Genomic DNA, 112,757 nt, shown 5'->3' with positions numbered 1-112,757 from the left:
GGCTCGGCCGGGCCGTGCTCAGCGAGAACTGGAGCGCGGCTCGGCCGCTGCTGCCGCTACTGGCCGTGGAGGCACTGCTGGCGCCGGTGGCACTTGTCGCGTTCGCGGGGCACCGCGTACAGGCCGCCAGCACGAGGGCGCTCTTGATCGGTGGGGTCCTTGGCCCGGTCCGAATCGCAGTGATCGTCGTGGGTGGCGTCCTGTTCGGGGCCGGCGGAGCCGCTGGGGCGTTGGCCGTGCTCGCCGTCCTGAGCGCCGGTTCCTGGTGGCTCAGCTACTTGTCGCTCGACAGAGGAGGAGACCGAGGTGCGCTCGACCGTCGGACTGGTCTGTCTCGGTGAGGCAGGCAATTTCGGAGACGACCTGATCCTGATTGCCGGAATGAGCGCGATAGCGTCCGCCCAGGACGACGTGGAGGTTCGGTATTTGAGCTTCGGCAAGCCCGTCGACTGGACTGCGATCTCGACTCGTCTGCGGATCCCGCTGAATCCCACCCCGATCCGACCGGGGCGCGACCTGCCGGGGTCGCGCCGAAACGAGATGAGCTTCCAGGGTTGTGGAGCCGTTCTCTTCGGCGGTGGCGGACTGTTGCAGACCAGTCACCACCCGCACACGCCGTACCAGTGGTTGAGCTTCCTGCCACGACACCCGTCAGCCGCACCAGTGCTTGCTGCCGGACTGGGGCTGGGACCGTTGAGTGCGGACTGGCGACGCCGCCTACGCGAACGCGGCCTCCCGTTCGACGAGTGCTATCTGCGGGACGCCGACTCGGTGGCCCTGGCCGAACAGCAACTGGGTTGGCGCGTCAAGCGGTGTCGGGATTTTGTCGATCCAACCTTCCTGGCCCATCTCGGCGTACGCACCAGGCCGGGGCGGCCGAGGTCGCTGGGCGTGGCGTTGCGCCGGTGGCCCGGACTCGGGGTGACCGATACCGCTCGCCACATCGGCCGGGTTGCGGAGACGCATGGTGTCGACACCGTGCGGCTCTTCGTGCTGGAAGCCGGCGCCGGCGGACCTGACGTCACCTTCACCGAAGCGGTGTGCCGCCAACTCGGGCGCGGAGACGCTACCGTTCTGCCGTACGTCGGTGTGGATCTACTCGATTTCGCGGACGCGATGGCTGAGTGCTCGGTAGCGATTTCGATGAAGCTGCATTCGAGCGCCCTCTGGGTGGCCATGGACGTGCCGATCTATCCAATCTCCTACGCGCCGAAGACCGCGTCCTTCTTCGGGCAGCCATTCGACGGGCTCAGGGTCTACGAGCAGATCCTTGAGCCGGCGGTCGACGAGGACTGGGTTCCACGGGCAGCCGAGGTCGTGTCCGGGTGGCTGCGGCGGGCACTCGCCGGACAGGTGCCGGTGACCCGGGCGGTACTCACTGAGGGGGACAAGCTGCGACTCCAGGCCTCGCGCACCGTCGTGAACGTCTACCGCAAGCTCGGTCGCCAGCTGAGCGCCAGGTGAGCGGAGAGCGCTGAGCCCTGCGCCCGTCGCACCTCGACCGATCAGCCGCCGTCGGCCAGCCTGATCTGGTCCAGCAGGTTCGCCCCGGTGTCTCTCGCCCGCCAGCCGCGGTAGGCATCTCCGGCGGCCCGACGTTTGCGCAGCCACTGTTCGGGAGTGGCGGTGGCGAGCCCGGAAAGATGACGGGCGAGAGTTCGCACATCGAGATCGTTGAGGAGTTCGCCGCCGCCAGCCTGAACCACCGGGGTCCAGGGTGTCCGATCCGCGCAGATGACCGGGCAGGAAGCCGAGAGGCTCTCCGCGATGACGTGGCCGAAATTCTCGCCCTTGGTGGGAAAGACGAACGCGTCGTACTCGGCGAGAGTGGTGCGCACCTGAACAGGGGGCAGCACCCCCCGGTAGCTGACAGTGACCGAGGACGGCAGCCGCCGAATCAGGTCCTGACAGACCGTCCAGTAGGCGCGGTCCTCAATCGGCCCGTAGATGTCGAAGACGATTCGGCCCGTCACCTGCTCCAGAGCGGCCAGCGCAGTGTCGAGACCCTTGATCGGGTGGATTCGGCTGATGAAGACCAGCCTGAGCGGGCCATCATTCAGCGTCGGCGGCAGCGGCTCCGGGGGCAGGGCGACCTCGGTCCGGCTGACTTCGACGTGCGCCTGCCGAAAGATCTGTCGGACGGCTTCAGCCTCGGCCTCGCACGTCGCGTGCCACAGCACGTCACGTCGGCGAAGGAAGGGACGCCACAACGGCAGAAAGAGGCTCTTCTTGGTCGACTTGCAGTCCAGCGCGCTTGCGGCCAGTTCGCCGCGCGGTGCGACGAGGATTCTTCGAGCCCGGATCAGCCCCGTACGTACGCCAAGGACCGAGAGAACTGACGAGGGCGCCCAGAAACTGTTGACATAGAGAAGATCGAACCTGCCGCGGGTCAGCGTCTTGACGAGCAACCACCGGTGCCGGAGACGATGCGAATCGACATAGCAGACCTGAGCGTTGCGACGGCGGACGATGCGACCCGAAAGTCCCGGATACGGTTCGGCCGAGCCGAGGTCGCGATCACGGGTCACCACGAGCACGTCAACGGCGTCGGAGGCCGAGTCGATCATGTTCGCGATCGACCGTATCGGCCCACCGGCCCGGAATCCCGGTTCGAAGTACTCGCAGACAAGAAGCACCCGGAAGGGCAGTGTCGAGCTTGATGACCTGGACATCTCCGGTTCGTTCTGCGGCGTCAGCCTGTCTTGCGCCGCGATATCGGGAAGGTGACGACGATGAGTGTCGTTCACGCGGGTCCCCCTCGGCGGTTGGGCTTGCGGCCGCCCTTCGTGGCCGCCGCAGCCAGCAGTTCGGCGAGGACCTCAGCGTTGGCCGTCTCGCTCATGAGAAGTCGGTAGTGGTCGAGACCGGCTCGCCCCATCGCCCGTAGCTGAGCACGGGGGGTGGCGTGGGCCAGCCGGATGGTCTGGGCCAGCCCGTCCGGATCGCCCGGGGCGGTGGTGAATCCGGCGCCGGCCTCGCGTATCGCCCGGGCGACCTCACCGGGCGCACAGGACAGAACCGGCTGGCCGCAGGCGAGGATGGTCTGCACCTTGCTCGGCATGGTGATCTGGAACAGCGGCTCGTCGGCGAGGCAGACGAGCTGGATGTCGGCGGCGGCCATGACGGTGGCCATGCGCTCCGTCGCGACCGGGTCGACGAAGTGGACCGTGCGGAGGCCGAGTTCCGCAGCCGTCGTACGCAGGGCGGGCTTGCTGACCCCGTCCCCGACCAGCACCAGGTGCACGTCGGTGAGATCCCGGAGCCGGGCCATTGCCGCGATCGCGACGCCGAGATCCTGCGCCGGGCCGTGGTTGCCGCCATAGAGCACCACGAAGTCGTCGGGTGACAGGCCCAGACTGATGCGCAGGTGCGGTTCGGGCTCGGTCGGCTGCATGAGCTTCTCGTCGGTCCAGTTGTAGACGACGGACACCTTTTCCGGGTGCACACCTCGCGCGACCAGGGTGTCCCGCAGCCCGGGGCAGGGGACCGTGACGTGCTCGGCCCAGCGATAGGTGAGGTCGGTGAATCGGCTCAACGTCGTCTCGGCGGCCCGGCGAGCCAGGCCGCTGGAGAGGAAACCGGTGGCGAAGACCGAGTCGGGCCAGAGGTCCATCACCATCAGCACGTACGGGAGTCCCCACCGAAGCCGGGCTGCCAGGGCCGCGGCAGCCGCCGTGGCCGGTGACGAGTAGACGAGCGCCACATCCGCAGTACGCAGCAGCGAGGAGCCAAGCAGCGTCGATGACGTCGCCCAGGTCAGGTAGTTGAGGGCGCGACCGGCAGCGGACCGGTCGTGGCTCGGGTGCAATGGGGTCCGCAGCACCCGGAGACCGTCCACCTCATCGAGGACCGGTCGGCGGTGTGAGTAGCCCGGGTGAACGATGCCGGTCGGATAGTTGGGCACCCCCGTCAGCACGTCCACCTCAAAGCCCTGCCGCTGTAGACAGCGAGTGAGACCCAGCGGAAGGTGCACCGGCTCCGGTGGGAAGAACTGGCTGACCAGCGCGACCCGCGTGGAGACCTGGTCGACAGCGTCGGGCCTCGTCACCTGCTGAACATCTCGGTCGGTTGGCCGACCGCGTCCAACTGCGCTCGGATCTCCGGCAAGGTCAGCAGCAGTGACATGATCTCGGGGACGTCCAGTCGCCGAGCGTTGTGCGAGTGGTAGTCCGCGATGTGCTCCTGGCGGGTGTCGCCTTCGTCGAAGTAGAGGGCGTAGTTCAGGTCTCGGCTGTCGATCGGCACCCGCAGGAAGTCGCCGAAGTCCTCGGCTCGGGCCAGGTCCTCGCGGCTTGCCAGGGTTTCGTACAGCTTCTCGCCGTGCCGGATGCCGAGCACTTCGAACTTCGCCGGAACACCGAACAGATTGCACAGTGCGATGGCGAGATCGGCGATGGTGCAGGCAGCGGCCTTGCGGATGAAGATGTCGCCGGGCTGTCCCTGCCGAAACGCGTGCTCGACCAGCTCGACGGACTGACCCAGCGACATGAGGAACCGGGTCATGCTCGGCTCGGTCACCGTCGGCGCCACACCATTACGGATCTGCTCGATGAACAACGGGATGACCGAGCCTCGCGAATACATCACGTTGCCGTACCGGACGCAGCAGACCCGGGTGCGTGCCGACGGGTTGATCCGCGCCTGCGCCTGGGCGACCTTCTCCATCAACGCCTTGGTCATGCCCATGGCGTTCACCGGGTAGACGGCCTTGTCGGTACTGAGCAGCACCAGTGCCTCGACGCCGTTGCGCTCGCAGGCGTCGACGACGTTGGCGCTGCCGAGCACGTTGGTCCGGACCGCTTCCAGCGGGAAGAACTCGCAGGACGGCACCTGCTTGAGAGCTGCGGCGTGGAATACGAAGTCCACTCCTCGCGCCGCTTTGTGAACGCTGTCGAAATCCCGAACGTCCCCCACGATGTAGCGCACCCGGTCGTCGCGCAGCCGGTGCCGCATGACGTCCTGCTTGGACTCGTCGCGGCTGAGTACGCGCACGCCAGCGGCACCGGCGTCGAGCAGCCGGGAGACCATCGTCTGCCCGAAGGAGCCGGTGCCGCCGGTGATGAGGAAATGGCTGCCCGAAAGTGAGGAGTTCACGCTTCCTCCGTCTTCTGCGGCTCCGGGGGGAGCTGAAGATTCGCGTCGAATCAGACAATACAACTCGTCGGCCGCGGAACGGCGGCAATTCAAAAGGCGGCGGAAAATTTGCTTATGCGACAATCGTTCGCGCTTTGGTGCACCACCTACTGTTCTGATGGCTCGTTGAGCACGGGTCCGTTAGTGCCGGTCCACATAGAGGCGGGCAACCGATGCTTCGACCTCAACGTGCCGGCGGAGACCAACCGTCGTCTGGTCGATCACGTCGCCGACTTCGATCTGGTCTACAGCGAGCACGCTCGACTGCCTGCGGGCCGTCCGCGCCGAGTGGGGCCTGCCCGTGCTGGTCTCCACCCATCCACGTACCCGCAAACGGCTGGAGTCACTGACCGACGATGGGACAGACCTTGACGGCATCGTCGAGGCTGTCCGGGTCGCGGTCGAGCAGGTGGCGGTGGCTGGCGTGTCCTGTCCGGCCGACTACCAGGTCGCCGGGACGTCCCGCGTCGTGGTGAACTTCATCCTGTCTACCGTACGGCGGCACCACGACTGGGCGGGCATCCGCCGCTGAGCGATGCGACCAGGGGTCTGCGACGGATCGGTCACCATCCCCTGGTCGGTACGCAGGTGCTACCGGGGCAGCGGCAGGCCGCCCAGGATCGTGTCGCTGACGCGACCGGCCGGTCGGACACAGAAGCGGGCCAGTTCGGCGTTGACCTTCGCCGGGTCGTCGAACGGGTCGAGGCCGCTGATCTCCAGCGGATCGAGTGGGGGCACCGCGACGTGTGACACCAGCGGGTGCAGCGGGCGGGCGTCGGTCTCGCCGACGCCGAGCAGGTCCTCGTGTAGCTTCTCACCCGGACGCAGGCCGGTGTAGACGATCGGCACGTCGCTGCCGGCCTGCTCGGCCATCTGTCGGGCCAGGTCGGCGATGCGGACCGGTTCACCCATGTCGAGCACCAGTGCCTCACCGTCGCGGCCGATCTCTGCCGCCTGGAGGACCAGGTGCACCGCCTCCTGCATGGTCATCAGGTACCGCGTCACCTCGGGGTGGGTGACGGTGAGCGGGTTGCCGGCCTCGATCTGCCGCTGGAAGGCGGTGACCACCGACCCGCGGCTGCTCAGCACGTTGCCGAAGCGGACACTCAGGAAGGTGCCGGGGAAACGCGAGGCGGCGTGCGCGGTGAGCCGTTCGGTGATCCGCTTGGAGTAGCCGAGAACGCTTATCGGGTCGGCGGCCTTGTCGGTGGAGATGTTGACGAACTTCGCCACGTCCTGGCAGGCGTCGAGCACCGACAGGGTGCCCCACACGTTGGTCTTCACCGCCTCGCCCGGGTGCCGTTCGAGCAGGGTGAGGTGCTTGAGCGCGGCCGCGTGAAAGATGATCTCCGGTCGACGATCCCGGATGATCCGCCGGATGGCCTCGTCGTCGCGCAGGTCGGCCAGGATCAGCTCGGGTCCGTCCAGCATCGCGCGACCGTCGAGCGACATCTGGAGGGCGTGCAGCGCCGACTCGTCGCGGTCGAGCATCATCAGCTCGCCCGGGTTGGCCTTCATCACCTGTCGGCACAGTTCGGAGCCGATCGAGCCGCCGGCGCCGGTGACCAGGATCCGTCGGCCGGTGAGGCCGTTGGTCCGGACCGCCATCTCGGCGACGACCTGCCGGCGGCCGAGCAGGTCGCTGATCCGCACGTCGCGTACGTCGGTCACGGTGATCCGGTGGTCGACCAGGTCGCGTACCGGCGGGAGCACCTTGAACGCCGCGCCGGTGTTCAGGGTGGACTCCCGGATCTGCCGGATGAGCGCGGCTTCGGCGTTGGCGACCGAGAAGATCACGGTGGTGGCGTCGGTGCGGCGTACCGCCTCGGCGACGTCACCGCGCCCACCGAGCACCCGGATGCCGTCGACGCAGAGGTTGCGCTTGTCCGGGTCGTCGTCGAGGGCCCCGACGGGCCGGTAGCGGCTGTGCGGGTCGGTGAGCAGCGCGCGGAGCAGTCCCTGGCCGGCGTCACCCATCCCGAACAGCAGCACCGGGGCCGACGAGCGGACGTCCGGACGCAGGGCCAGGTCACGCTGGTGCCGGTAGGCGAACCGGACGGCGAGCATGAACAGCAGGGCGAGCGCGCCGCCGACCAGCGGAGTGCTCGCCGGCACCGGCCGTTCCGGAGCCGGCAGTACGCCGAGCAGGACGATCGCCACGGTGGTGAGGGCGGTTCCGGCCAGCCCGCGAACCTCCTGAAGACTGCCGAGCGGGTGGCGTCCCGAGCGCACCCGGCGCGCTCCGGCCACCGCCACGTACAGCCCGGCGGCGATCAGTCCACAGCCGGCGGCGCGGGTCAGTTGGGTGGTGGTAAGGGCGAACTCGTAGCGGGTCCAGGCAGCAGCGACGAACCCGCCCAGCCAGGCCGTGGCGTCGGCGGCGAGGAACGCCAGGGTGCGCCACCGGATCCTGCTCCGGCGCGCCGTCGGGTCCGGGCGCCGGCTGGTCTGTGTGTCCCGCATCTGCGGCTCCTGTTTTGTCGAACACTTCCGCCCGGGGGTGAGCGAAAGGGGCAGTACGCTCCTGTCCTTGTTACATGCGGTATGAGTGCTCTGTTGGCTTTTCGGCGATTGATGGCGGATCGCCTCGGGTGTGCTGACCAGCCGGCTCATCGGTTCGGGTCACCCGGACCGGTCAGCGGGCCGGCACGCCCTTGACCACGACGCCGGCGGGCACGTCACGCACCACACAGGCGCCCGCGCCGACGGTGCCGTCCCGACCCACCCGCAACCCCTGAAGCACGGCGGCGGTGGTGCCCACGAGCACACCCTCCGCCAGCCGACACTCCCCGGAGATCGCGGCCAGTGGGTTCACCGACACGTGGTCGGCCAACTCGCAGTCGTGCCCGACGGTGCAGTTCTGGTTGAGATGCACGTGCCGCCCGAGGGTGACGTTCGTGGTGACCCGTGCCCCGGCGAAGGCGACCAGACCCGGGCCGTGCCGCAGGTCCGGGCCGAGCGTGGCGTCGGGGTGCACGAGACTGGCAGCCGGTGTGCCGTACCGGTCGACCCGTTCGGCGACCGCCCGGCGTACCCGGGGGTCGCCGATGCCGATGACGTGGTGGGCGTCGGCGGGCGCCTCGGCGAACCAGGACATGCCGCCGAGGTACGGCACGTCGAGTCGCTGCACCCGCTTGAGGTTCACCTCGCTCGGGCGGTCGTCGACGAAGCCCAGCACCTGCCAACGGGGCAGGAGGGCGGCGGCGTTCACGGCGTGGGCGATGGTCAGGACCTCCCGACCGTGCCCGCCGCAGCCGACGATGACCAGGGGGAGAGTCACGCCGCCGGGACCCCCGTTCGCACGGCCAGAAACTCTTCGATCGCCGAGAGCACGGCGGTGACCTGCGGTTCGGTGAGGGCGCTGCCGCTGGGCAGGGTCAACCCCTCGGCGTAGAGGCGCTCGGCGGCTCCGGTGAGCCGGCTCTCCGTGTCGGCGTACGCCGGTTGCAGGTGCATCGGCTTCCACACCGGACGGGTCTCGATGTTCCGGGCGGCCAGGTGGGCGGCCAGGTCTGCCGCGGTCCAGCCGGAACGGTGCGGGTCCACCCGGATGCTGGTCAGCCAGCAGTTCGAGCCGGTGTCCTCGGCGCCGACCAGGTCGGCCCCCGGTACCGGGGCGAAGAGTTTGGCGTACCGGTCACGCAGCCGCCGCCGCCGATCGATCATCCCGTCGAGCCGGATCAGCTGTGCCCGGCCCAACGCCGCAAGCAGGTTACTCAACCGGTAGTTGTAACCGGTCTCCCGGTGCTCGTAGTGCGGGACCGGCTCGCGTGCCTGGGTGGAAAGGTGCCGTGCCCGGTCGAGCAGCGCCATGTCGTCGCCGACGAGCATGCCACCGCCGGAGGTGGTCATGATCTTGTTCCCGTTGAAGGAGAGGGCACCCACCCGGCCGAAGGAACCGGCCGGCCGGCCGAGATGCGTGGCGCCGAGCGCCTCCGCGGCATCCTCGATCACCGGAACGTCCACGGCGGCGCAGATTGGCAGCAGCGCGGTGTAGTCGGCGCAACTGCCGAACATGTCGACCGGGATCACCGCGCCGACAGATTCCCCACGCGAGCGCAGGTCCTGTAGCAGTTCAGCGACGAGGGCGACGTCGATGTTGCCGGTGCGCGGATCGCAGTCGACGAAGACCGGTCGGGCCCTGGTGTAGCGGACCGCGTTGGCGGTGGCCACGAAGGTCAGCGTGGGTACCAGCACCACGTCCCCCGGGCCGACGCCCAGCCCCAGCAGCGCCAGGTGCAGCGCGGCGGTGCCGGAACTGACCGCCACCGCGCCCCGGGTGCCCACCCGGGCGGCGACCTCCCGCTCGAAGGCGTCGAGATCCGGACCGACCGGCGCCACCCAGCCGGAGCGCAGCGCCGCGATCAGGTACGACTCCTCCAGTGGCCCGATGTCCGGCGAGGACAGGAGAATGGTGTCGGTCATCGTCGGCTCCCGAGGAACTCGGGCATGGTGGTGTTGCCCTCGGCCGAGATGCCGTCCTGACGCAGCACCGTGCCGACGGTGGCGGCCAGGATCGACAGGTCGAGGCGGAGACTGCGGCTGGTCACGTACGCCACGTCGAGCGAGAACTTTGCGTCCCAGTCGAGGCTGTTGCGCCCCCGGACCTGGGCCAGCCCGGTGATGCCCGGGCGCACCTCGTGCCGTCGCGCCTGGGTGGGCGAGTACCGGCTCAGGTACTCCGGCAGCAGCGGTCGGGGACCGACGATGCTCATGTCACCCTTCAGCACGCACCAGAGTGTCGGCAGTTCGTCCAGGCTGGTGGCCCGCAGCCAACGACCTAGCGGGGTGAGCCGGTCGGCGTCGGTCAGCAGCCCCCGGGCCGGGTCCGGTGCCCGCATGGTGCGGAATTTGATCAACTCGAACGGTCGGTCGTCCCGCCCGATGCGGCACTGCCGGAACAGCACCGGTCGGCCCAGCCGCACCGCGACCGCCACCGCGACCACCGTCATCAGCGGCGCGGTGAGCAGCAGCAGCACGGTCGCGACGACCACGTCGAACAGCCGCTTGACCGGATCGTCCGGCCGCGCGGGCCGGGGCGAGCGCGGCGGCGCGGTCACCGAGGATACGGGCACCGTTCTGACCTCCGTACGTCAACCGGTCATAGCAGACAAACGGGTTGTATCAGACTGACGGCTCGTAAGATTCGAAAATAGCGACAGTCAACACGGATCCCGACACGTCAACCCGCGAGAACATGCAAAGGACACGGGTCCCGGCGCGCCGCGTCAGCTCGGGGTGTGTCGCCTAGCCGCTGCTCAGAGGTCTGCGTCGCCCGCGTCGAGCCGCCGCTGCAACATGATCCGCAGCGGCAGCGACTCGCCGTCCCGGGCACCCTCACCGACGATCAGCGGGGCCGGGTCGGGCTGCGGATCGGCACCGAGAAGCCGGGCGCGCAGTGAGCGCGGCACGGTCAGCAGGTGAAAACGACCGTCCACATCAACCGCCCGGCTGCGCGCCCGGTCGATGTACCAGCCGTGCAGGCCGGTCCGGTAGCGGGCCCGGCCGTCATGCGACCGGGCGACAAGTCGGGTGGTGGTCAGGTCGCGCCGCCGTGCCTCGGCAACGAACGCGCTGACCAGTGCCGCCGCCTCTGCCTGCTCGGCCTCCCGGCGTCGCTGCGCGGCCGCCGCGTGCGCCAGCACCGCCTGCTGCCGCGTCTCCCGCCAGTCCGGGCCGCCGTCGCTCACCACGCCCCGACGGTACGCCCACCCACGCCCCACCCACCCACCACCCGCCACCCACGCGTGGCCAGCAACTTCGGCGATGTTGCTGTCTCAATCCGCTCAGAGGCAGCACGTTCGGGGATGTTGCTGCCTAACCCCGGCTGGGAGGCAGCAACATCCCCGAAACTGTCCGGGTATTGAACTCCGTGTCAGAGTAGGCCGGCGCGGCGTAGCGCGTCGGCCATCGCGCCGTCGGCGGGCGCGGAGGCACCGCCCCGGCCTTGGCGCACCTGCCCACCGCGGCCGTGGCCGCCTCGGCCCTGTCGATCACGGCCCTGAGCGCCCTGAGCGCCCTGCTCGCCCTGCCGGGCACGGCCCTCACCGCCCTGCCCGCCACGATCCTGGCCGCCACGACCCTGCCCGCCACGACCCTGCCCGCCACGATCCTGGCCGCCCTCGCCCTGGCCGCTGTGCCCGGCACGGCCCTGTCCGCCGCGGCCCTGGCTGCTCTGCCGGCCGCCTCCCTGCTGGTCCGCATCGCCCCGGCCGCCACCACGTCCGGTGCCGGGCTCGGACTCGTCATCCAGGCGCAGGGTGAGCGAGATCCGCTTGCGCGGCACGTCGACGTCCAGCACCTTGACCTTCACCACGTCGCCGGACTTGACCACGTCGCGCGGGTCCTTGACGAAGGTGCGGGACATCGCCGAGACGTGCACCAGCCCGTCCTGGTGCACCCCGACGTCCACGAACGCGCCGAACGCCGCCACGTTGGTGACCACGCCCTCAAGCACCATCCCCGGCGTCAGGTCACTGATCTTCTCCACACCCTCGACGAAGGTCGCCGTCTTGAACTCCGGCCGTGGATCGCGGCCCGGCTTCTCCAACTCGGCGAGGATGTCGGTGACGGTGGGCAGGCCGAACGTGTCGTCGACGAAGTCGGTCGCCCGCAGCCCTCGCAGGATGGTGCTCCTGCCGATGACCGCGCGCAGGTCCTGGCTGGTGCTCGCCAGGATCCGGCGCACCACCGGGTACGACTCGGGGTGCACGCTTGAGGAGTCCAGCGGGTCGTCGCCGCCGGGGATGCGCAGGAAGCCCGCGCACTGTTCGAACGCCTTCGGGCCGAGCCGGGCCACCTTCTTCAGTTCGGCGCGGGTGCGGAACGGGCCGTTGGCGTCCCGGTGCAGCACGATGTTCTCGGCCAGCCCGGCGCCGATGCCGGAGACCCGGGTCAGCAGCGGCGCGGAGGCGGTGTTGACGTCCACGCCGACGCCGTTGACGCAGTCCTCCACCACGGCGTCCAGCGACCGGGAGAGCTTCACCTCGGACAGGTCGTGCTGGTACTGCCCGACACCGATGGAGCGCGGGTCGATCTTCACCAGCTCGGCGAGCGGGTCCTGGAGGCGGCGGGCGATGGAGACCGCGCCGCGCAGCGACACGTCCAGCCCGGGCAGTTCCTGGGCGGCGTACGCGGACGCCGAGTAGACCGACGCGCCGGCCTCGGAGACCACCACCTTGGTCAGCTTCAGCTCCGGGTGCCGCTTGATCAGGTCACCGGCCAGCTTGTCGGTCTCCCGGCTGGCGGTGCCGTTGCCGATGGCGACCAGCTCGACCCCGTGCGCGGCGGCCAGCGTGGCCAGGGTGTGCAGCGAGGCGTCCCACTGCCGGCGCGGCTCGTGCGGGTAGATCGTGTCGGTGGCGACCACCTTGCCGGTGGCGTCCACCACCGCCACCTTCACTCCGGTCCGCAGGCCCGGGTCCAGCCCCATCGTGGGCCGGGCACCGGCCGGCGCGGCCAGCAGCAGGTCCCGCAGGTTGGTGGCGAAGACCCGGACGGCCTCCTCCTCGGCCGCCTGCCACAACCGCATCCGCAGGTCCGCGCCGAGGTGGATGAGGATCCGGGTACGCCAGGCCCAGCGCACCGTGTCGGCGAGCCAGCGGTCGGCGGGCCGCCCCTGGTCGCTGACCCCGAACCGACCGGCGATGGCGGCCTCGTAGCGGGTCGGCCCGGTCACCACCGCGTCGACGTCGCCGTCGGCCTCCGGGTCCATGGTCAGGTCGAGCACGCCCTCCTTCTCGCCCCGGAACATGGCCAGGATGCGGTGCGAGGGCAGCTTCGGGTACGGCTCGGCGAAGTCGAAGTAGTCGGCGAACTTCGCCCCGGCGCTCTCCTGCCCCTCACGTACCCGGGACACCAGCCGGCCCCGCGACCACATCTGCTCGCGCAGCGTGCCGATCAGGTCGGCGTCCTCGGCGAACCGCTCGATCAGGATGGCCCGCGCCCCGTCCAGCGCGGCGGCGGCGTCGGCCACCCCCTTGTCGGCGTCGACGAAGGCCGTGGCGGCCCCGCGCGGGTCCTGGGTCGGGTCGCCGAGCAGCGTGTCGGCGAGGGGCTCCAGCCCGGCCTCGCGGGCGATCTGCGCCCGGGTCCGCCGCTTCGGCTTGTACGGCAGGTAGATGTCCTCCAGGCGGGACTTCGAGTCGGCCGCCATGATCTGCGCTTCCAGGGCCTCGTCGAGCTTGCCCTGGGCGCGGATGGACTCCAGCACCGCAGCGCGCCGCTCGTCCAGCTCGCGCAGGTACCGCAGGCGCTCCTCCAGCGTGCGCAGCTGGGTGTCGTCGAGCAGGCCGGTGGCCTCCTTCCGGTACCGCGCGATGAATGGCACGGTGGCACCACCGTCGAGCAGCTCCACGGCCGCGCGTACCTGGCGCTCGGCGACGCCGAGTTCCTCGGCGATCCGCTGATGAACAGAGAGGGTCACGATGTCGCTCCGCCTTCGGGTGTGGGTTCCGTGGTGCATTCTGCCGGGCTACCGTGGCGATCATGGAACCACCTGCGGACCCCCGGGCGCGCCGACTCTTCGGCGGCAGCGCGCGGGCCCTCGGCGACCTGGCGACCAGCCCGTTCCGGGCCGACCGGGACCGCATCGTCGGCTCGCCGTTCTTCACCCGGCTCGGCGGCGTCACCCAGGTGGTCAGCCCGGGCGGGTCCGGGCTACTGGTGCACAACCGGCTCACCCACAGCCTCAAGGTCGCCCAGGTGGCCCGGGCGATCGCCGAACGGCTCACCGCCGACGGCCAGCAACGCGACCTGGTGGAGAAGCTGGGCGGCTGCGACCCGGACGTGGTGGAGGCCGCCGCGCTCGCCCACGACCTCGGGCACCCGCCCTTCGGACATCTGGGGGAGCGGGTGCTGGACCGGCTGGCCCGGCACCGGCTCGGCCTGACCGACGGGTTCGAGGGCAACGCCCAGTCGTACCGGATCGTCACCTCGACCGAGATCCGGGGCGCGGCGACCACCGGCCTGGATCTGACCGCCGCGGTGCGGGCGGCCATGCTGAAGTACCCGTGGACCCGGCTGGACCACCCCGACCCACACCCCCGGACGATGGATCCGCCGCCGCGCGGCGCGACCCCGCCGCCGGACGACCCGGACAGCGGGTCGCTGAAGTTCGGGGCGTACCGCACGGAGCTGGACGACCTGCGGCAGGCCCGGGCACCGTTCGCCGGCCGGATCGCCGACTGGCAGCAGACCGTCGAGGCGTCGGTGATGGACACCGCCGACGACATCGCGTACGCCATCCACGACGTGGAGGACTTCTACCGGGTCGGTGTGCTCCAGCAGGGAACGGTGGCCGCCGAGCTGATGGCCTGGCAGCGTGAGAACGGCCAGCTGCGGGCGATCACCGATTCCGCGCTGGCCACGTCGGCCCGCCGGCCCGGCTCGTCGATCGAGCGGCTACGTCGCCAACTGCACCACAAGGACGGCTGGGTCGCCGATGACGAGGCGTTCGCCGCCGCCGTCGAGCATGTCCGGGAGGAGCTGGTCGAGGGGCTGCTCGCGTTGCCGTTCGACGGCTCGATCGAGGCGGAACAGTACGTGGCCCGTTTCTCCGCGCGGTGGACCACCCGCTTCGTGGACGCGATCACCGTCGTCGAGCAGCCCGCCGTACGCTCCGGGCACGTGCTGCTGGCCCCGGCGCAGTGGCACGAGGTGCAGGTGCTCAAGTTCGTGCATTACCGGTTCGTGCTGGCCCGTCCCGACCTGGCGTTGCACCAGCGCGGTCAGGCCCGACTGCTCGACACCCTGGTCGAGGCGCTGCGCGAGTGGCTGCTCGACCCGGAGGAGGAGTCCCGGCTGCCCCGGCGGCTGCACGACCTGGTGGAGCTGGCCGAGGCGGAACTGCATCCGCGTACCCCGGACCGGATCGGTAAGGCACGCGGCCGGGCCACCGTGGACTTCGTCGCCCAGCTCACCGACGGTCAGGCGGTGGCGATGCTGGACGCGCTGTCCGGCCGCTCCGGCGCCCTCTGGACCGACGCCTTCGTCCTCTGAGACGGGCCGGGCTCGGTGACCCCGGGCCGTCGGCGGCTCAGGCGATGGCCTGCCACCAGCCGTCGACCGGCGGCGGGTCGTCGACCACCACCCGCTCACCGGGGCGCGGCACGGCCAGCCGCACGTCGCGGGCCTTCGCCTCGGCCCAGAGCCGGTCCACCGGCTCGGACCAGTCGTGCAGGGCGAGGTTGAACGTGCCCCAGTGCACCGGCAGGAACAGCCCACCGCGAAGGTCCAGGTGGGCGGTCACCGCCTCCTCGGGGAACATGTGGATGCCCGGCCAGGCCCGGTCGTATGCGCCGATCTGCATCAGCGTCACGTCGAACGGCCCGTGCGCGGCGCCGATCTCGGCGTACCCGCCGAAGTAGCCGGAGTCTCCGGTGTAGTAGACGCGGCGCTGCTGGCCGGCGACCACCCAGGAACTCCACAGCGTGCCGTTGCGGCGCAGGCCCCGGCCGGAGAAGTGCTGGGCGGCGGTGCAGGTGATCTCCAGCCCGGCCACCCGGTGGGTCTGCGACCAGTCCAGCTCGATGATCCGCTCCGCCGGTACCCCCCAGCGGTCGAGGTGGGCACCGACCCCGAGCGGCACCAGGAACGGCGCCGACTGCCGGGCGGTCAGTTCCCGCACCGTGCCCATGTCGAGGTGGTCGTAGTGGTCGTGCGAGATCAGAATCGCGTCGATTCGGGGCAGTTCGTCGAGGCGTACCGGCGGTTCGTGCAGTCGACGGGGGCCGACCGCGGTCGACGGGGAGCACCTGTCGCTCCACACCGGGTCCAGCAGCACCCGTCGTCCCTCGATCTCGATCAGGGCGGAGGCGTGGCCGTACCAGACGACGTTCAGCTCGCGCGCCGGGTCGATCCCGGTCTCGGCGGCCGGTCGCAGCAGCGGCACGGGTGCGCCCGGCCGACGCTTCTGCTTGCCGAGGAGCAGTTCCCGGAACAGGTTGCGGTCGGAGACGGGCACCATCGTGCGGGTGTCCGTCCGGTTGTGGAAGATGCCGTCCCGGAACTGCGGTGACCGGGCCGCCCGTTCGGCGCGGGTGCCGGCCAGCCGGCCGCCGATCGCGGCGGGCACGTTCCGCGCGGCCCAGGCCGCTCCGGCGAGCCCGGCCAACGCGGCCAGGCCCGCCACCGAGCCGGTGATCCGCCGACCGGTCGTCCGTCCGCTCGGCTTGTTTGGCGCCCGCATGGTCCCCCCTCGGTTGATCCGAGGTCCACGGTAGCCGTACCGGTCGGGTTCAGCCGCCGTTGCTGGGGCGGTACGTGTGCTTGCGGTGGGTGGTTCCGGTGCCGTCGAGACCGGCGGTGAGGTCCATGACCCGCCGACCCCACCGGGCCCGTGCCTGTACGGCGGGGTGGGTGGCGCCGAAGTCGTCCGCGCCGGACTGCCCGTCGGCGAAGAGGGCGTACGTCACCAGTGGCGCACCGGCAGTGTCGAAGATCACTCCCGCTTCGTGTCGGGCGTCGACGAACCAGCCGGCCTTGGTGGCGACGCGGGCCCGTTCGGCGGAGGACATCTCACGGCGTACCCCGTCGGTGAAGGCCACCGGCGAGCGCAGCAGCCGCAGCACCCGGTCGGTCGAGGCGGGGGAGAGCAGGGTGCCGGCGACCAGCGACCGCAGCAGGTCGTGGGTCTCCCGTGGGGTGCTGGTGCCCAGGAAGAAGCGGTTCGGGTCGGTCACCGGCCGCACCTGCGTGTTCGGGAGGCCCTTGGCGACCAGGGTCTGGTTGACCTCGGCGGCCGGGCAGACCAGCCCGCAGAGCCGTACCGCGGTGTCGTCGGAGACGGTCAGCAGGTTCGTCAGGACGTGGCCGACGGTGACCAGGCTGGGGAAGGCGCCGTCCAGGCCGAAGATGCCGTCGCCGCCGGTCACCACGATCGCCTCGGTCGCCTCCACCTGCTGGTCGAGGGTGAGCAGGCCCCGGTCGACCTTGTCCAGCACCGCGACCGCCACGGCGATCTTGTTGACGCTGTACGCCTCGATGCGCAGGTCCGCCGCCTCGTTCACCGCGACCAACGGCCCGTCCGGGCCGGCGAGGCTGACGTACGCCTGCCAGTTCCCGCCGGCTCGGCCGCTCACCCGTTGGAAGGCGGCGGCGATCCGGGCGGCGAGCCGTTGGCGATCACTGCCCGACCCGCCGCCCGTGCTCGCCTGCGCGGTGGCGTCAGCGGCGGCGGGCATCGCGGTGCCGAACACGGTGCCGGCCGTCGCCACGGTGCCCAGGCCGGGCGCGGTCCTGCGGTCCATCCGAAAGGTCACTCGGCCGAAGGATCGACGCGAGCGATCCCGTCAACGGGCTCACGGGGCGAGAACGACCTTCACACAGCCGTCCTGCTTCTTCTGGAACATCTCGTACGCCTGCGGCGCCTGCTCCAGCGGCAGCCGGTGGGTACGCAGGTCGGTCACGCCGAGCGGGTCCTCGTCGGTGAGCAGCGGGATGATCTCGTCGGTCCAGCGCCGCACGTGGCACTGACCCATCCGCACCTGGATGCCCCGGTCGAACATCTCCATCAGCGGCAACGGGTCGACCTCGCCGCCGTACACCCCGGAGATGGAGACGGTGCCGCCGCGCCGGGTGGCCTTGAGCGCGGCCTTGAGCGCGACCAGCCGGTCGATCCCGAACTTGTCGATCATCGGCTGGGCGAGCTTGTCCGGCAGCAGCCCGGCGGCGGCCTGGCCGAGCTTGCCCAGCGGCGCGCCGTGCGACTCCATCCCGACCGCGTCGATCACCGCGTCCGGCCCGCGCCCGTCCGCCAGGTCGATCAACGTGCCGGGCACGTCGTCGAGCTGGGAGATGTCCAGCACCTCCACGCCGTGCCGGCGGGCCATCTCCAGCCGCTCGGGCACCACGTCGAGGCCGATCACCCGGTCCGCGCCGAGGTGGCGGCCGATGCGGGCACAGAACTGCCCGACCGGCCCCAGCCCGAAGACCGCCAGGGTGCCGCCGCGTGGGGTGTCGGCGTACTTCACCGCCTGCCAGGCGGTCGGCAGGATGTCGGAGAGGTAGAGCCACCGCTCGTCCGGTCCGTCGTCCGGCACCTTGATCGGGCCGAACTGGGCGAACGGGACGCGGAGGAACTGGGCCTGCCCGCCGGGCACCGAGCCGTAGAGGGAGGTGTAGCCGAACAGCGCGGCGCCCTTGCCCTCGGCGGTGACCTGGGTGGTCTCGCACTGGGCGTAGAGCTGCCGCTGGCACATCCAGCAGGATCCGCAGGCGATGTTGAACGGCACCACCACCCGGTCGCCGGGCTTGAGTCGGGTCACCTCCGACCCGACCTCCTCGACGATGCCCATCGGCTCGTGGCCGAGGATGTCACCCGGCTTGAGGTACGGCCCGAGGACTTCGTACAGGTGCAGGTCGGAGCCGCAGATGGCGGTGGAGGTGATCCGTACGATCGCGTCGGTCGGATCCTCGATCCTCGGGTCGGGCACGTCCGCGACCCGTAGGTCCCGCTTGCCCTGCCAGGTCAGTGCCCGCATGCCGCCCCCTCGTCGCCGCCACCCCTGTAGTCAACCTGCTACCCGCGACAACACCCTTCAACCGCCCCCCACCCCCTCCACCCCCCTCCGCAGAGGTTGATCATGAGGTTGGCGGCAGTCGTTGATCTTCAAACTGCCGCCAACCTCATGATCGACGGAGAGGATCGGGTCGGGCGGCGGTCAGGTGCCGGGGGTGTCGGCGTGGCGGGTGGTGGCCGCCAGGTAGTCGCGGTTGAGGCGGCCGATGGTGGTCAGCGGGATGCCCTTCGGGCAGACCACTGTGCATTCGCCGGCGTTGGTGCAGCCGCCGAAGCCGGCCTCGTCGTGCGCGTCGACCATGTCGATCACCCGGGTGTAGCGCTCCGGCTGGCCCTGGGGGAGTAGCGAGAGCTGAGTGACCTTGGCTGCGGTGAACAGCATCCCGGAGCCGTTCGGGCAGGCCGCCACGCAGGCGCCGCAGCCGATGCAGGCGGCCGACTCGAAGGCGGCGTCGGCGTCGGCCTTGGCCACCGGCACGGCGTGCGCCTCCGGTGCGCTGCCGGTGGGCGCGGTGACGTAACCGCCGGCAGCGATGATCTTGTCGAAGGCGTTGCGGTCGACCACCAGGTCCTTGATGACCGGGAAGGCCCGAGCCCGCCACGGCTCGATGTCGATGGTTTCGCCGTCGGAGAACTGCCGCATGTGCAGTTGGCAGGCGGTGGTGCCGCGCTGCGGGCCGTGCGCGTCCCCATTGATCATGAGACCGCACATGCCGCAGATGCCCTCACGGCAGTCGTGGTCGAAGGCGACCGGCTCCTCACCGGCGAGGATGAGCCGCTCGTTGAGCACGTCGAGCATCTCCAGGAACGACATGTCCGGGGAGACGTCGTCGACCTGGTACTTCACCATCCGACCCGGGTCCTGAGGGCCGGACTGACGCCAGATGCGCAGGGTCAGGTTCACTTGTAGCTCCGCTGCGTGGGGTGGACGTATTCGAAGTTCAGGTTCTCCTTGTGCAGCACCGAGGGCTCACCCGTGGCGGTGAACTCCCAGGCCGCGACGTACGCGAACCGGTCGTCGTCGCGCTGCGCCTCGCCCTCGGGGGTCTGGTGCTCGGCGCGGAAGTGGCCGCCGCAGGACTCCTCCCGGTGCAGGGCGTCGATGCACATCAGCTCGGCCAGCTCGAAGAAGTCGGCGACTCGGCCGGCCTTCTCCAGCGACTGGTTCAAGCCCTCGCCGTTGCCCGGCACCCGGACCCGCTGCCAGAACTGGTCCCGCAGGCCACGGATCTCGTCGATCGCCTTGCGCAGCCCGGCCTCGGAGCGCTCCATGCCGCAGTGCTCCCACATGATCTGGCCCAGCTCGCGGTGGAACGAGTCCACCGTCCGGTCACCGTTGATCGCGAGCAGTCGCTGGACGCGGTCCTCCACGTCGCGACGGGCCTCGACGGCCGCCGGGTGGGTCGCGTCGACCTTGTCGAACGGGCCGGCGGCGGCGAGGTAGTTGGCGACCGTGTTGGGCAGCACGAAGTACCCGTCGGCCAGGCCCTGCATCAGCGCCGAGGCGCCGAGCCGGTTCGCGCCGTGGTCGGAGAAGTTCGCCTCACCGATGACGAACAGGCCCGGGATGGTCGACTGGAGGTCGTAGTCGACCCAGAGGCCGCCCATCGTGTAGTGCACGGCGGGGTAGATCCGCATCGGCACCTCGTACGGGTCCTCGCCGGTGATCCGCTCGTACATCTCGAAGAGGTTGCCGTACTTGGCCTCGATGGCCTTGCGGCCCAGCCGGTCGATGGCGTCGGCGAAGTCGAGGTAGACCCCGAGCTTCGTCGGGCCGACACCCCGACCCTCGTCGCAGACGTTCTTCGCGGCCCGGGAGGCGATGTCCCGGGGCACCAGGTTGCCGAAGGACGGGTAGATGCGCTCCAGGTAGTAGTCGCGTTCGTCCTCGGGGATGTCGCGCGGGACGCGGTCGTCACCCTTGGCCTTCGGCACCCACACCCGGCCGTCGTTGCGCAGCGACTCGCTCATCAGGGTCAGCTTCGACTGGTGGTCGCCGGAGACCGGGATGCAGGTCGGGTGGATCTGGGTGTAGCAGGGGTTGGCGAAGTACGCGCCCTTGCGGTGCGCCCGCCAGGTGGCCGTGACGTTGCAGCCCTTGGCGTTGGTGGAGAGGTAGAAGACGTTGCCGTAGCCGCCGGAGGCGAGCACCACGGCGTCGGCGAACTCCGTGGTGATCTCGCCGGTGACCATGTCCCGGACCACGATGCCCCGGGCCTTGCCGTCGACGACGATCAGCTCCAGCATCTCGTGCCGGGCGTTCATCTCCACGTTGCCCAGGCCGATCTGCCGCTCCAACGCCTGGTACGCCCCGAGCAGCAGCTGCTGGCCCGTCTGGCCCCGGGCGTAGAAGGTGCGCTGCACCTGCGCGCCGCCGAACGACCGGGTGTCGAGCAGACCGCCGTACTCGCGGGCGAAGGGCACGCCCTGCGCGACGCACTGGTCGATGATGTTGACCGAGACCTCGGCCAGCCGGTGCACGTTCGACTCGCGGGAGCGGAAGTCACCGCCCTTGACGGTGTCGTAGAAGAGCCGGTGCACCGAGTCGCCGTCGTTGCGGTAGTTCTTGGCGGCGTTGATGCCACCCTGCGCGGCGATCGAGTGCGCCCGGCGGGGGCTGTCCTGGTAGCAGTACGACTTGACCCGGTAGCCCTGCTCGGCGAGCGTGGCCGCGGCGGAGCCACCGGCGAGGCCGGTGCCGACCACGATCACCGTCATCTTGCGGCGGTTGGCCGGGTTGACCAGCTTCGCCTCGAAGCGGTGACGTTCCCAGCGGGTCTCGATCGGGCCGTCGGGAGCCCTGGTGTCGGCGATCGGGTCGCCGTCGGTGAACAGATCCATGGTCAGGACACCAATCCGGTGAGTACGGCGAGCGGCACCACGAGGAAGCCGGCGCAGAGCGCGACGGCGAAGACCAGCGCCACCACCCGTGCCCGCTGCTCGCCGCGCGGGGTCTGCTGGCCCAGGCTGCGCAGTGCGCTGAACGCGCCGTGCCGCAGGTGGAAGCCGAGCGTGACGATCGCCAGCATGTAGAAGGCCGTGACGTACCAGCGCTCCGGGGCGAAGTTGGCGACCACGTTCGCGGACGGCCGGGACGGGTCGCCGACCGGGTTCAGCGTGCCGGTGGTCAGGTCGAGGATGTGGTAGATCACGAAGAGCAGGATGATCACGCCGCCCCACCGCATGGTCCGGGCCGCGTAGCTGCCCCGGACCTTCTTGCGGTGCGCGTAGCGGACCGGGCGGGCGGCGCGGGCGCGCAGAGCCAGGACGGTGGCGGCCCAGATGTGCAGCAGCACCGCCGCCAGCAGGCCGACCCGCTGGATCCACAGGAACCCGGTGCTGGGCAGCACTGGGACGCCGAGGTCCCGCAACCAGTGCGCGTAGTGGTCGAACGAGGTCGCGCCCGAGAAGATCTTCAGGTTGCCCACCATGTGGGCGATGAGGAACAGCACCAGCAGGATGCCCGTCGCCGCCATGACGGCCTTGAGGCCGACATTGGATCGGATGGGCGAGCGGGTTCTCGTCGTGACTACCACTCAACCGACGCTAGGAGCACTTCGATCAGTCGTCCAATGCATCGACACCGCAGCCTTGATAGCCATAAGCTATGTAGATGCAGCTCCATCAGCTGAAGTACTTCGTCGCGGTGGCTGAAGTACGACATTTCACCCAAGCGGCCGACATCGTGGGCATCACCCAGCCCTCATTGAGTAAGCAAATTCACGCGTTGGAGGACACTCTCGGCGCACCTCTGTTCGAGCGGGTAAGGGGCAACATAACGCTGACCGCGGCGGGGGAAGTGCTGCTGCCGTTGGCCAAGCGGATCCTGGCCGACGTCGAGACCGCCACCCGGGAGGTGCAGGAACTGGTCGGCCTGCGGCGTGGCCGGGTACGCCTCGGCGCCACCCCCAGCCTCGCCACTTCCCTCGCCCCGCCGGTGCTCCGCCGGTTCCGCGACGCCCACCCGACCGTCGACCTGCGGATGGAGGAGGGCGGCTCGCAGGACCTCGTCCGTGACCTGCTCCGGGGCGACCTCGACCTCGCGTTGATCATCATGCCCGCTCAGGGCACCGATCCCGGCCTACGGGCCGACCCGATCCTCACCGAGAACCTGGTGGTCGCGTCGGTCGACCCGGTGCCCACCGCCACGCCCGGCGCCGACCTGCGCATCACCGATCTGCGCGAGCAGCCGATGGTGATGTTCCGCGAAGGGTACGACCTGCGCGACGCCACCCTTCAGGCGTGCCGGGACGCCGGCTTCGAACCGACCCTGTCGGTCGACGGCGGGGAGATGGACGCGGTGCTCAGCTTCGTCGAGGCCGGGCTGGGCATCGCCGTGGTCCCCGGCATGGTGGTGGCCCGCCGGGCCGGCATCCGGGTCACCCGGCTCGCTCCTCCGGGCGTACGCCGCACCATCGCCGTGGCCCGCCGCCGGAACGCGGTGCCCACCCACGCCGGCCGCGAGCTACGCCGCATCCTGCTCGACTACGTGCACACCGCCACCGCCGCCGCCCAACTGCCCCCCGGTGTCGAACCCCTGCCCTAGTCCTTGTTGATCATGAGGTTGTCGGCGGTTTTCGATCTCAGAAGTGCCGCCAACTTCATGATCAACGAGGTTGGGGGGTTTCGGCGTCGTCCATGGCGCGGTAGATGCGTTGCTCGGAGACGGGGTGGGGGGTGCCGAGGGCCTGGGCGAAGATGCTCACTCGCAGTTCCTCGATCATCCAGCGGATCTGGCGCACTGCGGGGGAACCGCGGCGTGCCGGGGGCAGGGCGGCGAGCAGCTCGTCGTACTCGCGTTGCACCACCGCCACGCGGTCCTGCTGCTGCTTGTCCCGGGCCGGGTTACCCGGCAGCCGGTCCAGTCGACGCTCGATCGCGGTCAGGTAGCGCAGCAGGTCGGGCAGCCGGGCGTAGCCGGCCTCGGTGACGAAGCCGGCGCGCACGAGACCGGTGAGCTGGTTGCGGATGTCGGCCAGGGCGGCCACCACGGCCAGGTTCCTCGTCGCGCCGAGGCGCTGCTGCACCGCGTACGCGGCGGCGAGCACCGCCCGGACCCGGTCCATCACCGCCACCACCGTGTCGACCAGCTCAGCCCGGACCTTCTCGCGCAGCGCGGCGAAACCCGACTCGTCCCAGACCGGCCCGCCCGCGTCGGCGATCAGCCTGTCGATCGCCGCGCCGGCCGCGTCCTCGATCAACGCCTGCACCCCGCCGTGCGGGTTGCGGGACAACGCCAGCTTCGCCTCGTTGCTCAGTCGCCCCTGGAGGAACTTCGCCGGCGACGGCACGGTCAGCCGCAGCAGCCGACGGGTACCCGCCCAGTGGGCGGCCTCCTGCTCGGCCGGGGAGTCGAACACCTTCACGCCGACCGTGGCGCCCTCGTCCACCAGCGCCGGGTAGGCGGTCACCGCGTACCCGGCCCGTACCTGCTCGATGGTGCGTGGCAGCGTGCCGATCTCCCAGCCGGTCAGCCCCGTGCGGGCCAGCTCCGGCGCGGCGGCGGCCACCACCTGACGTACCTCGGCCTTGAGTTGACGCTGCAGGGCCGGCAGGTCCTTGCCCTCGGCGACCGGTGTGTCGTCGTCACCGAGCACTCGGAAGGTGACCCGCAGGTGCGGCGGCAGCTTGGCCAGATCCCAGGCGTCCCGGGGCACGGTCACCCCGGTCATCCGCCGCAACTGCCGGGTCAGCGCGTCCAGCAGCGGCTCCTCACCCGGGGTGATCGCGGCGAGCGCGGCGCGGGCGTAGTCGGGGACCGGCACGAAGTTGCGCCGTACCGGCTTCGGCAGCGACCGGATCAGCGCGACGACCAACTCCTCACGCAGCCCCGGCACCTGCCAGTCGAAGCTCTCGGCGGGCACCTGGTTGAGCAACGGAAGCGGGATGTCCACCGTCACGCCGTCGGTCGCCGTACCCGGGTCGAACGTGTACGTCAGCGGCAGCGCCACCCCGTCGGCCCGCCACTCGTCGGGGTAGTCGGCCCCGTTCAGCCCGCCGCGACCCGCGTTGACCAGCAGTTCCCGAGTGAAGGTGAGCAGTTCGGGCTGCTCCCGGCGGGTCTTCTTCCACCAACTGTCGAAGTGCCGCCCGGAGACCACCTCGGCCGGAATCCGCTCGTCGTAGAACTGGAAGATCGTCTCGTCGTCGACCAGGATGTCGCGCCGCCGAGCCCGGTTCTCCAACTCCTCGATCTCGGTCAGCAGCCGCTGGTTGTCCCGCCAGAACTGGTGGTGGGTGGACCAGTCGCCCTCCACCAGCGCGTGCCGGACGAACAACTCCCGGCTCAGCGTCGGGTCGATCCGGCCGAAGTTGACCTTGCGGGAGGTGACCAGCGGAACGCCGAAGAGGGTGACCTTCTCGTACGCCATCACCGCCGCCTGCTTCTTCTCCCAGTGCGGCTCGCTGTAGCTGCGCTTGACCAGATGCTGAGCGAGCGGCTCGACCCACTCCGGCTCGATCCGCCCGTTCACCCGCCCCCACAGCCGGGAGGTCTCCACCAACTCGGCGGCCATCACCCAGCGGGGCGGCTTGCGGAACAGCGCCGAGCCCGGGAACAGGGCGAACTTCGCCCCGCGCGCGCCCAGGTACTCGTGTTTCTGGGCGTCCTTGAGACCGACGTGCGACAGCAGGCCCGGCAACAGCGACTGGTGCACCTTCGGTGTGTCGATCTCCTCCGGCAGGTCCGCGCCGCCCTGCCGTCGCCCGCCGCCGTCGGGCGCACCGTCCGCGCCGCCCCGCCGACCACGTCCCCGGCTCTTGTCGTCAGGGGTACGCAGCACCTGCCGCAACTGGCTGACGATGTCCTGCCACTCCCGGACCCGCAGATAGTTGAGGTACTCGGCCCGGCACATCCGGCGGAACGCGCTGGAGGAGAGCGCCCGCTGCTGCTCCCGCAGGTACCGCCACAGGTTGAGGTACGCGACGAAGTCGGACTCGGCGTCGGCGAACCGGGCGTGTGCCTGGTCGGCCTGGGCCTGCCTGTCCGCCGGCCGCTCGCGCGGATCCTGGATCGACAGGGCCGCGGCGATCACCATCACCTCGGTGGCGCAGCCGTTGCGCTCGCCCTCCAGGACCATCCGGGCCAGGCGGGGGTCGACCGGCAACTGGGCCAGCCGCCGGCCGAGCGTGGTGAGCCGTTTCGTCGGCTCGCTCTCGGCCGGATCGAGCGCACCCAGTTCGTGCAGCAGGTTCACGCCGTCGGTGATGTTGCGCCGGTCCGGCGGGTCGATGAACGGGAAGGCGGCGATGTCGCCCAGGCCGATGGCGGTCATCTGGAGGATGACCGAGGCCAGGTTGGTCCGCAGGATCTCCGGGTCGGTGAACGCGGCACGGGAGTCGAAGTCCTGCTCGTCGTAGAGCCGGATGCAGATGCCGTCCGAGGTACGCCCGCAGCGGCCCTTGCGCTGGTTGGCGCTGGCCTGCGAGATCGGCTCGATCGGCAGCCGCTGCACCTTCAGCCGCTGCGAGTAGCGGGAGATCCGGGCGGTGCCGGGATCGACCACGTACTTGATGCCGGGCACGGTCAGCGAGGTTTCCGCGACGTTCGTGGCCAGCACCACCCGGCGTCCGCCGTGCGGGGCGAAGACCCGGTGCTGCTCGGCGACGCTGAGCCGGGCGTACAGCGGCAGGATCTCGGTGTTGTGCAGGGGCCGCCGGTTCTGCACCAGCCTGCCCAGCGCCTCGGCGGTGTCCCGGATCTCCCGCTCACCGCTGAGGAAGACGAGGATGTCACCCGGCCCCTCGGCGGCCAGTTCCTCGACGGCGTCACCGATGGCCTGGATCTGGTCGCGGACGTTCTCCTCGTCGGCTTCCTCCTCGTCGCCTTCGGCGACCTCGACCAGTGGCCGGTAGCGCACCTCCACCGGGTAGGTCCGGCCGGAGACCTCCACCACCGGGGCCGGCTCGCCGTCGGGATGCTCGGCGGTCGGCGGCCCGGCGAAGTGCCGGGCGAACCGGTCGGTCTCGATGGTCGCCGAGGTGATGATCACCTTGAGGTCGGGACGGCGGGGGAGGAGCTGCCGGAGGTACCCGAGAATGAAGTCGATGTTGAGGCTGCGCTCGTGCGCCTCGTCGATGATCAACGTGTCGTACTGGCGCAGCATCCGGTCGGTCTGCAACTCGGCCAGCAAAATGCCGTCGGTCATCAACTTGACCAGGCTCTTCTCGCCCACCTGATCGGTGAAGCGCACCTTGTAGCCGACCACGTCACCGAGTTCGGTCCCCAACTCCTCGGCGATCCGGTCGGCCACCGTACGCGCGGCCAGCCGCCGGGGCTGGGTGTGCCCGATCAGGCCGCCGATGCCGCGCCCCAGCTCCAGGCAGATCTTCGGCAACTGGGTGGTCTTGCCCGAGCCGGTCTCCCCCGCCACGATCACCACCTGGTGGTCGCGGATCGCCGCCGCGATGTCGTCCTTACGCTCGCTCACCGGCAGACTGGCCGGGTAGACGATCTTCGGGACCGCCGCCTTCCGCCGCTCCAGCCGGCCCTCCGCCGCAGCCGTCTCGGCGACGATCTCCGCCAGCACCGACTCGCGTCGCTGCGGGTCGCGAAGCTTCCGCAGCCCATCGAGCCGACGGCGCAGGTGACGCTGGTCGCGGAACATCAGCGGAGTGAGGCGACCCTGCAACTCGCGGACGGAATCGGTCGCGGCGGATGAGGCTGGATTCTGCATATCGTGGCCAAGAATAGGCAGCCGACCGCCGGTCCGCCTCCCGGTTACCCGCCCGTGCTTGGCTTGCTCGACCCGGCTGGCCTTGGCACCTCCCGTGCTCTGCTCGACCCGGCCGTGCTCTGCTCGACCCGGCCGTGCTCTGCCCGACCCGGCCGTGCTCTGCTCGACCCGGCCGTGCTTCACCCGGCGCAACGGTTGCGGCGGGTAACTGATGCGTGGGTTGAAGCAGAGCGGCAGGGGGACGTACACCTTCCCGACGATGCCGCGCAGGGCGTACCAGGGTGGGGCGGTGGCGTGTCACCGTCGACGGGGAGGTCTATCGTTGGGCGCCGGGCCGGGCCGGGCCGGGAGCGGGACACGGGGACGCCGATGATGATGCGTGACACCGATAGGGCGCTGGTGCAGGCTGCCAGCGCGGTCGCGAAGCTGCGTTGCCGCAGCGCCACCCACACCCTCGCCACGGCGGCCCGTACCGCCGACGGCCGGGTGATCTCCGCAGTCAACGTGGTGCACGCGACGGGAGGGGCCTGCCCCGAGACTGTCGCGCTCGGCACCGCCGCCACGCAGGGCGTGGCAGAGCTGGACACGATCGTCACCGTCGGCGACCGCGGCCAGACCCTGGTCACCCCCTGCGACGCGTGCCGCCAGCTCCTGGCCGACCGCTATCCGGCCTTACGCGTCATCGTCGGCAACCCCGAGGACCCGAAGGTCGTGCCCGTCACCGACCTGACCCCAACCATCCCCAACTAGCCCGCCCCGCTCCCAGCCGTGATCCACGAGACGTGCAGTTTCGGGGAAGATGCTGCCTCCGGTCGCGGCGAGGCGACATCTTCCCCGAAACTGCACGGCGACTCCGGGGCGACTGCGGGGCGACTTTGTGGGTGGTGGCTGCTTGCGGCGGGTTGTCTGTGGGCGGGGTCAGCGCGTTGGGGTACGGAGGGCTTGGCGGAGTTCGGCGAGGAAGCCGTCGAAGTCCTCGCGGAGTCGTTGGGCGGTCACGTGCAAGACGATCCAGCCCTCGCCGAGCAGGCGGTTGAGGCGTCGCCGGTCGCGATGGAGTTGCTGCGGGTCGTCGTGCCAGAGTCCGTCGTACTCGACGGCGATTTTGAGCTTTGGCCAGGCGAGGTCGACCCGGGCGACGAACCTGCCGTCGCGCTCAACCACGAACTGGGTGACGGGCCGGGGAAGACCGGCCAGCAGGATCCGCACTCGCAGCCGCGATTCCTGGGCCGACTCCGCGCCCGGGTCGGCCAGCTGTGCCACCCGAAGCATGCGTCTCCAGCCTCGGGCGCCGCGACGACGGTCCACCACTTCCCGCAGCTGATCGGCGCGTACGAGTCGCTGGCCGAGTAGCCGGTCCACCACGACCACGGCCTCCTCGACGCTGAGCCATTGAGCCAGATCCCAGCAGGTACGCAGCGGCGTGGTGACCGGCATACCAGCGTGCGCCAGCACGTCGATCTCGGCGACCTCGCCGGTGTGCACAGCGAGACCGGCGACCGGCCCGAACCGGAGCCCGGTCGGCACTAGGATGTCAAGCGGTTCGGCATCCCCGATGAACCCGGCACCGAACAGTGCGGTGGCGCTCCGACCGGCGATCACCGCACCGGGTGGCAGAACCCACCGCGCCGCGGCTAGGCAACGGGTGCGGTGCGAGAGCGTGAGCTGTGCGTCGGCGTACACGTCCCGGAAGACCGGGCGCCATGCGCTGCTGCGCAGCTCGCCCCGGGTCAGCAGCCCTCGGGCCACAGCACGGGAACCACGGAAGACGCGCCCACGCAGTTGCGGTGGACGCCGAGCGGAAGTTGGCATGTCGTCCACGATGGACGACTGGGAGTACTCCCCGACACCCCTGTGGATAACCCGCCGCACCACACCACGCGACCCGCCCAACCCGCACCACACCACGCGACCCGCCCAACCCGCACCACACCACGCGACCCGCCCAACCCCGCGCCGCGCCGCCAATCCGCGCGCAACCCCACCTCGCTGCGCCGCCACGCGAGGCACCGGTCGAGCAACTTCAACGCGACGTGACGTGACGCGACGTGACGTGACGTGACGTGACGCGACGCGACGCGACGTGACGTGGGGGGGTGGGGGTGGGGGTGGGCGGGTCGGGTTCAGGCGGCGGCGGACCAGATGGCGCGGAAGGCTGCTGCCTCGCCGGCGAGCCAGCGTTCGATCTCGTCGGGCCTGGCGTTGTCGGGCATCCGGTGGGTGATGCCCCGGCGTACGTCGACCAGAACCGGCTCGGCGTGCGGGAGCACGGCGTCCATGTGACGGGCGGTCAGGTGCAGTGCCGCCAGTGTCGCCTCCTCGCTGGGCGGGGCCTCGTCGAAGTGCAGGCGGACCGCCTCGGCGTGGCCGTCTGCGTACCGGATGCCGAAGTGGGGGTTGATCTTGATGGGGAGGTCGCCGAGCATGGCCAGGGCGTCGCGGGTCTGGTTCAGGTCGACCCCGGCCGGCTCGCCGAGCGAGTGCAGCCACGCCGTCGCGCCGGGCACGAGCGACTGGTAGAGCGGGCGCCAGCGGGGCTTGACCACGTCGACCACCTGCGCCAGGTGGGTGCCGCCGGTGTGGAAGGCGATGTCGGCCTTGAGGGCCTTGACGAACTGGCCGTGCGGGTTGAACCCGGAGCGGCTCGCCCGCTGTCGGCGTAGGCCGCCGACGAAGCTGGCCTTGGTCGGGCCGGTGCGGTCGACGTACCGGGTGAAACCGAGGAGGGTTGCGTACGGCGTGAGGGGGGCGGAGATGGGCGCGGTCACGAGCATCCTCCCAGTTCAGGAACTCGATTAGTACATACATTCTAATCGACGAGCCTGATATCGCCCAGGGTACGAAAGGGGCCGCCCGGGCATCCCGGACGGCCCCTCGTAGGAAAATTTTCAGAGCTGGCCGACGTCGGTGATCCGGACGACGGCGGCGCCCGCTTCGTCGGAGGCGGCCAGGTCGACCTCGGCGCTGATGCCCCAGTCGTGATCGCCCTCCGGGTCGTCCAGAATCTGCCGTACGGTCCAGCGCTCCCGACCCTGTTCGATCATCAGCAGCGCCGGGCCGCGGGCGTCCGGACCGGTCCCGATCCCGTCGTACGACTCGAAGTAGGGCTCCAAGGCGTCGGCCCAGGCGTCGGCGGGCCAACCGGAGTCGGCGTCCAGCTCGCCCAGCGCGTCCCACTGGCGCAGCGCGGCCAACTCGACCCGCCGGAACAGGGCGTTGCGCACCAGCACCCGGAACGCCCGCGGGTTGCGGGTGACCGCCGCCGGCCGGTCGTCCAGGGCGGCGGCCACCTCGGGCAGGTCGGTCGGGTTGCGCAGTCGCTCCCACTCGTCGATGAGGCTGGAGTCGACCTGGCGGACCAGCTCGCCCAGCCACTCGATCAGGTCGACCAGTTCCTCGGTCTTGGCCTCCCCGGGCACCGTCTGCCGCAGCGTCTTGTACGCGTCGGCGAGATAGCGCAGCACCAGCCCCTCCGAGCGGGACAGGCCGTAGAACTGCACGTACTCGGTGAAGGTCATCGCCCGCTCGTACATGTCCCGCACCACGGACTTGGGGGAGAGCTGGTGGTCGGCCACCCACGGGTGCCCCCGCCGGTACATCTCGTAGGCGTTCTCCAGCAGCTCCGCGAGCGGCTTGGGCCAGGTCACCTCGTCGAGCAGTTCGAGGCGGGCCTCGTACTCGATGCCCTCGGCCTTCATCGCGGCGACCGCCTCGCCACGAGCCTTGAACTGCTGCGCGGAGAGCACCTGGCGCGGGTCGTCGAGGATCGACTCGATCACCGACAGCACATCCAGGGCGTACGACGGGGAGTCGCCGTCCAGCAGCTCGATGGTGGCCAGCGCGAGCGGCGACAGCGGCTGGTTGAGCGCGAAGTCGAGTTGCAGGTCGACGGTGAGCCGGACCCGCCGCCCGGTCTCGTCCGGCTCGGGCAGTTCCTCGACCACACCGCCGGCCCGTAACGCCCGGTAGATGGCGATGGCCCGGCGGATGTGCCGGCGCTGGGCGGCGGCGTCCTCGTGGTTGTCGGTGAGCAGGTGCCGCATGGCCACGAACGCGTCGCCGGGGCGACCGATGACGTTGAGGAGCATCGAGTGGCTGACCTGGAAGCTGGAGGTGAGCGGTTCCGGTTCGGCCTCCACCAGGCGGTCGAAGGTGGGCTTGCCCCAGCCGATCGAGCCCTCCGGCGGCTTCTTGCGTACCACCTTGCGTCGCTTCTTCGGGTCGTCACCGGCCTTGGCGAGGGCCTTCTCGTTCTCGATGACGTGTTCGGGCGCCTGTACGACGACCCGGCCGATGGTGTCGAAGCCGGCCCGGCCGGCCCGGCCCGCGATCTGGTGGAACTCGCGCGCCTTGAGCAGCCGGGTCCGTACCCCGTCGTACTTGGACAGGCCGGTGAACAGCACCGTGCGGATCGGCACGTTGATCCCGACGCCGAGGGTGTCCGTACCGCAGATGACCTTGAGCAGCCCGGCCTGGGCGAGGGTCTCCACCAGCCGGCGGTACTTGGGCAGCATCCCGGCGTGGTGCACGCCGATGCCGTGCCGGACCAGCCGGGACAGGGTCTTGCCGAAGCCGGAGGTGAACCGGAACCCGCCGATGGCAGCCGCGATCATGTCCTTCTCGGCCCGGGTGCAGACGTTGACGCTCATCAGCGCCTGGGCGCGTTCCAGGGCGGCGGCCTGGGTGAAGTGCACCACGTACACCGGGGCCTGCTTGGTGTCCAGCAGCTCTTCCAGGGTCTCGTGCAGCGGCGTCATCGCGTACGAGAAGAGCAGCGGGACCGGCCGCTCGGCCGAACGGACGACGGCGGTCGCCCGGCCGGTACGCCGGGTCAGGTCGTCGACGAACCGGGTGGTGTCGCCGAGCGTGGCCGACATCAGCACGAACTGCGCCTGCGGCAGCTCGATCAGCGGCACCTGCCAGGCCCAGCCCCGGTCCGGCTCGGCGTAGAAGTGGAACTCGTCCATGACCACCTGGCCGACGTCGGCCCGGCTGCCCTCCCGCAACGCCAGGTTGGCCAGGATCTCCGCGGTGCAGCAGATGATCGGGGCGTCGGCGTTGACGCTGGCGTCGCCGGTGAGCATGCCGACGTTCTCCGCGCCGAAGACCTCGCACAGCGCGAAGAACTTCTCCGACACCAGCGCCTTGATCGGCGCGGTGTAGAAGGTCGTCCGGCTGTCGGCCAGGGCGGCGAAGTGGGCGGCGACGGCGACCAGGCTCTTGCCCGAGCCGGTCGGCGTATTCATGATCACGTTGGCCCCGGAGACGATCTCGATGACCGCCTCCTCCTGGTGGGGGTAGAGGTCCAGGCCGCGCTCGGACGCCCAACTGGCGAACGCGTCGTAGAGGGTGTCGGGGTCGGCGGTCTTGGGCAGCGCGGCGGTGAGTGTCATGGCCGGTCCATGGTGCCTGGATCACGCGCCGCGACGCCAACCGGGCCCTGGCGCCTGGCCCGGCCAGGGCGGTGTGCTCGGCTCAGCGGCGGCGGTAGATCAGGTCGGCGATCGGGCGGCCGGCGCGCAGCGCCCGTCGCTCGAACCGGGTCACCGGCCGGTTCGCGGGCCGGGGAGCGTAGCCGTCGTAGGCGTTGACCAGGCCCGGGTCGGCGTCCAGGGTCGTCCGCATCGCCCCGGCGTACTCCGCCCAGTCGGTGGCGCAGTGCAGCGTGCCGCCGACCGCCAGCCGGGAACGCAACCGCGCCACGTGCGTCGGCTGGATCAGGCGCCGCTTGTGGTGGCGGGACTTCGGCCACGGGTCCGGGAAGAAGACGTGTACCGCGTCCAGCGAGTTGGGCGGCAGCAAGTCGAGCAACTCCATCGCATCGCCCTCGACGATCCGGACATTGCCCAGGTCACGAAGGTGAATCAGGTCCAGCAGGTTGGCGATTCCCGGGGTGTGCACCTCGACCGCCAGATAATCTCGATCCGGGTCGGCGGCGGCCATCTCGGCGGTCGCGTCGCCCATGCCGGATCCGATCTCGACCACCAGCGGGGCCCGGCGGCCGAACAGGCCGACGGGTTCGAACGGGTCGGCGTCGGCGACGCGCAGCCCGTACCGCGGCCAGAGCTGCTCCAGCGCCGTCACCTGCCGCCCGCTCATCCGGCCGCGACGCGGGTGGTAGGTACGGATCGCCCGCACCGGGTGCGGCGCGGCGACGGCGGGAGTCGGGTCGGTGGAGGTCACAACGCACCGAGCCTACGCGAGCACGCGCCGGACCGGATGTGAGGTACGCCCGGTGGTGAGACCATCATCGGTGAAAGGCAGAACCGGTGTCCGGCAGTGCCCGGCGACCGCACCGGCGCACCGGGAGGGGGCATCGTGTCAGCAGCGAGACGGACTCGTCGGGCGCTCTCCGCCGCTCCGCTGCGTAGCCTCGTGGCCGTCGCTCCACTGCTCGCGATCGTCCTGGCCACCCCGCTGCTGACGGCGTCATCCGCTCGGGCCGCCGTTGTGCCGGTCGCCGCCGGGCAGACCGGCGGTGGGCTGCCTGGTCCGGCTGAGAGCGCGTCGCAGCCCGGACCGACCGTGTTCGTGGAGGTCTCGCCGAGCTTGGTGGAACCGGGCCATCTGGTCGGACTCCGCGCCAGCTGCCACGACAACTCGGTGGGCGCCATCGTCGTCTCGGACGCGTTCGGCCGGGTCGCCGTGCAGCCGCAGCGCGGGCTGCTGACCGGCACCGCGATGGTCAAGGAGCGGGTCCTCCCCGGCAACTACCGGGTCAAGCTGGAGTGCCGGGGCGGCGAGACCGCGTCCACCATGATCCAGGTCGTACGCCAGATGAAGCCCAGCCGAGGGCCGGCGACCGGCTTCGGCGGTGGAGCCGGCGACATCACCGCCAGTCTGCTGCTCCCCGGCGGTCTGGCGCTGACCGTCACCGGGATGGTCCTCTGGGTCACCGCGACCCGCCGTCGCGGCAGCCGACGGTGAGCCCGTCATGACCGCCGCCCGCACACCCCGCCCCACCAACCGCATCGGCTCCCGGCGCGCTCGCGCCGCAGCCCCGTGGACCGATCGGCGTCGGGCACCCCGCAGCGCCGGCGGATCCGTCCGCACGACGCGCTCTGGGCGCAGCCCGTGGTCGCTGCCGCTGGCGGTGGTGCTCGTGCTGGCCGGCGTGTTCGCCACCGGCGCCGGGCTCGGGCACTCCGTCGGGGGACCGCTCGACTGGACGGCCACCGGCGGCCAAGGAGGTTCCGGCGGAGCATCGAGGGTGTCCGCCGGGCGTACCGCCGCGCGGCCGGTGAGCCTGTCCATCCCGTCGATCGACGTCTCGGCGCCGGTGAAGCCGGTCGGTGACGCACCGGACGGCTCGATCGCCGTGCCGCCACTCAGTCGGCACGAGGAAACCGGGTGGTACGACCGTGGGCCGGCGCCCGGAGACCCGGGGCCGGCGGTCATCGTCGGGCACGTGGACACAAAGGGTGGCCCGTCGGTCTTCCACGACCTGGGCAAGCTGAAGGTGGGTGACACCGTCGAGGTGGCCCGGGAGGACGACTCGGTGGCCGTGTTCACGGTGAATTCGGTGGAGCACTTCCCGAAGGACCAACTGCCGGCCGACCGGGTCTACGGCCACGAGGGCCCGCCGGGCCTGCGGCTCATCACCTGCGGCGGCCAGTGGCTCGGCGGTGGCACCGGCTACGCCGACAACGTCATAGCCTTCGCCACCCTCACCACCACCCGCCCGTCCTGACCTGCCTGTCGCTGCCGCTCCGAGCCAGCAGCGGTGGGCGGTCGATCGGTCAGGGGACCTGCTGCACGACCTCGAATTCGAGGAGGGTGGCGCCGGAGGCGACGGGTGGCCGCCGCTCGGCACCGGGCGGGGTGGCGTGGGCGGCTCGGGCGGGGCCCGCGGCCCAGTCCTGGTACGCCTGCTCGGTCTCCCACCGGGTGTAGACGAAGTAGCGGTTCTCGCCGGCCACCGGGCGCAGCAATTCGAAGCCGAGGAAGCCGGGGGAGTTCTCCACCGCGCGGGCCCGGGCGGCGAACCGCTTCTCCAACTCCTCGCCGCCACCGGGCGGAACGTCGATCGCGTTGATCTTCACAACTGCCATGAGCTCACCCTAGCCGGGCGCACACGAACCAACACTGTCCCGGTAGGTGTTCATGATCCCTGCAACTTCCCTGATAGTGCTGCCCCGCGAGGCGTTGAGGCCGCAACATCGCTGAAGTTGCACGGATCCTGGGGGAGCGGGTGAGGCGTGGTCAGGCGTGGCGCGATGCTCAGAAGGACTCGACGGTGGGGGTGAGGTCGGCGTCGACGACGATGGGGGCGTGATCCGAGGGGCCCTTGCCCTTGCGGGCCTCCCGATCCACGTACGCCGACCGGACCGCGCGGGCCAGCGGGGCCGAGGCGTACACCAGATCGATGCGCATCCCCTTGTTCTGGTGGAACATGCCGGCCCGATAGTCCCAGTAGGTGAATGGGTGCGGTCCCTTCATCGGGGTGGGCACCACGTCGGTGAGGCCGAGATCGCGCAGCGCCGCCAGGGCGGCCCGCTCGGGCGGCGTGACGTGGGTGGAGTTGACGAACAGCGCCGCATCCCACACGTCGTCGTCGGTGGGGGCCACGTTGAAGTCGCCGCACACGGCCAGCGGCGCGCGGTTGGTCAGCTCGGTGTCCAGCGCGTCCCGCAGCGCCGCCAACCAGGCCAACTTGTACACGTAGTGCGGGTCGTCGGGCGTGCGGCCGTTCGGCACGTACACCGACCAGACCCGCAGCCCGCCGCAGGTGGCCGAGATCGCGCGAGCCTCCGGGTCGGGGAAGCCGGGCTCGCCGGGGAACCCGACGGTGACGTCGGCCAGACCGACCCGGGACAGGATGGCGACCCCGTTCCACCGGCCGTCGCTGTGACTGGCCACCGTGTACCCCAGCTCACCCACCTCGGTCGCCGGGAAGGCGCCGTCCGGGCACTTGGTCTCCTGAAGGCAGACCACGTCCGGGCGGGTGCCCGCCAACCAGTCGAGCAGCCGGGGTAGCCGGGCCTTCACCGAGTTCACGTTCCATGTCGCCAGGCGCATGAGGCCAGCCTGCCCCATCCCCGCTGGGACCGCTCGGCCACCGCCGGCCGACACGCGTCGAGGTCGCCGGCGCGCCGTCCGGTTCAGCTTGAAGGCCCCCGCTCAGCTCCCCGGGGTGTCGTTCGGGCGGGTCTGTTCGGCGAGGAAGCGCTCCAACTCGGCACCGAGTTCCTCCGCCGTGGGCAGCGGACCGTTCTCCGTGGCGAGCAGGTTCTTCTCACTCCGGCCCCGGGCGTACGCGTCGTACTGCTCCTCAAGGGCCTGGACCAGGGTGGTGGCCTCGTCGCTCTGCGCGACCTGGCGGTCGATCTCCACCCGCACCACCTCGGCGGCCGAGCGCAGCCCGTCCCGGGGCAGCAGCAGCCCGGTGCTGCGGGAGACCGACGCCAGCAGCACCTCGGCGGCGGCCGGGTACTCGGTCTGGGCCACGTAGTGCGGCACGTGGGCGGCGAAGCCCAGCGCGTCCCGGCCCGCCTCGCCGAGGCGGAACTCCAGCAGGTGGCCGACGCTGCCGGGGACCTGCACCCGTTGCAGCCAGGGCTCGTAGCCGGCGATCAGGTCGCGCCGGGTGGCATGCGCGGTCACCCCGGTCGGCCGGGTGTGCGGCACCGCCATCGGTATCGCGTTGAGCCCGACGGTGAGCCGTACGTCCAGCCGGGCGGCGAGCCCGGCGACGGCGGCGGTGAACCGCTCCCACTGCAGGTCGGGTTCCGGCCCGGTGAGCAGCAGGAAGGGGGTTTCGTCGTCGTCGTGGAGCAGGTGCAGCTCCAACTCCGGGTCGTCGTAGCTCTCCCAGTGGTCCTCGACGAAGGTCATCACCGGTCGGCGGGAGCGGTAGTCGAAGAGTTGATCGAGGTCGAACCGGGCGATCGGGCGGGACTCCAGCGATGTGAGCAGCTGTTCGCGGGCGAGCCGGCTCGCGTTACCGGCGTCGACGAAACCGGTGAGCGCCTGGATCAGGACCGGTTGACCGAGGTCGGGCAGATCGTCGGTGAGTTCGTAGAGCTCGTGTGGGTCGAGCACCGGTGCGGCCTCCCTGCATGTGCGTAACGCGGCCACCGGATTCACGGTGCCCCGATCGCCAGAACGTACCTGCCATCCTCGTGCATTCCTGCCGCGTCGGTCGGGCCGGCCCGGCCTAGCCGTGCGATCGGTCGACGGTACGCCGTTGCCGTGGCGGGGTACACATGGATGGGCGCCACCGAAAGGAGAGGTGATGAGCGATCCCGTGCCTGCCGAGGGCCAACCCGTCACTCCGGCTCCGCCGACGCCGGGCAGCCGGGGCGTCGAGGCCCCGCCGGCCACACTGTGGGACCGGATGCGCCAGGATCCGCAGTACGCTCCGGAGCACCTCGCGCTCGAGGCGGTGCGCCGGCTCGGTCCGGAGGCCGCGCAGTGGGTGCAGCGGATCCGGGCCGCGCAGCCCGGAATCGGCGCCGAGGCGCTGGCGGAGCAGGCGGTACGTCGGTTCGTCAACCAGGCCCGGCTCTCCGGGGCCGTCTCCGGCGCGGCCGGACTACCCGGTGCGGTGGTCGACGTCGGTGTGCTGGCCTGGACCCAGTCCCGCATGGTCCTGCACGTCGCCGCCGCGTACGGCGCCGACCCGACGCATCCGGACCGCGCCACCGATCTGCTGGTGCTGCAGAAGGTGCACAAGGTCGCCGCGAGCGCCCGGGTGGCGCTGGGAGTGGCGGCCGGGCGGGAACGGGCGGGTGCGCTCTTCGGTGGTGGCGGGCAGGCGCCGCTCGGCCGGGTGATGCTGCACCTCGGCGTCCGGCTCGCCCAGATGGCCGGGGTACGCGCGGCGAAGCGGCTCTTCGCCAAGGTGGTCCCCGGAGCGGCGATCATCCTCGGCACCTGGGCGAACTCGTCGGCCACCAAGAAGCTGGCCGAGCGTACTCGCGCGCTCTACCGTCAGCACGGCGAGTCCCGGATTCCGTTGCCACGTCGCCCCGAGGAGACCGGCGATCAGTCGGCGTAACCGGAGGAACGCCAGGTCACCTCGGCGAGGCGGGACTGGCCGGCGGTGTTGGGGTGGAAGTAGTCCAGCGGGTTGACCAGGTCCAGGTCGAAGCGGACCCGGTGCGCGGCGCCGCCGTCATAGCGGCATCGGGAGCCGTAGGCCCGGCAGGCCGCCTTCAGTTGATCGTTGTATGCGCTGATCCGTTGCCGGAATGCCGCGCGGCGGCTCCGATCCGCGGGTGCGGTCGACGTCGCCTCGGCCAGCAGCGCCGGACATATGCCCCGCCGCCAGGCGCGTGCCGCCCGGGGTTCGTCGTGGCCAACTTCCCAGAGCCGGTACAGGTTCGGGATGCTGACGACCAGGACGCGGGCCTTCGGTCGCCCCTCGCGTAGCGCCCGCAGCCCTCGGTCGACTTCGGTCCGGAAGTCGGCCACCGGGGTCATCGCGTCGACCGTGGCGCGGCAGGCGTCGTTGGCGCCGACCAGCACCGTGACGTAGTCGGCGCGGTCGCGTACCGCCGCCTCCGCCTGACCGGCCAGCGCGGACGCGCGGGCACCCGCCCGGGCATGGTTGTGTGCCCTGCCGCGCAGCCCCGGGTTCCGGTCGAGCAGCCGACGGTAGTGGCTGTCCACCCGCAGTCCGTCCCCCGTCGACCAGGAGTTGCGCTGACACGAGGTGAGGACCAGGCAGGACCCGAAGCCGGTGGTGATCGAGTCACCGAGGGCGGCGACGACTCGGGGGGAGCCGGGCTGGGCCGTGCCGCCCGAGGGTCGCGGCGCCGCGTCCCCGCCCGCCTCGCAGGCCAACGCGACGAGCGCGAGCAGGCAGACGGCGGCGGTGGTCCAGCGTCCAGGCATGACTTCCCCAGCCTCACAGCGCAGCGCGACAGCACGGTGACTCTACGCGTGCAGGCCGGGTCGGGCGCGTACTGCTGTCGGGGATGCGGCAGTGCCCTGTCGTACCCCGGGTCGGTGTGCTACGGCGGCCAGCCGCTACCGGTGCCGGGCTGCCCGTCGGTCGCCGCGCCAGGGCGCCCGCTGGCCGTGCAGCCACCAGTGCAGCGCCCGAGTGATCCAGGGCAGCACCAGGTAGGTTATCAGCGGGGTCAGGGTGAGCGTCATGACCAGCACCCGCGCCGCGGTCGGCAGCTCGGGCAGCAACCGGCCGGTCAGCAGGGTGGCGGTCAGGTTGAGCGGGAAGAGCGCCAGCCAGATGGTCACCGTCTGCTTCCAGCGCGGCGGCGACGGCGGCACCGTCGGTTCCGCGTCGAGCGGCTCGACGGCCGCCGCGCGCGGCGGGTCGAACCAGCCCTCGATGCCGGTCCGCCGCTCGACGTGGGTGTGCTCGACGATGCCCTGCGCCGACGTCAGCCACCAGTGTCGCTGCGGCGATTCCTCCCAACGGCGCAGGGTGTCCGGGTCGGAGAACCGGTACAGCATGTGCCAGTCGCCGGACCCGGGGGCGCGGCGTACCCAGCCCGCACCCAGGAAGCCCGGGAACGCCTCGGCCAGCGCGGTGCCGGCCCGCATCCACGCCACCATCTCGTCGGTACGGGTGGGGTCGGCTCGGCGGGCGACGGCGACGGTCACCGGCTCGGCATGGCTCACGGTCATGGGTCCATGTTCTCCGCCGATGCCCCGATCGGCCGGGCCGCGCGGGGCCGGTGTAACGCAACGCACGGCGCGGGCCACCGCACCTGGCCCGCCGTGCGTTGGCGGGCCGGGGTATGGCGGCGACGGTTAGCTCTGGCGGGGCGGGGTAGGTGGAGATGATGACGAGATCACAGCCCCGGCGCGCCCGTGGCACGGTCGGTCACGCGTACAGCGCCCTGAACCTGCGGCTGGCGCTGGCCAGCTTCGGGCTCGTCACCTTGACCGTTTTCGCGGTGTTGGCGTTCCGTGCCGACGTGGTCTGGTTGGGTGTCGTCTGCGCCGTCTTCGCGGTGGTTGCCGTGGTCGACCTGATCATCATTCAACGTCGTCGCGCCGCCCGCCGCCGGGAGGAGCCCGGCGCGCGGCACTCGCTCTTCGAGTGACGGGAGAAGCAACGATGACCATCGCCACCACCAATCCGGTCAACGGCCAGGTGCTCAAGACGTACGAGGCGATGTCCGACGAACAGATCGACGGCGCGATCGAGCGGACCGACCTGGCGTACCGGCAGTTGCGCGGCACCACGATCGAGCAGCGCGGGCGGTGGCTGACCGCGGCGGCCGACCTGCTGGAGGCGGAGCGGGACGAGATCGCCCGGCTGATGACCACCGAGATGGGCAAGACGCTCGCCGCCGCCGAGGCCGAGGTCACCAAGTGCGCCGCCGCCTGCCGCTTCTACGCCACCCGGGCGGCCGAGTTCCTCGCCGATGAGCCCGCCGACGCCGAGGCGGTCTCGGCGACCCGGGCCTTCGTCCGCTACCAGCCCATCGGTCCGGTTCTGGCCGTTATGCCGTGGAATTTCCCTCTCTGGCAGGTGATGCGTTTCGCCGCGCCGGCCCTGATGGCCGGCAACACCGGCCTACTCAAGCACGCCTCCAACGTGCCGCAGACCGCGCTGCTGCTGGAGGACCTGTTCCGGCGGGCCGGCTTCCCGGAGGGCGCGTTCACCACGCTGCTGGTCGGCTCCGAGACGGTGGACCGGATTCTGAGCGACCCCCGGGTACGCGCCGCCACGCTGACCGGCAGCGAGGTCGCCGGCCGGTCGATCGCGCAGATCGCCGGTCGGGAACTGAAGAAGACGGTGCTGGAGCTGGGCGGCAGCGACCCGTTCGTGGTGATGCCCTCGGCCGACGTGGAACTGGCCGCGCAGGTCGCCACCACCGCCCGCTGCCAGAACAACGGTCAGTCCTGCATCGCGGCAAAGCGATTCATCGTGCACACCGACGTCTACGACGCCTTCGCCGAGGCGTTCGCCCATCGCATGTCGGCACTGCGGGTGGGCGACCCGATGGACGGCGACACCGACGTCGGCCCGCTGGCCTCCGAGCGGGGGCGCGACGAGGTCGACGCGCAGGTACGGGACGCGGTCGACAGGGGAGCCACGGTGCTCTGCGGCGGGGAGAAGCCGAGCGGGGAGGGCTGGTTCTACCCGCCGACGGTGGTGACGGATCTGAACCCGAGCATGCGGATGTGGGCGGAGGAGGTGTTCGGGCCGGTCGCCGGGCTGTACCGGGCTGCGTCGTACGACGAGGCGATCGAGCTGGCCAACGGCACCAGCTTCGGGCTCGGCTCGAACGCCTGGACCCGCGACCCGCAGGAGCAGCAGCGGTTCGCCACCGACCTGGAGGCCGGGGCCGTCTTCATCAACGGGATGACGACGTCCTACCCCGAGCTGCCCTTCGGCGGGGTGAAGAACTCCGGCTACGGCCGGGAACTCTCCGCCCAGGGCATGCACGAGTTCTGCAACGTCAAGACGGTCTGGATGGGGGAGGGCGCCGCCACCGCCGGCGCCGGTGCCCACTCCGAGTAGCCGCTGCTTACTCCCGTCTCCCGGTGGGTAGTGAAGCGCGGCATGACGGCGATCGCGTTTCACGCTTCCCACGAGCAGATCCACCCGCGCGAGCTGCTGGCGGCGGTGATCCACGCCGAGCAGGTCGGCTTCGACGCCGCCATGTGTTCCGACCACTTCGCGCCCTGGAGCGAGCGGCAGGGCCACTCCGGGTTCGCCTGGTCGTGGCTCGGGTCGGCGTTGCAGGCCACCGGGCTGTCGTTCGGGGTGGTCAACGCGCCCGGACAGCGCTACCACCCGGCGATCATCGCGCAGGCGATCGGCACGCTCGCCGCCATGTACCCGGGGCGGTTCTGGGCGGCCCTGGGTTCCGGTGAGGCCGCCAACGAGCACATCACCGGCGACGCGTGGCCACGCAAGGACGTACGCAACGCACGGCTGCGCGAGTGCATCGACGTCATCCGTGCCCTGCTGGCCGGCGAGGAGGTCAGCCACGACGGTCTGGTCCGGGTCGACCGGGCGAAGCTGTGGAGCCGCCCGGAGCAACCACCGGCGCTGGTCGGCGCCGCCGTCAGCGTCGCCACCGCCCGCTGGTGCGCCGAGTGGGCGGACGGCCTGATCACGGTCAACGCGCCGACCGATCACCTGCGCCGCATGATCGACGCCTACCGGGAGGCCGGCGGCCGTGGACCGGTGCACCTCCAGGTGCACCTGAGCTGGGCTCCCGCCCAGGCCGAGGCGGAGGCGATCGCCTACGACCAGTGGCGCAGCAACGTGTTCGCGCCCCCGGTCTGCTGGGACCTGACCACCCCGGAACACTTCGACGTGGTCTCCGCCGATGTGCCGATGGCCCGCCTCGCCGAGGTGGTCAACATCTCCGCCGACCTGGGCCGGCACGTTGCCTGGCTGGAGGAGTACGTCGACCTGGGCTTCGACCAGATCGCCCTGCACCACGTCGGCCAGGACCAACGCCCCTTCCTGGACACCTTCGGCGACCAGGTCCTTCCCAAACTCCGTGCCTAATCCCGTCAGTCCGCGTTGATCATGAGGTTAGCGGCACTTGTCGATCTTCAGAGTGCCGCCAACCTCATGATCAACGCGGACTGGGTGGGGGCCGGGTGGGGTGCCGGTCGCCGACGGCACCCCACCCGGGGATCAGGACACGGCGCAGGGCGCGCCGTTGACCGTGAGCAGGTCGGGCGAGGGGTTCGCGCCGCCGCCGGTGGTGGCGTTGAAACCGAACATCACCGAGGCACCCGGATTGATCCGCGAGTTGTACGACTCGCTCTTCGCGGTCACCGTGGCCCCGGACTGCGTCACCTCGGCCATCCACGCATCGCGCACCTTGGCGTCGCCGGTGAAGGCGAACCGGGCGGTCCAGCCGTTCACCGCGGCGGTGCCGGTGTTGCGGATGTTCACCTGGGCGGTGAAGCCGGTGCCGTCCTGCCACGAGCCGTAGTTGGTGTACGACACCGTGCAGGTAGGCGCCGGCACCGCAGCGGCATCGCCCTGGTCGGCCAGGAACGAGGAGATCCAGGCCAGCGCCGAGTTCCAGTTGATCGCCACCTCGTTGGTGGAGTACGAGGCGATGTCGTCGACGTAGCAGAACATCGGTGCGCAGCCTTCGAGCAGCTGCTCCACGAACGGGTCCTGGAGCGCGGCGTTCGGACCACCGGCGATCGAACCGGCCGGTGGCTTCGGCATGCTCGGGTCGAGCTGGAAGCCGAAGATCCGGCTGTGCTGGTTCTCCGCCGCGTGCTCGCCCCACCCGGTCACGTACGAGATGTTCAGCGCGTTGCGGCCGAGGATGTAGTCCATCGTCTGCACCGCGCCGTCGCGGTACTTCGCCGCCCCGGTCAGGTCGAACGCGGTGGCCAGCACGACCGCGTTGTTGATGATGGCACCGTTGCCGCCCCAGAAGTAGCTGTTCGGGTCGCCGGGCATGGGCAGCCCGTACGCCTGCCTGCGGATCTCGGCGAGGTAGCTGTCGGCGGCGGCGACGACCGACTCGCGGATCCGGGTCCGCTCGGCGGCTGGCAGCCCGTTCGGCACCGTCGCCAGGTCGAGGCGGCCCAGCGCCGCCACGCTCTGCCAGCCGAAGCCCCGGGCGTCGAAGACGTCGCCGGTGTGGTGCGGCGAGGCGGTCAGATCGGTCAGGTAGGTGGTCTCGCCGGTGGTCAGGTACAGCTCGGCGGCGGCCCAGTAGAACTCGTCGGTGACGTTCGTGTCGTCGTACGGGCCACCACCGTTGCCGGTGGACGGGGCGTACCGGGCCGGGTTGGCCTCGGCCGCCGCGTAGGCGGTCTTCGCCGCGCTGCCGCAGCGCTGCGCGAACTCCCTGTCGTACGGGGCGAACAGTCGGGCACACTGGGCGGCCGTGGCGGCCAGGTTCAGAGTGGCGGCGGTGGACGGCGGGTGCAGCTCACGCGGCTCCGGGTCGTCCTCGGGCTGCATCGGCAGCCCGGTCCAGTTCCGGTCGTGGATCTTGTGGTGGGCCATCCCGGCCAGCGGCTTGCCAGCCGGCACCTGCATCCGCATCAGGAACTCCAGCTCCCAGCGGGCCTCGTCGAGGATGTCCGGCACCCCGTTGTCCCGCTCGGGCAGCCGCAGCGTCCCGTCGCCGAGGTCGGCGCCGAAGCCGGCCGTGGCGGCGTTCTTGGTCCGCTCGAAGGCGCTCAGCAACTGGTAGGTGGCGATACCGCCGTTGACCACGTACTTGCCGTGGTCGCCCGCGTCGTACCAGCCGCCGCGTACGTCGAGCCGGTAGTCACAGGAGTTGGCGACACAGGGCACGTTGGTGTCGCCCTGGTTCGGCGCGACGTCGAGGTGACCGGCGGGACGGGCGTACTCCTCGCCGACCAGGTCACCGTCGATGGCGATGCCGCTGCGCTGGATGTAGAAGAACTGTAGGGCGTCCGACCGCAACTGGTCGTAGAGCGTGCCGGAGATGTCGAACGGGTGGCTGACCTCGCCGTCAACGGCCAGCGTCAGCCCCTGTCCTGGGGTGCGGTACGACGAGAAGTCCAGCGAGTGCACGTTCTGTGCCGACGCCTGGTCGACTCCGCGGGGCGTGGTGGTGCCGCGAGCCAGCACGGCTCCGGAGGCGGAGTGCAGCTCCCAGGGCAGCGCCTCGGTGGCGTCGGTGACCACTGTGGCGTTCTTCGGCCCGCCGGGCAGGTAGCCGACCTGGTTCACCCGCACCCGGGGGCCGGTGTCCGGCACGTACGGCTCGGGCGGGTTGCCACCGCGCAGCGAGACGTTGTCCAGGCAGACGGTCTGCGCCTCGGCGCTGCCGCCGACCTGGAAGATCAGCTGGGCGCGTTCGTCGTCGTTGGGAGCGACGAAGGTGCGCTCGACGCGCTGCTGGGTCGGCGTCGCGGCGGCGGTGACCGCGTAGTAGCCGGTGTAGGGATCGCTGCCGAGTTGCAGCACGGCGGTGACCGAGCCGCCAGGCGTGGCGGTGACGTCGAAGCCGAGGGTGTACTCGGCGCCGGCGATCAGCGGAAGCGCGTCGTGGCCGATGCCGGCGTCCCAGGGGTTGGCCAGGCCGCCGGCCACGGTGGCGCAGAGCTCGCCATCGACGACGCCGAGCGTGTTGGTGCCGTACGAGAACCAGGGTGATGAGCCCTCGCTGAAGTCACCGTTGCCGATCTGCTCGGGCGCGTCGGCGGGCGGATCTGCGAACGCGGTGCCGGCGCTGACGCCGACCAGCGCCATGGCGGTCGCCGCGGCGAGCACCGCGAGGCGACGTCGGGATGGCGTCACGGGGGAGTCCTTCCGACGAGCGGGACGGGATAGGCGTGGTGGGGGTCGAAGCTGGGAGCGCTCCCAGGTATCGGGCATGTTTCCAGGACGCGCAGGACATGTCAATCGATCGCATCCGATGAGAATTCATGTTCACCCTCGGTGAGATTTGCCGCGCCACGCCGAGCGGTCCTGATCTCCTAGAGACAACCGAGCCCTATTCCTGGCAGGCTGCGTGCCATGACCCTGAAGCTGCGTTCCGCCGGGACGAGCGACCGTGGGCTGATCCGCAGCGGAAACCAGGACGCGTTGCACTCCGGCACCTGGCTGGTCGCCGTCGCCGACGGCATGGGCGGCATGGCCGCCGGTGACCTGGCCAGCGCCATCGCCATCGGAGCCGTCGCACCGCTCGATCTGGAGACGCCGGAGGACGTGCTGGTCGCCGCGTTGCAGAACGGCATCCAGCTGGCCACCGAACGGATCCGTCAGGCGGTCGCCGAGGATCCCCAGCGGCAGGGCATGGGCACCACGCTGACCGCGCTGCTGTTCGCGCGTACCGGCAGCTGCCTGGCGCTGGCCCACGTGGGTGACTCCCGGGCCTACCTGTTCCGCGACGGTGTACTCAAGCAGATCACCCGGGACGACACTTTCGTGCAGCTGCTCGTCGACCAGGGGCTGATCACGCCGGACCAGGCCGGCAGCCATCCCCGCCGGGCCGTGGTGACCCAGGCGTTGCAGGGCGACGAGGTCTCCCCGACGTACGCGACGATGGTGCCCCGAGCCGGTGACCGCTGGCTGCTGTGCAGCGACGGACTGTCCAACGTCGTACGCGCCGAGACCCTGGCCGAGGTGCTGGTCGGCCAGCCGGAGCGGGACGCCTGCGCGCGCCGACTCATCGACCTGGCGTTGCAGGCCGGTGGCCCCGACAACATCACCGTCGTCATCGCCGACGTGGTCGACGAGTCGTGAGCCCTCAGGAACGCCGCCCGGCCCGTCGGGTCGGCGTGGCGGTGGTCGGATCCTCCGGCCAGGGGTGGCGCGGATAGCGTCCGCGCAGCTCGGCACGGACCTGGCGGTAGCCGGAACGCCAGAACGAGGCAAGGTCGGCGGTGACCGCCACCGGTCGGCCGGCGGGGGAGAGCAGGTGCAGCAGCACCGGCACCCGACCGCCACCGACTCGGGGTGCCTCGGGCCAGCCGAAGGTCTCCTGGAGCCGGACCGCGAGCACTGGTGCGGCCGGGTCGGCGTAGTCGACCCGGATCCGTGAACCGCTGGGCACCGCGATCCGCTCCGGTGCCAGCTCGTCCAGCCGCCCGGCCAGCGGCCAGGGCAGCAGCCGGCGGAGCGCACCGGTCACGTCGACGCGAGCCAGGTCGGCCCGGCGTCGGGCACCGGCCAGCTCCGGCCCGAGCCAGTGCGGCGCGCCGGCCAGCAACGCCTCGTCGGAGACGTCGGGCCAGTCGTCGCCGAGCGCGTACCGGCAGAACGCCAGCCGCTCGCGCAGCGCCCTGGCCGCCGGCGTCCAGGTCAGCACGTCCAGCCCGGTCTCGCGCAGGCCGGTCAGCAGCGCGTCGGCCACCGCCTCCCGGTCCGGTCGGGCCAGCGGACGGTCGACCAGCTCGATGGCACCCAGCCGGAGCACCTCCCTGGCCACCACGTCCCCACCCGACCAGCCGATCTCCCGCTCTGTGCGCAGCAGCGAAACCGCTGCCTCGCGGGCGGTCGCCTCGTCGAGGACGGCGGCGAGCCGGATCCGGGCGGCCGGTGCCCCGGGAGCACGGTCGGCCACCGCGACGGCCAACCAGTCGACGCCCGCCAGCCCCGACCCGGGGGCCAACTCCGCCGCGGTCCCGCCACTCATCAGGTACGCCGAACCGCCCGGCCGCCGCACCCGGGCCAACCTTTCCGGGTACGCCAACCCGACCAGCAAACCGGCGGCAAGCTCGTCGGGCAACCACGCCACCCGCTCGCCGCCCCCTCGGCCGCTGCCCGCCAGCCCACCAGAAGCCCGCGCGCCGTCCGCTCGTGGGCCCTCCGCGTGTGTGTGGTTCGCCTGGCGGGCGCCTGCTCGGCCGTCGCGGGCCTCGCCGTCGCCAGCATGGCCGTCAGCCGCCCTACCGCTCGACTGGTTGTCGCCGGTCTGACCGTCGCTCGGCTGGGCTGCCTCGGTGGACAGCAGGGCGGAGCGAAGCCGGCGAACCTCCGCGCGCCAGCGGGCGGTGGCGGCCGGGTCCGTGCCGGAGCGCAACCGACGCCAGGCGGCACCGAGATCGTCGCCGGCACCGGCCACGGTCGACTCCGCGAGCAGCGCGACCACCTGTGCGGCACGATCGGCACCGACCCGGTTGGCCCCGTCGAGCAACGCTCGGGCAAGTCGCGGATGTGCTCCGACGGCGACCACGGCCCGGCCCCGCGCGGTGATCCGCCCGTTCGCGTCAATCGCACCGAGTGCGGTCAGGGTCTCGCCCGCCACCGTCATCGCCGCAGCCGGCGGCACATCGGGTAGCGCGAGCCCGGTCCCACCCGGGGCACCCCAGGCGGCGAGTTCGAGGGCGAACCCGGTCAGGTCGGCGGTGGCGATCTCCGGTTCCGGTTGCGCAGGCAACCGCTCGTGCGCCCCCGGCGACCAGCAGCGGTAGACCTGGCCGGGTGCCTCCCGACCGGCCCGGCCAGCCCGTTGGGTCGCCGCCGCGCGGGACACCGGCACGGTGACCAGGGCACCCAACCCTCGGTTCAGGTCCAGCCGAGCCACCCGGGACAGGCCCGCGTCCACCACCGTCCGTACACCTGGCACGGTCAAACTGCTCTCCGCCACCGCCGTGGCCAGCACCACCCGCCGCCGGTCTCCCGGCCGCAGTGCCGCGTCCTGCTCGGCGCCGCTTTGGCGGCCGTGCAGGCGTAGCACGTCGACGCTGCCCTGTAGTTCGACAAGTCGGCCGGCGACGGCGGCGATCTCGCCCACGCCGGGCAGGAAGACCAGCAGGTCGCCCTCCTGTTCGACGAGAGCCCGTCGGACGGTGGCCGCGACGTGATCGAGCAGTGCCCGGTCCACCGGGCCCGCGCCGGGTGGCAGCACGGGTCGGGGTGGTGGCGTCCAGATGCGGGTCACCGGATGCAGCGCCGACGAGGCCCGCACCACCGGCGCCGGCACGGCGCCGCCGAGCAGGGCGGCGAAGCGGTCCGCCTCCGGGGTCGCCGACATGGCCAACAGCCACAGCTCTGGCCGCAGGGTCGCCCGGGACTCGACGCTGAAGGCGAGCGCCAGATCCGCGTCGAGCTGACGTTCGTGAATCTCGTCGAGCAGCACCGCATCGACGCCGGCCAACTCCGGGTCGTGATGCATCCGGCGTACCAGCAGCCCGGTGGTGACCACCTCGATTCGGGTACGCGGTCCGGCCCGCCGTTCGCCCCGAACCGCGTAGCCGACCCGACCGCCGACCGGCTCCCCGAGCAGCGCCGCCATCCGGCGGGCCGCAGCCCGGGCGGCCACCCGGCGAGGCTGAGCGACGATCACCCGCCCGTTCACCGCGTCGGCCACGGCGAGCGGGGCGAGGCTGGTCTTACCGGTGCCCGGCGGGGCGACCAGGACCGCGCTGCCGGCCGAGCCCAGCGCCGTCACCAGCGCCGGCAGCACCGCCCGCACCGGCAGGTCGATAGGCACGTCGGAGAGCACGGCCCAGTCTCGCACCGCCTCTGCCCCTGCCCTCACCCCTGCGGTGATGGTTGGGCTGTTCTGGCCGTGTCTGCTCGGGCGGACGGTCGACTATGGCGGCGCGGTCAGCTACGGACTGGGCCGCATCACGACCCGGGGCGATGGTGGGGTCAGCGGGTGTGGACGCTGGTGACGAAGGCGTTCCACGCCGATGGTGGGAAGGCCAGCACGGAGCCGTGACGGTCCTTGCTGTCCCGAACCGCGACCCTGCCGTCGATGGTGGCCACCTCGACGCAGTTGCCGTTGCCCACACTGCGCGTGCTGGTGCGCCACTTCGCCCGGGACAGGTCGAGCGCGGTCATCGCGATCCCTTCGTCGATACCCAGAGTGACCGCGATGCAGCGGTCACGTAAAGTAACGAGAAGCTTCCTTCAGGCGGATCAGGGACGCCGCTGGATCGAGCGCCAGACTGCACAGCCTCTCGTGCACAAGGCTATACGAGCGCACCTGAGCGGCCTCCTCCAGTGCCAGGCCCATGGAGAGATTTTCCAGGTAGACAACGGCCGCGTCGGCCGCGTCGGCGAACGTGAGGATCACGTATGGCGAGTTCATGGCCGGATGTCCCCCGGCGTCGAACGGAAGTACCTGGATGGTTACGTTAGGTAGTTGAGCCAGGGTTTCCAGGTGGCTCGTCTGGCCCGCCATGACGGTGCGACTGCTGACAGGGCGTAGCAATACCGCCTCGTTCAGCACCACCGACAACTCCACCGGTTCGTCGCCGCGCAGCACGTCCTGCCGGCGTAGCCGGGCGGCCACCTTGCGGTCCAGATCGTCCTCGCCGGCGGTCAGCCGGTACACCTCGCGGGCGTACGCCTCGGTCTGCAACAGGCCGGGCACCGCCTCGGCCTCGTACGTGCGCAGGGTGGCGGCCTCGGCCTCCAGTCCCACGTAGAACTCGAACCATTCCGGGAGTACGTCGCTGTAGTGCTGCCACCAGCCGCGCTGCTGTGCGCCCCGGGCGATCTCGATGAGCGCCTCGGCGTCGTTGCCGGTGACCTGGTACAGCGCGAGCGCGGCCCGGACATCGCGCGGCTTGATGCCGATCTGCGCGTTCTCGATGCGGGACAGGTTGCTCTTGGACATGTCCAACTGTCGGGCGGCGACATCCAGGGTCATTCCGGCGCGTTCCCGCAACTGGCGTAGTTCCCGGGCGATGCGGCGGCGTCGAACGGTGGGGCTCGCGGTCACCCTCCGAGTCTGTCACGGGAAAAGGCGCAGGTCGCTTCACCACGGAGTGCAACTGGTAAAAACGGGAGTTGCGTTGCAGTTGCGCTCGGTGCATCCTTTCTCGGTCAGCGATCACTGTGGACGGCCGGCTCGGGAGGACGTGTGCTCACCGCCGACGAGTTCTTCCTGATCGCGCACAACGACACCCGCGGCAAGGCGAAGCTGCACCCGGCGGCCACCGGCCTCGGGCTGGCCGGGGGGCTGCTCGGCGAGCTGATCCTCTATGGACACATTACCGTCGTCGCCGGTCAGGTCGGCGTGATCGACCGCCGGCCACCGGCCGACGCGTTGGCGCACACCGTACTGGATCAGTTGCTCGGTGAGGCCCAGCACCAGTCGGTGCGTACCTGGCTCAGCTTTCTCGCGCAGACCTCGGTGACCTCGGTGGGCGAGCGGCTGTCCCGGGCCGGCGTACTACGCCGGCAGGAGAGCCGGCGGCTGTTGCGGACCACAGTCACCTACCAGCCGATCGACCTCAACGTGGTGGCGTGGCCGGCGACCCGGCTGCGTGCGCTGCTGGAACGTGCCGAGCCGCCCAGTGTGCCCGACGCGACGCTGCTCGGGTTGGTCGCCGCCGCGGGGCTGACCCGGGAGGTGCTGTGGAGCGCCGGTCCGCGCGCACACCACCGACTCAACCTGATCATCCCCGCCCTGCCTGACCCGCTGAAGGAACTCGTGGCGCACACCGAAGCCGCCGTCGGCGCCGCGGTGCTGCGCGGCGCTCCCTGACCCGGTACACCCCTTCCCCAGACCGGAGCAGTTCATGTCCTCGACAGCCACAACCGAACGACCGAGCAACGTCTCCGAGGCGCTGGCCCGTGGCCGGCTCGGCGTCCCCTCAGTAATCTTCTTCGTCCTCTCCGCGGCGGCACCGCTGACCGTGGTCGCCGGCGTGGTCACCACCGGCTACGGCGTCATCGGCGTGCTCGGCATTCCGCTGGCCTTCCTGGCGGTGGCCGTGGTGCTCGCCGTGTTCTCCGTCGGCTACGTGGCGATGGCCCGTCGGATGGCCAACGCCGGGGCCTTCTACGCGTACGTGGCGCGTGGGCTGGGACGCCCGGCCGGTGTGGGTACGGCCTGGGTGGCGCTGATCGCCTACAACGCCCTCCAGGTCGGGCTCTACGGAACCATCGGCGCGGCGGCGGCACCGGTGCTGGACCGGCTGTTCGGGATCACCCCGCAGTGGTGGATCGTGGCGCTGGTGGCCTGGGCGCTGGTGGCGATCCTCGGCCTGCTCCGGGTGGACATCAACGGCATGGTGCTGGCGGCGCTGCTCTGCGCCGAGATCGCCATCATCGTGGTGTTCGACCTCGGCCAGCTGGGCAACCCGGCCGGCGGCGACGTGAGTTTCGCCGCGTTCTCGCCGGAGAACTTCTTCGTGCCGGGGCTCGGCGCGGTGCTGGTACTGGCGATCCTCGGTTTCGTCGGCTTCGAGGCAGCGGTGGTCTTCAGCGAGGAGAGCAAGGACCCGAAGCGTACGGTGCCGATGGCCACCTATCTGTCCGTGGCGATCATCGCGGTGATCTACGCGCTCTCCTCGTGGAGCATGACGGTGGCGGTCGGGCCGGACCGGATCGTCGAGGAGGCGGGTGCCCAGAGCGTCGAGCTGATCTTCAACCTGGCCGGTGCGCACCTGGGTGACACGGTCCTGACCATCGGGCAGGCACTCTTCCTGACCTCGGTGCTGGCCGCCATGATCTCGTTCCACAACACCACCGCGCGCTACACCTTCGCGCTGGGCCGGGAGCGGGTGCTGCCCGCGGTGTTCGGCCGTACCTCACCGACCACCGGCGCTCCCCGGGCCGCCTCGCTCGCGCAGAGCGCGCTCGGCCTGCTGGTGATCATCCTGTACGCGGTCAACGGCTGGGATCCGGTCCTGCAACTGTTCTTCTGGCTGGGCACCAGCGGCGGCTTCGGCGTGCTGCTGATGATCGCCACCACCGCGGTCGCGATCATCGCCTACTTCGCCCGCAGCGAGGTGCAGGAGACGCTGTGGCGGCGGTTGATCGCGCCGGGCATCGCCGTTATCGCGCTGATCGCGATCATCGTGCTGGCGGTGCAGAACTTCGCCAACCTGCTCGGGGTCGAGCCGGATTCGCCGCTGCGCTGGGCGATCCCGCTGGTCTACCCGGTGGCCGCGCTGCTCGGCGGATTGTGGGGCCTGTCGCTGCGGCGGCGACGTCCCGACACGTACGCCCGGATCGGCTTGGGCGCGGAGAGCGCGGCGGCCGTGGTGACCTCCGCGCCGCTGGCCGAGCCGACGCCCACGGCGGAGGCGCGGCGGTGACCGCGCCGGAGATCGGCCGGCTCGGCGAGGACGACGCCCGGTGGGTCGCCGCACGGATCGCCGAGGCATTCATGGTGCTGGACCAGCCGCGATGGCTGGTGCCGGACGAGGCCAAGCGGGAATCGGTGCTGGCCGGCAACTTCGAGATCATTGTCAGCCACGCGCTGCGACACGGTCTGGTGTTCGGCACCGACGATCGGGCCGGAGTGGCGGTCTGGCTGCCGTCGGTCGGTGAACCACTGCCGCCACCCGAGAACTACGATGCCCGGCTGGCCTCGGCGTGCGGGGAGTGGACCCCGAACTTCGTGCACCTGGACGAGTTGTTCGCCGCCAACCACCCGCACGCCGATCATCATCACCTGGCGTTGCTGGCCGTGCGTCCGGACCGCCAGGGCCGGGGCGTGGGCAGCGCGCTGCTGCGCCACCATCACGCCTGGCTGGACGCCAACGGCATGCCGGCGTACCTGGAGGCGAGCAGCGAGACCAGCCGCGACCTGTACGCGCGGCACGGCTATCGGGTCGCCGAACCCTTCCGGCTCCCCGACGGCACGCCGTTCTGGCCGATGTGGCGGGAGTCCGTCGCCGGCTGAGGTGACGTGAAGACGATGGTGGCCGGGTCCGAAGGACCCGGCCACCATCGCTACCACTCCTAGTACGTGCCGTCGAGCTGCCCCCGCAGCTTGGTCAGCGCCCGAGCCAGCAGCCGGGACACGTGCATCTGCGACACGCCGATCTGATCCGCGATCTGCGACTGCGTCAGGTTGCCGTAGAACCGCAGCGTCAGGATCTTCTGCTCGCGCTCGTCCAGCGTGGCCAGCGCCGGGCCGAGTGCCACCCGCAGCTCGGCCAGCTCGAACTCGTTGTCCTCACCGCCGAGCATGTCGCCCAGCTCGGTCGCGCGGTCGCCGTCACCGGTCGGGGTGGACAGCGACACCGCGTTGTACGCGCGGGCGCCTTCCAGGCCCTCCAGCACCTCTTCCTCGGTGAGCTTGAGGTGGGCGGCGATGTCGGCCACGGTCGGGGAGCGGCCCAGGGACTGCAACAGGGAGCTGTTGGCGTCGGAGATGGCCAGCCGCAGCTCCTGCAGGCGGCGAGGAACCCGGATGTCCCACGTCCGGTCCCGGAAGTGCCGCTTCAGCTCGCCGATGATGGTGGGGATCGCGTACCCGGCGAAGTCGACCCCACGGGACGGGTCGAACTTGTCGATGGCCTTGATGAGGCCGACGGCGGCGGTCTGCGCGAGATCGTCGGTGGGCTCGCCGCGACCGCTGTAGCGGTGGGCGAGGTGGTTGGCCAGCGGCAGCCAGGCCTCGATCGCCCGGTCCCGCAGCGCGGCCCGGGAGGGGTGCCCGGCCGGCAGCGCGGCCATGGTGTTCAGCAGCTCGGCGGCGCTGTCGGTGAGCGCTCGCGGGTCGAGCTTCGGGGCCGGGGTTGCCGGCGCTGTCGCCGGTTCGGTGATAGTTGACGCGGTCATGGTGGTCCTCCCTGCACCTCGTCCGCGGATATAAGACGTGACGCTTTAGTTGGTGCTATCAGTACGTTCGGGAGTCACCCTAGCCCGATCATCTCCTGGAAAGCTAGCCGATCGGACGATGTACTTATGTGATTCCGTGGCAGAAATACGACATACCACTACACGGTGGCCGGAGATTTGCTGAGAGGCGGTCACGGTTGCGGTGAGTGGACAACCGATCGGGCGAGTGTCGGATGCCCGTTGATCCACCCCTGTCGGTTCGGCCGGGTGTGGTGACACGCCGAACGGACGAGGTGCGTCGCAGGTGGGCAGGCGGAGTGTCGCCAATCTGTCGTTGTCCCGCGGACGGGACTGGGCATAGCGTCGCGAGGTACGTCCCTGATCCGGAGGTGCCGTGCTCGATCCTGCCGTTCCCCACCTCGTCGTGAACAGCCGGACGCTGTACTTCAGCTGGCTGCCGGCGGACCCCGACGCGGTGGCGGCGCTGGTCCCCCCGGGGTTGCGGGCCCACCCGGACCGCGAGGTCTTCATGAACCAGTACGTGGTGGACGACGAGAGCCAGACCTCCGGCTTCGGCGCCTACTCCCTGACCTACCTCGGCGTCACGCTGGTCGGTATGGACGCCCCGGACGGGGTGACTCCGGGCGGCTGGTGGACCCACTACGTCACCTCCAGCGAGCGGGTACGCGGCTACGCCCTGGCCCGGGGCGCCCCGGCCGTGCCCGGCCGCACCAGCATCACCGAGCAGGGCGGCACGATCGTCACCGGGACGGACATCGAGGGCGTGCCGGTGATCCGGGCCCAGGTGCGCGTCGGCGACACCGGCCACGCCATGCACAACGGCCACCACCGCTACCTGACCGAGTTGCACGGTCAACTGGTCAGCAGCATCTATCCGGTGGTCGCCGAACCGTCCACCGCGTTCGAGATCGAGTCGGTCGAGTTCCTCGATCCGGACCACCCGGTGTACGCGTTGCGCCCGGAGAACCCGCTCACCATCGCCTGGGGCTACTACTCACCGCGCTCCTCGTTCGCCTACCCCGGCGGGTTGACGGTCCTCGGTGAGGTGGCGCCGAGCTACCAGGTGCCGGACCGGCGAGCCCGCAGCGGTCTGCCGTCGGGGTCGTAGACCAGGCGGTACGCGGGCAACGCCCAGGCCCGGATCCACCAGGGCAGATGTGGGGCACGGTGCGGTCGCAGCCGGCCGGATGGGCGTGGGCCCACCTGGCCGCCGTCGTACCAGCGTTGCAACGCGTCGGCGGCGGCGGTGATCGCGGTGACCGCGTCGTCCGGGTCGATCAGGTCCGCGTCGTCGCCGCCGGCCGGATCGCGGTCCAGGTGCTCGCGGAGCAGGCGAAGCCGAAGGTCCCGGGCGAACCGCCGGGCTCGGTCACCCTGACCGGCCGGATCATGCGGGTGGCGTTCGTCCGCAGTGTCGTCCAGCACCGCGCAGGACAACTCGCTGTCGTGGGTCCAGGACCGCCGGTTGAAGTTGTCGCTGCCGACGCAGGCCCACACGTCGTCGACCACGCACACCTTGGCGTGCACGTAGACCGGGGTGCCGGCGTGGTTCTCCACGTCGAAGACGTGCACCCGCCCCGGCGCGGTCTGCTCGCAGAGGGCCAGCGCCTGCTGGCGACCGACCGTGTTCGGCGGCAGGGCCAGCCGCCCGTCCACGTCGGGGTGGCGGGGCACCACGGCGACCAGATGCAGCTCCGGGTTGTCGCGCAGCGCCCCGGCGAAGAGTTCGGCGACCTCGATGGACCACAGGTACTGGTCCTCCAGGTAGATCAGCCGACGGGCGCGGCGTACCGCCTTGGTGTAGCCCCGGGCCACCGTGCGTTCGCCGTCCGGGGCGAACGCGTACCGGGGTCGGATCGCGGGGTAGGTGCGCAACACCTGCACGTGGTGCGGCCCGCAGACCGGCGGGTCGGGCGGCTGCTCCGGCAGCGGCCCGGCGGTGAGATCCGCTCCGCGGAGCCGGTCGCGCAGGTAGGCCAGGGGGTTCTCCGAATCCAGCGGCATCGGGTCGGTCCACCGCTCGCGGAACGTGGTGTCCAGCGCGCCCACCACCGGGCCGCGCAGCGCGAGCTGCACGTCGTGCCAGGGCGGATGGTCACCGTACGCGGCGGCCATCCGTACCGGTTGCGGGTCACCGTGGTGCGCGTCGTCGTCGCGCCGGCTGTGGCACAGGTCGATGCCGCCGACGAAGGCGACGTCCTGATCGGGGGCGGCCGGACGGCGCAGCACCACCAGCTTCTGATGGTGCGATCCACCTCGCCGGACCCGCTGGTCGAGCAGCACCTCGCCGCCGGCGGCCGAGATCGCCTCGCTGAGGTTGCGGTTCTCCTGGTGGCTGTAGGACAGCACGTCGAGGTGCGAGCGCCAGATCAGACCCTTGACCACCACACCGCGCTGGGCGGCGCGGGCGAACAGCTGGGCGATGGTCGGCCCGTCCGGACGGAGGCGCTCGTCCGGGTCGCCCCGCCAGTCGGCGAAGAAGAGGTGGTCACCGGCGCCCAGTTCCTCGACCTCGGTGACCAGCCGGTCGAAGTACGCAGCACCGTGAATCAGCGGCTCGGCGAGGTTTCCACTGGTCCAGACGGGTAACTCAGAGACCGGGTTGGCGCGTTCCGGTGCGGTGAGGAACCAGTCCTGTAGCGGCATGCTCCCGCCCTCATAGAGGTCGTTCACGTCCTCACCATACGAACCCGTGGTCGGGCCCGCACGCTGGTGGGCTGCTGGCTGCTGGCGACCGACCCGCACCCGAGCAGCGAGGAGCCGAAGTATGTCCGGCGAGCCGACGAACCCCGCGACCGAGCACCGCGAGCAGGCGGTGGAGGGTGAGCGGGGGGCACTGTTGACCGTACTGGTGATGGTCCTGCTCGGTGTGGCCGGCATCTTCGCCGTCTCCTGAGCCGGGCAGGCGGCCCCGGTCACCGGAGCCGCCCTGTGTCCGGTGGTCGATCAGGGGCGCTCGCCCCGACCCTCGGTGTGCGGCAGCCGCTCTGCCGGGACCACTCCGAGTCGCCCGGCCTGGAAGTCCTCCAGCGCCTGGAGCAGCTCGTCGCGGGTGTTCATCACGAACGGCCCGTAGTGTGCCACCGGCTCCCGGATGGGCTGGCCGCCCATGACGTAGAGGTCCAGGGTCTGGTTGCGGCTGTCCTGGCGGGCGTTCGCCTTGAACCGCAACGCGTCGCCCGGCCCGTGCACGGCCAACTGCCCGGTGCGTACGCCGCGGCCGTTGGCGCCCACGGTGCCGCGACCGCCGAGCACGTACACCAGTGCGTTGAGATCCGACCGCCAGGGCAGGTCCACCTGCGCCCCGGGCTCGACCGTCACGTGGGTGATGGTGATCGGGGTGTACGTGGAGCCGGGCCCCCGGTGGCCGGCGACCTCACCGGCGATCACCCGGATCAGCGCCCCGCCGTCCGGGGTGGTGAGCAGGGCAGCCTGGCTGCCCCGGATGTCCTGGTACTTCGGTGGGCTCATCTTGGCCGCACTGGGCAGGTTGACCCACAGCTGGGTGCCGTGGAACAGCCCGCCGCTGACCACCAGGTGCTCCGGCGGGGCCTCGATGTGCAGCAGGCCGCTGCCGGCGGTCATCCACTGGGTGTCGCCGTTGGTGATCGTGCTGCCGCCACCGTGGCTGTCCTGATGGTCGAAGATGCCGTCGATGATGTAGGTGACGGTCTCGAAGCCCCGGTGCGGGTGCCAGGGGGTGCCCTTGGGCTCGCCGGGCGCGTAGTCAACCTCGCCCATCTGGTCGAGCATGATGAACGGGTCCAGCTCGCTCATCGGCACCCCGGCGAATGCCTTACGCACCGGGAAACCCTCGCCCTCGAAGCCGCTGGGCGCGGTGGTGAGCCGGCGAACCGGCCGGAACGCGGTGGACTCGTCGAGCCGGGGCAGCCGGGGCAGGACGAGGACGTTGTCGACGGTGATGGCGGGCATCGGGGCTCCTCAGTTGTCGTCGAGGCTGGTGGTGAGGGTGGCGTCGCTGCCGACGACGCCGCGCAGCCGTCGGCCGAGCCGGGTGAAGATCCGGGTGAGGAGGGCGACCTCGGCGTCGTCGAGGTCGTCCATCAGGTGGGTACGCACGGAATGTCTGTGGTGTGGTGCGGCCTCCCGCAGCGCCAGTAGCCCGGCAGCGGTCAGCACCGCCTCGCTGCCCCGCCCGTCCTCGGGGCAGGGTTGCCGGACGACCAGGCCCCGCCGCTGCATGGCGGAGACCTGATAGCTCAGCCGGCTGGGGGAGAAGACCAGGCGGTCGGCCAGTTCGCCCATCCGTAGGCGTTGCCCGGGCACCTCCGAGAGCAGCACCAGCACGTGGTAGTCGGCGAAGCTGAGCCGGCTGGTGGCGCGTAGGTCGTCCTCCAGCCGGGTGAACAGCCGCTGACTGGCCTCGATGTACGTCCGCCATGCGGTCAGGCGGTCGGGATCCAGGCTCTCGGTCACGACGCTACGGTAGCACTTATTTGAAATTTGAACAGAGTTCTCCACCTCTGGGTTCGCGTGCGTTGGGACCTGCTGAGTGGCAGTAGTAAAGCTTTGAAGGAATTGGGCCGGCGACCTCTGGGAGAAAACCGGTGCGCGTCCGGTGCCGGCGGTGTGAGACCCTGCCGCCGTGGAACTGACCGCTCCTGGCCTGCTGCTACGTCCGTGGCGGGAGGCGGACGCACCCGCCGTACTGGATGCTTGGCGTGATCCGGCGATAGCGCAGTGGAACCCGCAGGGCGATCCGCTCGACCGCGACGCCGCGTTGCGCTGGCTACGGTGGCGGGCCGACTGGTCCGGCGGTGGCCACGTGTCGTTGGCGGCGGCCGACCCGGTCGACCCGGAGATTCTGCTCGGTTCGGTGTCGCTGCACCGCATTCACGCCGGCGACGCCTCGATCGGTTACTGGACCGTCGCCGCCGCGCGTGGCCGGGGCGTCGCCACGGCCGCGGTCGGGCGGCTCAGCGAATGGGCCTTCAGCGACATCGGGCTGGAGCGGATCGAACTCTGCCACGCGGTGGCCAATCCCGCGTCCTGCCGGGTCGCCGAGCGGGCCGGCTTTCTGGCCGAGGGCATCCTGCGGCAGTCGCACCGCTACGGCGACGGTCACCGCTACGACGAGCACCTGCACGCTCGTCTCGCCACCGACTGACCGGGCGGCCCACCCACGGCGGGACCGCCCGGTCGGTGGCTTCGGACGGCGTCAGCCCGCCGTCTGCGGCGCGCGTCCACCCAGGTTCAGCCGGTCGAGCAGTTGACGGGCCTGGTCGGCCACGTCGGCCTCCACGGTGACCGCGTACTGGTTGGCCCGCAGGGAACTGGCGGAGGTGAAGTCACGCTGCCCGCCCGTCATCGCATGTGCCACGGCACCGAAGACGGCACCCCAGATCGCGCCGATGACGAGGCCGGCGAGGATCACCGCCACCCAGTTCCCGACGGTGAAGATGCCGAACAGCAGGCCGATGAACAGACCGAACCAGGCCCCCGTGCCGGCACCGACCAGCGCCGCGCGGGCGGTGGTCATCCGGCCCAGCACGGTCTCCACCAGGGCCAGGTCGGTGCCGACGATGGCGGTTCGCTCGACCGGGAACCGATTGTCGGCGAGGTGGTCCACCACCCGCTGAGCGGCTGGATAGTCCGGAAACGCGCCGATCGTCACGGTCGGTGGTCCGTGGCCGTCGCCACCGGGAGCGGCGGGGCGGCCGCCGGGGCTTGAGGGGAGGGTGCCGCCGCCGGTCACACTCGGCTGCCAGGCCGAGGGGTTCGACTGTGTGGTCATGGGTCTCCTCCTTCGTCATCGGTCGCCTTCCCGCGTCGGCGCAGCGGTAACACGCCGCTGGCCTCCGGCTGGCGCCTGTGTCGAAGTCCGCGGTCGGGCCCTGGGGCGCGTGCCCGGACGCAGCGGCACGACCCGCGCAAGCGTCGCGGGGAGACAGGGGTGGGCCCCCGGCACCGCCCGGTACGGGGGTTGGCCGAGGGCCCACGGGACGGGCGATCAGGCGCAGGCGGTGCCGTTCAGCGCGTAGCCGCTCGGCGCGGCCAGGCTGCTGCCGGTGTAGGTGCCCTGGAGACCGACGCTGAGAGTGCCGCCGCTGGGTAGGTTGCCGTTCCAGGCGGCGTTGCGGACCGTGATCTGGTTGCCGGACTGGCTCCAGTCACCGTTCCAGCCGTTGCTCAGCTGAACCCCGGAGGCGACGTTGAAGGTGAGGTTCCAGCCGTTCAGCGCCGCGCCGCGGTTGGTGACCCGGATCTCGGCGGTGAAGCCGCCGGTCCACGTGTTCGGGGTGAACGTCACCGAGCAGCCACCGCCCGGCGGGTTGGTGGTCGGCGGAGTGGTGGTGGGCGGGGTGGTGGTGGGCGGAGTGGTGGTCGGCGGGGTGGTGGTCGGGGGAGTGGTGGTGGGCGGGGCGGTGGTCGGCACCGGACCGGCTGCGATGGCCAGGTCGTACGCCCGCTGCGGCACGAACTGACCCGCCGCCGCGATGCAGCCGTCGGCCTCGCCCGGCAACTTCACCCAGAGGAACGCGTCGATGGCGGAGTCACCGGTGTTGGTGGTGCTCGGAGTGCCGATCGCCCGCCCCGGCGGGTCGCACCACTCGGAGCCGGCGGGGCCGTTGCCGTTGCGGCTGGTGTCGACGACCGCCTTCAGCCGGGAGTTGCCGGTGGCCGCGATGATCTGCTTGGCGTACGAGACCTCGTCGGCGGTGCGGCGGTAGTTCGACACGTTCACCGAGATGCCGTCGGCGCTGTTGGACACGTCGGCGGCGTTCAGCCGGGCGGCGGCCTCACCGGCGGAGAGCCAGCCACCGTGGCCGATGTCGAAGTAGACCTTCGCCGCCGAGGAACCCCGCTTGAGCGCCTTGCCGGCGTACGCCATCGAGGCCCGCACCTCGGCCTGCTGGCTTTCGTTCATGCAGCTGCTCATGATGGGGAGCACGTCCGGCTCCAGGATGATGCTGGCGGGGCGCCCACCGAGACCCGCGGCGACCTGGTCCACCCACTGCCGATAGGCCGTGTGGCTCGGGGCGCCGCCCGCGCTGTGGTTGCTGCAGTCACGGTTGGGGATGTTGTAGACCACCAGGATCGGGATCTTGCCGGCGGCGGCCGCCGCGCCGACGAAGGAGTCCACCTCGGCGCGTACGGTCGAGGTGTTGGTGGTGGTGTACCAGCGGGGCTGGGGGACGCTCGCGATCCGGTCCCGGATCACGGCGGCCTTCGAGTCGTTCGGGTTGGCCGCCACCCACCGCGCGGCGCTGGTCTGCGGGTCGACGTAGAAGGCGGAGTCGGCGGCCGCGGCGGGCGCGGGGCGCAGCGCGCCCACGCCGACGCTGCCGGCCACGGTCAGTGCCGTCGCCACGACGCCGACCAGAGCGAACGTGCTTCGGGTTCTCATGGTCTGCTCCTCGTACCCATCGAAGAAAGTGCGTGGAAGCGCTCCCACATGTCCGATAAGGTACGGGCCGATTGCGAGCTTGTGAAGAGTTTCCGGAACAATCCGGGGGACTGCCGCCTCGGCGACGCCGGGTCGTCGCCCCCGCCGACCCTACGATCATGGGGTGGATGGTGAACCGTCGGGCGTGGTGGTGATCGGTGCCGGGATCGCTGGCGTGGCCTGCGCTCGGGAACTACGCGAGGCCGGCGTGCCGGTCCAGATCCGGGAGCGGGGTCGGGTGCCCGGCGGTCGGATGGCCAGCCAGCGCTTTGACGGCCGGCCCGCCGACCTCGGCGCGGCCTACTTCACCGTGAGCGATCCCGAGTTCGCCGAGGTGGTGCGGGGCTGGCAGGTGGCCGGCCTGGCCCGCGAGTGGACCGACACGTTCGTCGCGTACGACGGTGGGGGCCGCCGCGAGGTCCGCGGGCCGATGCGGTGGGCGGCGCCGCGAGGGCTGCGCTCGCTTGTGGAACATCTCGCCCGGGACCTGACCGTGGTGGTCGACCGGCTGGTGCTCGGTGTCGGGCCGGGACCGACGGTCGACGGCGAGGAGTGCGCGGCGGTGGTGCTGGCGATGCCCGGCCCGCAGGCCGCGTGGCTGCTGGATCCGGGACTCGCCGCGGCCACCGAGGCCGTGGCACGGCAGCGCTGGTCGCCGGCCCTGGCGGCGATGCTGCGGTTTCCGACCCCCCGGCGGTGGACCGACTTCCGGGGCGCGTTCGTCAACGACCATCCACTGCTCCGGCTGGTCTGCGACGACGGCGACCGGCGCGGCGACGGTGCGGCGGTCCTGGTCGCACACACCACCGAGGGGTTCGCGACCGGGCACCTGGCGCAACCCACCGCAGCCGCGCCGGAGATCGAGGCGGCCGTACGCGACCTGCTCGCCCTGACCGACCGGGCAGAGCATGTGCACGTCCACCGTTGGACGTACGCCAGGCCGGCCGACGGGGGTGCCCCGGGCGCCGGCTTCCACCTCGACGACGACGGCATCGGGCTGGCCGGAGACGCGTTCGGGGCGCCCCGGGTGCAGACCGCCTGGCGCTCCGGCCGCGACCTCGGCCGGGCCCTGGCCCGCCGGCTGGCCTGACCCGCCAGCGGCCGACCCGTCGGCCGGTGGGTAGCTCAGGCGGCGACGGGTGCGGAGGGTGCCGCTGAGGTCTTCGTCCTGGTGCGCTTGCCGGACGTGTCCAGCAACCGCATGACCGGGGTCGCCGCTACGCCGTGTACCACCACGGAGACGATCACCACCAGGGCGACGGTGGCCCAGACGAGTTCCGCCTGCGGGAAGTCCGCCCTCGTGGTGGCGTAGGCCAGGTAGTAGAACGAGCCGATGCCCCGGATGCCGAAGGCCGCGATCACCAGGTGCTCCGCCGGTCGTCCGGGTGCGCCGCGCAGCGCCAGCCAACCGGCCAGCGGCCGGATCAGGAACACCAGGGCGAGGCCGACCAGCGCGGCGGGCCAGGTCAACGCAGCCAGCAGTCCGCTGATCACCGCACCCCCCAGCAGCAGCAACATCAGCACGGTGAGCAGCCGCTCCACCTGCTCGGCGAAGTCGTGCAGCACCGCGTGGTATTTGTGGTTGCGCTCCGCCGCCCGGATCGCGCGGGCCGCCACGAAGACCCCCAGGAAGCCGTAGCCGCCGGCCATCTCGACCAGGCCGTACGTCAGGAAGGTGGCGGCCAGCGCCAGGAACCCCTCGGCGTGTCGGGCCAGCCGCAGCTCGCTGGGCGCCCGGAAGAAGAGCTTGCCGAGCAGCCACCCGATCAGGAACCCGCCGATCAGCCCGGCGCCGACCTTGTAGAGCAGGTCGACAGTCATCCAGCGGGCCAACCAGTCACCGGGTGCGAGGCCGGCGCCGGCGATCGCGACCGCCGCGTAGACGAACGGAAACGCCAGACCGTCGTTCAGCCCCGCCTCCGAGGTGAGCGCGAAACGAACCTCGTCCTCGGAGTCCGACTCGGCGGTGGGCTCACCGACCTGGACATCGGAGGCGAGGACCGGGTCGGTCGGCGCGAGCGACGCGGCGAGTAGCAGCGCGCTGGCCGGCACCAGGCCCGCCCACCACCACCCGAGCAGGGCGACGGCGGCGATGCACAACGGCATGGCCACGGCCAGCAGCCGCCACGTCGATGACCAGCGCGCCCAACTCAGTGGTCGATCGATCTTCAGGCCGGCGCCCATCAGCGCGACGATCACGCAGATCTCGGTCAGGTGGGTGGCCAGATCACGATGAGTCAGGGGGTCCGGCACGGGCAGGTCGGTGGGCAGCGTGTAGACCAGCATCCCGAGCCCGAGGAAGGCCAGCGGCATCGACAGCGGTCGCCGCTCTACCAGCCGAGGCAGGATGCCGGCGAGCAGGGCCGCCACACCGAGCACCGCGAACGCAACGTCTACCGTCTCCACCGGACCACCTCTCGCCACGTCCGCAGCACGCGGACAGGTGGCGCACAACGTGCCCCGGTCGAGGCCGTGGTAATCCGGAAAGAATAGCGGTGCCGGTGCCAGCCGTACCACGAGCGGCCCGGATCGTCGGCCGAGTGCTCAGGCGGGTGGGAGCAGGATCTCGAACCAGACCGTCGAGCCGCGGACGGTGGGGTCGGTGCCCCAGGCGTCGCTCAGCTCCTCGATCAGACCCAACCCGCGTCCCCGGCTACTCAGCGTCTCCGTGCGCGCTCGGGTCACCGTGCCCCGGGAACCCGAGTCGGCCACCGACACGAGCAGGCGCTCCGGGCTGAGATCGACCTCCACCCGGGCCGCCGTGCCGGCGTGCAGCAACGCGTTGGTGGTCAGCTCGCTGGTGCACAGCACCGCCGCGCCGATCACCGACTCCGCGACCTCCCACTCGCTGAGCTGGGCGGTCATCCAGTGCCGTACCCGGCTCGGCGCGGTCGGCTCGGCGGGCACCTCCATCCGGGCCGACCGGCTCGGCCGCGTCGCGTACTCGACGGCGAGCACGGCCACGTCGTCCTCGGTCGCGCCGGGCACGGCGGCGGAGGCCACCGCGCACAACGACCTCGGGTCACCGCTGGGCGCCCCGGCCACCGACTCCGCCAGGCGTTCCAGGCCGTCCGACAACCCGTGCCGGCGTCGTTCCACCACACCGTCGCTGAACAGCAGCAGCGTGTCGCCGGGCACAAACGCGACGGTACGCGTCGCGGCCCGGTACCCGATCCCCAGCGGGGCACCGGAGGGCACATCGACGTACTCGGCCCTCGGCTCACCTGACGGCCCACAGCGACGCACCAGCGGCGCCGGATGGCCGGCGCTGGCCAGGGTCAGCGCCTCCCGGCCGATGTCGATGACGCCGAACGCCACGGTGACGAACAACTCGTACGTGCCGGCCTCGGCGCCGAGGCTGCCCACCAGCCGATCGAGCCCGGCGAGCACCTGGTCCGGGCGGGGGTCGTTGAGCGCCAGCGCACGTAGCGCGGCGCGTACCTGGCCCATCCGGGCGGCAGCCTGCACGTCGTGGCCCGCGACGTCGCCGAGGACCACACCCAGGTCGCCGGTGGGCAGCACGAACGCGTCGTAGAAATCCCCGCCCGCGGCGTTGCCGTCGACCCCCGGGTCGTACCGCGCGGCGATCCGCAGGCGGGGCAGGACCGGCAGGTTCTCCGGCAGCATGCTGCGTTGCAGCAGCTGGGCGGTGCCGTGCTGGGTCTCGAAGCGGCGTGCCCGTTCGGTGGCCTGCCCGACCAACTCGGCCGTGGCCGCCAGCAGCGCCCGCTCCGACGCCGACCACGGATGCGCCGAGCGGTAGCCGACGGTCAGCGCTCCACGCACCACGGACGCCCGCAGCGGTACCGCGGCCAGGGCTCGGATCTTCTGGTCGTGCCGGTCCGCCGCGAACTCGTGCAGCGGCTGGCCGTCGTCGATGAAGCTGGCCTGGCCGGTGCGGGCACTGACCACCGCCGGCGCCGACCAGCCGGCCGGGCCGCGCCGCCACAGCGGAGGGAGGCGTTCGTCCGCCTCGTCCACCAACTCGCCCCGGACCCGCCGGACCAACCGCCACCCGGTGCCGCCGCCCCCGTCGTCCACCGCGAAGGAGACCCGGTCGGCGTCGAACGAGGTGATCGCGTAGCGCAACGCGACCCGGGCCACGTCGTCCAGGGTGAGCGTGCCGGCGAGCGTCGCGGCGAATTCGCTGAGGCCCTGCAACTGGCGGGTGGCCGGGCTGGTCTCGGCCACCACGGACAGCACGCCGACGACGTGGCCGTGGCTGTCCCGCACCGGCGAGCAGGCGCGGGTGTAGACGGGCTGGTCGAGCGCGACGGCGGCATGCAGCGGGAGCGGGATCTCCCGGTCCAGGACGGGCACCCCGGTGCGATAGGTCTGCTCGACGACGTCACCGACGCCGGGGCTGTGCCAGACCTCGGCGAAGACCTCGGCGGGGGGACGGCCCATGGCGTCCGGGTGCCGGTCGCCGATCAGCTCGGCGTACGCGTCGTTGTACAGCAGCAGCAACTCCGCGCCGAGGTACAGGGCCATCGGGGCCGGAGAGGCGAGCACCACCTCGACGGTCGCCCGGACGGCGGGATCCCACGACTCGTACGGGCCGAGCGCCGTGGCACCCCAGCGGGGGTGGCCGGCGACGGTCGTGGCGCCCGGCGACGACGTGCCCGGCAGCGGGCCTGATGGCGTGGGTACTCGCCCGACCGTTCCTGGCATGAACGCAGCCTAGTCCGCCCGCTCGACCCGCGTTCCCGATCATCGGCGGGGCGTGCCGGACCAGGACATCAGAGCAGTTCAGAGCCGATCCGGTGGGGTGTGTCCAGAAAAAGGGGGTGATCGGAGCGGCGTGCTGGCCGGGGGATGGGGTAAGCGCGCGGGGCAATCCATGCGACAGGAGGGACGTCATGCCGGAAACCCTCGCGGCCAGGCAGGTTGACATCGGTGACGCCGCGGCCGACATGTGGAGGTCGGTGCTGCTGTTCGTGCCCCGGGCCATCGCGTTCATCGCGATTCTCGTGGTCGGATGGCTCATCGCCAGAGCCGTGCTCAAGATCGTGGATACGGTCCTGGAACGGGTGGGGTTCGACCGGGCGGTCGAACGGGGCGGTATCAAGCGTGCGTTGGAGCGGACGCGGTACGACGCCAGTGACATCCTGGCGAGGCTCGCGTACTACGCGGTGCTGCTGTTCACCCTTCAGTTCGCCTTCGGCATCTGGGGGCCGAACGCGATCAGCGATCTGATCGCGGGCGTGGTGGCGTGGCTGCCCCGGGCGTTCGTCGCGATCGTCATCGTGGTGGTGGCCGCCGCGATCGCCAACGCGGTGCGGGACCTCGTCACCGGGGCGCTCGGCGGGCTGTCGTACGGCCGTTTCCTGGCCGACGTGACGGCGATCTTCATTCTCGCCCTGGGCGTCATCGCGGCGCTCAACCAGGTGGGCATCGCCACCACCGTCACCCAGCCCGTGCTGATCGCGGTGCTCGCCACGGTGGCCGGCATCCTGATCGTCGGCGTCGGTGGCGGTCTGGTGCGACCGATGCAGAACCGCTGGGAAGGCTGGCTCACCCGAGCGGCCGAGGAGTCGCGGGCGATCCGGGAGCAGCGGCAGGGTGCCGAGGCCGGTCGCAGCGACATGCAGCGGCAGATGGCCGACCGGCCCGGTGCCGTCCAGCCGGCCGCCCGGGGATCGGAGTCCTCGATGGCCGGGGGACGGGGGACCTACCAGTCCGGCAACGCCGGCGACGAGACCCAGCAGTTCCGTCCGTGACGGTGGTTCGTCGCGCTGGGACGGGTGTCCGCCGCATGGCGGACACCCGTCCCAGCTCACCACGGCGGCGGCTGCGGGGCCGGCGTGTCCAGCGCGGCGGTAAGCGCGCAGATCGCGACCAGACGCAGCGTCACCCAGTCCGCCTCCGCCCAGTCGACCGGGGCATCAGCCGGTTGCCAGCCGTACTCCTCGGCGGCGACCCGCACGCCGTCGGCGTAGCCGGCGAGGGCCGCGGCGGTCAACGGCCGTCGGTCCCCGCGCAGGCTGTGACGAACCGAGGCGGCGTGCTGGTCGACGGCGGCGAGCAGGCCCGGCCGGGCGTACGCGGCGGCGAGCCCGTCCAGCCCCACGGCGTTGGCGAGCGTGACCAGACAGGACCGGGCCCAGTCGACGGCGGTGGGGGAGACGACCCGGTTCGACGGCACGCACATGGGGAACGAATGTAGTCAACCCGTGGTGCCGCGACCTCGGCCGCTCGGACCGTCCGGGTGCCCACGGCGGTGTCCGGCAGGTGTCCGAGGGGATCGAGTCGGGCGCGGCGGACGGCGGGGAATCGGACGCCGCGGCACGACCGGCACCAGGAAGCACGGATGGACACCACCGACGGACCCGACGAGCAGCACCGGCGTCCGGCCGGAGTGAGCGACGACACGGTGGCCGCCCTCGGCAAGCTCGGCCATGCACTGGAGTGCGTGGAACGCGCCCGTGGCCAGCTCTACTCGCTGCACCAGCCCATCGGGCACGCCGATCTGATGCTCGACGACGGGCCCACGAGGCGCGCCCGGCCGGCGGACCATGAACCTCGGTCCGGCCCAGGCGGGCCGACTCGCCCGGCGGATGACCTCGGGTGACCCCTACTCGGCGGAGGACGCGCCCGCCGGGCGGCGCCGCGCGGCGTCATCGGCGACGATCACGGTCGCCACCATCAGCGCGACACAGAGGCTGAACAGCCACGAGCTGTCGTCGACCAGCCTGGCGGAGACGGGTGCCTGCACTGCGGCGAGGAGAAAGCCGAGCCATGCCAGGCGGCGCTGACGCGTGGAGAGGTAGCCGGAGCCCTGATGCATTTCGAAAGTCTTGCGCGTGACGCGGCCATTGCCGTCAGCCGAACGGCCGATTCTGGCTGAGCTGTCCGAATTCACTGCCCGTTCGGCTGAGGTGTTTTCGCTGCACACGCTCGCGTGCGGTCGTGGCCGTGGCGCTCCGGGTATCTCCCGGGTCGCCAGCAGAGATCCGGGATGCGGTGTCAGAAAGTGTCCGGGCCGGTGCGCCCGGTGGTGGAAGGTCGGTACGCCCGGTCCGGGTCGGTGGGCTCGCGTCCCGTGCCGGGCGCCTCGCCGCCCCGGTCGGCCGCCTCGGGGCCGTGCCCGAAGGCGGCCTCCTCCCCGGCGTCGTTGCCGGTCACGTCGTCGGCCTGCCCGTCGAGCGTCGACCGGGCGACGGCCCGGTCCAGTTCCTCCAGTGGAAGCCGTTCCTCGTTGCGCCATGCCCTGTCGTCGCTCATGCCATCGCGGTACCCCCGCCCGGTCGTCGCAAACGACCCGCACGCCCGGGGTGGGCGTGGCCGGTCGGCGTACGGGAACGGATCCGGTGCTCGCGACGACGGCCGCCGGACTCCTCCGGCGGCCGTCGAGGGTCTCAGCGCGGAATCACGGCTGCGGACGGTCGACCTGACCGCGCCACGCACCGGTCTCCTGGCCGCGCCGTTCGATGAAGGTCTTGAACCGTTGCAGGTCACCCTTGGCCCGGCGGTCGACCACGCCGAGCTTGTCGCCGGCCTGTTCGATGACGCCGTGCGGGTCGAACTCCAACTGGAGACTGACCCGGCTGCTGTTCTCGTCGAGCCGGTGGAAGGTGACCACCCCGGCGTGCTGGGTGCCGCCGGTCGAGCGCCACGCCACCCGCTCGTCGGGCAACTGCTCGGTGATCTCAGCGTCGAACTCCCGCTTCACCCCGGCGATCTCCACGGTCCAGTGGGTCATCGTGTCGGAGAGCTGGCGAATCTCCTGCACGCCCTCCATGAACTGTGGAAACTCTTCGAACTGGGTCCACTGGTCGTATGCCGTCCGCACCGGGACGGCCACGTCGACATGCTCAGTTACGCCGCTCATCAGCATCCTTCCCTGCGCTTGGTGAGGAATGCGGACCGTTCGGTCCACCTACCAGCGCGTCGTCTCGTTGGTGTGGCCGAGCGCCGCCCACACCTCGGACACCGTCTGGTACCGGGTGTCCTCGGGCAGCCGCTCCAGGGCGGCCAGTACGTCGTCGGGAGCCTCGTTCGCACGTGCGTTGGCGAGCAGTGCCGCCCGGTCACCGGGCAGGGCGTTCATCGTGATGAACCGCCCCAACCGGCTGCGGGCCTCGACGTCCTCGGAGGTCATGCCCTGGGGAGCGCCGCTGCGCAGGTCGCCGGCCGGCGCCGTGGTCGGCTCCGGCTGGTCCTCTCCCGCGGGCTCCGGGACGCGGAACTCGTCGACCCGCGAGCCGCCGGTCCCCGGCCCCTGCACCAGGCCGCTGACCTCCTGGCTCATCTGCTCGTCGACCCTCGGTGAGTGCTTGCTGCTGCCGCGGTCCATGCCTTCTGCGCTACCCGACGGGTCGGGTGGTAAACCGACGCGTGGTCACCTGCCGGCCGGCAACCGCGGTGGCAGCACCGGCTCCTCGACGTCCTCCCGGCCGGACTGCAGCCGCCGTCCCCGCTGGAGTTCGGCGTTGATCTGGACGCCGAGCATCAGCGCGGAATTGGACAGGTAGAGCCAGACCAGGAACGCGATCACCGCACCGAGGCTGCCGTAGGTCGTGTCGTACGAGCCGAAGTTGGCCACGTACAACCCGAAGCCGAAGGAGCCGAGCGCCCAGGCGGTCAGGGCTACCGCCCCGCCCAGGGTGAGCCAGCGGAAACGCGGCTGACGCACGTTCGGCGCGACCCAGAACAGCAGGGACATCAACAGCATCGCGATCAGCGCCAGCGCCGGCCATTTGGCCACTGTCCACGCGGTGCGGGCCGCGTCGCCCGCCCCCGCCAGGTCACCGATCGCGTCGGCGACCGGACCGCTGACGATCAGACCGGCGGCCACGGTGGCGAGCAGCACCAGCGACAGGCCGGCCAGTCCGATCTGCAACGGGCGCAACTTCCACACCGGCCGTCCCTCGACGACGCCGTAGATCGCGTTCGAGGCCCGGGTGAACGAGGCGATGAAGTTCGAGGCCGACCAGAGCGCACCGAGCAGACCGAAGCTGAGCAACACCCCGGCGGAGCTGTTCTGGTCCAACACCTCGCGGATCACGCCGACGAAGCTCTCGTTCGCCACCACCGAGCCGGCGCCCACGTCGCTGGCCAGATCGAGCACCGTGTCGACGGTGCGCTCACCGTCGGACACCAGCCCGACCAGGGCCACCACCACGACGGCGGAGGGGAACAGCGCCAGCACCCCGTAGTAGGTGAGCGCGGCGGCCCAGTCCGTGCAGTTGTCCCGCAGGTAGTTGCGCCCGGCCCGGACCAGCACGCCACGCCAGGTCTGCCAGCGGAGCTGGCGAATCCCCGGTAGGCGCGGCACCGGCGGATCGGTCGACGGGGCGTCGGGGTTCGTCGTCGTCATGACCGCTCCCTGGGCACTGTGGGCACCGTATCTGGATCTGGTTCGGCCGGTACCCGACCCGCTCTCGCGGCAAACGCCGTCGGCGTTTGCCGCGACGTCGTCCGGGTACGCCAATCCGAATGGCCCGCACACGGAGGAGGATCGAGATGCCCGGGCGCGAAGTACTGCCCAGCACGCTGCGGCGCTCCCCGGAGAAGGCCCAGCGCACCTGGGAGAAGACACACGACTCCGCGGTCGAGACGTACGGCGAGGGCGAGCGGGCGCACCGCACCGCGTTCGCCGCCGTCAAGCACGAGTTCGAGAAGGTCGGCGACCACTGGGAACCGAAGGGCCGCAAGGGGCCCAGCGACCAGCAGGCCGCTGGCGGTGGGCCGGCGCGGCGGGCACCGACCGCAGGTGGGGTGGACGCGAACGCCGCCAAGGAACATCTCCTGCGGGTGGCCCGTGAACTGGACGTGTCGGGACGGTCGAGCATGACCAAGCCGGAACTGGTCAAGGCCATTCAGAAGGCCAACGACCGCCAGACCCGCAAGGCTCGCGGCGGCTGAGCCGCCGTTCGTCGACCCGCCCGGCCCGCGATGGGCTGAGCCCTCGTTCGTCGATGGCCCGGCCGGCGTACGCGTCGGATCGGGCCCGGCGGCACACCCGGTCCGGCGTGCCGGTTCACCAGTGGCCGCCGCCGGGCGCCTGGATGTGTACCGCCTTGGTGGCGGTGAACTCGTCGAGCAGTTCCGGGCCGTAGCCGAAGCCCTGACCACTGGCCCGGCGCGGGTGCGCGGCACCGGCCGGCGCGCCGCCGAAGACCGCGTTGACCTTCACGGTCCCGACCGGCAGCTCCCGCCAGGCCCGCTGGGCGTGGCTCATCGACCCGGTCAGCACGGTCGCCGCCAGCCCGTACGGCGAGTCGGCCGCGCACCGCAGCGCCTCGGAGTACGAGTCGACCACCACCACGGCGGCGACCGGGCCGAACGTCTCCTCCCGGATCAACGCCAGGTCGTGCCGGCAGCGGTCGACCACGGTGGCCGGGTAGAAGGCGCCCGGCCCCTCCGGCAGGGTGCCGCCGATGCGCAGCCGGGCACCGTCGGCCACCGCGGCGATCACCTGCCCGTGGACCTGATCGCGATGGCGCCGGTCCACCAGTGGGCCGAGCTGGGTGTCCAGGTCCCGTCCCGGTCCGGCGCGCAGTGCGGCGGCCCGCTCGACCAGCGCGGCCACGAAATCCTCGGCGATATCGTGGTGGGCGTAGATCCGCTCCACCGCGACGCAGATCTGCCCCGCGTTGGCGAAGGCGCCGAGGGCGGCCTCGCCGGCGGCCCAGCTCGGGTCGACATCGGCGTCGACGATCAGCGGGTCGCTGCCACCGTTTTCCAACAGCACCTTGGCGCCGGTGCTGGCGGCGGCCTCGGCGATCGCCCGGCCGGTGGCGCTGGAACCAACTTGGGCCACCATGTCCACCTCGGCGGCGGCCAACGCCGCGCCGGTCGTCGGACCGCCGCTGAGCAGCGACAGCACCCCGGCTGGCAGGGCGGTGTCGAAGGCGCGGGCCAGCAGCCACCCGGTGGCCGGGGTGCGCTCGCTGGGCTTGTGCAGCACCACGTTGCCGGTGACCAGGGCCGCACCGAGCAGCCCGCACGACACGGCGACCGGGTCGTTCCAGGGCGTGATGGCAGCCACCACGCCACGCGGCTGCGGCGTCATGAAGTCGAGCGCGGCGGGATCGCCGTGCAGGGTACGGCCGCCCCGGGCCGGCGCGAGTTCGGCGTACTGCCGCAGGGTGGCGATGCCCGCCTCGACGCCGCCCCGGGCGTCGGCGAGCGGCTTGCCCATCTCCGCGGTGGTCGCCTGCGCCAGGTCGTCGGCGACCTCGGCGACCGCGTCGGCGATCCGGCGCAGTGCCGCGGCCCGCTCCGCCGGGGCCGTCGCCGCCCACTCGGACGCCACCCCGCGCGCCGCCGCCACCGCCTTGTCGACCTCGTCGGTCGTGGCGACCGGGGCGCTGGTCACCGGGCCGCCGTCAGCCGGATCGTGCACCGTGAACTCGCCAGCCTCCCCGCCGGCACCCCAGACCCCACCGATGAGCTGCGTGACCGTGTACATGGCGCGCTGCATGCCCGGGCCCGGACGTGACAAACGTTTCGCCGCAACGACTCGGGGTAGCGTCCACGGATGATGTCGCCGGGTTTCCTCGGTGCCGAGCGGGCCGACGCAGTCGTCGTCGGCGCCGGACACAACGGCCTGGTCGCCGCCAACCTGTTGGCCGACGCGGGTTGGGACGTGTTGGTGCTGGAAGCCACCGGGGCGCCCGGCGGGGCGGTGCGCTCGGCCGAGGTGACCGCGCCCGGCTACCTCAGCGACCTCTTCAGCTCGTTCTACCCGCTCGGTTACGCCTCGCCGGTGCTGCGCGGGCTCGACCTGACCCGGTACGGGCTCGCCTGGCGGCACGCCCCCGACGTGCTGGCCCACCTGTTTCCCGACGACCGGGTGGCCGTGCTCAACCGGGATCCGACCGTCACGGCGGCGTCACTGGAGACCTTCGCTCCCGGCGACGGTGCGCGCTGGCTGACCGCGTACGAGCAGTGGCAGCAGGTCGCCGACCCGATGCTGGAGCTGATCACCACTCCGTTCCCTCCGGTACGCGGCGGGGTCGGCCTGCTGCGCCGGCTGCGGGTCGGCGGTTCGCTGCGGCTGGCCCGGCGGCTGGTGTTGCCGGCGAGCCGGCTCGGTGCGGAACTGTTCGCCGGTGCCGGCGGTCCGGCGTTGCTGGCCGGTTGCGCCCTGCACACCGACCTGTCCACCGAGGAGGCCGGCTCCGGCGTCTACGGCTGGCTGCTCGCCATGCTCGGCCAGCAGGTCGGCTGGCCGGTCCCGAAGGGTGGCGCGCAGAAGATCACCGACGCGCTGGTAGCCCGGTTGACCGAACGGGGCGGCCGGATTCTCTACGGTGCCCGGGTAGACCGGATCCTGGTCGCCCGGGGCCGGGCGGTGGGCGTACGCACCGTCGGCGGCACCAACTGGTCGGCCCGCCGGGCGGTGCTCGCCGACGTTCCCGCGCCCGCGCTGTACCTGGATCTGGTCGGCCCCGCCGTGCTGCCCCCGCGACTGGTGGCGGACCTGGAACACTTCCGTTGGGACGGTTCCACGCTGAAGGTGGACTGGGCGCTGTCCGCCCCGATGCCCTGGACGAACCGCCGCCTGTCCACCGTCGGCACGGTGCATCTGGGTGCGGATCTCAACGGGCTGACCGGCTACGCCGCCCGGCTGGCCCTGGGCGAGCTGCCACCGGATCCGTTCCTGCTGGTGGGGCAGATGTCGGTGGCGGACCCGAGTCACTCGCCGCCAGGCACCGAGTCGCTCTGGTCGTACACGCACCTGCCGTTTCGTCGGCACTGGCGGGCCGACGACATCATCGCGCACGTCGAGCGGATGGAGACGGTGCTGGAGTCAGCCGCCCCCGGGTTCCGCAGCCTGGTGGTGGGCCGGCACGTGGCCGGCCCGGCCGAGCTGGAGGAGGCGAACCCGAGTCTGGTCGGCGGCGCGCTGGGCGGCGGCACCGCCGCCCCCTACCAGCAGCTGTTCCTACGCCCGGTGCCCGGACTCGGTCGCGCCGACACTCCGGTGGACCGGCTCTTCCTGGCCAGCGCTTCGGCACACCCAGGCGGCGGGGTGCACGGCGCACCCGGCGCGAACGCCGCCCGAGCCGCCCTGGCTCGCGACCGGGCGCTCACCGGTGGGTTGTATCAACGGGCGATCGCCACCGCCCACCGGGCCGTCTACGCCTGACCGCCGCGCCGAGCGGTCAGGGCTCGATGTTGCGGTGCCGGGTACGGAGCTTGAACGGCATCAGGGCGCTTTCGATCTTGGTGGCGGTGGTCATCTTCGAGGCGCCGTCGCGCCGCTCCTCGAACCGGATCGGCACCTCCAGAATGGTGTGCCCCAGCTTGGTGGCCAGGTAGTGCATCTCAACCTGGAAGCTGTAGCCGTTGGACTGCACCCGCTCCAGCCCGATGTCGCGCAGCGCGTCGGCCCGCCAGATCTTGAAACCGGCGGTGAGGTCGCGGATCCGTACCCGCAGCAGCGTGTGCACGTACAGGTTCGCCCAGCCACTGAGCGCCCGCCGGTACAGCGGCCAGTTCTCGTCCAGCTCGCCGCCGGGCACGTAGCGAGACCCGATGACCACGCCGGCCTGAGTGGACAGCAACGCGCCGAGCATGCCCGGCAACGCCTCCGGCGGGTGGGACAGGTCGGCGTCCATCTGGGCCACGTACTCGGCGCCGCCGTCGAGGGCCCGGCTGATCCCGTCCACGTACGCCCGGCCCAGACCCTCCTTGCCCGGCCGGTGCACGACCTGCACGCGTTCCGGATGCTCTATGGCGAGCTTGTCCGCGACCTCGCCCGTGCCGTCGGGGGAGTTGTCGTCGGCGACCAGCACCTTCAGGCCGGGCAGTGGCAGCGCGAGGAGGCGCTCGACCAGCACCGGCAGGTTGCCGGCCTCGTTGTAGGTCGGGACCACGACGGTCAGGCGCACGTCCCGCCACGGCGAGGGCAACTGGACGGGTTCGATCATTGGGGACATCCTCGGTCTGCGGACAGGGTTACCCGTGAGCGTAGCCACTTGTCCCTTCCGGGGTGAAATGGCTCCCCGACGCCGTGCCTCGCGATCAGGCCGGTTCCCTCACTCTGCGGGCGATCATCCTCTCTGCCACCGCCCCTCGGTACCCGGCCCGTGGCCTCGGCCAACGAGGCGGCCGGGTTAGCTTCTCGGTGACCGCGGGTAAGGCCATCCGCGGGCGGCCGTGCGGGTGCGGTCGGTGCGCGGTGTCCTCGGCCGCGTCGCGGGTGACGTTTACTCATCGGGGCGCAGGGAACCCGCCGCCCGTGCGAAAGGACCATGGGGAGCCGGATCAGCGCAGGTCAGCGGGGTTGCTGGCCGGAGCCGGCCGGATCATGTCCCGCCCGGTCCTGTTTGACGCGGTCCTGCTGGACCGCGACGGCACCCTCGTCGAGGACGTGCCGTACAACTCGGATCCGGGCAAGGTGCGCCCGATGCCGGGCGCCCGCGCGGCGTTGGACCGGCTGCGGGCGGCCGGACTGAAGCTCGCGGTGGTGACCAACCAGTCCGGGCTGGCCCGGGGGCTGTTCACCGAACGGCAGTTGCACCTCGTGCACCGCCGGATCGAGGCGCTGCTCGGCCCGTTCGACTCCTGGCAGGTGTGCCCCCACGACGACGGGGACGGCTGCGCGTGTCGCAAGCCGAGGCCGGGCCTGGTGCACGCGGCAGCCCGGGCGCTCGGCACCGTACCTGCCCGCTGCGCCCTGATCGGTGACATCGGCCGCGACATCACGGCGGCCCTGGCCGCCGGTGCGGCCGGCGTGTTGGTTCCGACGCCGGTGACCCGCGCCGAGGAGGTGGCGGCGGCCCCGTCGGTGGCCGCCGACCTGGCCACGGCCGTCACGGAGATCCTTCGACGCCAGGCGGCACTGAACCCGGCGGAGCCGATGTCGGGCGCGGAGCACCGGTCCGGCGCCGCGGGCGTCCGGCGAGCCGGCGTGGCACGCCCCGGTGGCGGTCGCACGGTGCTGGTGGTGCGGTCGGACTCGGCGGGGGACGTGCTGGTCACCGGACCGGGCATCCGGGCGGTCGCCGCCGGAGCCGAGCGGGTGGTGCTGCTCTGCGGGCCCCGTGGGCGGTCCGCCGCCGACCTGCTCCCCGGCGTCGACGAGGTGATCGAGCACCGGTTGCCCTGGATCGACCCGGCCCCCGCGCCGGTGGAGCCGCAGGAGATGGCCATCCTGGTCGGCCGGCTCGCGGCGGTGGCCGCCGACGAGGCGGTCATCTTCACCTCGTTCCACCAGTCGCCGTTGCCCCTGGCGCTGCTGCTGCGAATGGCCGGGGTGGCCCGGATCGCGGCGATCAGCGACGACTACCCGGGCAGCCTGCTGGACGTGCGGCACCGGGTGCCGGTCGGCGTGCCGGAGGCGGAGCGGGCCCTGTCCCTGGCCGCCGCCGCCGGTTACCTGCTCGGCGAGGGCGATGAACCGTGCCTGCGGCTGCGGCCGGTCGCGCCGCGACCCGAGGCTGGCGGCCCGGGTTACGTGGTGCTGCATCCCGGATCGGCGGCACCAGCCCGGGGCTGCCCGCCCGAACTGGCCGAACGGATCGCCGACGAACTGGGCGCCGCCGGTTACCGGGTGGTGGTGACCGGCGGTCCCGCCGAGCGGGAGCTGACCGCGCGGGTCGCCGGCCGGCACGGCCGGGACCTCGGGGGCCGCACCGGCCTGGCCGAGCTGGCCGGGATCGTGGCCGCGGCCGGCGCGGTGGTGGTCGGCAACACCGGGCCGGCGCACCTGGCCGCCGCGTACGGCGTGCCGGTGGTCAGCCTCTTCGCTCCCACCGTCCCCTTCGGACAGTGGGGGCCGTGGCGGGTGCCGACGGTACGCCTCGGCGACGCCACCGCCGCCTGCCGCGACACCCGGGCCGCCCGGTGTCCGGTACCCGGGCATCCCTGCCTCAGCGACATCGAGCCGGCTGCCGTGCTCGACGCGCTGCGCCTGCTCGGTGTGCCGCCGGACCAGCCGGTCACCGGTCCGGCCGGGCCCCGGGCGGCACCCGAGGTGGCCACCGTCGGCGGTGGGGGCGGCCGATGAACATCCTGCTCTGGCACGTGCACGGTTCCTGGACCACCTCGTTCGTGCACGGCAAGCACCGCTACCTGATCCCGGCCACCCCGGACCGGGGGCCGTACGGGCTGGGCCGCGCCCGGACGTACACCTGGCCGGAGAGCGCCGCGGAGGTGAGCCCGGAGCAACTGCGCACCGCGGACGTCGACGTGGTGATCCTGCAACGTCCGGAGGAAATCGACCTGGCCGAGCAGTGGCTCGGCCGCCGGCCCGGCCGGGACCTGCCGGCCGTCTACGTGGAGCACAACACGCCGAAGGACGGCCAGGTCCCCGACAGCCGTCACCCGATGGCCGATCGGGACGACCTGCTCGTCGCCCACGTGACCGCCTTCAACGAGCTTTTCTGGGACACCGGCACCACCCGCACCACGGTTGTCGACCACGGCATCGTGGCGCCGACGACGGCCTGGACCGGCGAACTCGACCGGCTGGCCGTCGTGATCAACGAACCGGTACGCCGGTGGCGGGTCACCGGCACCGACCTGCTGCCCCGGTTCGCCGAAATCGCCCCGCTGGACGTCTTCGGCATGAGGGTCGCCGGGCTGGCCGAGCACCTCGGTCTGCCGGCTGACCGGTTGACCAGCCACGACGACGTGCCGCAGCACCGGATGCACGCCGAGTTGGCGCGCCGCCGGGCGTACCTGCACCTGTGCCGGTGGACGTCGCTGGGGCTGAGCCTGATCGAGGCGATGACGATGGGCATGCCGGTGGTGGCGCTGGCCACCACCGATGCGGTGATGGCGGTGCCAGCGGGTGCCAATGCCCTCTCCACCCGGGTCGACACCCTGCTGACCGCCGCCGCCCGCTTCGTCGCCGAACCGCAGTGGGCGCGCGAGGCCGGCGCCGAGGCCCGCGCCGCCGCTCGTGAACGTTACGGCCTCGACCGTTTCCTCACCGACTGGGACCGGCTGCTGGAGGAGGAAGTATGCGGATAGCGATGATCTCGGAGCACGCCAGCCCGCTCGCCATCCTGGGCGGCGAGGATGCCGGTGGCCAGAACACGCACGTCGCGGAACTCTCCGCCGCGCTCGCCGCCGCCGGGCACGACGTGCGGGTCTACACCCGCCGCGACGCGGTCGACCTACCGGTGACCGTACGCACTCCGGACGGCTACGACGTGGTGCACGTGCCGGCCGGGCCGGCCGAGCCGGTGGCGAAGGACGCCCTGCTGCCGCACATGCGCCCGTTCGGCGCGTGGCTGATCGACCGCTGGCGGGGCGGGGACTGGACCCCCGAGGTGATCCATGCGCACTTCTGGATGAGTGGGCTGGCCGCGCTGGAGGCCGGCAGGCAGACCGGGGTGCCGGTGGTGCAGACCTACCACGCGCTCGGCACGGTGAAGCGTCGCTACCAGGGTGTGCAGGACACCAGCCCGGCCCGGCGGATCGGCTATGAGCGCCAACTGGGCTGTTCGGTCGACCGGGTGATCGCCCAGTGCCGCGACGAGGTCGGTGAGCTGGTCCGGATGGGGGTCCCACGCACGGCGATGACGGTGATCCCGTCCGGTGTCAACCTCGCCACCTTCGCCCCGCTCGGGCCGGCCACCGAGCGGGAGCCCGGGCGGACCCGGATCCTCACCGTGGGTCGGTTGGTGGAACGCAAGGGCTTCCAGACGGTGGTACGGGCGATGGCGCACGTGCCCGAGGCCGAGTGCGTGCTGGTCGGCGGTCCACCGGCCGGTCTGTTGGAAACCGACCCGTACGCCCGAAGGTTGCGGGCGCTCGCCGGCAGCTGTGGCGTCGCCGACCGGGTCCGCCTGGTCGGTGCGGTGCCCCGGGAGGAGATGGGCCGCTGGTACCGCTCGGCGGACATCCTGGTCGCCGCGCCCTGGTACGAGCCGTTCGGGCTGACCCCGCTGGAGGCGATGGCGTGCGGGGTGCCGGTGGTGGCCACCTCCGTCGGTGGCCTGCGTGACACGGTGGTCGACGGCGTCACCGGGGACCTGGTGCCGGCGCGCGACCCGCGTGCGCTCGGGGAGGCGCTGCGGGCGCTGCTCGACGACCGGATCCGCCGGTTCGCCTACGCGGGTGCGGCGCGGGCCCGGGCCCGCCGGCACTACTCGTGGGCGGTCACCGCGCAGCGCCTCGCCGAGGTCTACGACGAGGTGGCCGCGGTGCACCGACCGACCCGGGTGGTGGCCTGATGAGTCTGCTCGACGCGCACCTGGCGCACCTGACCGCGGCCCTGCCGCCGTTCCGGCGCTGCGAGTCGCTGCTCGCCCGGTGGGGCGCGGTGCTCGCCCGGCGGCTCACCGACGGCGGCCGGCTGCTCGTCGCCGGAAACGGTGGCAGCGCCGCCGAGGCACAACACCTGACCGCCGAACTGGTCGGCAAGCTCCGCGACGACCGTCAGCCGCTGTCCGCCATCGCGCTGCACGCCGAGACGTCGGCGCTGACCGCGATCGGCAACGACTACGGCTACGAGGAGGTGTTCGCCCGGCAGGTCCGCGCCCACGGACGACCCGACGACGTGCTGCTGTTGCTGTCCACCAGCGGCGGCAGCGGCAACCTGCTCGCCGCTGCCCGGACCGGCCGGGAGGCGGGACTGCGCTGCTGGGCGTTCACCGGGCCGGCACCGAACCCGCTCGCCGAGGCGTGTCATGAGGTGCTCGCCGTGGACTCGCCGGACACCCAGGTGATCCAGGAACTTCATCTGGTCTCCAGCCACCTGCTCTGCGAGTACGTCGAGCAGGCGATTGCGGATCAGCTGGCCCCGACGGCGCCAGCGGCCGGTGCGGTGCGGTCCGGTGTCGAGGTGGTGCTGGACGGCGGTGCCGGCCGGCCGGTGCAGGCCTGAGGAGGCAAGCGTGACGGGACCCGTGGTGGTGGTCGGCGACACCCTGCTCGACCGGGACGTCGAGGGTGTGGTCAACCGGCTCTGTCCGGACTCGCCGGTGCCCGTGCTCGACGAGATCGCGCACGTGGACCGGCCCGGCGGTGCCGGGCTCTCCGCCGTCTTCGCCGCCGCGCAGGGTGCCGAGGTGGTGCTGGTGACCGCGCTGGCCGACGATGCCGGGGGGGCCCGGCTGAGCGTGCTGCTCGCCGCCGCCGGGGTGCAGGTGTATCCGCTGCGGCTGGCCGGTGCGACCCCGGAGAAGATCCGGTTGCGGTCCGGGGGGCGGGTACTGCTGCGCCATGACCGGGGCGGTGGGGTGGGGGAGCTGGGCGAGCCGGGCGAGGCGGTGCTGCGTCTCCTGGACCGGGCATCGGTGGTGCTGGTCAGCGACTACGGCCGCGCGGTGGCGCGGCAGCCGGCGCTGCGGGCGGCCCTGGCCTCGATCCGTGCCCCGCTGGTGTGGGATCCGCACCCGCGTGGGCCCGCCGCGGTACCCGGGGCGAACCTGGTCACCCCGAACGAGGCGGAGGTGCGGGAGCTGACGGAGGCGCCGGTCGGCGGCACCCGGCTGGCCACCGCCGCGGAGGGGGCGCAGCGGTTGCGGCAGCGGTGGCGCGCAGGGGCGGTCGCGGTGACCCTCGGCGCCGACGGCTCGCTGCTCAGCCACGCCGGGTCGACCCCGCTGATGGTGCCCGCTCCGATGGCCGCCGAGGGGGACACCTGCGGCGCGGGCGATCGGTTCGCCGTCGCCGCCAGTCTCGCCCTGGCTCGTGGCGCGCTGGTCTCCGAGGCGGTGCAGGAGGCGGTGACGGAGGCCTCGGCGTACGTGGCGGACGGTGGGGTGGCTACGGCGTTGCCGACGCCGGTACGGCGCGCCCCGCAGGCGGTGCACGCCGCAGTGGCCGGTGACCGGGTCGGGGTGGCCGCGTCCGCCGCCGTGGTCGCCCGGGTGCGCGCCGCCGGAGGCACGGTCGTGGCCACCGGTGGCTGCTTCGACCTGCTGCACGCCGGCCACGTGGCGACGTTGCAGGCCGCCCGGCAGCTCGGCGACTGCCTGGTCGTGTGCCTCAACTCCGACGCCAGCGTCACCGGCCTCAAGGGGCCGGACCGGCCGGTGATGCGCCAGGACGACCGAAGTCGCCTGTTGGCCGCGCTGAGCTGTGTCGACGCGGTAATGATCTTCGACGAGCCGACACCGGAAGCGGCGCTGTCCTGGCTGCGCCCGGACGTCTGGGTCAAGGGCGGGGACTACGGCGGCGGTGACGGCGATGGCCTGCCGGAGGCGGAGATCCTGCGCCGGTGGGGCGGCAACACGGTGGTGGTGCCCTACCTGGACGGGCGCTCCACCACCGAGATCATCGCCGCGACCGCCACCCGGGCGGAGGTAGTCCGGTGAGCGCGCCGGCCACCGGGCGCACGGTGCTGGTCACCGGCGGCTCCAGCGGACTGGGTGCGGCCGTGGTGGCGGCGGTGGCCGCCGCTGGTGGTCGGCCACTGGTACTGGACCGGCAGGCACCGGCCGACGGGGTGCCCTGGGTCGAGTGCGACCTGGCCGACACCCGCGGCGCCGAGGCGGCCACCCGCGAGCTGGCCCAACGCGTGGGCGGCCTGGACGCCGTGGTCACCGCCGCCGGCATCGACGTACCCGGTCGGCTCGCCGACGTGCCCGGCGAGACCTGGGACCGGATCGTCGCCGTCGACCTGCTGGCGACGGCTGCGGTGATCCGGGCCGCGCTGCCGTTCCTCACGGCGTCCCGGGGCACCGTCGTGACGGTGGCCTCCACTCTCGGCATCAAGGCGGTAAGCGACGCGACGGCGTACTGCGCGGCAAAATTCGGGGTGGTCGGCTTCACCCGGGCGCTCGCCGCCGAACTGGCCGGCACGGTCGGTGTCACGCTGCTCGTCCCGGGCGGGATGCGGACGGCCTTCTTCGACGAACGCGACCCGCAGTACCGCCCGGGGGCGGACGCCATCCTCAACGATCCGGCCGACACCGCCGCGGCGATCATGTTCGCCCTGTCCCAGCCGGCCGGCTGCGCGATCCGCGAGATGGTGGTCTGCGCCGAGCAGGAGACGTCGTACCCGTGATCCTGGCGTTGCGTGCCCTCGGCGTCGGTGACCTCGCCACGGCGGTCCCGGCGTTGCGGGCGTTGCGGGCGGCATACCCGGACCAGCAGTTGGTGCTCGCCGCGCCGGCCTGGCTGGGACCGCTGGTCGAGCTGGTCGGCGGGGTGGACCGGGTGCTGCCCACCGCCGGCCTGGACCGGCTGGACCAGCCCGCCGGGCGGGTGGAGGTGGCGGTGAACCTGCACGGCCGGGGCCCACGGTCGCACCGGCTGCTGGCCGCCGTCCGCCCTGGCCGGCTGCTCGCCTTCGCCAACGCCGAGACGTCGCACGCCGACGGGCCGGACTGGGACGACGACGAGCACGAGGTGTCGCGCTGGTGCCGGCTGCTGCGCGGGTACGGGATTGCGGCCGACCCGACCGACCTGGACCTGCGCCGGCCGGAGCCGAACCGGGCTGCCGGCGGTGTCACCGTGCTGCATCCCGGCTCGAAGGAGGCGGCCAAGCGCTGGCCGCCCGACCGGTACGCGAGCCTGGCCCGGGAGCTGACCGGACGGGGGCACCGGGTGGTGCTGACCGGCAGCGCCTCCGAGCGGGCCGCGGTCACGGGCATCGCCTGCCAGGCCGGGTTGCCGGCCGCTGCGGTGCTGGCCGGCCGCACGGACCTGGCCCAACTCGCCGCTCTGATCGCCGGGGCGCGGCTGGTGGTCAGCGGGGACACCGGAGTGGCGCATCTGGCCACCGGCTACCGCACCCCGTCGGTGGTGCTGTTCGGCCCGGTTTCGCCGGCCCGTTGGGGGCCGCCGCTGGAGCGCCGACGGCACCGGGCGCTCTGGGCCGGCGCGCGGGCATGGCCGGCGTGGGACGGGGTAGGCGACCATCCCACGATGGTCGCCCTCGGTGTGAACGAGGTGCTGGCCGCCGTCGACGAGGTGGAGCGGGCGGTGCGGGTGGACCGTGCGGTTGCGGCGTAGCGATCCGGGTCGGCCGGGGTACCGGCGACGCCGACGGGGTAGCGGCTGGTCGTTCCTGGACCCGCGCGGTGAGCCGGTACGCGATTCCGACGAGTTGACCCGGCTGCGTGCCCTGGTCATCCCGCCGGCCTGGCGCGACGTGTGGATCTCGCCGTACCCGAACGGGCACATCCAGGCCATCGGTGTCGACGCGGCCGGACGTAGGCAGTACCTCTACCACCCGCTGTGGCGACAGCGGCAGGACGAGGCGAAGTTCGACCACGTGGTGGAGGTGGCCGGCCGGCTGCCGCTGCTGCGCGAGCGGGTCGGCCACGACCTGGCGGTACGCGGGCTGCCCCGCGAGCGGGTGCTGGCGACGGTGACCCGGCTGCTCGACATGGGCACCTTCCGGGTCGGCAGCGACCAGTACGCGGCGGGCGAGGACCCGACGTTCGGGGTGGCGACCCTGCGCCCCGAACACGCCCGGCTCCGCCGGGGTTGTGTGCTGTTCGAGTTCCCGGCCAAGGGCGGCATCGAGCAGGCACGGCTGATCTCCGATCCCCAGTTGTGCCGGGTGCTGACGGATCTGCGCCGGCGGCGACGGGCGGCCGACCGGTTGTTCGGTTACTGGGACGGCCGGCAGTGGCGGGACGTACGGGCCGACGAGGTCAACGACTACCTCCGCGAGGCGAGCGGCGGCGAGATGACCGCGAAGGATTTCCGCACCTGGCACGCGACGGTACGGGCGGCGACGGAACTGGCCGCGGCGACCTCCGTCCGGTCGGTCACCGCTCGCCGCCGGGCGGTGGCAGCGGTGATGCGACAGGTGGCGGAGCTGCTCGGCAACACGCCGACGGTGGCCCGCGCCTCGTACGTGGATCCGAGGGTGGTGGATCTGTTCCACGAGGGTGTGGTCGTTCCGGTGACCGAGGGCGCCTCCGCGGAGCAGGCCGAACGGGCGGTGCTGACCCTGCTGACCCGGCCCTGACCGCCGTCATTCCGACGAGGCGGCGGCACGGATCTCGATCCCCACCCCCACCCCCACCCCCACCCGGTTGATCATGAGGTTAGCGGCGCCGGCGGAGATCAAGACTGCCGCTAACCTCATGATCAACGGGGGCAAGGGGGAGGGGGTCAGTCGTTGAGGACCTGGGCCAGGCGGTCGCGGAAGCGGCGCTCGGAGGGGCTGACCTCGGTACCGCCCAGGCCGAGCACGCCGCCGGTGCTGGCGGCGCCGACGACCTGCTCGGCGATCTCCACCAGCCAGTGCCGGTACGCGCCCGCCTCGCCCTCGTCCACCTTGGCCGCCAGCAGCGCCGACGCCTCCTTGGCCCGGCCCAGCACGTCCTCGGCGTAGCCGCGCGGGTCCGGGGGCTCGATGACCGGCAGCTCCTCGCCGGCCTCCGGGTCACCGACCCGGCTGACGATCTCGCCGGCCACGGCGGCGACCAGCGGACTTGCCGACTCCCGCCCGCCGGAGATGGTCTGCAGACCGGCGGCACCCTCGGCCATCGTCGCCCTGGTGCCGTCGGACTCGGCGGCGCTCGCCGCGGTGAGCACCGACTGCGGCAGGCCGACCAGCAGCCCCCACTCCTCGTCGGAGAAACCGAACCCGGTGTACGCCGGTTCTTCGATCACGACCCGCCCCTCCCGATCCTCGTTCACGTTCTCGTCGCCGTGCCGCCGGTGGCGGCCGGTCTGGTTCTTCCGCCCGGCCGGGCCGGACAGACCCGGCGACCGGCAGCGGCCGGCTCAGGCTAGTCCAGGGTGAGCAGGCCCTGTTCGGACACCACGCTGACCGACAACGTCTTGTACCCGACCTCGTCGAACAGGACCGTCATCCGATCCTCCTCGTAGCTGAGCACCAGGCCGGAACCCCACTCGGCGTGCCGCACCTGGCTGTGTACCGGGAACGGGCCCACCGAGCCGTCGTCGGGCACGCTGGTGCCGGCGTGGCAGTTGTCGCAGTGCCCGCAGATCTCGGTCATCTGCTCGCCGAAGTAGGCAAGCAACGTCTGCCCCCGGCAGGCGGTGGTCTCGGCGAAGGCGCGCATCATGTCGGTACGCGAGCGGGTCAGGCTCTGCTGCCGTTCCGCCTCGGCCACCGCGGCCGCCGCCGCGTCGACCGGAGTGGGGGCGTAACGGGGTACCCCGACCCGCTGTCCCGGCGCCTGCTGGGCGGCGCCGACCTGTTCCAGCAGGGCGAGGTACTGCCCGAGTTTGCGCGGGCCGAGCCCGGTCATCTCGCGCAGCTCCTTGCGGGTGGTCGGCTCCTTGCGCAGCAACGCGGCCAGGTCGCGCAGCTCGGTGGCGTCGGGCAGTCCACCGCTGAAGTAGCGTTGCAGCCCGACGTCCTCGGCCTGCCAGAGCAGCAGCACCCGGGCGGGCTGCCCGTCGCGGCCGGCCCGGCCGATCTCCTGGAAGTAGCTGTCCGGCGAGTCGGGTAGCGCCATGTGCACCACCCAGGCGATGTTGGGCTTGTCGATGCCCATCCCGAACGCCGAGGTCGCCACCATGATCGGCACCTGGTCGGCGAGGAACGCCTCGTGCAGTCGGGTGCGGGCGCTGCCCGGCATCCCGCCGTGGTAGTACTGCGCGGGATAGCCCGCGTCGGTCAACCGGGCGGACAGTTCCTCGGCGGCCCGACGGGTGGGCACGTAGATGATGCCGGGCCGCTTGTCGTCGCGCAGCAGGGCGATCAGTCGCCGCCACCGGTAGTCCTCGTTGGGGCAGTGCGCCACCTCGAAGAAGAGGTTGGGCCGGTCCAGGCCGGAGACCACGATCTCGGGCTTGCGCAGCCGCAGCCGGCTGACGATGTCGTCGCGTACCGGTGGGGAGGCGGTGGCGGTCAACGCGACCACCGGTGGTCGGCCGATGCCCTCGATCAGCTGCCCGAGGGCCAGGTAGTCCGGGCGGAAGTCGTGTCCCCAGGCCGAGATGCAGTGCGCCTCGTCGATCGCCACCAGCGCCGGCTTGAGGTCCCGAACCTCGGCCAGCCGGTCGGGGTTGGCCAACTGCTCCGGGGTGATGAAGAGGAACTCGGCCCGCCCGTCGCGGATCTCGGCGACCGCCTCGGCCTGCTGGGCGGCGGTCTCGTCCGAGCTGATCCGGACCGCCCGCAGTTCCGCGCGCTGCCGCTCGTTGAGCGCGGCGATCTGGTCCTGCTGAAGCGCCAGCAGCGGTGAGATCACCACGGTCGGGCCGGGGATCAGGCTGGCCGGGATCTGGTAGATCGCCGATTTGCCGGCGCCGGTGGGCAGCACCACCAGGGCGTCGCGGCGGCGCATCACGGCCCGCATCGCGGCCAACTGGTTGGGACGCAGGGCGGTCCAACCGAACAGGCTGCGCGCGGCGCGGCGCAACGACATCGAGTGCGTGGTCAGCTTCATCGAAGGCCGCAGGTACCCGGGAGGATCCGCGCCGAAACCCGAGTCGATCAGCGCACCCGGGGCAGTACCTCGCGCTGGTACAGGTCGAGCAGCCCCGGCCAGTTCGGTCCGGTGTTGGCGACGTAGACCTCGTCGAAACCGGCCTTCGCGTACGCGTCGATCTTGGCCAGGTGGGCGTCGGCGTCGTTGCCGCAGACGAACGCCTCGCGCATCGCCTCCGGATTCACGAGTGTGGCGGCCTGCTCGAAGTGCCGGGGCGAGGGCAGGACCTGGAGCAGCTCGCCGGGGATCGCCTCGGTCGGCCAGCGCTCGTACGCCAGTCGCATGCCCTCCTCGACCGTCGGCGCGTACGCGGCCTTGAAACCGGCCTGGCAGGGCTTGTCGCCGCCGCCGTTGTCCCGGAACCGGCGCACCAGGTCCGCGTCGGGCATGGTGTTGACGAACCCGTCGCCGATCCGCGCGGCCAGATCCACCGCCTTCGGCCCGAACGCCGAGACGTACACCTGCGGGGGAGTCTCGGGCAGCGTGTAGATCCGGGCGTGCTCCACCTGGTAATGCCGGCCGTGATGGTTGACGAAGCCGCCGCGCCACAGCTTGCGCATCACCTCGACCGCCTCCTCCAGCATCTCCAGCCGGACGCCGGCCTGCGGCCACGGGCCGCCGAGGATGTGTTCGTTGAGTGCCTCCCCGGTGCCCACCCCGAGGACGAACCGGCCGGAGTGCAGCACCGCGCTGGTCGCCGCGGCCTGGGCGAGCACCGCCGGGTGGATGCGTACGGTCGGGCAGGTCACGGCGGTGGTGACTGGTAGCCGGCAGACCTGGCTCAGCGCGCCGAGCATCGACCAGACGAAGGGGCTCTGCCCCTGGGCGTCCGTCCAGGGATGGTAGTGATCGGAGATCCACAGCGCCGCGAAACCGGCCCGCTCGGCGGCCCGGGCCTGGTCGAGCAGTTCGGCCGGTGTGTACTCCTCGGTGGACAGGAAGTATCCGAGCTTCATGTCGTCCCCTTCGGCCCGCTGATGCCTGTGCGGCAGGCGGTACCCCGGCGAGCACCGCTCACACCCGCCGGGCGGTCAGCGGCGGAACGGTGGTCAGCGGCGGAACATCGCGCGGATGGCGAGGAGCAGCAGCAGACCGCCGACCACCAGGCCGAGCAGGCGTACGCCGGGGACGTCGGCCGGGCTCGTCGCATCGGCCAGTAGCACGGGGTCCATACCCGCACTGTCGCCGGGTAGCGCTCCCAAGGCAACTGTAAGGTTTATTGACTATTGGTTGGCGCGGTGTGACCATGTCTGCACCGCCGGCCGGCGGGGGTCCACGGCGGAACACGCGGGGGTACAGCGCCGAATGAGCGAGCGGCAGCGAGCGAATCATCAACTCAGTGCGGCGGTGCCTCATGCCGGCACGCAGCGAAGCGGAGTGCCGACATGAGCGATCGAGTCGAGCGCAACGCAAACCTGGCGGCCCTGGCGGCTGCGGTCCTGCAACCCGGTTTCGTCGGCACCGTCCCACCCGCCTGGATCTGCCGCTGGCTCGGCGACGGGCTCGGCTCGGTGGTGCTGTTCAGCCGTAACGTCGTCGATCCCGCGCAGGTCGCCGAGCTGACCGCGGCGCTGCGCGCGGAGCGGCCGGACGTGATCGTCGCCATCGACGAGGAAGCGGGTGACGTCACCCGTATCGAGTCCGGCCGGGGCAGCTCCCGCCCGGGCAACCTGGCGCTCGGCGCGGTGGACGATCCAGCATTGACCGAGCAGGTGGCCCGCGACCTCGGCGTGGAACTCGCCACCGTCGGGATCACCCTCAACTACGCGCCGGACGTCGACATCAACTCCAACCCGGACAACCCGGTGATCGGTGTCCGATCGTTCGGCGCGGAGCCGTCGCTGGTCGTCCGGCACACCACCGCCTGGGTACGCGGCCTGCAGTCCGGTGGCGTCGCCGCCTGCGCGAAGCACTTTCCCGGTCACGGTGACACCCGGGTGGACTCCCACCACGATCTGCCCCGCATCGACGCCGACCGGGCCCGGCTGCACGCCGTCGAACTGGCCCCGTTCCGGGCCGCCGTGGCGGCGGGCGTCCAGGCGGTGATGACCGGGCACCTGCTGGTGCCCACCCTGGATCCCGATCTGCCGGCCACCCTGAGTAGCCGCATCCTTGGTGGCGTGCTGCGCGAGGAGATGGGCTTCGACGGAGTGGTGGTGACCGACGCGGTGGAGATGGGCGCGGTGGCCGGCCGCTACGGTCTCGCCGGTGCCGCGGTGCGTGCCCTGGCCGCCGGAGTGGACGCGATCTGCGTGGGCGGCGAGCACGCTGACGAGGAGGCGGCCCGGCACCTGCGCGACGCGATCGTCGACGCGGTGGTCGCCGGTGAGCTGCCCGAGGAGCGGCTGGCCGAGGCGGCCAAGCGGGTCGGGCAACTCGCCGCCTGGACGGTGGCGGCGCGTGCCGCCCGTTCCGCGACGCCACCCGCGCCGGCCGGCTCGGCGGTCGGGCTGGCGGCGGCCCGGCTGGCGGTCCGGATCACCACGAGCGAGGTCACGGCCACCTCGTTGCCGCTGACCGGCCCGTCGCACGTGGTCGAGCTCCAGCCGCCGCACAACATCGCGATCGGGTCGGAGACCCCCTGGGGGGTGGCCGCGCCGCTGGCCGCTCTCGTGCCGGGCACCACCAGCGTCCGGTACGTCGAGAACTCGGTGCCGGCCGACCTGGCCGCCGAGGCCACCGGCCGGCCGCTGGTGCTGGTGGTCCGCGACCTGCACCGGCACGCCTGGATGCGGGACGCGGTCGCCCGGGCGTTGGCCGTCCGCCCCGACGCGGTGGTCGTCGAACTCGGGGTACCCGCGCTGGTCACCGGCGCGGTGCACGTCGCCACCCACGGCGCCACCCGGGCCGCCGGTCGGGCCGCGGCCGAGCTGCTCGCCGGCGGCGTGGTCACTCCGGGCTGGTGACCAGGTCGGCGTACTCCGGGTGGCGTTCGATGAAGGCGGCCATGAACGGGCAGCGTGGCACCACCCGCTGCCCCTGCGCGCGGACCTGATCCAGGGTGCCACGCATCAGCGCCGAGCCGACGCCCATGTTCTGGAAGGCCGAATCCACCTGGGTGTGCGTGAAGATCAGCACCTGTTCGCGGGGCAGGTACGCGGTGAAGCCGGCCAACGCGTTGTCGACCAGGATCTCGTAGCGGTGTTTGGCGGGGTTGTCCTCGACCAGCATGCTCACCCCCGCATTGTCCATCGCCGTTCGGCCCGGCCGGTCGTTTCGCCGGTGTCTCCTACGCTTGACGGTGTGACGAACCGATCCCCCGCCGGTAGTAGGACTCCGCCCGCCCCTACCCGTGGCACCCCCACCCGCCATCGAGGTCGGCGGCGAGCAGACGGCATCCGGGCGGCGGCCAGCACGTTTGGAAATCTTCCCGTTCGGAGATTGAGGCGCCATGCCTCTTTCCCCTAACGCCGAAGCCACCGCCGCCCGTACGGCAGACAGCCGGTGGCTGGAACTCCTCGCCCGGGCCGGCTTCATCGGCTACGGGATCGTGCATCTGCTGTTCGGCTGGCTGGCGCTACAGATCGCGTTCGGCAACGCGTCCGATGACGGCGACCAGTCCGGCGCGCTGCGGACCCTCGCGGCGCAACCCATGGGCCAGTTCCTGGTCATCGCCATCGCCGTGGGCATGCTCGCCATGGGGATCTGGCAGGCCCTGGAGGCGGCCGTCGGGCACCGTACCGAGCGGGGCAACGACCGGCTCAAGGAACGGATCATGTCCGCCGCCCGCACCCTGATCTACCTCTGGCTGGCCTGGACCGCCTGGAAGGTCGTCTCCGACGCCAACTCCGACAGCGCCTCCCAGCAGGAGGACCTGTCGGCCCGGCTGATGGAGTCCACCGGGGGGCGTTGGCTGGTCGGTCTCGCCGGTCTGGTGCTCGCGGGCATCGGTGTCGGCATGACGATCTACGGTCTCAAGAAGAAGTTCATGAAGCGGCTGAAGACCGGCGAGATGAGCGCCAAGACCCAGCAGCTCGCCCGTCGGCTCGGCATGGCCGGCTACGCCTCCCGGGGTGTCGCCTTCGCGATCACCGGCGTGCTGGTCATACTGGCTGCGGTGAACTACGACCCGGAGAAGGCCCGTGGTCTGGACGCCGCGCTGCGGACCCTGCGTGACCAGTCGTTCGGCCCGATCCTGCTGGCTCTCGTCGCGCTGGGCTTCGCCGCCTTCGGCGTCTACTGCTTCCTTCAGTCCCGCTACCGCAAGGTATGACCTTCTCCTCCCCGGCCACCCCCCGCGGTGGCCGGGGCCGGCGATCCAGGGCACCATTGCCCCTTTGCCGGATCTTGATTGCCCGCACGCCGGACACCACCACCGGGGATCGCCGTCGGGCCGGAAGGAGAACTAACACGTGCACAGCTACCTCGTGACTGTCGTCGCCGCGCTCGCCGCGGCGGCGATCGCTCTTGCCGTGGTCGAGGTGGTGCACCGCCTCACCCGTCGCTGGGGCCGCAAGTCACTGCTGCTGACCGAGCTGACCCAGCACGCGCACCGCTCGTTCCAGGTCGCCGCCACCGTGCTCGCCGTGCAATTCGCCGTCCGGTTCAGCACCGGGTACGCGATCGGCACCGGCTGGCGGCAGGCACTGCTGCACATGCTGGTGCTCGCCGTGATCGCCGCCGTGGCCTGGCTGGTCGCCTGCCTGCTGGTGGTGGTCGAGGACACCGCGCTCGCCCGGTTCCGGGTGGACGTGCCGGACAACCGGCACGCGCGGCGGGTACGGACCCAGGTGGTGATGCTGCGCCGGGTGACGGTCGTGGTGATCGTTACGCTCACCGTCGGCGTGATGCTGATGACCTTCCCGGCCGTGCGGGGCATCGGTGCCGGCGTACTGACCAGCGCCGGTGTGGTCGGTGTGGTCGCCGCCCTGGCCGCGCAGAGCCTGCTGGGTAACGTCTTCGCCGGCCTGCAACTCGCCTTCAGCGACGCGGTACGCCTCGACGACGTGGTGGTGATCGAGGGGGAGTGGGGCCGGATCGAGGAGCTGACCCTGAGCTACGTGGTGGTCCAGATCTGGGACGACCGGCGGTTGATCCTGCCGACCTCCTACTTCACCAGCAAGCCGTTCCAGAACTGGACCCGGACCGAGGCGAAGGTCCTGGGTACCGCCGAGTTCGACGTCGACTGGTCGATCCCGGTACAGGCCATGCGGGAGGAGCTACGCCGGCTGGTCGAGAGCACCGAGCTGTGGGACGGCCGGGTCTGTGTCCTCCAGGTCACCGACGCGACCGGCGGGACGGTAAGGGTTCGCGCGCTGGTGAGCGCCAGCAACGCGGGCGCGCTGTGGGACCTGCGCTGTCGCGTGCGCGAACATCTGGTCGCCTGGGTACGCGACCACCGCCCCACCGCGATGCCTCGGTTGCGTACCGAAGTTGGTGACGGCGGAAGCGACCTGCCGTGGCAGTGGATCCAGCCGCGGCACTCGACGCGCCGCCGTGCCGAGACCGAGGTGCCCGACGACGCCCGTCTCTTCGGCGGCAGCGACGACGGCCACGCCCGCAACGAGGCATTCGTCGGCCCGGACGAGACGGTCGAGGTTCGGCAGCCCGCCGAGCCTCGACGCTGAATACCTCGTTATCCACTCGGTTGTGGAGGTTTGGCGCGGCGTTCGGCGGGGACATGCTGCCCGACGCTTCTGCCCCTTTTTCGGGAACAGGATTGACGAGCGGCGACTCCGGGCATACAGCGCGGTGATGACGAGAGGGGGACAGCATGGCTGACGTGGCGAACGCCCGTACGTCCCACAACGAGCGTATGTTCCACAACGGGACGGAGTCGTCCACCGCCGAACTGGTTCAGCGGGCGACCGAGCAGGTATCGCGCCTGGTCCGCGACGAACTCGCGCTGGCCCGCGCCGAGCTGACCGAGAAGGGCAAACAGGCCGGCATCGGCGCCGGCCTGTTCGCCGGTGGCGGCGCCCTCGCCTTCTTCGGTCTGGGGGCGTTGGTGACCGCCGCGATCCTCCTGCTGGCCCTGGTGCTGCCGGCGTGGGCGGCCGCCCTGATCGTGGCGGTGGCCCTGTTCCTGGTCGCCGGAGTGCTCGCGCTGATCGGCAAGCGCCGGGTCAGTCGCGCGGTCCCGCCGGTGCCCGAGGCGGCCGTGCGCAGCCTGCGGGCCGACGTCGACGTGGTCAGCGCTGCGGTGAAGGACAGGGGACGGGCATGACAGGCAACGGTACGGGTGACGCGGAGGCGCTGCGGGAGGAGATCCGGCGCACCCGCGTCGAGCTGGGCGAGACGATGGAGGCGCTGGCCGCCAAGGCCGACGTGAAGAAGCGGCTGAAGTCCTCGGCGGACCAGGCACGCGAGCGGGTGCGCGAGCAGGCTGCGGTGACCGTCGCCCGGGTGCGCGCCCAGGCCGGTCTTAACCACCAGCAGGGACCGGGTTGGCAGGGGCCTGCTCCGTTCATCGCGCTCGCGGCCGGCGCGGTCGCCGCTGCCGTGGTGTTGATGATCATTAGAGGGAGGCGTGCGTGAGCAAGGGAATCGGTAGGGTCGCCTACAAGCCGGTCGGCGTGCTGATGGGCTTCGCCGCCGGTGCGATCGCGGGCGCGGTCTTCCGCCAGGTGTGGAAGATGACCGCGGGCGACGGTGAGGCGCCCAACCCGACCGACGAGGACCGCCACTGGGGGGAGGTCCTCGCGGCTGCCGCCTTGCAGGGAGCCATTTTCTCGGTCGTCCGGGCCGCCGTCGACCGGGGCGGTGCGGTCGGCGTCCGTCGGATCACCGGTAGCTGGCCGGACTAAGGTCCGTGTCGAGGCCCTCTCACCAGTTGTCGGTGAGGGGGCCTTTCGCCTTGTCCCATCGCCTCCACCCGACGATCTCACGCATCCGTCAGGTCACATGTCGGAGAATTTTCGTCGGTTCGGCTGTGCAGACTTTTTGCGTACGTGGTTAAGCTGTTCCACGCTGTTGAGAGATGGCGTGGGTTGAGAGAAGTCTCCTTCATTGGGGGCCGCCTCAGGCACCGCTGCTCGACAACGGCCAACCGGCCGCACGGTGTGCTCGGCCGCCAGTTTTAGAAGGAGATACACATGGCGCAGGGAACCGTGAAGTGGTTCAACGCTGACAAGGGCTTCGGCTTCATCACCGTCGACGGCGGGGGGGCTGACGTGTTCGTCCACTTCTCGGCCATCCAGTCCAGCGGCTACCGCACGCTGGAGGAGAACCAGCGGGTGGAGTTCGAAATCGCCCAGGGCCAGAAGGGTCCGCAGGCCGAGCAGGTCCGCCCCCTCTGAGGCACCGGTCGGCGACCGCCGGCCAGTGGCGAGGCAGTCCCCGAATCAGTGCGAAGCCCCGCGTCCCGACCGGACGCGGGGCTTTCCGCATCATTGGTGTGCTGGTCTCAGCGACGGTTGCGGACGCGTACGCCCAGCCAGAGCAGGGTCAGTCCGACCAGAATCAGCAACGGACCGAGTACCGCCCAGATCCGCTGGCCGGTCATCACGCTGCCCTCGACGTAACCGAGGCCCTGCACCGTCCACACCGCGCCCACGACCACGGCCAGCAGGCCGAGCGTGAGTCGGAGCCAGCCGTTCATCGTGGTTCCCCTCCACTGTGGCCCACCGCCTGGCTGCCCGCCGTCGGGCGAACCGGATGGCCCGCCGGGCGCGCCGCTCACCATCGGTGGTGCACCTGGGGGCGGATCAGGTCGTCGTAGACCGCCGCCACCTCGGCCAGGTCCTCGGTGGACAGTGCTGGCTGGCCGGCCACGGCGGCGTTGCCGCGGGCCTGCGTGGCGTCGCGGGCACCGGGGATGACCACGGTGACACCCGGCTGGTCGAGCACCCAGCGCAGCGCGAACTGGGCCATCGTGCGCGCCTCGCCCACCAGCGGCGCGATCCGTCGCACGGCGGCCAGGCCGGTGGTGAAGTCCACCCCGGAGAACGTCTCGCCGACGTCGAACGCCTCGCCGTGCCGGTTGTAGTTGCGGTGGTCGTCGGCGGCGAAGGTGGTGTGCTCGTCGTACCGGCCGGAGAGCAGGCCACTGGCCAGCGGGACGCGGGCGATGATGCCGACCCCGGCGGCCGAGGCGGCCGGCAGCACGCGTTCGAGCGGCTTGTGGCGCAGCGCGTTGAGGATGATCTGCACGCTGGCCACCCCGGGCCGGGCGATCGCGGTGAGTGCCTCGTCGCAGGTCTCCACGCTCACGCCGTACGCGGAGATCCGCTTCTCGGCCACCAGGGTGTCCAGGGCGTCGAAGACCGCGTCGGCGGCGAAAACGGCCGTCGGCGGGCAGTGCAGCTGCACCAGGTCCAACGTGTCCACGCCGAGGTTGGTCCGGGACCGGTCGGTCCACCGGCGGAAGTTGTCCAGGGTGTACGCCTCGGGTTTCTGCGCCACCCGCCGGCCCATCTTCGTCGCGACGGTCAGCCCGGCGTCGGGGCGCGCCGCCAGAAAGCGTCCGATCAGCTGTTCGCTGCGGCCGTCGCCGTAGACGTCGGCGGTGTCCAGGAAGGTGACCCCGGCGTCGACCGCGGCGGCCAGCACCGCCATCGCGTCGTCCTCGGTCACCGTGCCCCAGTCGGCGCCGAGCTGCCAGGCGCCGAGCCCGACCACGCCGGCCTGGCGATCCATTCGGGGGAACGTGCGTTGCTCCATACGGTGAGCCTAGTGGCCCGGCTCGCCCGGGTGGCCGCGGACCGCCCCAGACGGGTGGTCGACCTCGGCTGCGGCCCCGGCACCCTGACCGCCACGCTCGTGGCCCGCTGGCCACAGAGCCGGATCGTCGGCCTGGACTCCTTCACCGGAGATGATCGCGCGGGCCACCGCGCTCGACGTTCCGATCAGCTTTGAGGTGGTGACGTCCGCGACGGCGTCCCGACCCGGACACCGACGTGGTGGTCAGCAACGCGGTGCTCCAGTGGGTGCCCGGACACCGGGAACTGCTCGTCCGCTGGGCCGCCGGCCGGGGCCGGTCGTCGACCCGGTCGACTACGCCGGGTCGCTGGTCGCCGCCGGCTGCACCGTCGACGCCTGGGAGACTACCTACGTGCACCTGCTGGCGGCCGGTCCCGAACCGGATCACCCCGTGCTGACCTGGCTGGAGGGCACCGCGCTGCGCCCGGTCCGGGCGGCGCTGGACGCCGCCGGCTGGTCCGCCTCCCGGGCCGCGCTGGCGGTACGCCTCGCCGAGGCGTACCCGGTGGGGCCCGGCCAGGTGTACTTCCCGTTCCGACGGATCTTCGTCGTCGCCCGTACCGGTTCCGCCCAGGAGAACTCGTGACCGATCTGCGTACCTTCATCGCCGGACTGCCCAAGGTGGAGCTGCACGTGCACCACGTCGGCTCCGCCTCACCCCGCATCGTGGCCGAGTTGGCCGCCCGGCACGAGGGAGGCAGCCCCGTCCCGGCGGACCCGCAGCTGCTGGCCGACTACTTCGTTTTCCGCGACTTCGCCCACTTCGTCGAGTTGTACCTCAGCGTGGTGGACCTGGTGCGGGATCCGGACGACGTCTGGATGCTCACCCACGAGGTGGCCCGGGAGCTGGCCCGCCAGCAGGTCCGCTACGCCGAGCTGACCGTGACGCCCTACTCCCACGTGCGGCGCGGCATCGCGGCGCCGGCCTTCTGCGAGGCGATCGAGGACGCCCGCAAGCGGGCCGCCGCCGACTTCGGCATCGAGCTGCGGTGGTGCTTCGACATTCCCGGCGAGGCCGGCCTGCCCGCTGCCGAGGAGACCCTGCGGATCGCCCTCGACGAACGCCCCGACGGGCTGATCAGCTTCGGCCTCGGCGGCCCCGAGATCGGCGTGCCGAGGCCACAGTTCAAACCCTACTTCGACCAGGCCCGCGCGGCCGGATTGCGGTCGGTGCCGCACGCCGGGGAGACCACCGGCCCGCAGACGATCTGGGACGCGCTGCACGAGCTGGGCGCCGAGCGAATCGGCCACGGCATCTCCGCCGCGCAGGATCCGCGACTGCTCGCGTACCTGGCCGAGCGGCAGATCGCGCTGGAGGTCTGCCCGACGTCGAACGCGCGTACCCGGGCGGTGGCCGACCTCGCCGAGCACCCGCTGCGCCGGCTGGTCGACGCGGGAGTGCTGGTGACCATCAACTCCGACGACCCGCCGATGTTCGGCACCACCCTGGACGACGAGTACGCGGTCGCCGCCCGACTGCTCGACATCGGCCCGGACGGGGTGGCCGCGCTGGCCCGTAACGCGGTGACCGCGTCCTTCCTCGACGGGACCGGCAAGCAGCGGATCCTCGCGGAGATCGAAACCTACCTCGCCGAGCGGCGCGGCTGACGCCGTCGCCTCCGGGCTAGGTGGCGCGCGGCGGGAGGAGGTGTGGGGGGACCGTGTCTCCCGCCGCGCGCACGGCTCCACCGGCCGAATGCGCTGGGAGCGACAGGCCGGTGGAACTGCTGGGTTTCGCAGCGATCCTGTCAGCCGGGACCGGTCGGGCGGAACGGGGTTAATTCGGATCTAAGGAAGACTTGCGCCGGCACACAGCCCGAGACGACCGCGGCCGTACCCGCCGTTCAGCCGTCCGTCGGGCGCTGCCGGGGCCAGCGGCGTCCACGGGCCTTCTGTTCCCGGCCCTCCCGAGCCATCCGGCCCACCAGGCCGAACCGGCTGACCTGGCGCGGCGTCGCCTCCGGGTCGGACAGCAGCATCACCACGCTCGCCCCGCCCAGGTGGGCCCGGTCGATGCTGACCGAGCCGTTGGCCTGCAACGCCACCCGCTTGGCGATGTCCAGCCCCAACCCGGTGGAGCCCTGGTCGCTGGCGCCGCGTCGCAGGGCCCGGTCCGGGTTGGCGATACCGGGGCCGGCGTCGTCGATCCGGATGGCCACGTACCCGTCGCGGCGCGACACCGCCACCTCGAACGCGGTGCCCTGCGGGGTGTAGCGGAACACGTTGCCGATCACGGCGTCCAGGGCGGCGGCCAACTCGGCCCGGGGCACCGGCGCGGGAATCCGCAGCTGGGCGCCGGAGACCCGGTGCGGACGGTTCTGGTCACCGGCGAGGGCGGCCCAGAACACCATCCGGTCCCGAACCACCTCGCTCACGTCGCACATCGCCGGGGGCGTGGCCTCGGTCGCCACGGCCTTACGGGTGGTCTTGATCAGCACGTCGATCTCACCCTCCAGGGTGACGATCGCCTGCCGGATCCGTCGGATGCCGCGCCGGTAGTCCAGCTCGGCCTGACTGAACGAGCCGACACTCGTGTCGTCGGACTCCAGCGCCTCGGCGTCCAGCCGCAGCACGGTCAGCGGGGTGCGCAGCCGGTGGGACAGGTCCGCCACCAGTTCCCGCTCCTCGGTGCGCGCCGCCACCAACCGTTCCGCCATCCGGTTGAACGCGTGACCGGCCTGGACCAGCTCGCGCGGGCCGTGCGGCTCGACGCGTACCCCAAGGTCGCCGTCGCCGATGGCGAGCGCCGCCTTGGCCAGGGCCCGGCTCGCGTCGGCCGCCCGGGCGGCGAGCCGGTCCACCACCAGCATCGCGGCACCCACCAGCGCGACGGCCACCCCGCCCAGCAGCAGCCACTGGCCGCCACCGGCGTCGAGCGCGGCGTCCGGGACGAAGACCTCCACCACGGCGGTCCGCTCGCCCAGCACCACGGGATCCAGCCGCAGCACTCCGCCGTCGCCGTCGACGACCAACGAACGGACCTGCTCCCGGGCCTGCGCCAGGTGCGCCGCGTCGGCCCGTCCGGCGGAGGAATCCACGTCGAGCCCGTGCACGACGGGCCGGGTGGCCGGGTCGCCGCCGCTGGCCTCGATCGCCCGGGTGACCACCTCCGCGTCGGTGCTGATCGCCAGGGCGCCGGTCACCAGCGCGCTGCGCCGGGCCGCGTCGGCGATCGCTTCCTCGCGCGCCTGCCCATCCAGCGTCAGCCCGAGCGGCACCAGGAAGGCCAGCGCCAGCAACGTGCCCACGCCGGCCGTCAACAGGGCCAGCGCCCTTCTCAGTCCGGCACCACCAGCCGGAAGCCCACCCCCCGCACGGTGCGCAGGTAGCGCGGCTTCGCCGCGGACTCGCCCATTTTGCGCCGTAGCCAGTACAGGTGAACGTCGATGGTCTGATCCTCGCCGACCGATGGCTGCCGCCATACCTCCTCCAAGAGCTCCCGCCGGGACACTACCCGGCCAGGGCGGGCGGCGAGATACGCCAACAGGTCGAATTCCTTGCGGGTCAGCGCCAGCGCCGCACCGTCGAGGTGAGCGCTGCGCTCGCCGACGTCAACCTTGAGCCCACCGACGCTGTGCACCGCCGGCTGGGCGGAGCGGCTGGCCCGGCCCGCGCGGCGTAACACGGTGGTGATCCGGGCGTCCAGGTGTGCGCCGGTGAACGGTTTGATCATGTAGTCGTCCGCGCCGGCCCGAAGCAGCTTGACCACGGACTGCTCGTCGTCGCGGGCGGTGGCGATGATGATCGGAACGTCGGTGATCCCCCGGAGCATCCGCAACGCGTCCGAGCCGTCCAGATCCGGCAGGCCGAGGTCGAGCACCACCAGGTCCGGTGTCTCGGCGGCGACCCGACGCAGCGCGTCCAGGGCGGTGCCTACCGCGTGTACGGCATGACCCCGGTCGGTGAGGGAGCGAAGCATCGCGCCGCGTACGACGTGATCGTCTTCGACCAGGAGGACGGTGGCCACCCGAGCACGGTACTCGGAGCGGCAAGCGCGGCGTCATTGCGGTCCACCCCGGGCGCCCGTCAAACTGGTGCGAGAATGACGTTCACCCTCTATCCGGACACCCGCCTGGCCCTGGCCCGGGACGCGTACTTCGCCGACTCGACCAGCCGGGTGGTCGCGCAGGCACAGGCATCGGCCGAGGTGACCCACGCCCATCCGGAGGGGATCGCCGGTGCCGTGGCGGTGGCGGTGGCCGCCGCCCGAGCCGTCCGGGCCCGACTGAACGGGGATCGGCCGGATCTGGGTCGCCGCCACCCACCTGGACGACTATCCGGCCGCGGTACGCGCCTGCGTCGAGGCGGGCGGTGACGTGGACACCACCGCCGCCATCGCCGGGGGGATCGTCGCCGCGTACACCGGGGTCGCCACCGAGGGTGGAGTGCCCGCCGACTGGCTGGCCGCCCGGGAGTCGCTACCCGACTGGGTCGGCTGACCCGGACGCGCCGCGCCCGCCGTTCACCGCCGGGCGCCCGCCTCGACCGTCTCGGAACCGGCACCCGTGGACGTCCCGGCCCCACCGGAGGCGTCCGCCCCACCCGCGTCGGCTCGGGTGGTCCCGGTGTCGACTCCGGGCGGCTCCTCGTCGAGCACCGAACGGTCGATCTCCTCGGTCGTCGCGCGGCGTCGACGGCTGATCAGCCAACCCACCACCGCGCCGCCGCCGAGGCCCGCGACCAGCCCGGCGGCGAGCAGGCTGTTGGCGTTCGGACCACCGTCGGAACCGGCGGTGGTGGGCGGCGCCTCGGCAGGCGCTGCGCCGCCGGGGGCCGCACCGTGCCCAGCGTGGGCGCCCGGGTAGGCCGGGTCGCCCGGCAGCAACGTCAGCGCCGCCAACGGCCGTTGGCCGGGGCCGCTGCCCCAGCGCACCTGGAGGCCGTCGGCGTACGTCTGCACCAGCTCGAAGGCCAGTCGTTCGGTCTGCGGCAACGGGGCCATCGAGAACACCAGCCGAGCCGGACCCTCGCCCGCCTGGTCCTTCGCCCGCGACCAGATCAGCGAGGCGGTCACCACGTCGGTGGCCGGGCCGTGCAGGCCGGACACCGGCCGATCCAGCTTCCGGGTGGTGATCGTCGGAGCCCAGCCCTCAACCGACAGCGGGTACACCTCGGCGATCGGCGGGTTCTCGGGAATCTTGATCTCGACCCGTTCGGTTCGGACACCGGGCCGTTCGTCGGGCACCACGAATTCGAGCTTCACCGCGTTGCCCTGCTGAGCCTCGGCCGGGGTGAACGTCACCCCGTCGGCCCACGCCGCGGTGGGCCAGAGCAGCACCACGGCCGTGGTCAGGGCGGCCACCAGCACGCCCCGGCGTCGACGGCTGCCGCCGTGCGTCATCGCCATCTGGGTTCCCATCCGTGTCCACGCGGCCGGAACCGGCTCCGGCCACACCCGGTAGTTCGGATTCCGGGCCGGAAAGGTTCAACGGTGGCGGCAAACGCCTGCTGTCGGTGTCGACGACGGCGACGCCCGGGGCGCCCGATAGCATCAGTGCGCCGGCATCGGCCCCATCCGTCACGTCTGCTGCGAGGAGTCATCCGTGTCCGCACCCCGTACCCCCGCCGTGGCCGACCCCGTCGTCGTCGCCGCCGGGACCACGGCGGCCGACGCGGTGGCCGCGGCCGGGCTGCCCACCAACGGCCCCCGGGCGATCGTGGTGGTCCGCGACCCGCACGGCGTGCTGCGCGATCTGGACTGGCGACCGGCCGAGGAGACGGCCGTCGAGCCGGTCGCGCTCGACTCCCCGGACGGGCTGACCGTGCTGCGCCACTCCACGGCCCACGTGCTGGCCCAGGCCGTGCAGGACATCCACCCCCAGGCGAAGCTCGGCATCGGCCCGCCGATCGACAACGGCTTCTACTACGACTTCGCGGTGGACAAGCCGTTCCAGCCCGACGACCTGGCCAAGCTCGAAAAGCGGATGCAGGAGATCATCAAGTCGGGGCAGCGGTTCCGACGTCGCCGCTTCGACAGCCTGGACGAGGCGAAGACCGAGTTGGCGGCCGAGCCGTTCAAGCTGGAGCTGATCGACGTCAAGGGCGAAGGGCTCGACTCGTCCGAGGTGATGGAGGTCGGCGGCGGTGAGCTGACCATCTACGACAACCTCGCCGCCGACGAGGACAAGGTCTGCTGGTCGGACCTGTGCCGGGGACCGCACCTGCCCAACACCCGGCTGATCGGCGCGTTCAAGCTGATGCGCTCGGCCGCCGCATACTGGCGTGGGTCGGAGAAGAACCCGCAGCTGCAGCGGGTGTACGGCACCGCGTGGCCGACCCGCGACGGGTTGAAGGCGTACCTGAAGCTGCTGGAGGAGGCCGCCCGGCGCGACCACCGCAAGCTCGGCGCGGACCTGGACCTGTTCAGCTTCCCCGACGAGATCGGTTCGGGCCTCGCGGTCTTCCACCCCAAGGGCGGCATCATCCGCCGGGAACTGGAGGACTACTCGCGTCGCCGGCACGAGGAGGCCGGGTACGAGTTCGTCAACAGCCCGCACATCACCAAGGCGCAGCTCTTCCAGACCTCGGGCCACCTGCCGTACTACGCCGACACGATGTTCCCGCCCATGCAGTTGGAGGGGGCGGAATATTACCTCAAGGCGATGAACTGCCCGATGCACAACCTGATCTTCCGCTCGCGCGGACGGTCCTACCGCGAACTGCCGCTGCGGCTGTTCGAGTTCGGCACCGTCTACCGGTACGAGAAGTCGGGTGTGGTGCACGGGCTGACCCGGGTACGCGGTCTGACCCAGGACGACTCGCACATCTACTGCACCCGGGAGCAGATGCCCGGCGAGTTGACCACCCTGCTGTCGTTCGTGCTGGACCTGCTGCGCGACTACGGCCTGGACGACTTCTACCTGGAGTTGTCCACCCGCGACGACTCGCCGAAGTTCATCGGCTCGGACGACGACTGGGCCGAGGCCACCGAGGCGCTGCGCACCGCCGCCGAGACCTCGGGCCTGGAACTGGTGCCGGATCCGGGTGGCGCCGCCTTCTACGGTCCCAAGATCTCCGTGCAGGCCAAGGACGCCATCGGCCGGACCTGGCAGATGTCCACCATCCAGGTCGACTTCAACCAGCCGGAGCGGTTCGGCCTGGAGTACCAGGCCGCGGACGGCACCCGGCAGCGGCCCGTCATGATCCACCGGGCGCTCTTCGGTTCGATCGAACGGTTCTTCGGCGTACTCACCGAGCACTACGCGGGGGCGTTCCCGGCCTGGCTGGCCCCGGTGCAGGTGGTCGGCATCCCGATCCGCGACGACCACGCCGACTATCTGCACGGCTTCGTCGCCGCGCTGCGTGCCGAGGGCATCCGCGCCCAGGTCGACGCCGGTGACGAGCGGATGCAGAAGAAGATCCGCACCGCGCAGCAGCAGAAGATCCCGTTCATGGTGATCGCCGGCGACGACGACGTGGCCGCCGGCACCGTCTCGTTCCGCTACCGGGACGGCTCCCAACGCAACGGGGTTCCGCTGGCCGAGGCGGTCGCCCACGTGCTCGACGTGGTCACCTCCCGTACCAACACCGGCCCCTCCGCCCAGATGTGACGGCCGGGCGGGCCGTAGGATCGCCGGTGTGACTGGGGCGGAGGAGCACACCGACAGGGACATGGCTGACGGGCTGGACCGGCTCTGGACGCCCCACCGGATGACGTACATCTCCGGCGAGGACCGGCCCGAGGGCGGCTACGAGCGACCCTCCGGGTGCCCGTTCTGCCTGGCCCCGGCCCGGCCGCCGGAGGAGAGCCTGGTCGTGGCGCGTGGGGAGCACGTCTTCGTGGTGCTCAACCTGTACCCGTACAACCCGGGGCATCTGCTGGTCTGCCCGTACCGGCACGTGGCCGACTACACCGATCTGGACGGCCCGGAGACCGCCGAGCTGGCGTCGTTCACCCAGACCGCCATGCGGGTGATCCGCAAGGTCAGCAGTTCCCATGGCTTCAACCTGGGCATGAACCAGGGTGGGGTGGCCGGTGCCGGCATCGCCGCCCACCTGCACCAGCACGTGGTGCCCCGGTGGGGCGGTGACGCCAACTTCATGCCGGTGATCGGGCGGACCAAGGTCCTGCCGCAACTGTTGGGCGACACCCGCGACCTGCTCGCCCGCGCCTGGCCCGCCTGACCCGGGCCGCCTCCCCCCAGCGCCGCGCCGTCTGCGTGCCGCGCCGGCTCCCGCTCGCACGTCGCGTCGCCGGGCGGCGGCGACCTCTTGGTACGCGCCCTTTGCTCTGCTTCAACCCGCGCGACGGTCACTCGGGGTAGCCATTGAGTGTCGGTGAGCAGGGCAACGGTGACGTGGTGGGGAAGGGGTGCCCAGGCTAGCCGCAGGTCGTCCGCGACGTGGCGCGGCAGCGACCGGAACCGCGCCGAATCGGCCGCCGGGCGGGTGATCCGTACGCCCACCGGTGCCCGTACGGATGATCGTGCTGGATCTTCGTCAACGGCTCTCCGAAGGATGGCACGATGCGCCGGTGGTGGAGTCGACGCGGACACTGGGCCGCAGCGGCATCGCGGTCAGCGCCCTCGGCATGGGCTGCTGGGCGATCGCCGGCCCGTGGACGGCGGGGCGAACCCCGCTGGGCTGGGGGGCCGTCGACGACGAGGAGTCGGTCCGGGCGATCCGTCGCGCGCTCGACCTCGGCGTGACCCTGTTCGACACCGCGGACAGCCACGGCGCGGGACACGGTGAGCGGATCCTCGGGCGGGCCCTGGGCGGCCGCCGTGACGAGGCGGTGATCGCCACCAAGTGGGGGTACACGTTCGACGAGCGGACCCGGCAGAGCATCGGGCCCGACGCCTCACCGGCGTACCTGCGGCGGGCGGTGTGGGACTCGCTGCGCCGCCTCGGCACCGAGCGGATCGACCTCTACCAGCTGCACCTGGCCGACCTGCCCGTGCCACGCGCCCACGAGCTGATCGGCGCGTTGGAGGACCTGGTGGCCGACGGTCTGGTCCGCGCGTACGGCTGGAGCACCGACCGGGCCGACCGGGCGGCGGCCCTCGGGCACGACGCCCCGCACGCCACGGCCGTGCAGCACAACCTGTCGGTGCTGCGGGACGCACCCGACCTGCTCGCCGTGTGCGAGAAGTACGACCTGGCCAGCGTCAACCGTGGTCCGCTCGGCATGGGGCTGCTCACCGGCAAGTACCGTCCCGAGTCGGTGCTGCCCCGCGACGACGTGCGCGGGATGACCTCGGGTTGGCTGGAGTGGTTCCGGGGCGGGCGGCCGGCACCGGAGTGGCTGCGTCGGGTGCAGGCGGTCCGTGCGGCGTTGACCGCCGACGGGCGCACCCTGGCCCAGGGGGCGCTGGGCTGGATCTGGGCCCGCAGCGACCGGGCCATCCCGATCCCGGGCTGCCGCACCGTCGCCCAGGTGGAGGAGAACGCCGCCGCGCTCGCCCTCGGCCCACTCGCCGCCGACCACTTCGCCGAGGTGGAACGGCAGCTGGCCGCCCTGCGGGCCGCCGCGCTCAGAGCGGCCGACCGCCCCTACTGGCCCAGCCCTATGCTGCCCACCGCCCGTCCCTGACCACCCGAGGGACCTACGTGGCCGCCGCCGGGCAGCTCCCACGAGCCGGCCACGCCGTCCAGACCCACCTCGCCGCCCACGCCGTCTTGGCAGCCCGGCTCCACCGGGTCAGCCGTGCTCCTTGCGAATCTGGTCGGCAAGGTGGGCGGGCATCGGGTCGTAGCGGACGAAGTGACGTCGGAAGGTGCCGGCGCCCGAGGTCATCGCCCGCAGCTCCACGGCGTAACGCAGCAGTTCCGTGGCGGGCACCTCGGCGCGTACCAGGGTGCGCCCCTCGGCGGCCGGGTCCGGTTCGGTGCCGAGCACCCGGCCGCGCCGCCCGGACAGGTCGCCCATCACCGCGCCCACGCTGCCGTCGGGCACCCGTACCGTCACCTCGTCGACCGGCTCCAGCAGCGCCGGCTGCGCCCGGTCGGCGGCGTCGCGCAGGGCCAGCGCCCCGGCGGTCTGGAACGCCGCGTCGGAGGAGTCCACGCTGTGCGCCTTGCCGTCGACCAGGGTGACCCGCAGGTCCATCACCGGGTGGCCGGCGACCAGGCCGCGTTCCATCTGGGCGCGCACCCCCTTCTCCACCGAGGGGATGTAGTTGTGCGGCACCGCGCCGCCGACCACCCGGTCGACGAACTCGAAGCCGCCGCGCGGCAGCGGCTCCACCTCGATGTCGCAGACGGCGTACTGACCATGACCGCCCGACTGCTTGACGTGCCGGCCGTGCCCCCGGGCCGGCACGGTGAGCGTCTCCCGTAGCGCCACCCGCACCGGTTCGGTGTCCAGCTCCACCCCGCCCGCGCGCAGCCGGTCGAGGACCACGTCGGCGTGCGCCTCGCCCATGCACCACAGCACCAGTTGGTGGGTCTCCGGGTTGCGCTCCAGCCGCATCGTCGGGTCGCCGGCCACCAACCGGCCGAGGTTGCGGGCCAGGGCGTCCTCGTCGGACCGGGACTTCGCCACGATCGCCACCGGCAGCAACGGCTCCGGCATCTCCCACGGCGCGATCAGCAGCGGGCTCTCCCGGGCGGAGATGGTGTCGCCGGTCTCCGCGCTGCCGGACTTGGTGATCGCGCAGATGTCACCGGCCACCGCCACACCTACCTCACGCAGGGTGGCGCCGAGCGGGCTGTAGAGGTGGGCGATCCGCTCGTCGGCGTCGTGGTCGGGGTGCCCGCGTTCGGCCAGGCCGTGCCCGGAGACGTGCACGGTCTGCTCGGGGCGCAGCGTGCCGGAGAAGACCCGGACCACGCAGACCCGACCGACATGCCGGTCGATGGTGGTCCGCACCACCTCGGCGACCAGCGGGCCGTCCGGGTCGCAGGTCAGCGGCGGCCGTGGCGAGCCGTCCACCCCGGTCACCGCGGGCAGCGTGTGCTCCGGTGGGGCGGGGAAGCCGGCGGTGAGCACCTCCAGCAGCGCGTCCAGACCGACCCCGGTCGCCGCGCAGACCGGAACCACCGGGTAGAAGTGGCCGCGGGCGACCGCCTTCTCCAGGTCCTCCACCACGATGCCGGCGTCGATCTCCTCACCTTCGAGGTAACGGTCCATCAGGGTCTCGTCCTCGCTCTCGGCGATGATCCCCTCGATCAGCTCGTTGCGGGACTCGACGATGGCCGGCAGGTGCCCCGGGTCGGGTTCGCGTACCTGCGGCGGCAGCCCGCCCGTGTAGTCGAAGACCCGCCGCGTGATCAGCCCGAGCAGGCCGACGGTGGATTCGCCGTCGTCACCGAGCATCGGCAGGTAGAGCGGGAGCACGTTGTCACCGAAGACCCGCTGGCACAGCGCCACCGCCTCGTCGAAGTCGGCGCGGGGATGGTCCAGCCGGGCCACCGCGACCGCCCGGGGCATGTCCACCGCCGCACACTCCTCCCACAGCGCCGCGGTGGCCGCGTCCATGCCGTCGACGGCGGAGACCACGAACAGGGCGGCGTCGGCGGCCCGCAGCCCGGCACGCAGCTCACCGACGAAGTCGGCATAGCCCGGCGTGTCCAGCAGGTTGACCTTGATCCCGTCGTGCACCAGCGGCGCGCAGGCCAGCGCGACCGAACGCTGCTGGCGTACGGCGGCCGGATCGTGATCGCAGACGGTGGTGCCGTCGGTGACCGAGCCGGCCCGGGAGATCGTTCCGGTAGCCGCGAGCAGTGCTTCGACGAGCGTCGTCTTGCCCGTCCCGGAGCGCCCGACGAGCACCACGTTGCGGATCCTGGCGGGATCGGTCACCGCCGGTATTCCGGTGGCTCCGCTGTCCTGACTCCTCTGCGCCATCGGGCGCACCTCCCTCAGCCGGTGGTGGTGGGTGGCGACCGCCGCACGCGACGGGATGCGGCCCGGGCGGGGTGCTGCGGTGATAATCCTCCGGTGAACCGCTGGGAACCGGGCGGTCAACAGGCGGCGGGGTGAGCTGGGTCACCCTTATGGCTCGATCTCACACCCGATGACGACCCGACACAACCGTTTCCGGCCGGGCCGCCGCGCCGGCTGAGCGTGGCTGGTCAGATGGGCGGTGTCGCCGGTCGAGCGCCGACCGTTATCGTGGGACCGCCATGGCGAAGATCTTCCAAGTGTCGGCCCGCGCGGGGATGACCCGCGTCGTCGAGCCGATCGCCCGTAACCTGCTGCGCGCGGGCGTAACTCCCAACGCAGTCACCGTCGCGGGCACCCTGGGCGTGCTCGTCGGCGCGCTGGGCTTCGGTGCCCGCGGCCATCTGGTCGCCGGTGCGCTGATCGTGACGGTCTTCGCGCTCACCGATCTGCTCGACGGGACGATGGCCCGGATGAGCGGCGGGTCGACCCGGTTCGGCGCGTTCCTCGACTCCAGCATGGACCGGGTCGCCGACAGCGCGGTGTTCGGCGCGGTGGCCTTCTACCTGGCCACCGAGGGCGACCGCGCGGGGCTGGCCGCCGCGCTGATCTGCCTGGCCGCGGGCGGGCTCGTGTCGTACGTCAAGGCCCGTGCCGAAGGGCTCGGGATGACCTGCGACGTGGGCATCGCCGAGCGTACGGAGCGACTGCTGATCGTCGGCGTCGGTGGCCTGCTCGCCGAGCTGGTCCACCCGGCGGCGCTGCCGATCGCGCTCTGGCTGCTCGCGGCGGTGTCCCTGTTCACCGTCGGCCAGCGAATGCGGCACGTGTACCGGCAGGCCCAGCAGGTCGACGTGCCGGGCGGCCACGGGTGAGCGGCACAGCCGGGCGGAGTGTCCGGTGAACCTCACCGAGTTCGGCTTCGTCGCCGGCTGGCGGTTGGTCCGCGCGCTACCTCGACCGGTCGCCGCCGCCGCGTTCAGCGCCGTGGCCGACCGCGCCCACCGCCGCCGGGGAGCCGGGGCCACCCGGCTACGCGCCAACCTCCGCCGCGTGGTCGGTCCGGAACTGCCCGAGGCCGAGCTCGACGACCTGGTCCGTCGGGGCCTGCGGTCGTACGCCCGCTACTGGATGGAGGCGTTCCGCCTGCCGTCGCTGAGCCGCGACCAGATTCTCGCCGGATTCCGACTGGACGGCACCGAGTTGCTCGCCGCCGACGTGGCCGCCGGCCGGGGTGCGGTGGTGGCGCTGCCGCACGCCGGCAACTGGGATATGGCCGGCGCGTGGGTGGTGGCGAACGAGTGGCCGTTGTCCACCGTGATGGAGCGACTCAAGCCGGAGGGCGTCTACCGGCGGTTCACCGCGTTCCGGGAACGGCTGGGGATGGAGATTCTGCCCTTCACCGGCGGCGTCCGGCCGCCGCTGGAGGTGCTCACCGACCGGGTGGCCGCCGGGGCGGTGGTGCCGCTGCTGGCCGACCGGGATCTCTCCGCCCGGGGCGTGGCGGTGGACTTCTTCGATGGCCGGACCCGGATGCCGCCCGGTCCGGCGCTGCTCGCGCTGCGTACCGGCGCGCCGCTGTACGTGGCGTCGATGTGGTACGAACCGGATGCGGCATGCGCCTCGCTGGTGGGCCCGCTGCCGGTGCCGGGGCCCGAGGCGGGCACCCTCGACGTGCGGGTCCGGTCGCTGACGCAGCTGATCGCGGACGGTCTCGCGGCGGGCATCGCCCGGCATCCGGAAGACTGGCACATGCTGCAACGGATGTGGCTGGACTGAGGGGACGGGCGCAATGCGGATCGGCATCGTCTGCCCGTACTCCTTCGACGTACCCGGCGGGGTGCAGAACCATGTCATGGACCTGGCAGAGGCGCTGATCGGGCTCGGGCACGAGGTGAGCGTCCTCGCCCCGGCGGACGAGGACTCGTCGCTGCCGCCGTACGTGGTGTCGGCCGGCAGGTCGGTGCCGCTGCCGTACAACGGCTCGGTGGCCAGGATCGCGTTCGGGCCGGTCTCCACCGCCCGGGTACGCCGCTGGATCATCCGGGGCGACTTCGACGTGCTGCACGTGCACGAGCCGCTCGCGCTGAGCCTGTCCATGCTCGCCGTGCTGTCGGCCCGGGGACCGGTGGTGGCCACCTTCCACACCGCGATGACCCGCTCCCGGGTGCTCGCCGCCGCCCAGGGGGTGCTCCAGATCGTGCTGGAGCGGATCACCGCACGGATCGCGGTGAGCGCGCTGGCCCGCAAGGTGCAGGTCGAACACCTCGACGGCGGGGCGGTGGAGATCCCCAACGGGGTGGCGGTGGCCAAGTTCGCCGGGGTCGAGCCGCTGCCGGGCTGGCCGGGGGAGTGCGGGCCGGGCACCGGCGGCACGCTCGGCTTCCTGGGCCGGTTCACCGAGTCGCGCAAGGGGTTCCCGATCCTGCGCGACGCCTTCGTCGAGCTGGCCCGGCAGCGGCCCGGCCTGCGCCTGCTGGTCGCCGGTCCCGGTGACCCGGACGACCTGTTCGCCCGGTTTCCACCCGACCTGCGGGACCGGGTCACCTTCCTCGGCCTGGTCACTGAGGAGACGAAGGCGCGGATGCTGCGCAGCGTGCACCTCTACGTCGCGCCGAACACCGGCGGCGAGTCGTTCGGCATGATCCTCACCGAGGCGCTCGCCGCCAGTACCACCGTCGTGGCCAGCGACCTGGACGCCTTCCGCCGAGTGCTCGACGGGGGCCGGGCCGGTCGACTGTTCCCGACCGGCGACGCGATCACGCTGCGCGCGACGCTGTCGCAGTTGCTCGACGACCCGGCGCAGCGCGCGGAGCTGACCGCCTGCGGTGACCAGGTGGTGGCGAATTTCGACTGGCCCGTGGTTGCGCGTCGGGTTCTGGAGGTACACGCAGCGGCGATCGAGGCGACCGACGGGCGGGTGATCGACCAGGAGTGGGTGGGGTTGACCTGATCGGGCGGAACGGGAGCAGCACTACGATGCCGGGCATGTGGTGGGTGGTGGGCGCGACGGTGGTCGTCGCCCTGGTGGCGGTGTACCTGATCTGGACCGCCGGCCGGGTCGAGCGGCTCCAGGATCGTGCCCAGCTCGCCGCCCGCGCCCTCGACGCCCACCTGCTGCGCCGGGCCGCCGCCGCGGCGGTGCTGGCCGAGGGCCGCTACGGCATCGAGCTGTACGCGGCGGCGCGCATCGCCCTCGACGCCGGGCCGGAGGAACGGGAGGCGGCCGAGAACGACCTGACCCGGCAGCTGCGGGCGGTCCAGCTCGATCCCACCGACGCCGACTGCGAGGCGGTCATCGCCGCCAGCCGGCGGCTCGCCCTGGCCCGCCAGGTGCACACCGACCTGGTTCGGGACGCCCGGTCGGCACGCGGTCGGCCGCTGGTGCGGCTGCTGCGGATGGGACGCCGGCACACCTGGCCGCGCTACTTCGACATCGACGACCCGACCCTCACCTACCCGGCCGCCGACGTGCCCAGCCGCTGAATCGCGCTCCGCTCAGCCGGCCGCGTGCCCCGGGGTGACGGCGGACACACAGCAGGCCACCACGGGGCTGATTGGCTGTCGGAGCGGCGCTGGCCCGGGCGTAGCATCTGCGCTGCCACCTCCCGAGGACGCCTGAGGAGCGACGACGTGTCCGAGACGACTTCCCCGCACACCGCCACCCGGCACACCGCCACCCCGGTCGTCGGCACCGCGCGCGTGAAGCGCGGCATGGCCGAGATGCTCAAGGGCGGCGTGATCATGGATGTGGTCACCGCCGAGCAAGCCAAGATCGCTGAGGACGCCGGCGCGGTAGCGGTGATGGCCCTCGAACGGGTACCCGCGGACATCCGTGCCCAGGGCGGGGTGTCCCGGATGAGCGACCCCGACATGATCGACGGCATCATCGACGCGGTCTCCATCCCGGTGATGGCCAAGGCCCGCATCGGCCACTTCGTCGAGGCGCAGATCCTCCAGTCCCTCGGGGTCGACTACGTCGACGAGTCCGAGGTGCTCACCCCGGCCGACTACGCCAACCACATCGACAAGTGGGCCTTCACCGTGCCGTTCGTCTGCGGCGCGACCAACCTGGGCGAGGCGCTGCGCCGGATCACCGAGGGCGCCGCCATGATCCGCTCCAAGGGCGAGGCCGGCACCGGCGACGTCTCCAACGCCACCACCCACATGCGGAAGATCCGCCAGGAGATCCGCCGCCTGACGTCCCTGCCGGCCGACGAGCTGTTCGTCGCGGCGAAGGAGTTGCAGGCACCGTACGAGCTTGTCAAGGAGATCGCCGAGACCGGCAAGCTGCCGGTGGTGCTCTTCACCGCCGGTGGTATCGCCACCCCGGCCGACGCGGCGATGATGATGCAGCTCGGCGCCGAGGGCGTCTTCGTCGGCTCCGGCATCTTCAAGTCCGGCAACCCGGCCCAGCGGGCCGCCGCCATCGTGAAGGCGACCACCTTCCACGACGACCCGGACGTGCTGGCCAAGGTTTCCCGGGGCCTCGGCGAGGCGATGGTCGGCATCAACGTCGACGACATCCCGCAGCCGCACCGCCTCGCCGAGCGCGGCTGGTGACGTGACGGCACCCGTGATCGGTGTGCTCGCCCTCCAGGGCGACGTCCGCGAGCACGTCACGGCCCTGACCGTGGCGGGCGCGCAGGCCCGTCCGGTACGCCGACCGGCCGAACTGGACGCGGTCGACGGACTGGTCATCCCGGGCGGGGAGTCCACCACGATCAGCAAGCTGGTCGACATCTTCGAGCTGCGCGACCCGATCGACAAGCGGATCGCCGCCGGCATGCCGGTCTACGGCTCCTGCGCCGGGATGATCATGTTGGCCAGCGAGGTTCTCGACGGCCGGCCGGACCAGCGCGGCTTCGACGGCATCGCGATGACCGTCCGCCGTAACGCCTTCGGCCGGCAGGTCGACTCCTTCGAGGCGCCGGTGGAGATCACCGACGTCCCGGGCGGGCCGCTGCACGCGGTCTTCATCCGCGCGCCCTGGGTCGAGCGGGTCGGCGATGGCGTGGAGGTGCTCGGCACGGTGTCCGACGGACCGGCGACCGGCCGGATCGTCGCCGTACGCCAGCACAACCTGCTGGCCACCTCCTTCCACCCGGAACTCACCGGCGATCCCCGCCTGCACGCCTACTTCGTCGACCTGACCCGCGCCACCACCTGACCCCGCGCCACCACCTGACCCGCGCCACCACCTGACCCGCGCCACCACCTGACCCGCGCCACCACCTGACCCGCGCCACCACCTGACCCGCGCCACCACCTGACCCGCGCCACCACCTGACCCCGCGCCACCCGCCTGACCCGCGCCGCGCCCGCCTGACCCCGCGCCACCCACCTGACCCCGCGCCGCCCGCCGGGCACGTGAGGCAGCAACATCAGGGA

105 protein-coding genes and 4 pseudogenes (1 of these 109 running past the window's edge) are annotated in these 112,757 nt (G+C 71.8%); 53 read left to right on the top strand and 56 right to left on the bottom strand.

The window, feature by feature from the left end; all coding sequences use genetic code 11:
• Positions 1-341, top strand: the 3' portion of a protein-coding gene (locus AC2CHE_RS02610; RefSeq protein WP_484503256.1) for an MATE family efflux transporter. The gene continues 904 nt to the left of window position 1, outside the view; only the last 341 of its 1,245 coding nucleotides appear in the window; its start codon lies off the left edge, out of view; its stop codon occupies positions 339-341.
• Entirely contained in the window at positions 307-1,464 is a 1,158-nt protein-coding gene (locus AC2CHE_RS02605; protein WP_484503255.1) for a polysaccharide pyruvyl transferase family protein, read from the top strand. The genes AC2CHE_RS02610 and AC2CHE_RS02605 overlap by 35 nt, the downstream gene beginning before the upstream one ends.
• Before the next feature lie 41 nt (positions 1,465-1,505).
• Here the strand turns inward: AC2CHE_RS02605 and AC2CHE_RS02600 are convergent, their stop codons facing one another.
• From AC2CHE_RS02600 to AC2CHE_RS02590, 3 genes are all read right to left on the bottom strand, one after another.
• A complete protein-coding gene (locus tag AC2CHE_RS02600; RefSeq protein WP_484503254.1) occupies positions 1,506-2,672 on the bottom strand; it encodes a glycosyltransferase in 1,167 nt (388 codons plus the stop codon).
• Between the two features lie 71 nt (positions 2,673-2,743).
• Entirely contained in the window at positions 2,744-4,048 is a 1,305-nt protein-coding gene (locus AC2CHE_RS02595; RefSeq protein ID WP_484503253.1) for a glycosyltransferase family 4 protein, read from the bottom strand.
• Positions 4,045-5,094: a polysaccharide biosynthesis protein gene (locus AC2CHE_RS02590; RefSeq protein ID WP_484503252.1), complete on the bottom strand. Its 1,050-nt coding sequence runs from the start codon at positions 5,092-5,094 to the stop codon at positions 4,045-4,047. The genes AC2CHE_RS02595 and AC2CHE_RS02590 overlap by 4 nt, the downstream gene beginning before the upstream one ends.
• Before the next feature lie 114 nt (positions 5,095-5,208).
• Between AC2CHE_RS02590 and AC2CHE_RS02585 the strand changes: the two genes are divergently transcribed.
• Complete coding sequence (locus AC2CHE_RS02585) at positions 5,209-5,505, top strand: UDP-N-acetylglucosamine 2-epimerase (protein WP_484503251.1); 297 nt, start codon at positions 5,209-5,211, stop codon at positions 5,503-5,505.
• Positions 5,435-5,665, top strand: coding sequence for a hypothetical protein (locus AC2CHE_RS02580; RefSeq protein WP_484503295.1), 231 nt, complete (start codon positions 5,435-5,437; stop codon positions 5,663-5,665). The genes AC2CHE_RS02585 and AC2CHE_RS02580 overlap by 71 nt, the downstream gene beginning before the upstream one ends.
• Positions 5,666-5,724: 59 nt before the next feature.
• Here the strand turns inward: AC2CHE_RS02580 and AC2CHE_RS02575 are convergent, their stop codons facing one another.
• The 6 genes from AC2CHE_RS02575 to AC2CHE_RS02550 form a co-directional block, all read right to left on the bottom strand.
• The gene (locus tag AC2CHE_RS02575) at positions 5,725-7,596 is read right to left on the bottom strand and encodes a polysaccharide biosynthesis protein (protein ID WP_484503250.1); all 1,872 of its coding nucleotides are present in this window, start codon (positions 7,594-7,596) and stop codon (positions 5,725-5,727) included.
• 172 nt (positions 7,597-7,768) lie between these two features.
• Complete coding sequence (locus tag AC2CHE_RS02570; RefSeq protein WP_484503249.1) at positions 7,769-8,413, bottom strand: acetyltransferase; 645 nt, start codon at positions 8,411-8,413, stop codon at positions 7,769-7,771.
• Positions 8,410-9,558, bottom strand: a complete 1,149-nt coding sequence (locus AC2CHE_RS02565) for an aminotransferase class I/II-fold pyridoxal phosphate-dependent enzyme (RefSeq protein ID WP_484503248.1) — start codon at positions 9,556-9,558, stop codon at positions 8,410-8,412. Before AC2CHE_RS02565 ends, AC2CHE_RS02570 begins: the two co-directional genes overlap by 4 nt.
• Positions 9,555-10,208: a sugar transferase gene (locus AC2CHE_RS02560; RefSeq protein WP_484503247.1), complete on the bottom strand. Its 654-nt coding sequence runs from the start codon at positions 10,206-10,208 to the stop codon at positions 9,555-9,557. Before AC2CHE_RS02560 ends, AC2CHE_RS02565 begins: the two co-directional genes overlap by 4 nt.
• Before the next feature lie 183 nt (positions 10,209-10,391).
• A complete protein-coding gene (locus AC2CHE_RS02555) occupies positions 10,392-10,826 on the bottom strand; it encodes a hypothetical protein (protein WP_484503246.1) in 435 nt (144 codons plus the stop codon).
• A 182-nt stretch (positions 10,827-11,008) separates the two neighbouring features.
• Positions 11,009-13,558 (bottom strand): Tex family protein, encoded by a 2,550-nt coding sequence (locus AC2CHE_RS02550; protein ID WP_484503245.1) that lies wholly within the window; start codon positions 13,556-13,558, stop codon positions 11,009-11,011.
• A 62-nt stretch (positions 13,559-13,620) separates the two neighbouring features.
• Here AC2CHE_RS02550 and AC2CHE_RS02545 point away from each other — a divergent pair, with 62 nt between their 5' ends.
• A complete protein-coding gene (locus AC2CHE_RS02545) occupies positions 13,621-15,132 on the top strand; it encodes a deoxyguanosinetriphosphate triphosphohydrolase family protein (RefSeq protein ID WP_484503244.1) in 1,512 nt (503 codons plus the stop codon).
• A 37-nt stretch (positions 15,133-15,169) separates the two neighbouring features.
• On the opposite strand, the gene AC2CHE_RS02540 is transcribed toward AC2CHE_RS02545, so the two are convergent.
• The 6 genes from AC2CHE_RS02540 to AC2CHE_RS02515 form a co-directional block, all read right to left on the bottom strand.
• On the bottom strand, positions 15,170-16,321 hold the full coding sequence (locus AC2CHE_RS02540; RefSeq protein ID WP_484503243.1) for an MBL fold metallo-hydrolase: 1,152 nt from the start codon (positions 16,319-16,321) through the stop codon (positions 15,170-15,172).
• A gap of 49 nt (positions 16,322-16,370) precedes the next feature.
• Positions 16,371-17,381 (bottom strand): serine hydrolase, encoded by a 1,011-nt coding sequence (locus AC2CHE_RS02535; protein WP_484503242.1) that lies wholly within the window; start codon positions 17,379-17,381, stop codon positions 16,371-16,373.
• 51 nt (positions 17,382-17,432) lie between these two features.
• Positions 17,433-18,614 carry a zinc-dependent alcohol dehydrogenase gene (locus AC2CHE_RS02530; RefSeq protein ID WP_484503241.1) on the bottom strand — a complete coding sequence of 394 codons (1,182 nt, stop codon included), beginning with the start codon at positions 18,612-18,614 and terminating at the stop codon, positions 17,433-17,435.
• A gap of 180 nt (positions 18,615-18,794) precedes the next feature.
• Positions 18,795-19,556 (bottom strand): succinate dehydrogenase/fumarate reductase iron-sulfur subunit, encoded by a 762-nt coding sequence (locus tag AC2CHE_RS02525; RefSeq protein ID WP_484503240.1) that lies wholly within the window; start codon positions 19,554-19,556, stop codon positions 18,795-18,797.
• Positions 19,553-21,493: a fumarate reductase/succinate dehydrogenase flavoprotein subunit gene (locus tag AC2CHE_RS02520; protein ID WP_484503239.1), complete on the bottom strand. Its 1,941-nt coding sequence runs from the start codon at positions 21,491-21,493 to the stop codon at positions 19,553-19,555. The genes AC2CHE_RS02525 and AC2CHE_RS02520 overlap by 4 nt, the downstream gene beginning before the upstream one ends.
• A gap of 2 nt (positions 21,494-21,495) precedes the next feature.
• On the bottom strand, positions 21,496-22,188 hold the full coding sequence (locus tag AC2CHE_RS02515) for a succinate dehydrogenase cytochrome b subunit (protein WP_484503238.1): 693 nt from the start codon (positions 22,186-22,188) through the stop codon (positions 21,496-21,498).
• Between the two features lie 77 nt (positions 22,189-22,265).
• Between AC2CHE_RS02515 and AC2CHE_RS02510 the strand changes: the two genes are divergently transcribed.
• A complete protein-coding gene (locus AC2CHE_RS02510) occupies positions 22,266-23,198 on the top strand; it encodes a LysR family transcriptional regulator (RefSeq protein ID WP_484503237.1) in 933 nt (310 codons plus the stop codon).
• Between the two features lie 61 nt (positions 23,199-23,259).
• Here the strand turns inward: AC2CHE_RS02510 and hrpA are convergent, their stop codons facing one another.
• Entirely contained in the window at positions 23,260-27,327 is a 4,068-nt protein-coding gene (hrpA, locus tag AC2CHE_RS02505; protein WP_484503236.1) for an ATP-dependent RNA helicase HrpA, read from the bottom strand.
• A gap of 375 nt (positions 27,328-27,702) precedes the next feature.
• Between hrpA and AC2CHE_RS02500 the strand changes: the two genes are divergently transcribed.
• Positions 27,703-28,077, top strand: coding sequence for a cytidine/deoxycytidylate deaminase family protein (locus AC2CHE_RS02500; protein ID WP_484503235.1), 375 nt, complete (start codon positions 27,703-27,705; stop codon positions 28,075-28,077).
• Between the two features lie 168 nt (positions 28,078-28,245).
• Here the strand turns inward: AC2CHE_RS02500 and AC2CHE_RS02495 are convergent, their stop codons facing one another.
• The 4 genes from AC2CHE_RS02495 to trmB form a co-directional block, all read right to left on the bottom strand.
• Positions 28,246-29,139, bottom strand: a complete 894-nt coding sequence (locus tag AC2CHE_RS02495; protein ID WP_484503234.1) for an endonuclease domain-containing protein — start codon at positions 29,137-29,139, stop codon at positions 28,246-28,248.
• A 311-nt stretch (positions 29,140-29,450) separates the two neighbouring features.
• Positions 29,451-30,095, bottom strand: a complete 645-nt coding sequence (locus tag AC2CHE_RS02490; protein ID WP_484503233.1) for a hypothetical protein — start codon at positions 30,093-30,095, stop codon at positions 29,451-29,453.
• A 120-nt stretch (positions 30,096-30,215) separates the two neighbouring features.
• Positions 30,216-32,720, bottom strand: a complete 2,505-nt coding sequence (locus AC2CHE_RS02485; RefSeq protein WP_484503232.1) for a DEAD/DEAH box helicase — start codon at positions 32,718-32,720, stop codon at positions 30,216-30,218.
• Between the two features lie 82 nt (positions 32,721-32,802).
• A complete protein-coding gene (gene trmB / locus AC2CHE_RS02480) occupies positions 32,803-33,510 on the bottom strand; it encodes a tRNA (guanosine(46)-N7)-methyltransferase TrmB (protein ID WP_484503231.1) in 708 nt (235 codons plus the stop codon).
• Positions 33,511-33,645: 135 nt separating this feature from the next.
• On the opposite strand from trmB, the gene AC2CHE_RS02475 reads away from it, so the two are divergent.
• Together AC2CHE_RS02475 and AC2CHE_RS02470 are read left to right on the top strand one after the other, a co-directional pair.
• Complete coding sequence (locus tag AC2CHE_RS02475; RefSeq protein WP_484503230.1) at positions 33,646-34,254, top strand: hypothetical protein; 609 nt, start codon at positions 33,646-33,648, stop codon at positions 34,252-34,254.
• Positions 34,255-34,261: 7 nt separating this feature from the next.
• The gene (locus AC2CHE_RS02470) at positions 34,262-35,017 is read left to right on the top strand and encodes a class F sortase (RefSeq protein WP_484503229.1); all 756 of its coding nucleotides are present in this window, start codon (positions 34,262-34,264) and stop codon (positions 35,015-35,017) included.
• Positions 35,018-35,066: 49 nt separating this feature from the next.
• On the opposite strand, the gene AC2CHE_RS02465 is transcribed toward AC2CHE_RS02470, so the two are convergent.
• From AC2CHE_RS02465 to AC2CHE_RS02455, 3 genes are all read right to left on the bottom strand, one after another.
• On the bottom strand, positions 35,067-35,378 hold the full coding sequence (locus tag AC2CHE_RS02465; RefSeq protein ID WP_204012123.1) for an antibiotic biosynthesis monooxygenase family protein: 312 nt from the start codon (positions 35,376-35,378) through the stop codon (positions 35,067-35,069).
• A gap of 169 nt (positions 35,379-35,547) precedes the next feature.
• Positions 35,548-36,345 carry an exodeoxyribonuclease III gene (locus AC2CHE_RS02460; RefSeq protein WP_484503228.1) on the bottom strand — a complete coding sequence of 266 codons (798 nt, stop codon included), beginning with the start codon at positions 36,343-36,345 and terminating at the stop codon, positions 35,548-35,550.
• Between the two features lie 102 nt (positions 36,346-36,447).
• Positions 36,448-37,368, bottom strand: coding sequence for a proteasome assembly chaperone family protein (locus tag AC2CHE_RS02455; RefSeq protein WP_484503227.1), 921 nt, complete (start codon positions 37,366-37,368; stop codon positions 36,448-36,450).
• A 193-nt stretch (positions 37,369-37,561) separates the two neighbouring features.
• On the opposite strand from AC2CHE_RS02455, the gene AC2CHE_RS02450 reads away from it, so the two are divergent.
• Positions 37,562-38,326 carry a hypothetical protein gene (locus tag AC2CHE_RS02450; protein ID WP_484503226.1) on the top strand — a complete coding sequence of 255 codons (765 nt, stop codon included), beginning with the start codon at positions 37,562-37,564 and terminating at the stop codon, positions 38,324-38,326.
• Here AC2CHE_RS02450 and AC2CHE_RS02445 read toward each other — a convergent pair.
• Positions 38,314-39,165: a GDSL-type esterase/lipase family protein gene (locus tag AC2CHE_RS02445; RefSeq protein WP_484503225.1), complete on the bottom strand. Its 852-nt coding sequence runs from the start codon at positions 39,163-39,165 to the stop codon at positions 38,314-38,316. The two genes, AC2CHE_RS02450 and AC2CHE_RS02445, sit on opposite strands and share 13 nt — an antisense overlap.
• 135 nt (positions 39,166-39,300) lie before the next feature.
• On the bottom strand, positions 39,301-39,921 hold the full coding sequence (locus AC2CHE_RS02440; protein ID WP_484503224.1) for an antibiotic biosynthesis monooxygenase: 621 nt from the start codon (positions 39,919-39,921) through the stop codon (positions 39,301-39,303).
• Between the two features lie 158 nt (positions 39,922-40,079).
• Here AC2CHE_RS02440 and AC2CHE_RS02435 point away from each other — a divergent pair, with 158 nt between their 5' ends.
• From AC2CHE_RS02435 to AC2CHE_RS02425, 3 genes are read left to right on the top strand one after another with little or no spacing between them, the layout of a single operon-like run.
• On the top strand, positions 40,080-40,343 hold the full coding sequence (locus tag AC2CHE_RS02435) for a DUF6343 family protein (RefSeq protein ID WP_281561949.1): 264 nt from the start codon (positions 40,080-40,082) through the stop codon (positions 40,341-40,343).
• Positions 40,344-40,357: 14 nt separating this feature from the next.
• Positions 40,358-41,770 (top strand): NADP-dependent succinic semialdehyde dehydrogenase, encoded by a 1,413-nt coding sequence (locus AC2CHE_RS02430; protein WP_484503223.1) that lies wholly within the window; start codon positions 40,358-40,360, stop codon positions 41,768-41,770.
• Between the two features lie 42 nt (positions 41,771-41,812).
• Positions 41,813-42,772 (top strand): TIGR03885 family FMN-dependent LLM class oxidoreductase, encoded by a 960-nt coding sequence (locus AC2CHE_RS02425; protein ID WP_484503222.1) that lies wholly within the window; start codon positions 41,813-41,815, stop codon positions 42,770-42,772.
• A 132-nt stretch (positions 42,773-42,904) separates the two neighbouring features.
• Here AC2CHE_RS02425 and AC2CHE_RS02420 read toward each other — a convergent pair whose 3' ends face one another.
• Complete coding sequence (locus AC2CHE_RS02420; protein WP_484503221.1) at positions 42,905-45,514, bottom strand: glycoside hydrolase family 9 protein; 2,610 nt, start codon at positions 45,512-45,514, stop codon at positions 42,905-42,907.
• Positions 45,515-45,733: 219 nt separating this feature from the next.
• Between AC2CHE_RS02420 and AC2CHE_RS02415 the strand changes: the two genes are divergently transcribed.
• Complete coding sequence (locus tag AC2CHE_RS02415) at positions 45,734-46,462, top strand: PP2C family protein-serine/threonine phosphatase (protein WP_484503220.1); 729 nt, start codon at positions 45,734-45,736, stop codon at positions 46,460-46,462.
• Positions 46,463-46,466: 4 nt separating this feature from the next.
• Here the strand turns inward: AC2CHE_RS02415 and AC2CHE_RS02410 are convergent, their stop codons facing one another.
• The 3 genes from AC2CHE_RS02410 to AC2CHE_RS02400 all read right to left on the bottom strand — a co-directional run bounded on the left by AC2CHE_RS02410 (position 46,467) and on the right by AC2CHE_RS02400 (position 50,393).
• Positions 46,467-49,166, bottom strand: coding sequence for an ATP-dependent RNA helicase (locus tag AC2CHE_RS02410; RefSeq protein ID WP_484503293.1), 2,700 nt, complete (start codon positions 49,164-49,166; stop codon positions 46,467-46,469).
• Positions 49,167-49,315: 149 nt separating this feature from the next.
• Positions 49,316-49,507 carry a DUF397 domain-containing protein gene (locus AC2CHE_RS02405; RefSeq protein ID WP_484503219.1) on the bottom strand — a complete coding sequence of 64 codons (192 nt, stop codon included), beginning with the start codon at positions 49,505-49,507 and terminating at the stop codon, positions 49,316-49,318.
• A 43-nt stretch (positions 49,508-49,550) separates the two neighbouring features.
• Positions 49,551-50,393, bottom strand: a complete 843-nt coding sequence (locus AC2CHE_RS02400) for a helix-turn-helix domain-containing protein (protein WP_484503218.1) — start codon at positions 50,391-50,393, stop codon at positions 49,551-49,553.
• A 141-nt stretch (positions 50,394-50,534) separates the two neighbouring features.
• Here AC2CHE_RS02400 and AC2CHE_RS02395 point away from each other — a divergent pair, with 141 nt between their 5' ends.
• From AC2CHE_RS02395 to AC2CHE_RS02385, 3 genes are read left to right on the top strand one after another with little or no spacing between them, the layout of a single operon-like run.
• Positions 50,535-51,161 carry a GOLPH3/VPS74 family protein gene (locus AC2CHE_RS02395; protein WP_484503217.1) on the top strand — a complete coding sequence of 209 codons (627 nt, stop codon included), beginning with the start codon at positions 50,535-50,537 and terminating at the stop codon, positions 51,159-51,161.
• Between the two features lie 34 nt (positions 51,162-51,195).
• Complete coding sequence (locus AC2CHE_RS02390; protein WP_484503216.1) at positions 51,196-52,719, top strand: APC family permease; 1,524 nt, start codon at positions 51,196-51,198, stop codon at positions 52,717-52,719.
• Entirely contained in the window at positions 52,716-53,309 is a 594-nt protein-coding gene (locus AC2CHE_RS02385; RefSeq protein WP_484503215.1) for a GNAT family N-acetyltransferase, read from the top strand. Before AC2CHE_RS02390 ends, AC2CHE_RS02385 begins: the two co-directional genes overlap by 4 nt.
• 59 nt (positions 53,310-53,368) lie before the next feature.
• Here AC2CHE_RS02385 and AC2CHE_RS02380 read toward each other — a convergent pair whose 3' ends face one another.
• Positions 53,369-54,193 carry a SigB/SigF/SigG family RNA polymerase sigma factor gene (locus AC2CHE_RS02380; RefSeq protein ID WP_484503214.1) on the bottom strand — a complete coding sequence of 275 codons (825 nt, stop codon included), beginning with the start codon at positions 54,191-54,193 and terminating at the stop codon, positions 53,369-53,371.
• A 394-nt stretch (positions 54,194-54,587) separates the two neighbouring features.
• Between AC2CHE_RS02380 and AC2CHE_RS02375 the strand changes: the two genes are divergently transcribed.
• Complete coding sequence (locus tag AC2CHE_RS02375; RefSeq protein WP_484503213.1) at positions 54,588-55,322, top strand: acetoacetate decarboxylase family protein; 735 nt, start codon at positions 54,588-54,590, stop codon at positions 55,320-55,322.
• Here the strand turns inward: AC2CHE_RS02375 and AC2CHE_RS02370 are convergent.
• Positions 55,271-56,860, bottom strand: a complete 1,590-nt coding sequence (locus tag AC2CHE_RS02370; RefSeq protein ID WP_484503292.1) for a phospholipase D family protein — start codon at positions 56,858-56,860, stop codon at positions 55,271-55,273. The genes AC2CHE_RS02375 and AC2CHE_RS02370 overlap by 52 nt on opposite strands.
• 121 nt (positions 56,861-56,981) lie before the next feature.
• Here AC2CHE_RS02370 and AC2CHE_RS02365 point away from each other — a divergent pair, with 121 nt between their 5' ends.
• Positions 56,982-57,110 (top strand): hypothetical protein, encoded by a 129-nt coding sequence (locus tag AC2CHE_RS02365; protein ID WP_484503212.1) that lies wholly within the window; start codon positions 56,982-56,984, stop codon positions 57,108-57,110.
• Positions 57,111-57,160: 50 nt separating this feature from the next.
• Here the strand turns inward: AC2CHE_RS02365 and AC2CHE_RS02360 are convergent, their stop codons facing one another.
• Both AC2CHE_RS02360 and AC2CHE_RS02355 read right to left on the bottom strand, forming a co-directional pair.
• Complete coding sequence (locus AC2CHE_RS02360) at positions 57,161-58,147, bottom strand: pirin family protein (protein ID WP_484503211.1); 987 nt, start codon at positions 58,145-58,147, stop codon at positions 57,161-57,163.
• Positions 58,148-58,156: 9 nt separating this feature from the next.
• Entirely contained in the window at positions 58,157-58,651 is a 495-nt protein-coding gene (locus AC2CHE_RS02355) for a MarR family winged helix-turn-helix transcriptional regulator (RefSeq protein WP_484503210.1), read from the bottom strand.
• A 169-nt stretch (positions 58,652-58,820) separates the two neighbouring features.
• Between AC2CHE_RS02355 and AC2CHE_RS02350 the strand changes: the two genes are divergently transcribed.
• The gene (locus AC2CHE_RS02350; RefSeq protein WP_484503209.1) at positions 58,821-59,342 is read left to right on the top strand and encodes a GNAT family N-acetyltransferase; all 522 of its coding nucleotides are present in this window, start codon (positions 58,821-58,823) and stop codon (positions 59,340-59,342) included.
• A 51-nt stretch (positions 59,343-59,393) separates the two neighbouring features.
• On the opposite strand, the gene AC2CHE_RS02345 is transcribed toward AC2CHE_RS02350, so the two are convergent.
• Together AC2CHE_RS02345 and AC2CHE_RS02340 are read right to left on the bottom strand one after the other, a co-directional pair.
• Positions 59,394-59,969, bottom strand: a complete 576-nt coding sequence (locus tag AC2CHE_RS02345; protein WP_484503208.1) for a YflT domain-containing protein — start codon at positions 59,967-59,969, stop codon at positions 59,394-59,396.
• Between the two features lie 216 nt (positions 59,970-60,185).
• Positions 60,186-61,583 carry a glycoside hydrolase family 6 protein gene (locus AC2CHE_RS02340; protein ID WP_484503207.1) on the bottom strand — a complete coding sequence of 466 codons (1,398 nt, stop codon included), beginning with the start codon at positions 61,581-61,583 and terminating at the stop codon, positions 60,186-60,188.
• Positions 61,584-61,767: 184 nt separating this feature from the next.
• Between AC2CHE_RS02340 and AC2CHE_RS02335 the strand changes: the two genes are divergently transcribed.
• A complete protein-coding gene (locus tag AC2CHE_RS02335) occupies positions 61,768-62,712 on the top strand; it encodes an NAD(P)/FAD-dependent oxidoreductase (protein ID WP_484503291.1) in 945 nt (314 codons plus the stop codon).
• A gap of 35 nt (positions 62,713-62,747) precedes the next feature.
• On the opposite strand, the gene AC2CHE_RS02330 is transcribed toward AC2CHE_RS02335, so the two are convergent.
• Together AC2CHE_RS02330 and AC2CHE_RS02325 are read right to left on the bottom strand one after the other, a co-directional pair.
• On the bottom strand, positions 62,748-64,028 hold the full coding sequence (locus tag AC2CHE_RS02330) for a cation:proton antiporter (RefSeq protein ID WP_484503206.1): 1,281 nt from the start codon (positions 64,026-64,028) through the stop codon (positions 62,748-62,750).
• Between the two features lie 138 nt (positions 64,029-64,166).
• On the bottom strand, positions 64,167-66,293 hold the full coding sequence (locus tag AC2CHE_RS02325) for an ATP-binding SpoIIE family protein phosphatase (RefSeq protein WP_484503205.1): 2,127 nt from the start codon (positions 66,291-66,293) through the stop codon (positions 64,167-64,169).
• 188 nt (positions 66,294-66,481) lie between these two features.
• Between AC2CHE_RS02325 and AC2CHE_RS02320 the strand changes: the two genes are divergently transcribed.
• The gene (locus AC2CHE_RS02320; RefSeq protein WP_484503204.1) at positions 66,482-67,342 is read left to right on the top strand and encodes a membrane protein; all 861 of its coding nucleotides are present in this window, start codon (positions 66,482-66,484) and stop codon (positions 67,340-67,342) included.
• A 56-nt stretch (positions 67,343-67,398) separates the two neighbouring features.
• Here AC2CHE_RS02320 and AC2CHE_RS02315 read toward each other — a convergent pair whose 3' ends face one another.
• Positions 67,399-67,773, bottom strand: a complete 375-nt coding sequence (locus AC2CHE_RS02315; RefSeq protein ID WP_484503203.1) for a DUF6401 family natural product biosynthesis protein — start codon at positions 67,771-67,773, stop codon at positions 67,399-67,401.
• A gap of 159 nt (positions 67,774-67,932) precedes the next feature.
• On the opposite strand from AC2CHE_RS02315, the gene AC2CHE_RS02310 reads away from it, so the two are divergent.
• Positions 67,933-68,193: a hypothetical protein gene (locus AC2CHE_RS02310; protein WP_484503202.1), complete on the top strand. Its 261-nt coding sequence runs from the start codon at positions 67,933-67,935 to the stop codon at positions 68,191-68,193.
• A 3-nt stretch (positions 68,194-68,196) separates the two neighbouring features.
• Here the strand turns inward: AC2CHE_RS02310 and AC2CHE_RS02305 are convergent, their stop codons facing one another.
• The 5 genes from AC2CHE_RS02305 to AC2CHE_RS02285 form a co-directional block, all read right to left on the bottom strand.
• Entirely contained in the window at positions 68,197-68,484 is a 288-nt protein-coding gene (locus AC2CHE_RS02305; protein WP_484503201.1) for a hypothetical protein, read from the bottom strand.
• A 104-nt stretch (positions 68,485-68,588) separates the two neighbouring features.
• Positions 68,589-68,846 (bottom strand): hypothetical protein, encoded by a 258-nt coding sequence (locus AC2CHE_RS02300; RefSeq protein WP_484503200.1) that lies wholly within the window; start codon positions 68,844-68,846, stop codon positions 68,589-68,591.
• 145 nt (positions 68,847-68,991) lie between these two features.
• A complete protein-coding gene (locus tag AC2CHE_RS02295; RefSeq protein ID WP_484503199.1) occupies positions 68,992-69,453 on the bottom strand; it encodes an SRPBCC family protein in 462 nt (153 codons plus the stop codon).
• A gap of 48 nt (positions 69,454-69,501) precedes the next feature.
• Complete coding sequence (locus AC2CHE_RS02290; RefSeq protein WP_281561974.1) at positions 69,502-69,918, bottom strand: DUF2795 domain-containing protein; 417 nt, start codon at positions 69,916-69,918, stop codon at positions 69,502-69,504.
• Positions 69,919-69,963: 45 nt separating this feature from the next.
• Complete coding sequence (locus tag AC2CHE_RS02285) at positions 69,964-70,941, bottom strand: YihY/virulence factor BrkB family protein (protein WP_484503198.1); 978 nt, start codon at positions 70,939-70,941, stop codon at positions 69,964-69,966.
• Positions 70,942-71,087: 146 nt separating this feature from the next.
• Here AC2CHE_RS02285 and AC2CHE_RS02280 point away from each other — a divergent pair, with 146 nt between their 5' ends.
• Entirely contained in the window at positions 71,088-71,489 is a 402-nt protein-coding gene (locus AC2CHE_RS02280; protein ID WP_281561976.1) for a ChaB family protein, read from the top strand.
• Between the two features lie 115 nt (positions 71,490-71,604).
• Here the strand turns inward: AC2CHE_RS02280 and AC2CHE_RS02275 are convergent, their stop codons facing one another.
• On the bottom strand, positions 71,605-73,038 hold the full coding sequence (locus AC2CHE_RS02275; RefSeq protein ID WP_484503197.1) for an aldehyde dehydrogenase family protein: 1,434 nt from the start codon (positions 73,036-73,038) through the stop codon (positions 71,605-71,607).
• A gap of 69 nt (positions 73,039-73,107) precedes the next feature.
• Between AC2CHE_RS02275 and AC2CHE_RS02270 the strand changes: the two genes are divergently transcribed.
• Positions 73,108-74,721, top strand: coding sequence for a phytoene desaturase family protein (locus AC2CHE_RS02270; RefSeq protein ID WP_484503196.1), 1,614 nt, complete (start codon positions 73,108-73,110; stop codon positions 74,719-74,721).
• 16 nt (positions 74,722-74,737) lie between these two features.
• Here AC2CHE_RS02270 and AC2CHE_RS02265 read toward each other — a convergent pair whose 3' ends face one another.
• The gene (locus tag AC2CHE_RS02265) at positions 74,738-75,505 is read right to left on the bottom strand and encodes a polyprenol monophosphomannose synthase (RefSeq protein WP_281561978.1); all 768 of its coding nucleotides are present in this window, start codon (positions 75,503-75,505) and stop codon (positions 74,738-74,740) included.
• A gap of 380 nt (positions 75,506-75,885) precedes the next feature.
• Between AC2CHE_RS02265 and AC2CHE_RS02260 the strand changes: the two are divergent.
• The 9 genes and pseudogenes from AC2CHE_RS02260 to AC2CHE_RS02220 form a co-directional block, all read left to right on the top strand.
• A pseudogene (locus tag AC2CHE_RS02260) lies at positions 75,886-76,431 on the top strand (D-glycero-alpha-D-manno-heptose-1,7-bisphosphate 7-phosphatase); the annotation flags it as partial.
• 33 nt (positions 76,432-76,464) lie between these two features.
• Positions 76,465-77,586: pseudogene (locus AC2CHE_RS02255) on the top strand (glycosyltransferase family 9 protein); the annotation flags it as partial.
• Positions 77,583-78,554: a glycosyltransferase gene (locus AC2CHE_RS02250; RefSeq protein WP_484503195.1), complete on the top strand. Its 972-nt coding sequence runs from the start codon at positions 77,583-77,585 to the stop codon at positions 78,552-78,554. The pseudogene AC2CHE_RS02255 and the gene AC2CHE_RS02250, both read left to right, overlap by 4 nt.
• Complete coding sequence (locus AC2CHE_RS02245; RefSeq protein WP_484503194.1) at positions 78,545-79,762, top strand: glycosyltransferase; 1,218 nt, start codon at positions 78,545-78,547, stop codon at positions 79,760-79,762. The genes AC2CHE_RS02250 and AC2CHE_RS02245 overlap by 10 nt, the downstream gene beginning before the upstream one ends.
• Positions 79,762-80,415: a D-sedoheptulose-7-phosphate isomerase gene (locus AC2CHE_RS02240; protein ID WP_484503193.1), complete on the top strand. Its 654-nt coding sequence runs from the start codon at positions 79,762-79,764 to the stop codon at positions 80,413-80,415. The genes AC2CHE_RS02245 and AC2CHE_RS02240 overlap by 1 nt, the downstream gene beginning before the upstream one ends.
• 10 nt (positions 80,416-80,425) lie before the next feature.
• Entirely contained in the window at positions 80,426-81,850 is a 1,425-nt protein-coding gene (locus AC2CHE_RS02235) for a PfkB family carbohydrate kinase (RefSeq protein ID WP_484503192.1), read from the top strand.
• Positions 81,847-82,542 (top strand): SDR family oxidoreductase, encoded by a 696-nt coding sequence (locus tag AC2CHE_RS02230; protein WP_484503191.1) that lies wholly within the window; start codon positions 81,847-81,849, stop codon positions 82,540-82,542. Before AC2CHE_RS02235 ends, AC2CHE_RS02230 begins: the two co-directional genes overlap by 4 nt.
• Positions 82,539-83,492 carry a glycosyltransferase family 9 protein gene (locus AC2CHE_RS02225; RefSeq protein WP_484503190.1) on the top strand — a complete coding sequence of 318 codons (954 nt, stop codon included), beginning with the start codon at positions 82,539-82,541 and terminating at the stop codon, positions 83,490-83,492. Before AC2CHE_RS02230 ends, AC2CHE_RS02225 begins: the two co-directional genes overlap by 4 nt.
• Positions 83,476-84,459: a DNA topoisomerase IB gene (locus tag AC2CHE_RS02220; RefSeq protein ID WP_484503189.1), complete on the top strand. Its 984-nt coding sequence runs from the start codon at positions 83,476-83,478 to the stop codon at positions 84,457-84,459. Before AC2CHE_RS02225 ends, AC2CHE_RS02220 begins: the two co-directional genes overlap by 17 nt.
• A 146-nt stretch (positions 84,460-84,605) precedes the next feature.
• On the opposite strand, the gene AC2CHE_RS02215 is transcribed toward AC2CHE_RS02220, so the two are convergent.
• The 4 genes from AC2CHE_RS02215 to AC2CHE_RS02200 all read right to left on the bottom strand — a co-directional run bounded on the left by AC2CHE_RS02215 (position 84,606) and on the right by AC2CHE_RS02200 (position 88,074).
• Complete coding sequence (locus tag AC2CHE_RS02215; protein ID WP_484503188.1) at positions 84,606-85,109, bottom strand: hypothetical protein; 504 nt, start codon at positions 85,107-85,109, stop codon at positions 84,606-84,608.
• Between the two features lie 119 nt (positions 85,110-85,228).
• Positions 85,229-86,860, bottom strand: coding sequence for a RecQ family ATP-dependent DNA helicase (locus tag AC2CHE_RS02210; RefSeq protein ID WP_484503187.1), 1,632 nt, complete (start codon positions 86,858-86,860; stop codon positions 85,229-85,231).
• A 47-nt stretch (positions 86,861-86,907) separates the two neighbouring features.
• Complete coding sequence (locus AC2CHE_RS02205) at positions 86,908-87,858, bottom strand: TIGR03557 family F420-dependent LLM class oxidoreductase (RefSeq protein ID WP_484503186.1); 951 nt, start codon at positions 87,856-87,858, stop codon at positions 86,908-86,910.
• A 93-nt stretch (positions 87,859-87,951) separates the two neighbouring features.
• On the bottom strand, positions 87,952-88,074 hold the full coding sequence (locus AC2CHE_RS02200) for a hypothetical protein (protein WP_275415498.1): 123 nt from the start codon (positions 88,072-88,074) through the stop codon (positions 87,952-87,954).
• Positions 88,075-88,287: 213 nt separating this feature from the next.
• Between AC2CHE_RS02200 and AC2CHE_RS02195 the strand changes: the two genes are divergently transcribed.
• On the top strand, positions 88,288-89,808 hold the full coding sequence (locus AC2CHE_RS02195) for a glycoside hydrolase family 3 protein (protein ID WP_484503185.1): 1,521 nt from the start codon (positions 88,288-88,290) through the stop codon (positions 89,806-89,808).
• Here AC2CHE_RS02195 and AC2CHE_RS02190 read toward each other — a convergent pair.
• Positions 89,792-90,073: a GNAT family N-acetyltransferase gene (locus tag AC2CHE_RS02190; protein ID WP_484503290.1), complete on the bottom strand. Its 282-nt coding sequence runs from the start codon at positions 90,071-90,073 to the stop codon at positions 89,792-89,794. The genes AC2CHE_RS02195 and AC2CHE_RS02190 overlap by 17 nt on opposite strands.
• 220 nt (positions 90,074-90,293) lie before the next feature.
• Here AC2CHE_RS02190 and AC2CHE_RS02185 point away from each other — a divergent pair, with 220 nt between their 5' ends.
• The 6 genes from AC2CHE_RS02185 to AC2CHE_RS02160 all read left to right on the top strand — a co-directional run bounded on the left by AC2CHE_RS02185 (position 90,294) and on the right by AC2CHE_RS02160 (position 94,140).
• Positions 90,294-91,115 carry a DUF1206 domain-containing protein gene (locus AC2CHE_RS02185; protein WP_484503184.1) on the top strand — a complete coding sequence of 274 codons (822 nt, stop codon included), beginning with the start codon at positions 90,294-90,296 and terminating at the stop codon, positions 91,113-91,115.
• Between the two features lie 139 nt (positions 91,116-91,254).
• Complete coding sequence (locus AC2CHE_RS02180; RefSeq protein WP_484503183.1) at positions 91,255-92,469, top strand: mechanosensitive ion channel family protein; 1,215 nt, start codon at positions 91,255-91,257, stop codon at positions 92,467-92,469.
• Between the two features lie 146 nt (positions 92,470-92,615).
• Positions 92,616-93,068, top strand: a complete 453-nt coding sequence (locus tag AC2CHE_RS02175) for a phage holin family protein (RefSeq protein WP_484503182.1) — start codon at positions 92,616-92,618, stop codon at positions 93,066-93,068.
• Positions 93,065-93,379, top strand: a complete 315-nt coding sequence (locus AC2CHE_RS02170) for a DUF3618 domain-containing protein (RefSeq protein WP_484503181.1) — start codon at positions 93,065-93,067, stop codon at positions 93,377-93,379. Before AC2CHE_RS02175 ends, AC2CHE_RS02170 begins: the two co-directional genes overlap by 4 nt.
• Positions 93,376-93,648 carry a DUF4235 domain-containing protein gene (locus AC2CHE_RS02165; RefSeq protein ID WP_484503180.1) on the top strand — a complete coding sequence of 91 codons (273 nt, stop codon included), beginning with the start codon at positions 93,376-93,378 and terminating at the stop codon, positions 93,646-93,648. Before AC2CHE_RS02170 ends, AC2CHE_RS02165 begins: the two co-directional genes overlap by 4 nt.
• 288 nt (positions 93,649-93,936) lie before the next feature.
• Complete coding sequence (locus tag AC2CHE_RS02160; protein WP_013732668.1) at positions 93,937-94,140, top strand: cold-shock protein; 204 nt, start codon at positions 93,937-93,939, stop codon at positions 94,138-94,140.
• A gap of 107 nt (positions 94,141-94,247) precedes the next feature.
• Here the strand turns inward: AC2CHE_RS02160 and AC2CHE_RS02155 are convergent, their stop codons facing one another.
• Together AC2CHE_RS02155 and AC2CHE_RS02150 are read right to left on the bottom strand one after the other, a co-directional pair.
• Positions 94,248-94,442, bottom strand: a complete 195-nt coding sequence (locus tag AC2CHE_RS02155) for a hypothetical protein (RefSeq protein ID WP_484503179.1) — start codon at positions 94,440-94,442, stop codon at positions 94,248-94,250.
• Positions 94,443-94,519: 77 nt separating this feature from the next.
• Positions 94,520-95,503, bottom strand: coding sequence for an aldo/keto reductase (locus tag AC2CHE_RS02150; RefSeq protein ID WP_484503178.1), 984 nt, complete (start codon positions 95,501-95,503; stop codon positions 94,520-94,522).
• Positions 95,504-95,524: 21 nt separating this feature from the next.
• Here AC2CHE_RS02150 and AC2CHE_RS02145 point away from each other — a divergent pair.
• A pseudogene (locus tag AC2CHE_RS02145) lies at positions 95,525-96,128 on the top strand (methyltransferase domain-containing protein); the annotation flags it as partial.
• Complete coding sequence (locus tag AC2CHE_RS02140; protein WP_484503177.1) at positions 96,125-97,150, top strand: adenosine deaminase; 1,026 nt, start codon at positions 96,125-96,127, stop codon at positions 97,148-97,150. The pseudogene AC2CHE_RS02145 and the gene AC2CHE_RS02140, both read left to right, overlap by 4 nt.
• A gap of 236 nt (positions 97,151-97,386) precedes the next feature.
• Here AC2CHE_RS02140 and AC2CHE_RS02135 read toward each other — a convergent pair whose 3' ends face one another.
• On the bottom strand, positions 97,387-98,802 hold the full coding sequence (locus AC2CHE_RS02135; protein WP_484503176.1) for a HAMP domain-containing sensor histidine kinase: 1,416 nt from the start codon (positions 98,800-98,802) through the stop codon (positions 97,387-97,389).
• A 17-nt stretch (positions 98,803-98,819) separates the two neighbouring features.
• The gene (locus tag AC2CHE_RS02130; protein ID WP_484503175.1) at positions 98,820-99,509 is read right to left on the bottom strand and encodes a response regulator transcription factor; all 690 of its coding nucleotides are present in this window, start codon (positions 99,507-99,509) and stop codon (positions 98,820-98,822) included.
• A 123-nt stretch (positions 99,510-99,632) separates the two neighbouring features.
• Here AC2CHE_RS02130 and AC2CHE_RS02125 point away from each other — a divergent pair.
• Positions 99,633-99,981: pseudogene (locus AC2CHE_RS02125) on the top strand (ADP-ribosylglycohydrolase family protein); the annotation flags it as partial.
• Between the two features lie 23 nt (positions 99,982-100,004).
• Here AC2CHE_RS02125 and AC2CHE_RS02120 read toward each other — a convergent pair.
• Positions 100,005-100,889, bottom strand: coding sequence for a DUF1775 domain-containing protein (locus AC2CHE_RS02120; protein WP_484503174.1), 885 nt, complete (start codon positions 100,887-100,889; stop codon positions 100,005-100,007).
• Positions 100,890-101,085: 196 nt separating this feature from the next.
• Between AC2CHE_RS02120 and thrS the strand changes: the two genes are divergently transcribed.
• The 3 genes from thrS (at position 101,086) to AC2CHE_RS02105 (ending at position 105,074) form a co-directional block, all read left to right on the top strand.
• Positions 101,086-103,092: a threonine--tRNA ligase gene (gene thrS, locus AC2CHE_RS02115; RefSeq protein WP_484503173.1), complete on the top strand. Its 2,007-nt coding sequence runs from the start codon at positions 101,086-101,088 to the stop codon at positions 103,090-103,092.
• 61 nt (positions 103,093-103,153) lie between these two features.
• Positions 103,154-103,666, top strand: coding sequence for an HIT family protein (locus AC2CHE_RS02110; protein ID WP_484503289.1), 513 nt, complete (start codon positions 103,154-103,156; stop codon positions 103,664-103,666).
• Between the two features lie 349 nt (positions 103,667-104,015).
• Complete coding sequence (locus tag AC2CHE_RS02105) at positions 104,016-105,074, top strand: aldo/keto reductase (protein ID WP_484503172.1); 1,059 nt, start codon at positions 104,016-104,018, stop codon at positions 105,072-105,074.
• A 108-nt stretch (positions 105,075-105,182) separates the two neighbouring features.
• On the opposite strand, the gene AC2CHE_RS02100 is transcribed toward AC2CHE_RS02105, so the two are convergent.
• Entirely contained in the window at positions 105,183-107,330 is a 2,148-nt protein-coding gene (locus AC2CHE_RS02100; protein ID WP_484503171.1) for an elongation factor G-like protein EF-G2, read from the bottom strand.
• 278 nt (positions 107,331-107,608) lie between these two features.
• On the opposite strand from AC2CHE_RS02100, the gene pgsA reads away from it, so the two are divergent.
• The 6 genes from pgsA to pdxT all read left to right on the top strand — a co-directional run bounded on the left by pgsA (position 107,609) and on the right by pdxT (position 112,536).
• Complete coding sequence (gene pgsA, locus AC2CHE_RS02095) at positions 107,609-108,241, top strand: phosphatidylinositol phosphate synthase (RefSeq protein ID WP_484503170.1); 633 nt, start codon at positions 107,609-107,611, stop codon at positions 108,239-108,241.
• A gap of 25 nt (positions 108,242-108,266) precedes the next feature.
• Complete coding sequence (locus AC2CHE_RS02090) at positions 108,267-109,145, top strand: phosphatidylinositol mannoside acyltransferase (protein WP_484503169.1); 879 nt, start codon at positions 108,267-108,269, stop codon at positions 109,143-109,145.
• A gap of 13 nt (positions 109,146-109,158) precedes the next feature.
• Positions 109,159-110,319 (top strand): glycosyltransferase family 4 protein, encoded by a 1,161-nt coding sequence (locus AC2CHE_RS02085; protein ID WP_484503168.1) that lies wholly within the window; start codon positions 109,159-109,161, stop codon positions 110,317-110,319.
• A gap of 35 nt (positions 110,320-110,354) precedes the next feature.
• Positions 110,355-110,852, top strand: a complete 498-nt coding sequence (locus AC2CHE_RS02080; protein WP_484503167.1) for a hypothetical protein — start codon at positions 110,355-110,357, stop codon at positions 110,850-110,852.
• Positions 110,853-110,999: 147 nt separating this feature from the next.
• Positions 111,000-111,929: a pyridoxal 5'-phosphate synthase lyase subunit PdxS gene (pdxS, locus tag AC2CHE_RS02075; RefSeq protein ID WP_484503166.1), complete on the top strand. Its 930-nt coding sequence runs from the start codon at positions 111,000-111,002 to the stop codon at positions 111,927-111,929.
• Position 111,930: 1 nt separating this feature from the next.
• Positions 111,931-112,536: a pyridoxal 5'-phosphate synthase glutaminase subunit PdxT gene (gene pdxT, locus AC2CHE_RS02070; RefSeq protein WP_484503165.1), complete on the top strand. Its 606-nt coding sequence runs from the start codon at positions 111,931-111,933 to the stop codon at positions 112,534-112,536.
• Positions 112,537-112,757: the final 221 nt, after the last annotated feature.

The organism is Micromonospora sp. ATLC16 (assembly GCF_057196645.1).
This window is presented reverse-complemented; position numbering and strand designations above follow the sequence as displayed.

Coding starts and splice junctions, on each gene's coding strand:
- AC2CHE_RS02600 (WP_484503254.1), bottom strand. CDS start 2,672: ATGTCCAGGTCATCAAGCTCGACACTGCCCTTCCGGGTGCTTCTTGTC.
- AC2CHE_RS02585 (WP_484503251.1), top strand. CDS start 5,209: ATGCGACAATCGTTCGCGCTTTGGTGCACCACCTACTGTTCTGATGGC.
- AC2CHE_RS02575 (WP_484503250.1), bottom strand. CDS start 7,596: ATGCGGGACACACAGACCAGCCGGCGCCCGGACCCGACGGCGCGCCGG.
- AC2CHE_RS02565 (WP_484503248.1), bottom strand. CDS start 9,558: ATGACCGACACCATTCTCCTGTCCTCGCCGGACATCGGGCCACTGGAG.
- AC2CHE_RS02545 (WP_484503244.1), top strand. CDS start 13,621: ATGGAACCACCTGCGGACCCCCGGGCGCGCCGACTCTTCGGCGGCAGC.
- AC2CHE_RS02540 (WP_484503243.1), bottom strand. CDS start 16,321: ATGCGGGCGCCAAACAAGCCGAGCGGACGGACGACCGGTCGGCGGATC.
- AC2CHE_RS02535 (WP_484503242.1), bottom strand. CDS start 17,381: ATGGACCGCAGGACCGCGCCCGGCCTGGGCACCGTGGCGACGGCCGGC.
- AC2CHE_RS02530 (WP_484503241.1), bottom strand. CDS start 18,614: ATGCGGGCACTGACCTGGCAGGGCAAGCGGGACCTACGGGTCGCGGAC.
- AC2CHE_RS02520 (WP_484503239.1), bottom strand. CDS start 21,493: ATGGATCTGTTCACCGACGGCGACCCGATCGCCGACACCAGGGCTCCC.
- AC2CHE_RS02510 (WP_484503237.1), top strand. CDS start 22,266: ATGCAGCTCCATCAGCTGAAGTACTTCGTCGCGGTGGCTGAAGTACGA.
- hrpA (WP_484503236.1), bottom strand. CDS start 27,327: ATGCAGAATCCAGCCTCATCCGCCGCGACCGATTCCGTCCGCGAGTTG.
- AC2CHE_RS02500 (WP_484503235.1), top strand. CDS start 27,703: ATGCGTGACACCGATAGGGCGCTGGTGCAGGCTGCCAGCGCGGTCGCG.
- AC2CHE_RS02495 (WP_484503234.1), bottom strand. CDS start 29,139: ATGCCAACTTCCGCTCGGCGTCCACCGCAACTGCGTGGGCGCGTCTTC.
- AC2CHE_RS02485 (WP_484503232.1), bottom strand. CDS start 32,720: ATGACACTCACCGCCGCGCTGCCCAAGACCGCCGACCCCGACACCCTC.
- AC2CHE_RS02470 (WP_484503229.1), top strand. CDS start 34,262: ATGACCGCCGCCCGCACACCCCGCCCCACCAACCGCATCGGCTCCCGG.
- AC2CHE_RS02465 (WP_204012123.1), bottom strand. CDS start 35,378: ATGGCAGTTGTGAAGATCAACGCGATCGACGTTCCGCCCGGTGGCGGC.
- AC2CHE_RS02460 (WP_484503228.1), bottom strand. CDS start 36,345: ATGCGCCTGGCGACATGGAACGTGAACTCGGTGAAGGCCCGGCTACCC.
- AC2CHE_RS02450 (WP_484503226.1), top strand. CDS start 37,562: ATGAGCGATCCCGTGCCTGCCGAGGGCCAACCCGTCACTCCGGCTCCG.
- AC2CHE_RS02445 (WP_484503225.1), bottom strand. CDS start 39,165: ATGCCTGGACGCTGGACCACCGCCGCCGTCTGCCTGCTCGCGCTCGTC.
- AC2CHE_RS02440 (WP_484503224.1), bottom strand. CDS start 39,921: ATGACCGTGAGCCATGCCGAGCCGGTGACCGTCGCCGTCGCCCGCCGA.
- AC2CHE_RS02435 (WP_281561949.1), top strand. CDS start 40,080: ATGACGAGATCACAGCCCCGGCGCGCCCGTGGCACGGTCGGTCACGCG.
- AC2CHE_RS02430 (WP_484503223.1), top strand. CDS start 40,358: ATGACCATCGCCACCACCAATCCGGTCAACGGCCAGGTGCTCAAGACG.
- AC2CHE_RS02425 (WP_484503222.1), top strand. CDS start 41,813: ATGACGGCGATCGCGTTTCACGCTTCCCACGAGCAGATCCACCCGCGC.
- AC2CHE_RS02415 (WP_484503220.1), top strand. CDS start 45,734: ATGACCCTGAAGCTGCGTTCCGCCGGGACGAGCGACCGTGGGCTGATC.
- AC2CHE_RS02405 (WP_484503219.1), bottom strand. CDS start 49,507: ATGACCGCGCTCGACCTGTCCCGGGCGAAGTGGCGCACCAGCACGCGC.
- AC2CHE_RS02390 (WP_484503216.1), top strand. CDS start 51,196: ATGTCCTCGACAGCCACAACCGAACGACCGAGCAACGTCTCCGAGGCG.
- AC2CHE_RS02380 (WP_484503214.1), bottom strand. CDS start 54,193: ATGACCGCGTCAACTATCACCGAACCGGCGACAGCGCCGGCAACCCCG.
- AC2CHE_RS02370 (WP_484503292.1), bottom strand. CDS start 56,860: ATGCCGCTACAGGACTGGTTCCTCACCGCACCGGAACGCGCCAACCCG.
- AC2CHE_RS02365 (WP_484503212.1), top strand. CDS start 56,982: ATGTCCGGCGAGCCGACGAACCCCGCGACCGAGCACCGCGAGCAGGCG.
- AC2CHE_RS02360 (WP_484503211.1), bottom strand. CDS start 58,147: ATGCCCGCCATCACCGTCGACAACGTCCTCGTCCTGCCCCGGCTGCCC.
- AC2CHE_RS02345 (WP_484503208.1), bottom strand. CDS start 59,969: ATGACCACACAGTCGAACCCCTCGGCCTGGCAGCCGAGTGTGACCGGC.
- AC2CHE_RS02340 (WP_484503207.1), bottom strand. CDS start 61,583: ATGAGAACCCGAAGCACGTTCGCTCTGGTCGGCGTCGTGGCGACGGCA.
- AC2CHE_RS02325 (WP_484503205.1), bottom strand. CDS start 66,293: ATGCCAGGAACGGTCGGGCGAGTACCCACGCCATCAGGCCCGCTGCCG.
- AC2CHE_RS02320 (WP_484503204.1), top strand. CDS start 66,482: ATGCCGGAAACCCTCGCGGCCAGGCAGGTTGACATCGGTGACGCCGCG.
- AC2CHE_RS02315 (WP_484503203.1), bottom strand. CDS start 67,773: ATGTGCGTGCCGTCGAACCGGGTCGTCTCCCCCACCGCCGTCGACTGG.
- AC2CHE_RS02310 (WP_484503202.1), top strand. CDS start 67,933: ATGGACACCACCGACGGACCCGACGAGCAGCACCGGCGTCCGGCCGGA.
- AC2CHE_RS02300 (WP_484503200.1), bottom strand. CDS start 68,846: ATGAGCGACGACAGGGCATGGCGCAACGAGGAACGGCTTCCACTGGAG.
- AC2CHE_RS02295 (WP_484503199.1), bottom strand. CDS start 69,453: ATGAGCGGCGTAACTGAGCATGTCGACGTGGCCGTCCCGGTGCGGACG.
- AC2CHE_RS02290 (WP_281561974.1), bottom strand. CDS start 69,918: ATGGACCGCGGCAGCAGCAAGCACTCACCGAGGGTCGACGAGCAGATG.
- AC2CHE_RS02285 (WP_484503198.1), bottom strand. CDS start 70,941: ATGACGACGACGAACCCCGACGCCCCGTCGACCGATCCGCCGGTGCCG.
- AC2CHE_RS02280 (WP_281561976.1), top strand. CDS start 71,088: ATGCCCGGGCGCGAAGTACTGCCCAGCACGCTGCGGCGCTCCCCGGAG.
- AC2CHE_RS02275 (WP_484503197.1), bottom strand. CDS start 73,038: ATGTACACGGTCACGCAGCTCATCGGTGGGGTCTGGGGTGCCGGCGGG.
- AC2CHE_RS02270 (WP_484503196.1), top strand. CDS start 73,108: ATGATGTCGCCGGGTTTCCTCGGTGCCGAGCGGGCCGACGCAGTCGTC.
- AC2CHE_RS02265 (WP_281561978.1), bottom strand. CDS start 75,505: ATGATCGAACCCGTCCAGTTGCCCTCGCCGTGGCGGGACGTGCGCCTG.
- AC2CHE_RS02250 (WP_484503195.1), top strand. CDS start 77,583: ATGAACATCCTGCTCTGGCACGTGCACGGTTCCTGGACCACCTCGTTC.
- AC2CHE_RS02245 (WP_484503194.1), top strand. CDS start 78,545: ATGCGGATAGCGATGATCTCGGAGCACGCCAGCCCGCTCGCCATCCTG.
- AC2CHE_RS02240 (WP_484503193.1), top strand. CDS start 79,762: ATGAGTCTGCTCGACGCGCACCTGGCGCACCTGACCGCGGCCCTGCCG.
- AC2CHE_RS02210 (WP_484503187.1), bottom strand. CDS start 86,860: ATGAAGCTGACCACGCACTCGATGTCGTTGCGCCGCGCCGCGCGCAGC.
- AC2CHE_RS02205 (WP_484503186.1), bottom strand. CDS start 87,858: ATGAAGCTCGGATACTTCCTGTCCACCGAGGAGTACACACCGGCCGAA.
- AC2CHE_RS02200 (WP_275415498.1), bottom strand. CDS start 88,074: ATGGACCCCGTGCTACTGGCCGATGCGACGAGCCCGGCCGACGTCCCC.
- AC2CHE_RS02195 (WP_484503185.1), top strand. CDS start 88,288: ATGAGCGATCGAGTCGAGCGCAACGCAAACCTGGCGGCCCTGGCGGCT.
- AC2CHE_RS02190 (WP_484503290.1), bottom strand. CDS start 90,073: ATGCTGGTCGAGGACAACCCCGCCAAACACCGCTACGAGATCCTGGTC.
- AC2CHE_RS02185 (WP_484503184.1), top strand. CDS start 90,294: ATGCCTCTTTCCCCTAACGCCGAAGCCACCGCCGCCCGTACGGCAGAC.
- AC2CHE_RS02175 (WP_484503182.1), top strand. CDS start 92,616: ATGGCTGACGTGGCGAACGCCCGTACGTCCCACAACGAGCGTATGTTC.
- AC2CHE_RS02170 (WP_484503181.1), top strand. CDS start 93,065: ATGACAGGCAACGGTACGGGTGACGCGGAGGCGCTGCGGGAGGAGATC.
- AC2CHE_RS02160 (WP_013732668.1), top strand. CDS start 93,937: ATGGCGCAGGGAACCGTGAAGTGGTTCAACGCTGACAAGGGCTTCGGC.
- AC2CHE_RS02155 (WP_484503179.1), bottom strand. CDS start 94,442: ATGAACGGCTGGCTCCGACTCACGCTCGGCCTGCTGGCCGTGGTCGTG.
- AC2CHE_RS02150 (WP_484503178.1), bottom strand. CDS start 95,503: ATGGAGCAACGCACGTTCCCCCGAATGGATCGCCAGGCCGGCGTGGTC.
- AC2CHE_RS02120 (WP_484503174.1), bottom strand. CDS start 100,889: ATGGCGATGACGCACGGCGGCAGCCGTCGACGCCGGGGCGTGCTGGTG.
- AC2CHE_RS02110 (WP_484503289.1), top strand. CDS start 103,154: ATGGCTGACGGGCTGGACCGGCTCTGGACGCCCCACCGGATGACGTAC.
- AC2CHE_RS02100 (WP_484503171.1), bottom strand. CDS start 107,330: ATGGCGCAGAGGAGTCAGGACAGCGGAGCCACCGGAATACCGGCGGTG.
- pgsA (WP_484503170.1), top strand. CDS start 107,609: ATGGCGAAGATCTTCCAAGTGTCGGCCCGCGCGGGGATGACCCGCGTC.
- AC2CHE_RS02085 (WP_484503168.1), top strand. CDS start 109,159: ATGCGGATCGGCATCGTCTGCCCGTACTCCTTCGACGTACCCGGCGGG.
- AC2CHE_RS02080 (WP_484503167.1), top strand. CDS start 110,355: ATGTGGTGGGTGGTGGGCGCGACGGTGGTCGTCGCCCTGGTGGCGGTG.